The 111,875-nt window shown below is 48.8% G+C and carries 114 protein-coding genes and 1 riboswitch (2 of these 115 cut by a window edge); of the genes, 61 read left to right on the top strand and 53 right to left on the bottom strand.

Annotated features, from left to right (window positions below; all coding sequences use genetic code 11):
• Positions 1-1,049 carry the 3' portion of a bacteriohemerythrin gene (locus tag ACP7FG_RS05305; protein ID WP_439225758.1) on the top strand. The gene continues 1,378 nt to the left of window position 1, outside the view, so only the last 1,049 of its 2,427 coding nucleotides appear in the window; its start codon lies off the left edge, out of view; the stop codon is at positions 1,047-1,049.
• A gap of 3 nt (positions 1,050-1,052) precedes the next feature.
• On the opposite strand, the gene ACP7FG_RS05300 is transcribed toward ACP7FG_RS05305, so the two are convergent.
• The 6 genes from ACP7FG_RS05300 to trhP form a co-directional block, all read right to left on the bottom strand.
• Positions 1,053-2,054 (bottom strand): malonyl CoA-ACP transacylase, encoded by a 1,002-nt coding sequence (locus ACP7FG_RS05300; protein WP_224797670.1) that lies wholly within the window; start codon positions 2,052-2,054, stop codon positions 1,053-1,055.
• Complete coding sequence (locus ACP7FG_RS05295; protein ID WP_439225757.1) at positions 2,051-4,237, bottom strand: thiamine pyrophosphate-dependent enzyme; 2,187 nt, start codon at positions 4,235-4,237, stop codon at positions 2,051-2,053. The genes ACP7FG_RS05300 and ACP7FG_RS05295 overlap by 4 nt, the downstream gene beginning before the upstream one ends.
• Before the next feature lie 14 nt (positions 4,238-4,251).
• On the bottom strand, positions 4,252-5,424 hold the full coding sequence (locus ACP7FG_RS05290; protein WP_222236219.1) for an acyl-CoA dehydrogenase: 1,173 nt from the start codon (positions 5,422-5,424) through the stop codon (positions 4,252-4,254).
• Between the two features lie 19 nt (positions 5,425-5,443).
• Positions 5,444-6,100, bottom strand: coding sequence for a helix-turn-helix domain-containing protein (locus ACP7FG_RS05285; protein WP_224797672.1), 657 nt, complete (start codon positions 6,098-6,100; stop codon positions 5,444-5,446).
• 119 nt (positions 6,101-6,219) lie between these two features.
• Positions 6,220-6,417, bottom strand: coding sequence for a 4Fe-4S binding protein (locus tag ACP7FG_RS05280; protein ID WP_224797673.1), 198 nt, complete (start codon positions 6,415-6,417; stop codon positions 6,220-6,222).
• Positions 6,414-7,712 (bottom strand): prephenate-dependent tRNA uridine(34) hydroxylase TrhP, encoded by a 1,299-nt coding sequence (gene trhP / locus ACP7FG_RS05275; RefSeq protein WP_439225756.1) that lies wholly within the window; start codon positions 7,710-7,712, stop codon positions 6,414-6,416. The genes ACP7FG_RS05280 and trhP overlap by 4 nt, the downstream gene beginning before the upstream one ends.
• A 155-nt stretch (positions 7,713-7,867) precedes the next feature.
• Positions 7,868-8,007, top strand: a riboswitch (molybdenum cofactor riboswitch).
• Here trhP and moaA point away from each other — a divergent pair.
• The 9 genes from moaA to modC all read left to right on the top strand — a co-directional run bounded on the left by moaA (position 7,996) and on the right by modC (position 13,788).
• A complete protein-coding gene (gene moaA / locus ACP7FG_RS05270; protein WP_224797675.1) occupies positions 7,996-8,973 on the top strand; it encodes a GTP 3',8-cyclase MoaA in 978 nt (325 codons plus the stop codon). Its footprint overlaps the riboswitch before it by 12 nt.
• A gap of 1 nt (position 8,974) precedes the next feature.
• Positions 8,975-9,559 (top strand): molybdenum cofactor guanylyltransferase, encoded by a 585-nt coding sequence (gene mobA, locus ACP7FG_RS05265; RefSeq protein WP_439225755.1) that lies wholly within the window; start codon positions 8,975-8,977, stop codon positions 9,557-9,559.
• A complete protein-coding gene (locus tag ACP7FG_RS05260; RefSeq protein WP_224797676.1) occupies positions 9,549-10,055 on the top strand; it encodes a molybdenum cofactor synthesis domain-containing protein in 507 nt (168 codons plus the stop codon). The genes mobA and ACP7FG_RS05260 overlap by 11 nt, the downstream gene beginning before the upstream one ends.
• Before the next feature lie 9 nt (positions 10,056-10,064).
• Positions 10,065-10,553 carry a cyclic pyranopterin monophosphate synthase MoaC gene (gene moaC, locus ACP7FG_RS05255; RefSeq protein ID WP_199494010.1) on the top strand — a complete coding sequence of 163 codons (489 nt, stop codon included), beginning with the start codon at positions 10,065-10,067 and terminating at the stop codon, positions 10,551-10,553.
• Entirely contained in the window at positions 10,550-10,795 is a 246-nt protein-coding gene (gene moaD / locus ACP7FG_RS05250) for a molybdopterin converting factor subunit 1 (protein WP_224797677.1), read from the top strand. The genes moaC and moaD overlap by 4 nt, the downstream gene beginning before the upstream one ends.
• Positions 10,796-10,804: 9 nt before the next feature.
• A complete protein-coding gene (gene moaE, locus ACP7FG_RS05245; RefSeq protein ID WP_439225754.1) occupies positions 10,805-11,260 on the top strand; it encodes a molybdopterin synthase catalytic subunit MoaE in 456 nt (151 codons plus the stop codon).
• Entirely contained in the window at positions 11,260-12,018 is a 759-nt protein-coding gene (gene modA / locus ACP7FG_RS05240; protein ID WP_439225753.1) for a molybdate ABC transporter substrate-binding protein, read from the top strand. Before moaE ends, modA begins: the two co-directional genes overlap by 1 nt.
• Positions 12,011-12,694 (top strand): molybdate ABC transporter permease subunit, encoded by a 684-nt coding sequence (gene modB / locus ACP7FG_RS05235; protein ID WP_439225752.1) that lies wholly within the window; start codon positions 12,011-12,013, stop codon positions 12,692-12,694. Before modA ends, modB begins: the two co-directional genes overlap by 8 nt.
• A complete protein-coding gene (gene modC / locus ACP7FG_RS05230; RefSeq protein WP_439225751.1) occupies positions 12,688-13,788 on the top strand; it encodes a molybdenum ABC transporter ATP-binding protein in 1,101 nt (366 codons plus the stop codon). Before modB ends, modC begins: the two co-directional genes overlap by 7 nt.
• Here modC and ACP7FG_RS05225 read toward each other — a convergent pair.
• The 3 genes from ACP7FG_RS05225 to narL form a co-directional block, all read right to left on the bottom strand.
• Positions 13,778-15,376: a thiamine pyrophosphate-binding protein gene (locus tag ACP7FG_RS05225; RefSeq protein ID WP_439225750.1), complete on the bottom strand. Its 1,599-nt coding sequence runs from the start codon at positions 15,374-15,376 to the stop codon at positions 13,778-13,780. The genes modC and ACP7FG_RS05225 overlap by 11 nt on opposite strands.
• Positions 15,377-15,441: 65 nt before the next feature.
• Complete coding sequence (gene moeA / locus ACP7FG_RS05220; RefSeq protein ID WP_278358597.1) at positions 15,442-16,671, bottom strand: molybdopterin molybdotransferase MoeA; 1,230 nt, start codon at positions 16,669-16,671, stop codon at positions 15,442-15,444.
• Between the two features lie 2 nt (positions 16,672-16,673).
• Positions 16,674-17,321 carry a two-component system response regulator NarL gene (gene narL, locus ACP7FG_RS05215; protein WP_054488662.1) on the bottom strand — a complete coding sequence of 216 codons (648 nt, stop codon included), beginning with the start codon at positions 17,319-17,321 and terminating at the stop codon, positions 16,674-16,676.
• 222 nt (positions 17,322-17,543) lie between these two features.
• Between narL and ACP7FG_RS05210 the strand changes: the two genes are divergently transcribed.
• Complete coding sequence (locus ACP7FG_RS05210) at positions 17,544-18,875, top strand: MFS transporter (RefSeq protein ID WP_439225749.1); 1,332 nt, start codon at positions 17,544-17,546, stop codon at positions 18,873-18,875.
• 9 nt (positions 18,876-18,884) lie between these two features.
• Here the strand turns inward: ACP7FG_RS05210 and ACP7FG_RS05205 are convergent, their stop codons facing one another.
• Entirely contained in the window at positions 18,885-20,681 is a 1,797-nt protein-coding gene (locus tag ACP7FG_RS05205; RefSeq protein WP_439225748.1) for an ATP-binding protein, read from the bottom strand.
• 313 nt (positions 20,682-20,994) lie between these two features.
• On the opposite strand from ACP7FG_RS05205, the gene ACP7FG_RS05200 reads away from it, so the two are divergent.
• From ACP7FG_RS05200 to tmpT, 6 genes are all read left to right on the top strand, one after another.
• On the top strand, positions 20,995-24,714 hold the full coding sequence (locus ACP7FG_RS05200) for a nitrate reductase subunit alpha (RefSeq protein ID WP_054488656.1): 3,720 nt from the start codon (positions 20,995-20,997) through the stop codon (positions 24,712-24,714).
• Between the two features lie 20 nt (positions 24,715-24,734).
• The gene (gene narH / locus ACP7FG_RS05195; protein WP_439225747.1) at positions 24,735-26,270 is read left to right on the top strand and encodes a nitrate reductase subunit beta; all 1,536 of its coding nucleotides are present in this window, start codon (positions 24,735-24,737) and stop codon (positions 26,268-26,270) included.
• Between the two features lie 5 nt (positions 26,271-26,275).
• Positions 26,276-27,004, top strand: coding sequence for a nitrate reductase molybdenum cofactor assembly chaperone (narJ, locus tag ACP7FG_RS05190; RefSeq protein ID WP_199494018.1), 729 nt, complete (start codon positions 26,276-26,278; stop codon positions 27,002-27,004).
• A 10-nt stretch (positions 27,005-27,014) separates the two neighbouring features.
• Entirely contained in the window at positions 27,015-27,731 is a 717-nt protein-coding gene (gene narI, locus ACP7FG_RS05185; RefSeq protein WP_439225746.1) for a respiratory nitrate reductase subunit gamma, read from the top strand.
• Positions 27,732-27,775: 44 nt separating this feature from the next.
• Complete coding sequence (locus ACP7FG_RS05180) at positions 27,776-28,543, top strand: peptidylprolyl isomerase (protein WP_439225745.1); 768 nt, start codon at positions 27,776-27,778, stop codon at positions 28,541-28,543.
• A 63-nt stretch (positions 28,544-28,606) separates the two neighbouring features.
• On the top strand, positions 28,607-29,245 hold the full coding sequence (gene tmpT / locus ACP7FG_RS05175) for a thiopurine S-methyltransferase (protein WP_439225744.1): 639 nt from the start codon (positions 28,607-28,609) through the stop codon (positions 29,243-29,245).
• Here tmpT and ACP7FG_RS05170 read toward each other — a convergent pair.
• Both ACP7FG_RS05170 and ACP7FG_RS05165 read right to left on the bottom strand, forming a co-directional pair.
• On the bottom strand, positions 29,242-29,517 hold the full coding sequence (locus ACP7FG_RS05170) for a hypothetical protein (protein ID WP_439225743.1): 276 nt from the start codon (positions 29,515-29,517) through the stop codon (positions 29,242-29,244). The two genes, tmpT and ACP7FG_RS05170, sit on opposite strands and share 4 nt — an antisense overlap.
• A 74-nt stretch (positions 29,518-29,591) precedes the next feature.
• The gene (locus tag ACP7FG_RS05165; protein WP_439225742.1) at positions 29,592-31,832 is read right to left on the bottom strand and encodes a nitric-oxide reductase large subunit; all 2,241 of its coding nucleotides are present in this window, start codon (positions 31,830-31,832) and stop codon (positions 29,592-29,594) included.
• A gap of 374 nt (positions 31,833-32,206) precedes the next feature.
• Here ACP7FG_RS05165 and nrdG point away from each other — a divergent pair, with 374 nt between their 5' ends.
• From nrdG to nhaD, 4 genes are all read left to right on the top strand, one after another.
• A complete protein-coding gene (nrdG, locus tag ACP7FG_RS05160) occupies positions 32,207-32,680 on the top strand; it encodes an anaerobic ribonucleoside-triphosphate reductase activating protein (RefSeq protein ID WP_439225741.1) in 474 nt (157 codons plus the stop codon).
• Positions 32,681-32,682: 2 nt separating this feature from the next.
• Complete coding sequence (gene nrdD / locus ACP7FG_RS05155; protein WP_439225740.1) at positions 32,683-34,521, top strand: anaerobic ribonucleoside-triphosphate reductase; 1,839 nt, start codon at positions 32,683-32,685, stop codon at positions 34,519-34,521.
• A gap of 110 nt (positions 34,522-34,631) precedes the next feature.
• Positions 34,632-35,036, top strand: coding sequence for a hypothetical protein (locus ACP7FG_RS05150; protein WP_054488633.1), 405 nt, complete (start codon positions 34,632-34,634; stop codon positions 35,034-35,036).
• Positions 35,037-35,060: 24 nt separating this feature from the next.
• Positions 35,061-36,494, top strand: a complete 1,434-nt coding sequence (gene nhaD / locus ACP7FG_RS05145; protein ID WP_439225739.1) for a sodium:proton antiporter NhaD — start codon at positions 35,061-35,063, stop codon at positions 36,492-36,494.
• Positions 36,495-36,684: 190 nt separating this feature from the next.
• Here the strand turns inward: nhaD and hemN are convergent, their stop codons facing one another.
• Entirely contained in the window at positions 36,685-38,046 is a 1,362-nt protein-coding gene (hemN, locus tag ACP7FG_RS05140) for an oxygen-independent coproporphyrinogen III oxidase (RefSeq protein WP_054488629.1), read from the bottom strand.
• 34 nt (positions 38,047-38,080) lie between these two features.
• On the bottom strand, positions 38,081-38,578 hold the full coding sequence (ubiT, locus tag ACP7FG_RS05135; RefSeq protein ID WP_439225738.1) for a ubiquinone anaerobic biosynthesis accessory factor UbiT: 498 nt from the start codon (positions 38,576-38,578) through the stop codon (positions 38,081-38,083).
• Positions 38,579-38,672: 94 nt separating this feature from the next.
• Between ubiT and ubiU the strand changes: the two genes are divergently transcribed.
• Genes ubiU through mog form a run of 3 tightly spaced genes read left to right on the top strand, consistent with a single transcriptional unit; the run spans position 38,673 to position 41,116 of the window.
• Positions 38,673-39,665, top strand: a complete 993-nt coding sequence (ubiU, locus tag ACP7FG_RS05130; protein ID WP_278358602.1) for a ubiquinone anaerobic biosynthesis protein UbiU — start codon at positions 38,673-38,675, stop codon at positions 39,663-39,665.
• 5 nt (positions 39,666-39,670) lie between these two features.
• The gene (locus tag ACP7FG_RS05125) at positions 39,671-40,543 is read left to right on the top strand and encodes a U32 family peptidase (protein WP_439225737.1); all 873 of its coding nucleotides are present in this window, start codon (positions 39,671-39,673) and stop codon (positions 40,541-40,543) included.
• A 33-nt stretch (positions 40,544-40,576) separates the two neighbouring features.
• Positions 40,577-41,116, top strand: coding sequence for a molybdopterin adenylyltransferase (gene mog, locus ACP7FG_RS05120; protein ID WP_271332116.1), 540 nt, complete (start codon positions 40,577-40,579; stop codon positions 41,114-41,116).
• On the opposite strand, the gene ACP7FG_RS05115 is transcribed toward mog, so the two are convergent.
• Both ACP7FG_RS05115 and ACP7FG_RS05110 read right to left on the bottom strand, forming a co-directional pair.
• On the bottom strand, positions 41,117-41,308 hold the full coding sequence (locus ACP7FG_RS05115; RefSeq protein ID WP_439225736.1) for a hypothetical protein: 192 nt from the start codon (positions 41,306-41,308) through the stop codon (positions 41,117-41,119).
• Between the two features lie 26 nt (positions 41,309-41,334).
• Positions 41,335-44,004 carry a nitrate/nitrite transporter gene (locus ACP7FG_RS05110; RefSeq protein WP_416511707.1) on the bottom strand — a complete coding sequence of 890 codons (2,670 nt, stop codon included), beginning with the start codon at positions 44,002-44,004 and terminating at the stop codon, positions 41,335-41,337.
• A gap of 311 nt (positions 44,005-44,315) precedes the next feature.
• On the opposite strand from ACP7FG_RS05110, the gene ACP7FG_RS05105 reads away from it, so the two are divergent.
• Positions 44,316-45,518 carry an NnrS family protein gene (locus ACP7FG_RS05105; RefSeq protein WP_439225872.1) on the top strand — a complete coding sequence of 401 codons (1,203 nt, stop codon included), beginning with the start codon at positions 44,316-44,318 and terminating at the stop codon, positions 45,516-45,518.
• On the opposite strand, the gene ACP7FG_RS05100 is transcribed toward ACP7FG_RS05105, so the two are convergent.
• Genes ACP7FG_RS05100 through norR form a run of 3 tightly spaced genes read right to left on the bottom strand, consistent with a single transcriptional unit; the run spans position 45,515 to position 48,212 of the window.
• Positions 45,515-46,270: a HesA/MoeB/ThiF family protein gene (locus tag ACP7FG_RS05100; protein ID WP_439225735.1), complete on the bottom strand. Its 756-nt coding sequence runs from the start codon at positions 46,268-46,270 to the stop codon at positions 45,515-45,517. The two genes, ACP7FG_RS05105 and ACP7FG_RS05100, sit on opposite strands and share 4 nt — an antisense overlap.
• Entirely contained in the window at positions 46,267-46,671 is a 405-nt protein-coding gene (locus ACP7FG_RS05095; RefSeq protein ID WP_417437364.1) for a YbaN family protein, read from the bottom strand. The genes ACP7FG_RS05100 and ACP7FG_RS05095 overlap by 4 nt, the downstream gene beginning before the upstream one ends.
• Positions 46,668-48,212 (bottom strand): nitric oxide reductase transcriptional regulator NorR, encoded by a 1,545-nt coding sequence (norR, locus tag ACP7FG_RS05090; protein WP_054488614.1) that lies wholly within the window; start codon positions 48,210-48,212, stop codon positions 46,668-46,670. The genes ACP7FG_RS05095 and norR overlap by 4 nt, the downstream gene beginning before the upstream one ends.
• Positions 48,213-48,399: 187 nt before the next feature.
• On the opposite strand from norR, the gene ACP7FG_RS05085 reads away from it, so the two are divergent.
• The gene (locus tag ACP7FG_RS05085) at positions 48,400-48,939 is read left to right on the top strand and encodes a hemerythrin domain-containing protein (protein WP_439225734.1); all 540 of its coding nucleotides are present in this window, start codon (positions 48,400-48,402) and stop codon (positions 48,937-48,939) included.
• Here ACP7FG_RS05085 and ACP7FG_RS05080 read toward each other — a convergent pair.
• Positions 48,933-50,123 carry a murein transglycosylase domain-containing protein gene (locus tag ACP7FG_RS05080; RefSeq protein WP_439225733.1) on the bottom strand — a complete coding sequence of 397 codons (1,191 nt, stop codon included), beginning with the start codon at positions 50,121-50,123 and terminating at the stop codon, positions 48,933-48,935. The two genes, ACP7FG_RS05085 and ACP7FG_RS05080, sit on opposite strands and share 7 nt — an antisense overlap.
• Before the next feature lie 108 nt (positions 50,124-50,231).
• Here ACP7FG_RS05080 and ACP7FG_RS05075 point away from each other — a divergent pair, with 108 nt between their 5' ends.
• The 5 genes from ACP7FG_RS05075 (at position 50,232) to ACP7FG_RS05055 (ending at position 57,357) form a co-directional block, all read left to right on the top strand.
• Positions 50,232-52,895, top strand: coding sequence for a M14 family zinc carboxypeptidase (locus ACP7FG_RS05075; protein WP_439225732.1), 2,664 nt, complete (start codon positions 50,232-50,234; stop codon positions 52,893-52,895).
• 9 nt (positions 52,896-52,904) lie between these two features.
• Positions 52,905-53,567: a potassium channel family protein gene (locus tag ACP7FG_RS05070; RefSeq protein WP_439225731.1), complete on the top strand. Its 663-nt coding sequence runs from the start codon at positions 52,905-52,907 to the stop codon at positions 53,565-53,567.
• The gene (locus ACP7FG_RS05065) at positions 53,564-54,934 is read left to right on the top strand and encodes a TrkH family potassium uptake protein (RefSeq protein ID WP_439225730.1); all 1,371 of its coding nucleotides are present in this window, start codon (positions 53,564-53,566) and stop codon (positions 54,932-54,934) included. The genes ACP7FG_RS05070 and ACP7FG_RS05065 overlap by 4 nt, the downstream gene beginning before the upstream one ends.
• Before the next feature lie 67 nt (positions 54,935-55,001).
• Positions 55,002-56,894, top strand: coding sequence for a methyl-accepting chemotaxis protein (locus ACP7FG_RS05060; RefSeq protein ID WP_439225729.1), 1,893 nt, complete (start codon positions 55,002-55,004; stop codon positions 56,892-56,894).
• Positions 56,895-56,919: 25 nt separating this feature from the next.
• A complete protein-coding gene (locus ACP7FG_RS05055) occupies positions 56,920-57,357 on the top strand; it encodes a DUF4399 domain-containing protein (protein WP_439225728.1) in 438 nt (145 codons plus the stop codon).
• On the opposite strand, the gene dinB is transcribed toward ACP7FG_RS05055, so the two are convergent.
• Entirely contained in the window at positions 57,354-58,424 is a 1,071-nt protein-coding gene (gene dinB / locus ACP7FG_RS05050; RefSeq protein WP_439225727.1) for a DNA polymerase IV, read from the bottom strand. The two genes, ACP7FG_RS05055 and dinB, sit on opposite strands and share 4 nt — an antisense overlap.
• 84 nt (positions 58,425-58,508) lie before the next feature.
• On the opposite strand from dinB, the gene ACP7FG_RS05045 reads away from it, so the two are divergent.
• Positions 58,509-58,934: a c-type cytochrome gene (locus tag ACP7FG_RS05045; RefSeq protein ID WP_054488595.1), complete on the top strand. Its 426-nt coding sequence runs from the start codon at positions 58,509-58,511 to the stop codon at positions 58,932-58,934.
• A 224-nt stretch (positions 58,935-59,158) separates the two neighbouring features.
• Positions 59,159-61,759, top strand: a complete 2,601-nt coding sequence (locus tag ACP7FG_RS05040; RefSeq protein WP_439225726.1) for a sensor domain-containing phosphodiesterase — start codon at positions 59,159-59,161, stop codon at positions 61,757-61,759.
• A gap of 9 nt (positions 61,760-61,768) precedes the next feature.
• On the opposite strand, the gene rep is transcribed toward ACP7FG_RS05040, so the two are convergent.
• Positions 61,769-63,775: a DNA helicase Rep gene (rep, locus tag ACP7FG_RS05035; RefSeq protein ID WP_439225725.1), complete on the bottom strand. Its 2,007-nt coding sequence runs from the start codon at positions 63,773-63,775 to the stop codon at positions 61,769-61,771.
• Positions 63,776-63,885: 110 nt separating this feature from the next.
• Here rep and ACP7FG_RS05030 point away from each other — a divergent pair, with 110 nt between their 5' ends.
• Positions 63,886-64,131, top strand: coding sequence for an accessory factor UbiK family protein (locus tag ACP7FG_RS05030; protein ID WP_011233471.1), 246 nt, complete (start codon positions 63,886-63,888; stop codon positions 64,129-64,131).
• Positions 64,132-64,140: 9 nt separating this feature from the next.
• Entirely contained in the window at positions 64,141-64,881 is a 741-nt protein-coding gene (locus tag ACP7FG_RS05025) for a ferredoxin--NADP reductase (protein WP_439225724.1), read from the top strand.
• 5 nt (positions 64,882-64,886) lie between these two features.
• On the opposite strand, the gene ACP7FG_RS05020 is transcribed toward ACP7FG_RS05025, so the two are convergent.
• Together ACP7FG_RS05020 and ACP7FG_RS05015 are read right to left on the bottom strand one after the other, a co-directional pair.
• Complete coding sequence (locus ACP7FG_RS05020; protein WP_439225723.1) at positions 64,887-65,165, bottom strand: type II toxin-antitoxin system RelE/ParE family toxin; 279 nt, start codon at positions 65,163-65,165, stop codon at positions 64,887-64,889.
• 9 nt (positions 65,166-65,174) lie between these two features.
• Positions 65,175-65,447 (bottom strand): type II toxin-antitoxin system RelB/DinJ family antitoxin, encoded by a 273-nt coding sequence (locus ACP7FG_RS05015; protein WP_439225722.1) that lies wholly within the window; start codon positions 65,445-65,447, stop codon positions 65,175-65,177.
• Between the two features lie 168 nt (positions 65,448-65,615).
• Here ACP7FG_RS05015 and ACP7FG_RS05010 point away from each other — a divergent pair, with 168 nt between their 5' ends.
• A complete protein-coding gene (locus ACP7FG_RS05010; protein ID WP_439225721.1) occupies positions 65,616-67,154 on the top strand; it encodes a YifB family Mg chelatase-like AAA ATPase in 1,539 nt (512 codons plus the stop codon).
• 34 nt (positions 67,155-67,188) lie between these two features.
• Here ACP7FG_RS05010 and ltaE read toward each other — a convergent pair whose 3' ends face one another.
• Positions 67,189-68,202 carry a low-specificity L-threonine aldolase gene (gene ltaE, locus ACP7FG_RS05005; protein ID WP_439225720.1) on the bottom strand — a complete coding sequence of 338 codons (1,014 nt, stop codon included), beginning with the start codon at positions 68,200-68,202 and terminating at the stop codon, positions 67,189-67,191.
• 128 nt (positions 68,203-68,330) lie between these two features.
• Here ltaE and ACP7FG_RS05000 point away from each other — a divergent pair, with 128 nt between their 5' ends.
• The 4 genes from ACP7FG_RS05000 (at position 68,331) to ACP7FG_RS04985 (ending at position 71,393) form a co-directional block, all read left to right on the top strand.
• On the top strand, positions 68,331-69,296 hold the full coding sequence (locus ACP7FG_RS05000) for a PLP-dependent cysteine synthase family protein (RefSeq protein ID WP_439225719.1): 966 nt from the start codon (positions 68,331-68,333) through the stop codon (positions 69,294-69,296).
• 29 nt (positions 69,297-69,325) lie between these two features.
• Positions 69,326-70,498, top strand: coding sequence for a cystathionine gamma-synthase (locus ACP7FG_RS04995; protein ID WP_058576598.1), 1,173 nt, complete (start codon positions 69,326-69,328; stop codon positions 70,496-70,498).
• A 199-nt stretch (positions 70,499-70,697) separates the two neighbouring features.
• Positions 70,698-70,928, top strand: coding sequence for a hypothetical protein (locus tag ACP7FG_RS04990; RefSeq protein ID WP_271332138.1), 231 nt, complete (start codon positions 70,698-70,700; stop codon positions 70,926-70,928).
• A gap of 33 nt (positions 70,929-70,961) precedes the next feature.
• Entirely contained in the window at positions 70,962-71,393 is a 432-nt protein-coding gene (locus tag ACP7FG_RS04985) for a VOC family protein (protein WP_199494480.1), read from the top strand.
• 18 nt (positions 71,394-71,411) lie between these two features.
• On the opposite strand, the gene ACP7FG_RS04980 is transcribed toward ACP7FG_RS04985, so the two are convergent.
• Entirely contained in the window at positions 71,412-72,371 is a 960-nt protein-coding gene (locus ACP7FG_RS04980) for a threonine ammonia-lyase (RefSeq protein WP_439225718.1), read from the bottom strand.
• Between the two features lie 62 nt (positions 72,372-72,433).
• Here ACP7FG_RS04980 and ACP7FG_RS04975 point away from each other — a divergent pair, with 62 nt between their 5' ends.
• On the top strand, positions 72,434-73,042 hold the full coding sequence (locus tag ACP7FG_RS04975; protein ID WP_439225717.1) for a YjaG family protein: 609 nt from the start codon (positions 72,434-72,436) through the stop codon (positions 73,040-73,042).
• Here ACP7FG_RS04975 and ACP7FG_RS04970 read toward each other — a convergent pair.
• Both ACP7FG_RS04970 and rsmD read right to left on the bottom strand, forming a co-directional pair.
• Complete coding sequence (locus ACP7FG_RS04970) at positions 72,990-73,292, bottom strand: DUF1145 domain-containing protein (RefSeq protein WP_439225716.1); 303 nt, start codon at positions 73,290-73,292, stop codon at positions 72,990-72,992. The two genes, ACP7FG_RS04975 and ACP7FG_RS04970, sit on opposite strands and share 53 nt — an antisense overlap.
• Entirely contained in the window at positions 73,289-73,870 is a 582-nt protein-coding gene (gene rsmD, locus ACP7FG_RS04965) for a 16S rRNA (guanine(966)-N(2))-methyltransferase RsmD (RefSeq protein ID WP_439225715.1), read from the bottom strand. The genes ACP7FG_RS04970 and rsmD overlap by 4 nt, the downstream gene beginning before the upstream one ends.
• 103 nt (positions 73,871-73,973) lie before the next feature.
• On the opposite strand from rsmD, the gene ftsY reads away from it, so the two are divergent.
• From ftsY to ACP7FG_RS04940, 5 genes are all read left to right on the top strand, one after another.
• Entirely contained in the window at positions 73,974-75,287 is a 1,314-nt protein-coding gene (gene ftsY, locus ACP7FG_RS04960; RefSeq protein ID WP_439225714.1) for a signal recognition particle-docking protein FtsY, read from the top strand.
• Positions 75,288-75,289: 2 nt separating this feature from the next.
• Positions 75,290-75,967 (top strand): cell division ATP-binding protein FtsE, encoded by a 678-nt coding sequence (ftsE, locus tag ACP7FG_RS04955; protein ID WP_439225713.1) that lies wholly within the window; start codon positions 75,290-75,292, stop codon positions 75,965-75,967.
• The gene (gene ftsX / locus ACP7FG_RS04950) at positions 75,964-76,953 is read left to right on the top strand and encodes a permease-like cell division protein FtsX (RefSeq protein WP_199494474.1); all 990 of its coding nucleotides are present in this window, start codon (positions 75,964-75,966) and stop codon (positions 76,951-76,953) included. The genes ftsE and ftsX overlap by 4 nt, the downstream gene beginning before the upstream one ends.
• 145 nt (positions 76,954-77,098) lie before the next feature.
• A complete protein-coding gene (gene rpoH, locus ACP7FG_RS04945) occupies positions 77,099-77,959 on the top strand; it encodes an RNA polymerase sigma factor RpoH (RefSeq protein ID WP_439225712.1) in 861 nt (286 codons plus the stop codon).
• Positions 77,960-78,217 carry a YkgJ family cysteine cluster protein gene (locus tag ACP7FG_RS04940; protein ID WP_074930797.1) on the top strand — a complete coding sequence of 86 codons (258 nt, stop codon included), beginning with the start codon at positions 77,960-77,962 and terminating at the stop codon, positions 78,215-78,217.
• Here ACP7FG_RS04940 and ACP7FG_RS04935 read toward each other — a convergent pair.
• From ACP7FG_RS04935 to gpmI, 3 genes are read right to left on the bottom strand one after another with little or no spacing between them, the layout of a single operon-like run.
• Complete coding sequence (locus ACP7FG_RS04935; RefSeq protein ID WP_439225711.1) at positions 78,174-78,929, bottom strand: divergent polysaccharide deacetylase family protein; 756 nt, start codon at positions 78,927-78,929, stop codon at positions 78,174-78,176. The two genes, ACP7FG_RS04940 and ACP7FG_RS04935, sit on opposite strands and share 44 nt — an antisense overlap.
• Positions 78,929-80,071 carry a murein hydrolase activator EnvC family protein gene (locus tag ACP7FG_RS04930; RefSeq protein ID WP_439225710.1) on the bottom strand — a complete coding sequence of 381 codons (1,143 nt, stop codon included), beginning with the start codon at positions 80,069-80,071 and terminating at the stop codon, positions 78,929-78,931. The genes ACP7FG_RS04935 and ACP7FG_RS04930 overlap by 1 nt, the downstream gene beginning before the upstream one ends.
• A gap of 9 nt (positions 80,072-80,080) precedes the next feature.
• Positions 80,081-81,616 carry a 2,3-bisphosphoglycerate-independent phosphoglycerate mutase gene (gene gpmI / locus ACP7FG_RS04925; RefSeq protein WP_439225709.1) on the bottom strand — a complete coding sequence of 512 codons (1,536 nt, stop codon included), beginning with the start codon at positions 81,614-81,616 and terminating at the stop codon, positions 80,081-80,083.
• Positions 81,617-81,781: 165 nt separating this feature from the next.
• On the opposite strand from gpmI, the gene ACP7FG_RS04920 reads away from it, so the two are divergent.
• Genes ACP7FG_RS04920 through gpsA form a run of 3 tightly spaced genes read left to right on the top strand, consistent with a single transcriptional unit; the run spans position 81,782 to position 83,771 of the window.
• A complete protein-coding gene (locus tag ACP7FG_RS04920) occupies positions 81,782-82,213 on the top strand; it encodes a rhodanese-like domain-containing protein (protein WP_439225708.1) in 432 nt (143 codons plus the stop codon).
• A 41-nt stretch (positions 82,214-82,254) separates the two neighbouring features.
• Positions 82,255-82,758 carry a protein-export chaperone SecB gene (gene secB, locus ACP7FG_RS04915; RefSeq protein ID WP_054490876.1) on the top strand — a complete coding sequence of 168 codons (504 nt, stop codon included), beginning with the start codon at positions 82,255-82,257 and terminating at the stop codon, positions 82,756-82,758.
• Positions 82,759-82,769: 11 nt separating this feature from the next.
• Entirely contained in the window at positions 82,770-83,771 is a 1,002-nt protein-coding gene (gene gpsA / locus ACP7FG_RS04910; protein WP_439225707.1) for an NAD(P)H-dependent glycerol-3-phosphate dehydrogenase, read from the top strand.
• A 23-nt stretch (positions 83,772-83,794) separates the two neighbouring features.
• On the opposite strand, the gene slmA is transcribed toward gpsA, so the two are convergent.
• Genes slmA through coaBC form a run of 3 tightly spaced genes read right to left on the bottom strand, consistent with a single transcriptional unit; the run spans position 83,795 to position 86,142 of the window.
• The gene (slmA, locus tag ACP7FG_RS04905; protein WP_054490872.1) at positions 83,795-84,385 is read right to left on the bottom strand and encodes a nucleoid occlusion factor SlmA; all 591 of its coding nucleotides are present in this window, start codon (positions 84,383-84,385) and stop codon (positions 83,795-83,797) included.
• 48 nt (positions 84,386-84,433) lie between these two features.
• Positions 84,434-84,889 carry a dUTP diphosphatase gene (gene dut, locus ACP7FG_RS04900; protein WP_054490870.1) on the bottom strand — a complete coding sequence of 152 codons (456 nt, stop codon included), beginning with the start codon at positions 84,887-84,889 and terminating at the stop codon, positions 84,434-84,436.
• A gap of 17 nt (positions 84,890-84,906) precedes the next feature.
• Positions 84,907-86,142, bottom strand: coding sequence for a bifunctional phosphopantothenoylcysteine decarboxylase/phosphopantothenate--cysteine ligase CoaBC (gene coaBC / locus ACP7FG_RS04895; protein WP_439225706.1), 1,236 nt, complete (start codon positions 86,140-86,142; stop codon positions 84,907-84,909).
• 98 nt (positions 86,143-86,240) lie between these two features.
• On the opposite strand from coaBC, the gene radC reads away from it, so the two are divergent.
• From radC to rpmG, 3 genes are all read left to right on the top strand, one after another.
• Positions 86,241-86,915, top strand: coding sequence for a RadC family protein (gene radC, locus ACP7FG_RS04890; RefSeq protein WP_054490866.1), 675 nt, complete (start codon positions 86,241-86,243; stop codon positions 86,913-86,915).
• 182 nt (positions 86,916-87,097) lie between these two features.
• Positions 87,098-87,334: a 50S ribosomal protein L28 gene (gene rpmB / locus ACP7FG_RS04885; protein WP_054490864.1), complete on the top strand. Its 237-nt coding sequence runs from the start codon at positions 87,098-87,100 to the stop codon at positions 87,332-87,334.
• 11 nt (positions 87,335-87,345) lie between these two features.
• A complete protein-coding gene (gene rpmG / locus ACP7FG_RS04880) occupies positions 87,346-87,501 on the top strand; it encodes a 50S ribosomal protein L33 (protein ID WP_006953863.1) in 156 nt (51 codons plus the stop codon).
• A 63-nt stretch (positions 87,502-87,564) separates the two neighbouring features.
• On the opposite strand, the gene ACP7FG_RS04875 is transcribed toward rpmG, so the two are convergent.
• Complete coding sequence (locus ACP7FG_RS04875; RefSeq protein ID WP_439225705.1) at positions 87,565-88,182, bottom strand: 2OG-Fe(II) oxygenase; 618 nt, start codon at positions 88,180-88,182, stop codon at positions 87,565-87,567.
• Between the two features lie 119 nt (positions 88,183-88,301).
• On the opposite strand from ACP7FG_RS04875, the gene ACP7FG_RS04870 reads away from it, so the two are divergent.
• Both ACP7FG_RS04870 and mutM read left to right on the top strand, forming a co-directional pair.
• Positions 88,302-88,808 carry a hypothetical protein gene (locus tag ACP7FG_RS04870; RefSeq protein WP_439225704.1) on the top strand — a complete coding sequence of 169 codons (507 nt, stop codon included), beginning with the start codon at positions 88,302-88,304 and terminating at the stop codon, positions 88,806-88,808.
• Between the two features lie 15 nt (positions 88,809-88,823).
• Positions 88,824-89,636 (top strand): bifunctional DNA-formamidopyrimidine glycosylase/DNA-(apurinic or apyrimidinic site) lyase, encoded by an 813-nt coding sequence (gene mutM, locus ACP7FG_RS04865; protein WP_222236314.1) that lies wholly within the window; start codon positions 88,824-88,826, stop codon positions 89,634-89,636.
• A 1-nt stretch (position 89,637) separates the two neighbouring features.
• Here mutM and bioH read toward each other — a convergent pair whose 3' ends face one another.
• Positions 89,638-90,405, bottom strand: a complete 768-nt coding sequence (gene bioH, locus ACP7FG_RS04860) for a pimeloyl-ACP methyl ester esterase BioH (RefSeq protein WP_439225703.1) — start codon at positions 90,403-90,405, stop codon at positions 89,638-89,640.
• 36 nt (positions 90,406-90,441) lie between these two features.
• On the opposite strand from bioH, the gene ACP7FG_RS04855 reads away from it, so the two are divergent.
• From ACP7FG_RS04855 to ACP7FG_RS04845, 3 genes are all read left to right on the top strand, one after another.
• Entirely contained in the window at positions 90,442-91,131 is a 690-nt protein-coding gene (locus ACP7FG_RS04855; RefSeq protein WP_439225702.1) for a ComF family protein, read from the top strand.
• Positions 91,132-91,202: 71 nt separating this feature from the next.
• Positions 91,203-91,781: a Fe-S biogenesis protein NfuA gene (nfuA, locus tag ACP7FG_RS04850; protein ID WP_054490854.1), complete on the top strand. Its 579-nt coding sequence runs from the start codon at positions 91,203-91,205 to the stop codon at positions 91,779-91,781.
• A 115-nt stretch (positions 91,782-91,896) separates the two neighbouring features.
• A complete protein-coding gene (locus ACP7FG_RS04845; protein ID WP_439225701.1) occupies positions 91,897-93,282 on the top strand; it encodes a DUF4397 domain-containing protein in 1,386 nt (461 codons plus the stop codon).
• On the opposite strand, the gene ACP7FG_RS04840 is transcribed toward ACP7FG_RS04845, so the two are convergent.
• On the bottom strand, positions 93,254-94,576 hold the full coding sequence (locus ACP7FG_RS04840) for an MATE family efflux transporter (protein ID WP_439225700.1): 1,323 nt from the start codon (positions 94,574-94,576) through the stop codon (positions 93,254-93,256). The two genes, ACP7FG_RS04845 and ACP7FG_RS04840, sit on opposite strands and share 29 nt — an antisense overlap.
• Before the next feature lie 57 nt (positions 94,577-94,633).
• On the opposite strand from ACP7FG_RS04840, the gene ACP7FG_RS04835 reads away from it, so the two are divergent.
• Positions 94,634-95,719 (top strand): polysaccharide deacetylase family protein, encoded by a 1,086-nt coding sequence (locus tag ACP7FG_RS04835; RefSeq protein WP_439225699.1) that lies wholly within the window; start codon positions 94,634-94,636, stop codon positions 95,717-95,719.
• On the opposite strand, the gene ACP7FG_RS04830 is transcribed toward ACP7FG_RS04835, so the two are convergent.
• Genes ACP7FG_RS04830 through ACP7FG_RS04810 form a run of 5 tightly spaced genes read right to left on the bottom strand, consistent with a single transcriptional unit; the run spans position 95,716 to position 99,549 of the window.
• Complete coding sequence (locus ACP7FG_RS04830) at positions 95,716-96,330, bottom strand: SCO family protein (RefSeq protein ID WP_439225698.1); 615 nt, start codon at positions 96,328-96,330, stop codon at positions 95,716-95,718. The two genes, ACP7FG_RS04835 and ACP7FG_RS04830, sit on opposite strands and share 4 nt — an antisense overlap.
• 12 nt (positions 96,331-96,342) lie before the next feature.
• Entirely contained in the window at positions 96,343-97,239 is an 897-nt protein-coding gene (gene cyoE / locus ACP7FG_RS04825) for a heme o synthase (protein WP_439225697.1), read from the bottom strand.
• A 13-nt stretch (positions 97,240-97,252) separates the two neighbouring features.
• Entirely contained in the window at positions 97,253-98,242 is a 990-nt protein-coding gene (locus ACP7FG_RS04820) for a COX15/CtaA family protein (RefSeq protein WP_439225696.1), read from the bottom strand.
• 9 nt (positions 98,243-98,251) lie between these two features.
• The gene (locus tag ACP7FG_RS04815; RefSeq protein ID WP_439225695.1) at positions 98,252-98,797 is read right to left on the bottom strand and encodes a hypothetical protein; all 546 of its coding nucleotides are present in this window, start codon (positions 98,795-98,797) and stop codon (positions 98,252-98,254) included.
• Complete coding sequence (locus ACP7FG_RS04810; protein ID WP_439225694.1) at positions 98,794-99,549, bottom strand: SURF1 family protein; 756 nt, start codon at positions 99,547-99,549, stop codon at positions 98,794-98,796. Before ACP7FG_RS04810 ends, ACP7FG_RS04815 begins: the two co-directional genes overlap by 4 nt.
• Here ACP7FG_RS04810 and ACP7FG_RS04805 point away from each other — a divergent pair.
• On the top strand, positions 99,527-99,742 hold the full coding sequence (locus ACP7FG_RS04805; protein ID WP_054490835.1) for a DUF2909 domain-containing protein: 216 nt from the start codon (positions 99,527-99,529) through the stop codon (positions 99,740-99,742). The genes ACP7FG_RS04810 and ACP7FG_RS04805 overlap by 23 nt on opposite strands.
• Before the next feature lie 18 nt (positions 99,743-99,760).
• Here ACP7FG_RS04805 and ACP7FG_RS04800 read toward each other — a convergent pair whose 3' ends face one another.
• From ACP7FG_RS04800 to lexA, 6 genes are all read right to left on the bottom strand, one after another.
• Positions 99,761-100,636, bottom strand: coding sequence for a cytochrome c oxidase subunit 3 (locus tag ACP7FG_RS04800; protein WP_199494456.1), 876 nt, complete (start codon positions 100,634-100,636; stop codon positions 99,761-99,763).
• Positions 100,637-100,648: 12 nt separating this feature from the next.
• Positions 100,649-101,218, bottom strand: coding sequence for a cytochrome c oxidase assembly protein (locus ACP7FG_RS04795; protein WP_054490830.1), 570 nt, complete (start codon positions 101,216-101,218; stop codon positions 100,649-100,651).
• Between the two features lie 6 nt (positions 101,219-101,224).
• Positions 101,225-102,811 (bottom strand): cytochrome c oxidase subunit I, encoded by a 1,587-nt coding sequence (gene ctaD, locus ACP7FG_RS04790; protein WP_054490828.1) that lies wholly within the window; start codon positions 102,809-102,811, stop codon positions 101,225-101,227.
• A gap of 10 nt (positions 102,812-102,821) precedes the next feature.
• A complete protein-coding gene (coxB, locus tag ACP7FG_RS04785; protein WP_224797897.1) occupies positions 102,822-103,943 on the bottom strand; it encodes a cytochrome c oxidase subunit II in 1,122 nt (373 codons plus the stop codon).
• Between the two features lie 302 nt (positions 103,944-104,245).
• Positions 104,246-104,683: an SOS-response cell division inhibitor gene (locus tag ACP7FG_RS04780; protein WP_273023894.1), complete on the bottom strand. Its 438-nt coding sequence runs from the start codon at positions 104,681-104,683 to the stop codon at positions 104,246-104,248.
• Positions 104,680-105,297, bottom strand: a complete 618-nt coding sequence (lexA, locus tag ACP7FG_RS04775) for a transcriptional repressor LexA (protein WP_054490824.1) — start codon at positions 105,295-105,297, stop codon at positions 104,680-104,682. Before lexA ends, ACP7FG_RS04780 begins: the two co-directional genes overlap by 4 nt.
• A gap of 131 nt (positions 105,298-105,428) precedes the next feature.
• On the opposite strand from lexA, the gene plsB reads away from it, so the two are divergent.
• Positions 105,429-107,912 carry a glycerol-3-phosphate 1-O-acyltransferase PlsB gene (gene plsB / locus ACP7FG_RS04770; protein ID WP_439225693.1) on the top strand — a complete coding sequence of 828 codons (2,484 nt, stop codon included), beginning with the start codon at positions 105,429-105,431 and terminating at the stop codon, positions 107,910-107,912.
• Here the strand turns inward: plsB and ubiA are convergent.
• A complete protein-coding gene (ubiA, locus tag ACP7FG_RS04765; RefSeq protein ID WP_417442716.1) occupies positions 107,909-108,760 on the bottom strand; it encodes a 4-hydroxybenzoate octaprenyltransferase in 852 nt (283 codons plus the stop codon). The two genes, plsB and ubiA, sit on opposite strands and share 4 nt — an antisense overlap.
• A gap of 1 nt (position 108,761) precedes the next feature.
• The gene (locus tag ACP7FG_RS04760) at positions 108,762-109,358 is read right to left on the bottom strand and encodes a chorismate--pyruvate lyase family protein (protein ID WP_439225692.1); all 597 of its coding nucleotides are present in this window, start codon (positions 109,356-109,358) and stop codon (positions 108,762-108,764) included.
• Positions 109,359-109,436: 78 nt separating this feature from the next.
• On the opposite strand from ACP7FG_RS04760, the gene ACP7FG_RS04755 reads away from it, so the two are divergent.
• The gene (locus ACP7FG_RS04755) at positions 109,437-109,835 is read left to right on the top strand and encodes a flagellar basal body-associated protein FliL (protein WP_439225691.1); all 399 of its coding nucleotides are present in this window, start codon (positions 109,437-109,439) and stop codon (positions 109,833-109,835) included.
• Here ACP7FG_RS04755 and ACP7FG_RS04750 read toward each other — a convergent pair.
• The 3 genes in view from ACP7FG_RS04750 to tdh are tightly spaced (at most 7 nt apart) and all read right to left on the bottom strand, a layout consistent with a single transcriptional unit that may run on beyond the window.
• Positions 109,829-110,653 (bottom strand): rhomboid family intramembrane serine protease, encoded by an 825-nt coding sequence (locus ACP7FG_RS04750; protein WP_439225690.1) that lies wholly within the window; start codon positions 110,651-110,653, stop codon positions 109,829-109,831. The genes ACP7FG_RS04755 and ACP7FG_RS04750 overlap by 7 nt on opposite strands.
• A 3-nt stretch (positions 110,654-110,656) precedes the next feature.
• Positions 110,657-110,995 (bottom strand): thiosulfate sulfurtransferase GlpE, encoded by a 339-nt coding sequence (gene glpE / locus ACP7FG_RS04745; RefSeq protein ID WP_439225689.1) that lies wholly within the window; start codon positions 110,993-110,995, stop codon positions 110,657-110,659.
• A 7-nt stretch (positions 110,996-111,002) separates the two neighbouring features.
• On the bottom strand, positions 111,003-111,875 hold the 3' portion of the coding sequence (tdh, locus tag ACP7FG_RS04740; RefSeq protein ID WP_199494450.1) for an L-threonine 3-dehydrogenase. Its footprint extends 153 nt past the window's final position; only the last 873 of its 1,026 coding nucleotides appear in the window; its start codon lies beyond the right edge, outside the window; it ends in the stop codon at positions 111,003-111,005.

The following is a 111,875-nucleotide window of genomic DNA, read 5'->3' as shown; positions in this document are numbered from 1 at the left end:
TTGTTAATACCATGGTCGTGGCTATTCAAAAGCTTGAGCAGGAAGTATCTGAGTCTCAACAAGTGATAAAAACCCTGTCGGAAGACAGCCAGGCTATCTCTAAAATACTACTGACCATTAATGATATTGCCGATCAGACTAATTTGCTGGCGCTGAATGCGGCAATTGAAGCCGCCCGGGCGGGCGAGTCGGGTCGCGGCTTCGCTGTGGTGGCGGACGAAGTCAGGCAACTGGCGCAGCGCGTGCAGGCATCAACGGGTGAAATACAAAATGTGATTGGCCGGCTTGAAACCAACACCAGCAACGCGGTTCATTCTATGGAGCGCAACAAGACTCTGGCTGGCGAGAATGTTGAGCAGGCAAATAAAGCGTCAAACTCGCTGACTGACATTGTTGAAAACGTCGGTGTTATTAATGACCTGAATATTCAGATAGCGTCCGCAGCCGAAGAGCAGTCGGCGGTTACTATGAACATTCAGGAGAATATTAATTCGCTGTCAGAAAGTGCCCGAATTGTGGATGCGCGGTCGCAGGAGGCATTAGAGAGCTCGGCGCAATTAACCACCTTAGGCGGCGAGATAAAATCTCTTGGCGACCGCTATTACATTGAGAAAGACGTGATAGAGCAGCGTCTTGCGGAGCAGGACGTACTCATTGAATGGTCGTCGAAACTGGATGTAGGCATTGAAGAAATTAACCGTCAGCACCAGCGCTTAATTTACATTGCTAATGAGCTTTACCGCTTGAAGCTTCGCGATGGCGACCAGCATGCATTGCAGCGCTTGGTGGACTCGCTAATTAACTACACGGCAACGCACTTTAACTACGAAGAGTTGTTAATGGAGCGTAATGGCTACCCGGACTTAGAAAATCATAAGCTTAAACACCGCGACTTAGTGCAGGACGTAATGCGCTTCAAACACCGGGTTGATAACCACGAAGACGTGATTGATGAACTACTGGACTTCGTAAAAGCCTGGTTAATGAATCACATTATGAAGAGTGATATGGCTTACAAAGGACACCTTAACAGTAAAGGTATCCGCTAAATATTACAGCCCCAGGCTAATAACCGGGGCTTTTTCACTTTCTTGTCGCTGAGTAAAGTCATCTTTACCGGAAAGATTGCGCCAGTTGGCTGCGACCAGGCTTTGTCCGGTGGCACCACCCAGGCTATTGCCAGGCCCCAGCAGCAATAGCTTATCCGGCGCAAATTCTCTTAAGGCGACTGTAATGGCTTTGGTGTAGTCGTAATATTCGGTTACCTGATGCCCAAAAGTATAGCGTTGCAGGGCGTCCAAATGGCAGCCGGGCGGCTCCCAGATAACACCACGGCCGTCTATCAGTGGCAGTTCAGGCTGTCTGAAATGACTGCTGTCCCACACGGAAAGAGCCTGATCTGACGCCTCTTTCATTAACGGCGAATGAAATGCCGCATGGCCGGGTAAAATCATAGGGAAGCGGTTATCAACAGGCTCCAGGGTTTTGCTGGCAGCGTTAATCGCATTCTGTGTACCTGCCAGCAGAACATAGCCGCCGTAACGAATGGATAAAAACAGCTCTCCCGCGTGTTGTTCTAACAGTTGACTGACGGCCTTTTCACGAGCTTTGTCCGGTTGCCACTGCTCGTTCATAATGGGGTAAATAAGCTGCGCACCCTCGGCTGTGGCAGTTCGCTTTGCCATGTCGGTGACAATAGACATCGCTTTTTCCGGCTGCCATGCACCGGCACAGGCCAAGGCGGTATACCAACCCATAGAGTTTCCGGTTACGGCGACTATGTCATACTGCTCCGGGTCAACCGCTTTGAAGTCGGCGTAACCGGCGGCAAAAATTAAGGCTGCGGAATTTTCCGGTTTTAAATGTAGGCGGTGATCGAACTTATCTTTCTGGTCCAGCTCCGAAATGCCGGTAAAACCTTCGTTTTCGCGGACTTTATCTAACCGGCTAATGAGTTCGCTTTGCTTTGGCAAATGGCGCTCAGTGATAGAGCCTAATTCAGGTTTGTTGTAACCACCACGACCGGGGCAGACGATAACGGCAGTTTGTTTCATTGGCCTAAATGCTCCTGTAAATACTGGCGAATGTCTTCTTTTCCCGGCAGAACCTTATAGGCGGCTGAACCCAGAGGAATAAAGCTGTCTTTGGCGGTAATGCGGTCAACACGTCGCCAGTCACGGCGGTGTTCGTACAGAGCCGTTATCAGCTCTTCACTTAGCGAACCGCGGTTACGACACTCATCGACAACCAGAACATGGTTAGCAGAGCCAATAGCCTCTACGACCTTTTCAATATCCAGCGGTACTAAGTAGCGTAAATCAAGAATGCGGATGCGTTTCTCAAGACCGAGTTCGCTGCAGGCTTGCCGGCTTAAGTAGTAACCATTGCCATAGGTGATAATGACCAGCTCGTCGCCGTCGCCATAACGGGAGGGCTCACCTAAAGCTGGCAGTGGTGCGTCAGCTGATGGAAACTCATGCAGCCAGCCTTGATCGCCTTCTTCAAGCAAGTCGCGAGTCATATAAAGCGCAATAGGCTCAAGAAAAATGACTAAGCGCTTCTGGCAGTGAGCAAGCTGAACCGCTTGCCTCATCATGAGTACCGCGTCGTGCCCATTCGACGGACACATAACGATAACCCCCGGAATATCGCGGAATACGGCGAAGGAATTGTCGTTATGGAAATGGCCGCCGAAGCCTTTCTGGTAGGCCAGGCCAGCAATACGAATGACCATACCGTTGTGGTACTGGCCATTAGAGAAAAAGGGAAGAGTTGCGGCTTCGCCCCGAATTTGGTCTTCGGCATTATGTACGTAAGCCAGGAACTGAATTTCCGGTATGGGAAGAAAGCCCTGTTGCGCCATGCCCATGGCTAAGCCAAGAATGCTCTGCTCATCCAGTAAGGTATTTACGACACGGTTAGCACCAAAATGATCAAAAAGGTGGTGAGTCACATGGTACACCCCGCCTTTTTTGCCGACATCTTCACCAAAAACCACGGTGTTCTGGTATCTCGCCAGTATTTCGTGCAGCGCCCAGTTAATCATTTTTCCTAAGGGCTGGGGCTTCCTAAAGTTACGCTTATCAAACGCGAATACCGCCTGTTGCTGAGTGCTGGTTAGTGGCTGAGTATCGTCGGCCAGTGTTTTTGGCACAATGGAAGCCATGACCGACTCCGCGCACTCGAGTCTGGGCCGGGTGGAGGCTTCAGCCCCCACCCGCTGAATACGCTGCAACCAGCACTGCGCTTTTTCCGAAAGTTGAGAGCCGCTGCAAAGGCCCCGTTCGACCACTTGTGCTGCGGTTTGTAACAACACATCGGTTTCAAAGCCTTGTGCAATTGATTCACTGCTGCGGTAGGCAACTTCAGCATCGGCACCGGCATGCCCAAAGAAGCGCTGAGTTTTCAAATGCAGAATCGCGGGTTTTCGCGTGCGCCTTATATAGTCGGCTGCCTGACCGGCAACAGCGCAGGTTTCACTGACATTAGCGCCGTCTGCATAGTAGTAACGTATTGCCGGGTAATTCTGAAGCTGCTGAGCGGTCCATCCTCGGGGTGTTGAGGTAGAAATGCCAATACCGTTGTCTTCACACACGTAGAGAATGGGCATCGGCATGCCCTGATAAGCACTCCAGCCGGTGGCATTGAGAGCCCCTACTGCCGTAGAGTGGTTTGCTGAGGCGTCGCCAAAGTTACAAAGCACAATGGCATCATCCGGCCACTGGCCGGCTTGCTTTAAGCGTTTACTGAGTCCAATGGCGTAGGCGGTACCCATGGCTTTGGGTAAGTGCGAAGCAATGGTCGAAGTTTGCGGTGGTATATTAAGCGCCAGGCTGCCCAGAACTTTGTGGCGGCCGCCGGATATCGGATCGTCACTGGAGGCACAAAAAGACAACATGAGGTCGTACAAAGAGTGCGAACCTTCAAGTTGTTTGGCGCGCTGTAAGAAAAAAGCGCCGCTGCGATAGTGCAGAAAAGCCGGATCAGTGACCCGCAACGCCGCTGCAATAGCGGCGTTGCCTTCGTGTCCGGCGCTGCCAATGGTGTAAAAGCTTTTGCCCTGACGCTGCAGGCGTCGCGATTCGATATCGGTGAAGCGACTCAGAACCTGACTGTGAAAAAGCGCAAATAAGTCAGTATCGCTCAAGTTCGAGTGCTGCGATTGAGGCGCAGGCAAGTCTTCCTGCGCCAGTCGCTCAATAAAGTCCTGTTGCCAGCCCTCAATATCGCAACGCATGATAAGCCTCGTTATTAAAACGCAGGAATGTCGGTCTGTGAACGACCCAGAATTAACGCATGAATATCGTGTGTACCTTCGTAAGTATTCACCGCTTCTAAATTCATCACATGGCGAATAACGTGATACTCATCGGCAATACCGTTGCCGCCGTGCATGTCGCGCGCCTGACGGGCAATATCCAGTGCCTTACCACAGCTGTTACGTTTAATGAGCGAAATAGCTATGGGGTTAAGCGTGCCGTTATCGAGCTCGCGTCCGGCTTGCAGGCAGCCTAATAAACCCAGGCTGATTTCAGTCTGCATGTCAGCCAGTTTTTTCTGTATCAGCTGGTTTGCTGCTAACGGGCGGCCAAACTGACTGCGTTCCAGCGTATATTGTCGTGCTGCGTGCCAGCAGAATTCAGCCGCACCAAGTGAACCCCAGGCAATGCCATAGCGCGCTTTATTGAGACAGCTAAATGGACCTTTTAAGCCCTTAACTTCAGGGAAAATATGGTCTTCTGATACTTCAACGCCATCCATAACAATTTCGCCGGTAATAGACGCACGTAGCGAGAATTTACCGTCAATTTTTGGGGCACTCAGGCCTTTCATACCTTTTTCCAGTACAAAACCGCGAATTTCGCCGTCAAGTTTTGCCCAGACCACAAAAACATCAGCGATAGGCGAGTTCGTTATCCACATTTTAGAGCCGGACAGCACATAACCGTTGTCGGTGCGCTTAGCTGTGGTACGCATGCTGGCCGGGTCTGAACCGGAATCGGGCTCGGTCAGGCCAAAGCAACCCACCCATTCACCGCTGGCTAATTTAGGTAAGTATTTTTTGCGCTGCGCCTCGGTACCAAAGGTGTAAATAGGGTGCATCACCAACGATGACTGTACACTCATGGCACTGCGATAGCCGCTGTCGACACGCTCAATTTCACGGGCAATAAGGCCGTAGCTGACATGGTTAACACCGCTGCCGCCGTATTCTTCCGGTAAGGTGGCGCCTAGTAGTCCCATCTCACCCAGCTCGTTCATAATCTGGCGATCAAAGTTCTCATTGCGGTTGGCATCCAGCACGCGGGGCATCAGCTTTTCCTGAGCGTACTGATGAGCACTTTCCTGAATCATTTTCTCTTCATCGGACAAAGCGTTTTGCCAGTTGAGGGGATCGGACCAATTAAAACCAGCGGATGACATGTAACCTCCTAAAGTAGCGTTATGCGACGCGGCGCTCTAAGGCGTTTAAATTGTTTATGGTCAGAATAGACTGCTTCGTATCGATAAGGGACTCTTCCTTTAACGATGTAAAAATACGGCTGACGGTCTCAACGGCTAAGCCTAAATAGTTGGCTATGTCGGTGCGCGTCATTGGCAGTCGATATTCGTTGCGTGAAAGACCATGTTGATGCATGTGCGTGCTGATTGAAAGCAAAAAAGCGATGACTTTTTGTTCAGCACTGGTATTCACTATGTTTAAGTAGTGTTTGCTGCAATTGGCTAAACGGCGGCTCATTAGCTGCAAAAGGTTGTTTTCAACTTTGGGCAGCTCCTGCGCGAACAGTTTATTCAACTTAATCTCGCATAGCATGGAGGTCTCTAAGGTTTCGCAATAAGTTGCGGCTTTACCGTTGGCTAATGCCTCAAGGCCTACAATATCGCCCACCAGGTGGAAGCTGGTAATCTGCTGCTTACCATTACTGTCAATGGTATAGCATTTGACCGATCCGCTTTTAATTGCAAACACCGAATTTAACGGGCGGTCCTCGCTGAAAACCACGCTGCGTTTATTATAAAGATGCGGTTCGCGGCTGCTTTTATCGAGAATCTCGACGTCGCTTGGAACCAGGCCAGCGGGGACGCAAATCGATTGCATGCTGCATTGGCTACATTGAATTGGGGTACGCATAGTCATCTCATCTACCGAATTATTGATCTGGTTCACTATACAAAACCCTCCGAATGATTTATCTACCTCTAAAGAGAGGGGGGTATTTACCCCTTTGCTTGTAGAATATCGACCGCTTCAACCGGGCAGACGACATAACAGTTAGGCGTGTCGTAATAACCCTCGCATTCGACGCACTTGTCCTGATTTACTTCGTAAATGCTGTCGCCCATCGAAATCGCTTCGGTCGGACACTCGGGCTCACAAATATCGCAGTTAATACAACCCTCATTAATGACAATCATGCTACTTTCCTCACTGCTGCTTCTTTTATGAGAAAACAATAGGGAATGTCCTGTTCGTCTATGGCGACAGGTGTTTGAATTTTGACCTGATAACCAGATCCCGGCGCGCGAATCATGACTTCATCTTTAAGTGACTCCATACGTGCCAGCTGAAATGGGTAGTTGCCTTTCGGAGTCATCAGTAGCAAGTCATCGCCAATAGAGAAGCCATTTTTTACCGCGACCTCATAGACAGAGTTGCTGTTTGCCGCCCCAGTTAGCTGACCTACCAGAATATGTTCGCCTTCGCTGTGTGAACGTTCGTAGTTTTGTAAGTCCTGTGGGGTGTGACGCTGCAGAAAGCCCGGGGTAAACCCGCGGTTTGCCATACCGTTTAACTCATTAAGAAGCTCGGCATTAAAAGGCTTGCCGGCAACAGCGTCATCAATTGCGCGGCGATACACCTGAGCGGTTCTGGCTATGTAGTAGTCTGATTTGGTACGGCCTTCAATTTTTAGCGAGTGCACACCCATTTCGACTAAGTCATTGACATATTCCACGGCGCGCAGGTCTTTGGAGTTCATAATGTAGGAGCCGTGCTGATCTTCATCGAGCAACATTAAGTCTTTAGGACGCTTGGGGTCACCAAGCAATACCGGCTCGTACTGACCTACCGCGTTCTCTTTGGCTTCGTGAACTTCGTAGCCCCAGCGGCAGGCATTGGTGCAGGCGCCCTGATTTGGGTCGCGCTTGTTCATATAACCGGACAGCAGACAGCGTCCGGAGTAGGCCATACACAAAGCGCCATGCACAAAGACTTCAACTTCAATGTCCGGTACCTGTTGGCGCATTTCCGCAATTTCTTTTAAGCCCAGCTCGCGCGACAAAATAACGCGTTCAATACCTTGTTGCTGCCAGAACTTCAGCGCTGCCCAGTTAATGGTGTTGGCCTGCACCGATAAGTGCAGGGGCTGCTCAGGGAAGTTTTCCTGCAGCAGCATCACCACTCCGGGGTCGGAAACAATTAAGGCATCCGGTTTCATTTCGACAATAGCGCGAATGTGTTCAACAAACCTTGCCAATTTCGCATTATGTGGGGCAATGTTGACTACCACATAAAAGCGCTTTCCCTGTTGGTGCGCTTCGTCAATGCACTCACCCAAGTTATCCAGAGTGAAACTGTTATTGCGTACGCGCAGGCTGTAGCGGGGCTCTCCAGCGTAGACCGCATCCGCACCATAGGCAAAGGCCATACGCATGGCTTCCGGGCTACCGGCAGGGCAAAGCAATTCAGGGCGGAAATGAGCGGCTGACATAGAACACCTGTATGACCAAAGTGGCGGCAAAGATTAGCAGAAATTTCACCGGCAAAAATTGATGCACATCAAGGCTTATAGCGTACAAATACTCCCTAAGTGGTAGTCCACCCCTCCCTTCAAGGGAATTTCGCTCTATAGCTTGCTCTACTAAGCTGTGCACACTACGCCGAGCTACCGGCTCTAAGCTCTTTCATTAGGGTATGAACGGTATGCCGTGGCAATTCAGCCACCAGGGTGCTTTTGGAAACGAAAGTACCTCCCGAACTTGGAAAGGTGTGATATGCAACAATTACAAGATCGCTTCGCGCGCCGCTTTACCTATTTGCGCCTGTCATTGACTGAAAGCTGTAACTTTCGCTGTGACTATTGCCTTCCCGACGGCCCTGACTGCAGCTCCCGTAAGTATGAGATTACTTTGCCTGAAGTGCGCCGTCTGGTAACGGCTTTTGCCAAACTGGGCACCACCAAAATACGCTTAACCGGCGGTGAACCTTGCCTGCGTAAAGACCTGACGGAAATTATTGCTACCTGTAAGTCGGTTCCCGGCATTGAGAAAGTGGCTATGACCACCAATGGCTACCGCATGAAGCGCGACTTACCCGCCTGGCGTGACGCCGGTCTGGACGCAATTAATGTCAGTATCGACAGTCTGGATCCCAGTACTTTTCATCTGGTGACCGGGCAAAATAAACTTCCGGAAATTATCGAAGGTATCGACCAGGCGGTTGATATGGACTTTGCAACGGTCAAGGTCAATACCGTGCTGCTAAAGCAATACAATGGCGGTGAGCTGCCTGAGTTTCTCAAGTTTATTAAAGACCGCAATGTGGCGTTGCGATTCATTGAGCTAATGCGTACTACGGACAATACAGAATACTATCAACGCCATCATGTCAGTGGAGAAAGCATAAAACAGCAGCTTGAGTCCGAAGGCTGGTCGCTTACGTCAAGAGCGGACAACGCTGGCCCTGCGCAGGAGTTTACGCACCCTGACTACAAAGGGAAAATGGGGCTTATTATGCCTTACAGCAAAGACTTCTGTGACGACTGTAACCGGCTGCGGGTTTCCAGCCTGGGTCAGCTGTTCTTATGCCTGTTTACCGAACAGCATCAGGATATTCGCAAGTACTTACAAAGCGATGATCCGGAACCGCTGATGAACGCACTGCGTGACAATATTATGCTGAAAGAAGCGACTCACGGCTTGCACGAGGGTAACAGCGGAGCAACGCGCCATCTGGCGATGATTGGTGGCTAACATGGTCGGCTCTAACCTAAGTGCTTCTTTCAGCAGCATACTGCTGGCTGGCGGGCGTTCTTCCCGTATGGGTAAGGACAAGGCTTTACTGCGTTTTGGTTCTGAGAACCTACTGGATTATATGCAGGCAAAGTTATCTGAGCTTGGCTGCCACGATATTATTGTCAGCCGCAATCAGCCAGGGTTTGTATCGGACACTATCCCGGACCAGGGGCCTCTATCAGGCTTGCATGCCTGTCTGCCGCATTGCCAATTTACTAAAGTACTGGTGGTACCGGTAGACATGCCGGCATTGACGGCTGAAACTTTGTTACCGCTGCTCAATAACCAGGCTTCAGCGAGTTACTATCAGGATTGTGCTCTACCTTGCGTGTTGACCAACAGCAAGGAGCTTCAGACGGATATTGAACAGCAGTTGTCGGGCCCCAATGGTCGGCGATCAGTTTTTGCACTGCTGCAACGATTTAACGCGCAAGCCTTGTCCTGCCAGAACGAATCACAACTGGTGAATACCAATACCCCGGAACAATGGTCGCAACTCTGTCAAATTCACGGCCAGACTCAGGAGTGGATGCATGAAAGCTAATAAATCCTTTAAGCCATTAAACATTGCTGTGGTGACTTTTTCAGATAAACGCACCCGGGCGGACGACAGCACCGGCGACCTGCTGCAGAAGCTCATGGAAAACGACGGCCACAAGGTCTTGGAACGCGAAGTACTCAGTCACGACAAATACCAGATTAGAGCATTGGTCAGTCAGTGGATAGCGCGTGAAGATATTCAAGTTGTGGTGACCAATGGCGGCACCGGTTTCGCGCTGGATAACGTCACTCAGGAGGCACTAATGCCGCTACTGGACAGTCATATTGATGGCTTTGGTGAGTTATTCAGGCAACTGTCTTTTGCTGATATCGGTACCTCCAGCGTTCAGTCACGGGCGTTTGCCGGATTAGCAAACCGTACCTTAGTTGCTGCGGTACCGGGCTCCGGCGGCGCTGCACAGCTGGCCTGGGACAGCTTGCTGGGCCCACAGCTGGATTCACGTCAGGGCCCCTGTAATTTCGTCGGCCATCTGTCATAAGGAAAACACATGAGTGAATTAACCCATCTGAATCAGCACGGCGAAGCCCATATGGTGGATGTTGCTGATAAAGCCACCACTACGCGCATAGCGGTGGCTCAAAGCAGGCTGCGTAGCCGCACAGACGTGATTGAGCTGCTGGAAGCCGCCGCGGCTAAAAAAGGCGATGTTCTGGCCACAGCACGCATTGCCGGCATTATGGCTGCAAAAAAATGCAGCGAGCTGATTCCTCTTTGCCACCCGCTAGCCCTAACCAAAGTCACTATCGACTTCGAACTTGACCATGAAAAAGGCGAAGTTCGCATTCAGAGTCTCTGCAAGGTAACCGGTAGCACAGGTGTGGAAATGGAAGCTTTGACGGCGGCATCGGTCGCTGCCTTAACGGTGTACGACATGTGCAAAGCGGTTGATCCGGCCATGGTCATAACCGACACCTGTCTGCTTGAGAAAGAAGGTGGCAAACGAGGTCACTGGACACGAGGAGGTACGCCGTTGTGATCACCGTAAAATTTTTTGCTGTACTACGAGAACGGTTAGGGTTAGCAGAAACGCAGGTGGATACTGACGTCAGTACAGTTCAAGATCTGGTTCAGGTATTAAAACAACAGTCTGAGCGCTACGCTAAAGAGCTGGATCGCTATCAGTTGCTGTGTGCGGTTAATCAAAACTTATTGCCGTTAACAACGGAAGTTAAAGACGGTGATGAAGTGGCGCTGTTCCCGCCGGTTACCGGTGGTTAGGAGTTACTCATGAGTATCAGCGTTCGGGTTCAGCAAGAAGACTTTGATTTAACCACAGAATATCAACGCCTCGCACAGAATAAGCAGTGCGGTGCGGTTGTGACTTTTACGGGGTTGGTGCGGGACTCGGTTGAGGGTGGTTTACGCGGTCTTGAGCTTGAGCATTATCCGGGAATGACCGAAAAGGCGTTAACCGATATTGTTGAAGAGGCTCAGAAACGCTGGGACCTGCATGGAGTGACGGTTATCCATCGGGTAGGTTATCTGGCGCTGAATGAACAAATTGTTATGGTGGCCGTTGCCAGTGGCCATCGGCAGGCAGCTTTCTCGGCTGCCAGCTTTATTATGGATTACTTAAAAACACAGGCGCCTTTCTGGAAGAAAGAACATACAGAAGAAGGCGAGCACTGGGTAGAAGCAAAGCAAAGTGATCAGCAAGCGGCAGAGCAGTGGAGTCAGCAGTAGTGAAGCTTTGGAGTTTGTTGTTATTGCTTTTTTCATCGTCGGTATGGGCTACAGACTTAACCATAGCGGCAGCATCCAGCTACCGGTCTTTGTTGACCGAGCTGGCAGATGAGTTTGAGCAGCGCGAGAATGTTTCTGTACGCTTGGTTTTCGGCTCCTCCGGCAAGCTGGCTACTCAAATTCAGCACGGTGCGCCGTACGACCTCTATTTTTCGGCCGACGTTAGCTACCTTCAGCATCTGCAAACATCGGGCTATTTAAGCGGAAAAATTATCACCGATGGCTATGGGCAACTGGTGTTGTGGAGCGCGAAAGCGGGTTTACTGCCTGAGTCGATTGAACAGTTGAGCGAGATGAAATCCGTTACTCTGGCGATTGCTCAGCCGCGTCATGCTCCTTTTGGCAAGGCGGCTATGCGCGTTTTAGAGAACCACCAGCTTGCTGATGCGGTTGAGGGGCAGTTGGTTTACGCAGAAAATGTTGCTCAGGCAGCGCAAATGGCCTTGTCAGGTGCAGCCGATATGGCCTTTGTTGCGGTCTCCGTTCTGCCATTTGAGGCTCGCGACGACAATCAGTTGCTAGTATTGCCTCTGAGTGACGAGCGCTTATTAAAGCAGTCACATGCGGTGTTAAAGCGCGCTGATGATTTGAACTTAGCAATACAGTTCAGTCAGTTTACACAGAGAGAGGAGTTTAACCCTCTTAAACGTAAGCATGGGTTAATGCCGGGTAACAGAGCGGGGGCCAGCAATGAGTAGCACAGACTGGCAAGCGGTAGTACTGACATTGCAGTTAGGCGCTTACAGCACGCTTATTCTGTTACTGCTGGCGACGCCTATTGCCTGGTGGCTGGCGAATCAGCGCAGCTGGCTGGCGGCTCCGGTTCAGGCGGTGGTGGCCTTACCGTTAGTGCTACCGCCAACAGTACTCGGTTTTTACCTACTCATTTGGTTGGGTCCGAACGGTTTTATTGGCTCCACGTTGGAGTTCTGGGGGCTGAACCATTTGGCGTTTAGCTTCGAAGGCATTCTTATTGGTTCGGTTATTTATTCCTTACCCTTTGCGGTGCAGCCACTGGTGGAGTCTTTTCGGCAACTGGGTAAAGAGCAACTGGATGTTGCAGCAACTCTGGGTGCCGGCTGGTGGCGTCGCTTCTGGACCATTGTATTGCCCTCTTGTCAGGGCGGGTTCCTCATTGCGGCAACTCTGAGCTTTGCCCATACCTTAGGCGAGTTTGGTGTCATTTTAATGCTTGGTGGCAGTATACCGGGAGAAACCCAGGTTTTGTCGGTGCTTATTTACGACCATGCCGAAGCCATGAACTACGGCGCGGCTGAGCGGTTGTCGCTGGGTCTGTTGTTATTTGCCTTTACCGTACTGGTCTCAGTTTATGCCTGGCAGAGGCGCGCTCAGCGTGGAGGGCGGTTATGTTAACGGTCAATATAGAACAACAACAGGGCGACTTCTGTCTGCAGTTGGCGCACAGTTTTGCCGATGACCGTGTGACCGCCATTTTTGGCCCGTCGGGCTGCGGTAAAAGTACTTTATTACGAGCTATCGCCGGATTAACTCCGGGTCTGAAAGGCAGTGTCCGCTGGCGGGATGCACTCTGGCATTCGCGCAAACCGCGCATGAAAACGGAGCAACGTGGACTGGCACTGGTATTTCAACAGGCTCACTTGTTTACCACTATGTCGGTCGAAAATAACCTAAGATACGGCATGCCGAAAAACGTCAGTGACAGTGAATTGGCTATCGGCTTTGCTGAGGTCGTTGATATGTTGTCACTTAGAGAGCTGCTGCAGCGTAAGCCGGGCCAGCTTTCCGGAGGGCAGCAGCAGCGCGTAGCCATTGGCAGGGCATTGTTGTCACAGCCACAGTTATTATTACTCGATGAGCCCATGAATGGTCTGGATGCAACCGCGAAAAAACAAATTCTTACCGATTTACGACGAATACAGAATCGCTTCCGGTTACCTATGTTGCTGGTGTCGCATCATGTTGAGGAAGTGGTGCAGCTGGCCGACGACGTAGTAATCATGGCGGATGGGAAGCTCGTCTCCAGCGGTACTTTGCAGACCCAGATCGATTCTCTGGCCGGCCACAGCGAAGGGCCGCTGTCGGTGTTATCGGTAACGCCACCGAACCAAACGGCCGGGCGTGTTAATGCCACCGATGAACTGCTTGCATGGCAATTGGCGGAGCAGCAACTCTGGCTACCGGTCAATGCCGCTGTCGATGTGACAGGTGTGAGCGAGGCAAAAACACGCGCGGCGGGGCGGCTACTTGTCTGGGCGAGAGACGTCAGTATTGCGACAGGATATTTACCTAATACCTCACTGACGAACCAGGTCGTCGCGCGTATTATCGACTTTGAACCTGCGAAGCATGTTGCTGAGACCGTTGTTGTTTTAACCGTTGGTGACCAGATACTCCGGGCATTGGTAACCAATGCCTCGGTTAAACGTCTGAACTTACAGTTGCAACAACAGGTTTATGTATCATTTAAAGCAGCCGCTATGCATTAAGAAAGCGATAAGCAAAGCGGTTCAGTCTTTCAGTTCTGGTATTGGCTGCCAGCTCAACCTCAATAAAAGACACTTTCTTTGTCTGCATTAACGCCTGCTGAACGGCGTCTTCAAGTTGTGCACTTTGGCTGACGCGATAATAGTCACAGTTCATGCTCTGACTTAACTGCTGATAGTCCCAGCCATTGAGATTGGTGCATTCAAGTTGAGGTGCAAAAGCCTGGATCATGTCCCAGCAACGGTTATTAAAGAGCACAATAATTGGGGCATAATCATGTCGTTGAAAATGTCCAAGCTCCAGTCCGGTCATCAGGAAAGCGCCATCGCCTACCAACACCATGGGCCGCATGCCCGTAGCGGCCTGAATACCATAGGCTGCGGGTATGGAGTAGCCCATCGAGGCATAGTAGGCGGGGGCCAGACAAAGACTGGGTTCGGCCTGTAACGAGGCAAACAGGCAATCGCCGACATCGGTCACAAAAGGAACCACCTGCTCACTGCGTGCCAGTTGCTGATGAATGGTGCGCATCACGTTGTCGGCATTAAAGGTATCATCAGGTATAGAGCAACTGCCGGTCGCGGCTATAGAGTAGTGGTAGTCTGGGAGGTTACCTTGCTCTAACTTGCGGAATAGCTTATCCAGCTGCACATGGTGGTAAGCACTTTTTTCTATCTGACAGTGGTTCTGCTGAATATCCACCAGCTTCTCATTATTAAAGAGTGGATTATGGGCGGCAAAGTTACTGTCTGTGCGGATAACCCCCACCGCCAGAATTAAGTCGGTCTGCTCCAGTAACTGGTAGGCCCGGGTATCAGCATCATCAAGAAATACGCCGGCAAAGTTAGGGTGTGTATGATCAACCACCGCGCGTCCGAGAAAGGTGGTGATAATTGGAATGCCGGTTTTCTTACTGAAGTTCTCCAGTTCAGCAGAGGCGTTAAAGCGGCGCACATCGATACCTGCCAGAATTACGGGGTTTTTTGCTTTTTCCAGACGTTTTTTTAGCTGTGAGGTCAGGCTGGACAGCTCTGTATCTGGCATTTCCGGTACGGCTAAGGCCTGAGGTGGTTCAACGGGGTAATCGTAAGCATCCCGCGCAACTTCAATTAATACCGGGCGAGAATACTTACGGCAGGCAGCTAGCGCTTTTTGCAGTTGTTCGGTAGCCGTTAGCGGTGAATTTATTCGCACCTGACAGCAGGTGACTTGTTCATAAATAAGGCGCTGCGAGTCAACCTGCTTGGCCTGGTGATGAATGCTTAACCCACGATCAATTTCTTTTTGCGCCGGAAAGCCTGCAACGATAATGAGCGGAACGTGCTCTTCATAGGCTTGAGCAACGGAATTCACTGCATTGAGTGCACCAGCACCATAGGTGAGAAACACCGCCGATGGCCGGTTACAAATACGGGCCGCAGCATCTGCGCAGAAGGTAATAGCTGGCTCATGGCTCAGGTGATGAAAAGGCATGCGCTGGCGACTTTGAATGTCTGCCAGTAGCGGCAGAATAAAGTCGCCCGGAATGCCGAACAGTTCGTTTATGCCAAGTTCTTCAAATTGCTCTAATAGTACGTCTGTAAATTTCATGGACACCCTCCCGGAAGGAACAGTGTCCATGTTTTGCGTCAGGCCGAATTGATTTTGGTCAACATTTACCGCAACAGTGAGGAAAAAGGCAGAATGGTGACTTCTTCTCCCGCATTCACAGGGCCGCGGTCCTGCTCTAGTCGGATAAAGCAGTTGGCACGTTTCAGTGTACTTAACACGGCGGAGCTTTGCGAACCGGCACTGCTGACTTTAAGCTGACTATTGTTGTCCTGCTCAAACCAGCCACGCTGAAAGTCGGCCCGGCCCGGACGCTTTTTCAAATATTCCGCCGCCGTTGCCTGATAAGATTCACTACTGATGTGTTTTTCACCGGAGAGATGCTTCAACACCGGCTGTGTCAGTTGATCCATGGTCACGGCTGCTGCAACCGGGTTGCCGGGTAAACCAAAGAACCAGGTGTCTTTAAGTTTGCCAAAGGCAAAAGGTTTACCCGGCTTCATAGCGACCTTCCAGAATGAAACCGAGCCCAATTGTTCTAAAGCGGTTTTGGTAAAATCGGCGTCACCGACGGAGACACCGCCACTGGTTATCACTGCGTCGCAATTTTGTGTTGCGTCTTGTAATGCCTGGCTTATAGCTTCTAAGTCATCATTCAGCCGGCCAAGGTTAACAGCCTCGACGCCCATTTTCTCCAGCATAGCCAGTAACAAATAACGGTTGCTGTCAAAAATTTGCCCGCTTTTCAGCTTTCCGCCAGGGGCTACTAATTCATCACCGGTTGAGAACACGGCAATTTTCGGTTTACGGTAAACGGCCACTTCTTCAATACCCAGTGATGCCAGCAAGCCAATATCAACCGGACTTAAGCGTGTACCCGTTGCTATCACTTCTTCACCCAAAGCAATATCGCTGCCCCGGCGGCGAATATTATCGCTTTCAGCGACATCCTGTAGCACGGTAATTTCACTTTTATCCTGATTAGCTTCAGTATTTTCCTGAATGATAACGGCGTCTACTGAATCAGGTATGGGGGCGCCGGTCATAATACGAACGCACCCGTTTTCAGGGATAGAGTCGTTATAAGGGTGTCCCGCAGCAGCAACTCCGACAACTTTCAAGCGAGAACCTTTCTTCGCTTCACTGCTGCGGACAGCGTATCCGTCCATGGCCGAATTATCATAACCGGGAACATCCAACGTTGAATTTACCGGCCGGTTCAGGATACGCCCCAGCGCTTCCGATAATTCAACCGTCTCTTTGTCAGTTATGGTTGAAACGGTATTGAGCATGTTCTCTAGTGCCTGCTCAACAGGCATTAGTGACGGGTTACTCATACTTATTCACCTTGTTGATTAACCATCCAGACTGCGGCCTCAACACGAGAGCGCAAGCCCAGCTTTTTCAGTAAGTGTTTAACATGCACCTTAACGGTGCCATCGGATATATCCAGCTCGCGGGCAATGACTTTGTTACTCATGCCTTTAGCAATTAAGCTTAAAATTTCATGCTCGCGGTTGGTTAAAGTGCTCAATTGCGAGGTGGCTGACTGAGTTGGCTGGCGCAAAGCCGTAGCCAGTATTTCGGTGATGGCTTCGCTTAACACCATTTTTCCGGTCACTGCGCGGTGAATTTGTTCTAACAGAAGCTCGGGTTCCATATCTTTTAGCAAGTAACCGTCAGCGCCATTAGTAATAGCTGCCACCACGTCGTCGTCGGCGTCACTAACCGTGAGCATGATAATGCGCGATGTCACCCCGGAATCCCGAAGCTTTTTCAGGGTTTCTATGCCATCCATACCATGCATGTTGAGATCCAGAACAATCAGATCGGGATCGTGCTCAGCAGCTAACTCCAGTGCGTCCGGGCCGTTACTGGCTTCGGCGACAACAGTCATGTCGTCTTCCATGGCAATCAGCTGTTTTAGTCCTTTTCGCAGTAGTGGATGATCGTCCACTAACATAATGCTGGCTGCTTCGGTTGTCATAGTCTTCTCCCTTGTGTACTTAACTCAGTTAGTTTGACATAGCTGGTGTTTAAATTCACCGCACATAGCCAGAACTTACACTTTTGAATAACGTTTTTACCCATAATTAGGTAAAGCATTACCCCATAATAACCCTAAAAGTAACTCTTGATGTGAGTTGTATCTAACCGGCCTTAGTAGCAAAGTCTTTAGTCATAAAATAAAACGAATAACTGCGACGATATGGATAAAGCTTCGGCGACAAATACACTCAGCGACGTGCAGGGAAACCTTGGTTCTCATGCCGTTTTGCGCTGGCTGACGCTCAGTGTATTGTTACTTGGTGTCACCTTTTGGGCAAGCTGGAGTGTTATTGTCGTCCTGCTGGCAAAATCAAATGCCAATTTAACCTCCAGCCAGCTTATGTCATTAGTCGCTATAGCTGGCGCCAGTGGAGCTCTGTCACGACTATTAGGTACTTTGGTTGTTAACCAGCTAGGGCGCTGGATGCCAGCTGTTATTGCAATCATTATGTTGCTGGTCAGTATTGATAGTTTTGTGCAGTTTTCAGATACGAACATTACTTATCCGGTGCTTGCATTATTAGCCGCGCTATCGGGTATTGGTTGTACGATGTTTGCGCCGGCATTTGATTTAACCCGCCAGTCTAAAAGCTCTTTGAATTTAGCTTTGTCTATGAGCGTGGTTATTGGCATGACCATATTCTCTTTATTTCTGGCTCAGTTGGCAGTACCGCTATTGGCAACCTGGCAGCCTGACGGAATGGAATCTTCTTTAGTACTGCAACGCAGTAGCGGGAACTTTTTCGCGCGTGTTGATGCCGGTGAGCCTATTCTCTTAAACAGTTTCAGTTGTGTCTGGGCTGTTTTATTTACTTTTACCGCTATTGTGAGTGTTGGTGCTGCATTATTTGCCCCGAAAAAGCAGTCGTTGCCTAAGGTAACCATACGAAAGCTTCTTACCCAAAATGGTCACGTCTGGTACTGCAGTATTCTCTATAACATGACTTTTGGCAGTTTTATTGGTTTTGCCATGGCGTTGCCATTGTTGCTTGAGTTTGTATTTGGTTACAGCACGTTAATTCTGGTCTGGATGGGACCTTTTGTCGCTTTACTGGCCCGGCCTTTTGGCCGTTGGTTGGCCGGAATTTTTGGTGGTGCTCTGGTAACGCAAATCAGTTTATTGTTAATGATGGTTTTTGGTGCGGTAGCCGGGCGTTATATGTATTTCGCCCAGCACGGTCCAACAGAAATTTATTTTGAACCCTTTTTTATCAGTATGCTGGGTCTGATTTTTACCAGTGCCCTAGGGAATGGCTCGGTAGTGGTGACTATGAGAAAGGTGTTTCCAAGAACTTACACTCATAGGGTATTAATTTGGGCGGGTACCATCGCAATGCTGGGGGCGGTCTATTTGCCACTGCGCTTTGCCTGGGCGCTAAAATCGCAAAGCATCGATACCGTTTACATCGATTTTATTGTGTTCTACGTGATTGGTTTACTGCTGAACGGTTTTATCTACTTGCGCCGGCACGGCCAGTTCTATAACCCGTAGGCAGACGGGTTATTGCAACAGGTAGTCCGGGGTAAAGGAAAAGAGCACTTCTGTACCACCTGCAGCAAGCCGCGACATATTAATTTCACCACCTAAGTTACGGCTGCGCTCCTGCATAATGGCCAGTCCATAATGGTTAACTTTTTCAGCATTTTCCGGTAAACCGACACCGTCATCGGTAATTCTGAGTTCGACATCCTGCCCGCCTGGTTGTGAAAGGCTGATGTGAACCTGAGTTCCCTGACTGTGGTTAACTGCGTTTTGGCTGGCTTCACGAATAATCTGCAGCAAATGAATTTCTTCATGCGGAGCCAGCGGTATGTTATTCAGACGGTAATCCAGGTTAATGGACATATCGCTTTGCTCAGTTAATTGCTTAACCGTTGTTTGCAATGCGTTATAAAGACCAGAGCCGTCTACTTTCAGGCGGAAGGTAGTCAGCAGTTCACGCAGTTGACGATAGGCTGAGTTTAAACCTTCACGAAGTTCGCTACTGACATCATCAATAGTCGCGCGGTCGTTCTTTTCAATGCCTTTGTGCAAACGTGTCACCTGTATTTTGAGGTAGGACAGCGCTTGTGCCAGAGAGTCATGCAGTTCACGGGCAATAACGGTACGTTCGTGCATCAGAGCCAGTCTGCGTACTTGTTCTTCTTCAGACTTGAGGCTTTGTGATAAGGCCAGTTGATCAGCGGTTGAGCTCATCAGTTGTTGCTGCCAGGTAGCCAGCGGCTGGTTTTGCTCGCAACGTACAATGAGTACGCCGTAATTTTGATCTTCTCTTTTTAAAACAAAACGATAAACGAGTTTGTCCTGCATAACCGATGCGCCCGGTCCCGCCTTAATACAGGTAGCACAATCGCCGGCATCACAAGGGTCATGTGAATTCGGGCGAGGTTGTAACTGTAGGAATGGGCGGCTGCCTTCCTCGGTTAAAAGACAAAGTTCTATGTCTTCTACTTCGCCAACTTCATAGAGCTTTTCTACAACTTGCTGATAGTTGTTGTAGTCGTAGCTGTGAACAATGATAGAGCGAGCGGTATCGTACAGAAAGGATAAAACTTTGTTCTTACGCGACAGTTCCTGGGTTTGTTGCTCCACCCGGCGCTCAAGACCACCGTAAAAATAACTGACGGTTTCTGACATTTTATTCATGGTGCGTGAAAGCTGACCAATTTCATCTTCGTTATTGAGCTTAGATTTAGCGGTGAAGTCGCCTTGGCCTAAACGCTTAGAGACCGACAGTAAATGCATGAGCGGCTGATCAATTTTGCGTTTAAGTACAGTCAGCAGGAAGAAAAAGATAGCAACAATGACGAAGGACGCCAGGGCCAGAGCACTGCGGACCGTCTCCATGCGGTGCTCTGAATGTTCCTGCAGTTGACCTACCAGAGTATCCAATTGGTTAACGTAGTTATCGATGGCTTCATTTTGCTCTTGAGAGAAACTGACGAAGCCCTGTTCAGCAATACCCGTTTGAACACGCTCCCACTCCGTCCGGGCTTCCTCGGCCAATTGCTGAATGCTGCCACCAGCCTTAACGAAATGGCGATTAAGCAGAGGCTTTTCCCACAAGGTTCCAATGTCCTGAGCTGTTTGATTTGCCTGCTGGGTTTCACCGTTAGATAACTGAAACGCAAACTTATAGGCTTTCATGCGGTGCGAGCCGGCTACGTTGATAAGCTCAGCATCTTGTTCGGACTTCTCTAAAAGCCAAAATGCCGATAAAGAGGAGGCGCTGGCCACGATCACGATAAGCGCAAGCGAAATTCTAAAGACATTAATAATAGATGCGTTGCGTATCATTCCGGGCCACATTCAGAGTAAAAATTCAGCTACATGATATAGCATTTCCAAAGGGGGAGACAACAACCGATAACTTTGGGCTACCTCTTTTTTACCACCTTTAGGGCTAATTAATAATCACTCTCAATTAGAACGAGAAAACTTCTTAAAAATCAGTCTATGCAAGCTAAACTCATATACCACCTTAGTGGTAGTTTTTAATGTATATCAATGAGTTAGCTAATTTTTTGAACTGGCAAGTCGACTCAGGATCACGCACACTTCTCCCACATATCTATTTAGTTACTGTTAGACGTGGACTGGGAGTCTAATTATGAGTCGTCTGCTTGAAAAACTGCGTTTCTTTAAAACGCAAAAGCAACCATTTTCGGATGGACATGGTGTTACTACCGATGAAGACAGAACGTGGGAAAAAGGGTATCGCCAGCGCTGGCAGCACGATAAAGTCGTGCGTTCAACGCACGGTGTGAACTGTACCGGCTCCTGCAGCTGGAAAATTTACGTTAAAGATGGACTGGTTACCTGGGAAACCCAGCAAACCGATTACCCTCGGACACGTCCTGATTTACCAAACCATGAACCGCGTGGCTGCCCAAGGGGCGCCAGCTATTCCTGGTATATCTACAGCGCAAACCGCCTGAAGTACCCTAAAGTACGCCAGCAGTTAATGACGCTGTGGCGCGAAGCCAAGGAACAGCATAAAGACCCGGTGAAAGCCTGGGAATCAATTGTTACTGATCCTAAAAAAGCGAAAAGTTATAAAGAAGCGCGCGGTATGGGTGGTTTTATCCGTGCAGACTGGAAAGAAGTGAACGAAATTATCGCCGCTTCTAACGTCTACACGGCTAAAGAATATGGGCCGGATCGTATCAGTGGTTTCTCACCCATTCCTGCGATGTCGATGGTGTCATACGCCGCTGGCGCGCGTTACCTGTCCTTAATTGGCGCAAACTGTCTGAGCTTCTATGACTGGTACTGTGACTTGCCGCCATCATCACCGCAGGTTTGGGGTGAGCAAACAGACGTACCGGAGTCAGCCGACTGGTATAACTCCAACTACATCATTGCCTGGGGTTCTAACGTACCGCAAACGCGTACACCAGACGCTCACTTCTTTACCGAAGTGCGTTACAAAGGAACGAAAACCTGCGTTATTACTCCGGATTACTCCGAAGCCTCTAAGTTTGGTGATACCTGGCTAGCGCCACGTCAGGGTACTGACTCGGCTCTGGCTATGGCGTTTGGGCACGTCATTCTGAAAGAATTTTACGTAAACAAACAAAGCCAGTACTTCCACGACTATGTCACTCGTTACACCGATATGCCAATGCTGGTTATGCTGGAGCCGGGTGAAAAAGTTCTGAATCAGGGCCGTTTCTTACGCGCTGCCGATTTGGTGGATAATCTGGGTGAAGAGAATAATCCAGACTGGAAAACCATTGCAATTAATGAAAAAAATAACAGCCTGACCAGCCCGAACGGCTCTATTGGTTATCGCTGGGGACAATCCGGCAAGTGGAATCTGGAACAGAAAGATAAAGATGGCGATGTCGAGCTGCAACTGTCGCTTAAAGATAACAACGACGAAATTGTTGAGGTAGGCTTCCCTTACTTTGGTAGTGCTCCGCACGAATACGAGTACTTCCAGCATACTGAGCACGACGAAATTCAGATTCGCAAAGTTCCGGCTAAGAAAGTCGAATTAGCGAACGGCGAAACGGCTTATGTGGCCACCGTTTTTGACTTAATGCTGGCGCAGTATGGCGTCGATAACGGCGTTAACGATGAAAACCGTGCTAAAGACTACAACGACGATGTGCCTTACACGCCTGCATGGCAGGAACACATTACCGGTGTAAAACCTGCGGATGTGATTCGTGTTGCAACTGAGTTTGGTCGTAATGCCGACAAGACCAAAGGTCGTTCTATGATCATTGTTGGTGCAGGTGTTAACCACTGGTACCACATGGACATGAGTTATCGCGGCATGATCAACATGCTGATGATGTGTGGCTGTATTGGTCAGTCCGGTGGTGGCTGGGCCCACTACGTTGGGCAGGAAAAACTGCGTCCGCAGACTGGCTGGACTCCTTTAGCCTTTGGTCTGGACTGGCAGCGTCCGCCACGTCATATGAATGGTACTTCGTTCTTCTACAACCATTCCGACCAGTGGCGCTACGAAAAGCTGGATATGAGCGAAATTGTCTCGCCATTGGCAAACAAAGATAAATGGCAGAGTACGATTTTGGATTACAACACGCGTGCTGAGCGTATGGGCTGGTTACCGTCCGCACCGCAGTTGGGTCAGAACCCATTGCGCGTTGTTGAAGCTGCTAAAGCTGCCGGTAAGGATGTTAAAGAGTATTTGGTTGAGCAGCTAAAAAGCGGTGATATTCGCTTTGCCTGTGAGCAGCCGGATGACCCTAAAAACTTCCCACGCAATATGTTCATCTGGCGTTCGAACCTGCTGGGTTCCTCAGGTAAAGGTCACGAATACATGCTGAAGCACCTGTTGGGTACTAAGCATGGCCTGCTAGGTAAAGATCTGGGCGACTTTGGCGGTAAAAAACCAGAAGACGTGGAATGGGTTGATGAGGCGCCGGAAGGCAAGATTGACCTGCTGACCACACTGGATTTCCGTATGTCGACAACTTGTCTGTATTCAGACATCGTTTTGCCGACCGCTACCTGGTATGAAAAAGACGATATGAATACCTCGGATATGCATCCGTTTATTCACCCGTTAACCGCTGCCGTTGACCCGGTTTGGGAAGCGCGCAGTGACTGGGATATCTTCAAAGGTATAGCGAAAGAGTTCTCCCGTGCAAGTGAAGGGCACCTAGGTGTTGAACAAGACGTGGTTACCGTACCACTGCAGCACGACTCCCCCGGAGAGCTGGCACAGCCATACGGTGGTAAAGCCTGGTGGAAAGGCGAGTGTGAAGCCATTCCGGGCAAGACTATGCCGAACATTACCGTGGTTGAGCGTGACTACCCGAATACCTACAACCGTTTCACTTCGCTTGGTCCACTAATGGATGAGCTGGGCAACGGCGGTAAGGGTATTAACTGGGATACCAAGGAAGAAGTTGAATTCCTCGGTAAGTTAAACCGCAAGCACGTTGAAGAAGGCATTAACAAAGGGCGTCCTAAGATTGAGTCGGCTATTGACGCCTGTGAGGTTATTTTGTCACTGGCACCAGAAACTAACGGTCATGTTGCCGTTAAAGCCTGGGCTGCGCTGGGTAAGCTCACCGGTCGCGAGCATACCCATTTGGCGAAGCCTAAAGAGGAAGAAAAGATCCGCTTCCGCGATATCGTTGCGCAACCGCGTAAGATCATTTCTTCGCCAACCTGGTCAGGTCTGGAAGATGAGCACGTTTCTTACAACGCAGGTTATACCAACGTACATGAGCTGATTCCATGGCGCACCATTACCGGTCGTCAGCAGTTCTATCAGGACCACGAGTGGATGCGTGACTTTGGTGAAACCTTATGTGCCTATAAGCCGCCAATTAACCTGAAGACGGTTGCGCCGGTACTGAACAAACGTCAGAACGGCAACAAAGAGATTGTACTGAACTGGATCACACCGCACCAGAAGTGGGGTATCCATAGTACCTACTCCGACAACCTGTTAATGCAGACCCTGTCGCGTGGCGGACCTATTGTCTGGCTTAGCGAAGTTGACGCAAAAGCGGCCGGCATTGAAGACAACGACTGGCTGGACATTTTCAACGTCAACGGTGCGATTTGTGCGCGTGCGGTAGTGTCACAGCGAGTACCGGAAGGTATGAGCATGATGTATCACGCTCAAGAACGTATTTTGAACATGCCGGGCTCTGAGTTAACCGGTACCCGTGGTGGTATCCATAACTCAGTAACGCGTGTGGTTATGAAGCCGACTCATATGATCGGCGGCTACGCACAACAAGCCTATGGCTTTAACTATTACGGGACAGTTGGCTGTAACCGCGATGAATTCGTGGTGGTCCGCAAGATGGACAAAGTCGACTTCCTGGACACTGAATAATTCGGAGTGGGGACAACACGATGAAAGTAAGAGCTCAAATTGGCATGGTGCTGAATTTGGACAAGTGTATCGGCTGTCATACTTGCTCCATCACCTGCAAAAACGTATGGACCTCGCGTGAAGGGGTTGAATATGCCTGGTTTAACAACGTAGAAACCAAGCCAGGCATTGGTTTCCCGAAAGAATGGGAAAACCAGGACAAATGGAACGGCGGTTGGTCGCGCAATAAAAAGGGCAACCTGGAACTAAAAATTGGTAGTAAGCGCCGCGTGCTTGCCAATATTTTTGGTAACCCGGATTTGCCTGAAATTGACGACTACTACGAGCCGTTCGACTTTGATTACCAGCACTTGCATACGGCGAAGCCGAGCAAGCACCAACCAACTGCGCGTCCACGCTCACTGATTACCGGTAAGCGGATGCAGAAAGTTGAGTGGGGTCCGAACTGGGAAGAAATTTTGGGTACGGAATTCGAAAAACGTAAGAAAGACAAGAACTTCGACGACGTGGTGCAAAAAGACATGTACGGTCAGTTTGAAAAGACCTTCATGATGTATTTGCCACGTTTGTGTGAACACTGTCTGAACCCGGCCTGTGTGGCGGCTTGCCCTTCCGGCGCTATTTATAAGCGTGAAGAAGACGGTATTGTTCTGATTGACCAGGATAAATGTCGCGGCTGGCGTATGTGTGTATCGGGTTGCCCGTACAAGAAAATTTACTACAACTGGAAGACTGGTAAATCTGAAAAATGTACGTTCTGCTATCCGCGCATTGAAGCCGGTCAGCCAACCACATGTTCAGAAACTTGTGTCGGTCGTATCCGTTACTTAGGTGTGTTGCTTTATGATGCGGACCGCATTGAAGAAGCGGCAAACACACCAAATGAGCAAGACCTGTACGAAGAGCAGTTGGGTATTTTCTTAGACCCGCATGACCCTGAAGTTCAGGAAGCGGCTCGTAAAGAGGGTATTGCTGAAAACTGGATCACGGCTGCACAGCGCTCACCGGTTTACATGATGGCAATGCAGTGGAAAGTAGCACTGCCACTGCACCCTGAGTACCGTACGCTGCCAATGGTTTGGTATGTGCCGCCGCTGTCGCCAATTCAAAGCGCGGTAGAAGCAGGCCATGTCGGCATGGACGGTGAAATTCCAGACTTGAAGTCGCTGCGTATTCCGCTGCGTTATCTGGCTAACCTGCTTACTGCCGGTGACGAGAAACCCATCGTTCGCGCACTGGAACGAATGATAGCCATGCGCTCTTACAAACGTTCAGAGCACGTAGACGGCGTTGAAGACTTAGCGGTTCTGGAGCAGGTTGGCCTGACCAAGAACCAGGTAGAAGAAATGTACCGTTATATGGCGTTGGCGGATTATGAAGACCGCTTCGTTATTCCGACCAGCCATCGCGCTTATGCCGAAAATGCTTATGACATTAAAGGCGGCTGTGGCTTTACCTTTGGTAATGGCTGTAGCGACGGGAACAACGGTGTGAATCTGTTCGGCGCTAAGAAAGAGTCGGTTCGTCAAGTCATTCCTGTAACCATGAAGGAGTAATCAGCATGCAGGTATTACAAGTTATTTCGTTATTGCTGGATTACCCCAAACCCGAGCTTGTAGAAGCTCGGGCGGAGTTAGAGCAAATGATTCAGCAGTCGCCTTTAAGTGCTGACGATAAAGCAGCGCTGGAGGCCTTTATTGAGCACCGCACCAGTATGTCGTTGATGGACTGGCAGTCGGAGTACGATGGGCTGTTTGAGCGTGGCCGCGCTCTGTCGCTACTGTTGTTCGAGCACGTACATGGAGAGTCGCGTGACCGCGGGCAGGCGATGGTTGATTTGATGAACCAGTACAAAACGGCCGGCCTGGATTTAGGTGTGAAAGAATTGCCGGATTACATTCCGTTGTATCTGGAATTCTTGTCCACCCAGGGCGATGAAAATGCTCGCCTTGGCTTGGAAGAAGTTGCGCATATTCTGGCACTGCTTACGGCAAGGCTTGAACAGCGCGGTAGTAACTACTCGCTTTTATTCCAGACACTATTAAGCATCTCTGGTGTGCAAATCGACCTTGACGATGTTCGTCAGCAAATTGCCAACGAGAAGCGGGATGACACCAGCAAAGAGCTGGATAAAGTTTGGGAAGAAGAAGCAGTTACCTTTGCCGGGAATGACCAGATGCAGGGCTGCCCAACAGCGCAAAACCGGCCATCGGAAGGGCAACGCCGGGATCAGTACGTGCCATTGAACACCGACGATTTATCACAGCCGCGTAAAGTGTCGGGTATTTAAGGAGATTACCATGAGCTATCTAAATATGTTGGCCTTCGGCGTATACCCTTTTATTGCCTTGGCTGTTTTTTTCATCGGGGCCTGGATCCGTTATGACCGTGAGCCATACACCTGGAAAACGGCGTCCAGCCAAATGCTGGAAAGCAAGCAACTGCGCAAAGGCAGCTTACCGTTCCATGTTGGTATTCTGGGGATTTTCTTCGGCCATTTGGTGGGGCTACTAACCCCAAAGCCAGTTTGGCACATCCTGGGTGTTAGCAATGAAGCGAAACAGTGGCTGGCGATTATTGCCGGCGGTATTTTCGGCTTAATTTGTTTATATGGGCTGGCTATTCTCATTAACCGCCGCATGAACAACGTTCGTGTGCGGGCTACCAGCACCAGAATGGACATACTATTGCTGTGGCTATTGTTAGCACAATTAGTTTTAGGGTTAATTTCAATTTATTACTCTGTGAACCATGTGGTGCATGGCGCAGAAGGGGAGAAAGCGGGCGTTATGCTGATGCTTATGACCTGGGCGCAGAACATTGTGACACTTGACCCGGTAGAAGCAGTAGCGGCTATCAGCAACCCTCAAATTGAGTGGGTATTTAAACTGCATGTATTCCTCGGAATGACCATTTTCTTAGTCTTTCCGTTTACTCGGCTCGTGCATATGTTCAGTGCGCCTGTTCAGTATCTTACTCGTCAGCATCAGGTTGTCCGTAAAAAATTCGCTCGCTAGTTGTAGAGTTATCGAGAGGGGTAACCCTCTCAGGGAAGGTTGTTATGATACAAGTGAATCAAGTGGAAATTGCGGAAAAGGAGATACTGGCTGAAATGCAGTATCACCCCGCTGACACGCAGGAAGAAGCCATGAGTATGGCAGCGGAAGCACTGGTAATCGGTGAGCTGTTCAAACAAAGGGCAAAAGATTTAGACATTGAGGTACTGGATGACACCGCGCAGGGCGGCGAAGATGACTTCATTGAAATTCTGATCGAACGTGAAGTAGCTCGCCCAAAAGCGGACGAGCAGGCTTGCAAACAGTACTTTGAGCAAAACCCGGAGCGCTTTAAAACGTCGCCGATTGTTGAGGCTCGCCATATTCTGTTAGCGGCAGCGCCGGATGATGATCTTGAGCGGGTGAATGCAAAGCGTATGTCGGAGCAGCTTATTCAGCAGTTGCAGGAAGGCGACGACTTTAGTCAGCTTGCACGCCAGTATTCCTCGTGCCCGTCAAAGGAGACCGACGGAAACCTGGGGCAGTTGAGCAAGGGGCAAACCGTTCCTGAGTTTGAACGCCAGTTGTTCACCGCTGAAGAAGGGTTAATGAAATACCCGGTAGAAACTCGTTACGGGTTTCATGTGGTGTCTGTTGACCATAAAATTGATGGTAAGCCGTTACCGTACGAGGCGGTTAAAGACAAAATTGCGGAATATCTGGAAGAGAAAGTGCACCGTAAAGCGGTTTCTCAATACATACAGGCATTGGCGAATGAAGCTGATATCAAAGGTTTCGATTTTGTTGATACCGGTTCACCGTTACTGCAGTAAGCGGCTCTATTTCTGCTAGGATAGGCACCCAAAGGGGTGCCTTTTTTATTTTGGAGTTAAATTATGGAATCTGCCTTCTGGCATGAGCGTTGGGAAAATCAGCAAATTGGTTTTCATCAGCCACACACACATGAACTATTGCTGAAGTATTTTTCTGGTGTGGTAAAGCCCGGTGCAAAGGTATTTGTGCCTTTGTGCGGCAAATCAAAAGATATGCTGTGGCTGCTGGAAAAAGGCTACCGTGTTTTTGGGGTAGAGCTGAGTGAGCTGGCGGCCAGACAGTTTTTCGAAGAGAACCAATTAAAACCCCAAATAACCCAGCGTGGCGACTTTAAAGAGTATGCTCTGGATGAGCTGGTTATATGGGTTGGCGATTTCTTTAAGCTGGTTAAAAGTGACCTGGCCGATATTGATGCCTGGTACGATCGCGCCGCCATGATTGCGCTACCACCTGAAATGCGTCAACGCTACGTTCAACAGCTATGCGAGCAATTACCCGAGCAGGCAAAAGGTTTACTGATTACGTTGCAGTATCCGAATGGCTACCGTGAAGGGCCGCCGTTTTCGGTATTGGAAGGGGAAGTCGAAGTGGGTTATGGTCAGCGTTTTAGCATTGATCAACTGGAGTCAGCTGAAACCACGGTTAACGGGAAAGAAGCGGACGACAACCCGGTTACCGAGCAAGTGTATAAGCTGGATTAGCCCATTAATTTATTGCGCCGTAAAATCTTTTCGGTACGGCGTGCCAGCTTTTCCATAAAAACTAAGTCGGCCAGGGTCGGGTCAGCGAGTTCATTATCCAGGTCGGCCTGCCACTGACTGACTTCCGCATCCAGCATTTCCATCATTTTCTTAGAACAGCCACGACAAATACCCTGGCACATATCCGCTTCTTTTAAGCCAAAAGGAATGTGTTCGCGAATAGCGTCCAGTAACTGATACATCGCGGTTTTGGTATCGGGTTTGCGGCTCATACATCCTCCGATTAACTCGTCCAAAAAGAAAAACCAGGCTTCCACAAAGTTGTAGAAGCCTGGTTTATTAAGGGTTAAGCAGATTTATGCTTTAAGCCTTTTATGACTTGCCAGCTGATGCCTAGCGCACCGACGATGAAGACCATATCGCCGACGGTACGGAACCAACGTAGGTTCTGTAGTAGTGGTTGTTGCATGAAGGCTTCGCTTCGTGCGTACCATAAACCTTCAGTCGCAGCGGCGTAGAACTGGATGAAACCGACTGGCAGCAAGCTGGTGAAGAGCATTAGCACTAAGCCGATGTTCATTGTCCAGAAGGCCATTTTCATCAGTTTCTCGTCGAACTGCAGGTTCGGACGAATGTAGCGCAGTATCAGCAATACAAAGCCCAGTGCCAGGAATCCGTACACACCGAATAGTGCTGCGTGTGCGTGAGTCGGCGTGGTGTTCAGACCTTGTACATAGTACAGCGAGATAGGCGGATTGATCATGAAGCCTAATACGCCGGCGCCTAACATGTTCCAGAATGCAACGGCTACGAAGCAAAGCAGTGGCCATTTAAGGCGTTGCATCCAGTCTGCACGTTTCTGCAGGCTGTAGTTTTCCCAGGCTTCATAGCCCAGCACAATCAGCGGAACCACTTCTAGTGCAGAGAAGGTTGCACCTACCGCCATAACCGGTGTGGTTGTACCTGAGAAGTACAAGTGGTGGAAAGTACCTGGTACACCACCGAGCATGAACAATGACGCTGAAGCCAGTGCAGCAACGGTTGCCATGCGACGAGACACAAGGCCCATGCTATGGAAGATGAAGGCCAGAGAGGCAGTGGCAAATACTTCGAAGAAGCCTTCTACCCACAGGTGAACAATCCACCAGCGCCAGTATTCCATGATAGAAATGTGAGTACGCTCGCCGTAGAAGAAGCCGGCACCGTAGAACAGGCCAATGGCAACGACTGAGGCGGTGAAGAGTGCCAGTAAGTTCTTGTCGCCTTTGACTTTGAATGCACCCCACACACAGCGCATCATCAGTACTAACCAGAAGACGATACCCAGGAACTTACCAATTTGCCATAAGCGACCTAAATCGACGTACTCATAGCCCTGGTGGCCTAACCAGAAGTTCAGGTGTTCAGGCATGATTTGCGCAATGGCTAACCAGTTACCGATAAAGGTACCCGCGACAACCAGGACCAGTGCCCAGAACAGGATGTCGACACCCAGTTTCTGATACTTCGGATCTTTACCACCGTTAATAATCGGGGCAAGGAAGAGTCCTGCAGACAAGAACCCGGTCGCTATCCAGAACATGGCGGCCTGAATATGCCAGGTACGAGTTAGTGAGTAGGGGAACCACTCTGAAATATTAATACCGTAGAACTCTTGTCCTTCTACTGTGTAGTGCGCGGTAAGACCACCCATTAACACCTGGAAAGTGAACAGAGCAACAACGATAAACAAATATTTGCCCAAAGCTTTTTGCGATGGCGTTAGCTTGACCTTAGCAATAGGGTCATGCTCTGGCGCAACCAGCTCCTCTTCTTCTTTGTCGCGTAAGAATGCCCACGCCCAAATTAAGAAACCAATACCGGCGATCAATAGGATAACGCTGACAATAGACCAGATAATGTTTTCTGCGCTCGGCACGTTATCTATCAATGTTTCATGTGGCCAGTTGTTGGTATAGGTGATGTCTGCATCTGGACGTTCAGTAGCAGCTGCCCATGCGGTCCAGAAGAAAAAGTCGTTCATTACTGCACGACGCTCAGCTGAAGGCAGAGTGTTTTCCTTCATTGCATAGCTTACGCGAGTAGGGCGAAGCTCCGGGTCATCGCTGAACAGTTTTGAGTAGTACTCACCAGTTTGCTCAATAGCCTGAATGCGTCGCTCACTAAGAGTAACGGTGTCTGAGGCTTTATCGTAGGTGTTGGTGCGATACTCTTCCTTAAGTTCGTACTCAAGTTGGTTCTGTTGTACACCAGTAAGCTGTTCATAAGGCTTATCGAAGACTTCGTGGGCACGAATGTCTAACCAGGCCAGCAACTCACGGTGTAGCCAGTCAGCTGTCCAGTCCGGAGCCTGGTAAGCACCATGTCCCCAAATTGAGCCAAGCTGCATGCCGCCAACCGACTGCCAGGCTGTCTGCCCGTCTAAAACCGATTCCTCGGTTGCAACGACGTTACCATTGGTACTCATGAACTTATCCGGAATAGGCGGAGCCTCCCGGTAAACTTCCGTTCCAAAATACCCTAAAACGCCAAAGGTAATTGCAAGAACTGCAATTAATGTCCACCAAAGCTTACGATACCCGGCCATTATTGACCTCCTTGATGCTGAACAGCTTCATGTTGTTACTCCATAGGTTTATGAACAGAGAATTCTTATTAATTCACTATGCGTTTACCTAATTGCAATATTGAGGCCACTTTTTAAAGTCTTGATTATTATAGTTTTTATTTTAAATAGGGTTTTTATGACTGAGTTTTATTAGGTTGTTTTAACTGACGTGGTTAAAAGTACCCTAAAGGTCATTTCTACCCTAAAAGAGGTATCTCTTCAGGCGGGTTGGCAGCTTTATTCCTTTCTGCTTAAACCTTGAGCAGGATCAATGCATTCGCATCAGACTCTCCTATGCTAGAAACACAATATGTAGTGTTAAATTTAAAATAACTAACGATATATGGTGTTTTATGCCGGTTTACCCCACAAGACTGCATTACAGCGCGGAACAGATTGTCTGGCAGGAAGTTCCGGGAGAAGTGGCGTTAGCTTACACCATTACCGGCTGCCCGGTTGGGTGCAAAGGTTGCCATAGTGTGGATAGCTGGCCGGTCGGAAGTGGGGAGCCGCTGACGGAGGAGCACCTTCAGCAGCAGTGGCAAAAATATCGCGGATTAATTAGCTGCGTTTTATTTTTGGGGGGCGAGTGGCAGCCAACGGCACTACTGAAACTATTAAAGCAAATAAAAAATGAAGGGCTGGAGACTTGTCTGTATACCGGCTATGAAAACGTCTCACTAGCGCTTCGTGAACAACTGACTTATCTAAAAACCGGACCGTGGATAGCTGCCCGGGGCGGCTTGGAAAGTCCAACGACCAACCAACGATTCTATGACTTACGGACACAGCAGTTATTGAACTGCGAGTTTCAAACAGGAGAATAATTATGTTGCGCTTAAACGAAGAACAAGTCACTGGCAAAGTCGATTTCATCCACGAGTATTTACATGCTCAAAATGCAGCCGATGGTTCAAAAATGGATGCAAACGCCAACGTCACACAAAAGAACATAGCAACACTTGAAGCCGAGTTAATGAAAGACTTTTTTGTGCAGGTTAACCGCAAACAGGTCAGCAATAAAATCAGTGAACTTTTTGGTAATGACCTGGCAAAAGAGTACGTTCGCCAAATTGAGGACCATGAAATTTACGTGCATGACGAAACCAGCCTGAAGCCTTACTGTGTTTCAGTCACTATGTACCCGTTTTTACGTGACGGCTTAACTAAGCTGGGCGGCGAATCTCAGGCGCCTAAACATCTAGAGTCGTTCTGCGGCACGTTCGTTAACTTTGTTTTTGCCGTAAGTTCCCAGTTTGCCGGAGCGGTCGCTACGGTCGAGTTCTTAACCTACTTCGACTACTTTGCCCGTAAAGACTACGGCGACAATTACTTAAACACTCATCGGCACCAAATTGAAAACCACTTGCAGCACGTGGTTTATGCACTGAATCAGCCAGCGGCGGCCCGCGGCTACCAAAGTGTGTTCTGGAATATCTCTATTTACGACCAGCATTACTTTGACAGTATGTTTGGTGAGTTTGTTTTCCCTGCAGACTTCACTAAGCCGGAATGGAGCTCGGTGAGTGCGCTGCAGGACTTCTTCCTGGACTGGTTTAATAAGGAGCGGGAAAAGACGATTCTGACCTTCCCTGTGGTGACGGTTGCTATGTTAACCGACGACGGTCAGTGCAAAGATCAGTCATTTGCAGAGAAAATCGCCGGCGAAATGGCTAATGGTAACTCTTTCTTTGTTTACTTATCTGACAATGCCGATTCGTTAGCGTCATGTTGCCGACTACGAAGCGAAATTAGCGACAATACCTTTTCTTATACCTTAGGTGCCGGAGGTGTTGCGACAGGCTCGATTAATGTCATAACCATGAACATGAACCGCTTGGTTCAGGATGGCAGAGATTTAGACGAAGAAGTCAGCAAAATTCACAAATATCAGGTGGCTTACAGAAAGCTGATGGAAGAATATAAAGAAGCGGGTCTGTTAACCGTTTATGACGCCGGCTTTATTACTCTGGACAAGCAGTTCCTGACTATAGGCATTAACGGCATGGTTGAAGCGGCTGAGTCGCAGGGGATTACCGCAGGTAACAACCAGGCTTATAAAGACTTTGTACAGAACCATTTAAAAGTGATTTACGACGCTAATAAAGCGGCGAAAAAAGAATACGGCTATATGTTCAATACCGAGTTCGTGCCAGCAGAAAACCTGGGTGTGAAAAACGCTAAGTGGGACAGAGCTGACGGCTACAAAGTGAGCCGTGACTGCTACAACTCCTATTTTTATGCCGTAGAAGACGACGACGCCAATGCATTGGATAAGCTTGTTCTTCATGGAAAAGAGTTGATTGAATACCTGGATGGTGGGTCGGCCTTACATTTAAACCTTGACGAAAAATTGAATACATCCGGTTATTTGTCGTTACTGAATATTGCCGCAAAAACGGGCTGTAACTACTTCTGCATTAACGTCAAAATTACCATTTGTAATGCCTGCGAACAGATTGATAAACGCACCTTAAGCGAATGTTCCAGCTGTGGCTCTGCAGACATAGACTACGGTACACGGGTTATTGGCTACCTGAAACGTGTATCGGCATTTAGCGCTGGTCGACGCAAAGAGCATCATTTGCGTCATTATCACCGTAAACAGCCGTCAGAGGTTGCTGTTGGCGCAGCGCAAGCCAATATTGGGCTGCGAAAAGCCAGCTAAAATCTGAAAACTACCCATAAAGAGGGAGCCCGCCTCCCTCTTTTTTCATGCCTTAAAATTGCGCTTTTATGGTATTCTCCGCGCGCACTTCCGGAAATTCAGGTGAAGCCATGGAAATCAATAGTTATCAAGACTTTATAAAAGCAGCAAAACAACAACACGAACCTCAGCGTTTGCTGTTTGTGTTAGCAAAAGCGCAACTCCCCGAGCAACCGACAGACAGTCAGAAGCAGCAATTCGAAACACAGGAAGGCGGCACATTAGAGCCGGTACTTTGTGTCGATAAACTGCCCGAAGAAGTCGAAGACTTTTCTGCGTTGGTTGAAGAGTCTAAACGCACCGACATTGACTGGGATATTGCGTTTATCAGCGCAATGGACGGCCGCGGCGGTCATCCCATTTCAAGCGACGAAGCCAGCCAGCCACTGGAAATGATGGTGCAGCAAATTCAGGCCGGCATGATCAAACATTTTTTAACCATTAACCGACAAGGAGAGTTGGTGCAGTTACTGTAGAGGTACGCTGCGCCCTATGTGGCCATGACAAAATTTCTGATTACCGTTATTACCCTGTTTTTTTCGGTATCGGCACTGGCGGCAGAGCTCGCCATCTCTCCTTTTGATTTAACCCAGTCTACTGTTGGCTACACCGCCATTATCATCTTTGTTCTCGCCTACATTTTGGTGATGGGCGAAGAAAAGCTCCATATGCGTAAGTCAAAACCGGTATTGGTTGCCGCCGGCCTCATCTGGATCTTAATTGGCTGGGTGTATACCGGTGATCAGGCCGCTATGGCTGAGTCTGCTTTTCGCCATAACCTGCTTGAGTTTGCGGAATTGATGCTTTTCCTGTTGGTGGCCATGACCTATATAAACGCCATGGAAGAGCGCCGTTTGTTCGATGCACTGCGAGCCTGGTTACTGAAAAAAGGCTTTAGTTATAAGCAGCTGTTCTGGATAACCGGCTTACTGGCCTTCTTTATTTCTCCGGTGGCGGATAACTTAACGACAGCCTTACTGATGTGTGCCGTGGTCATGAAAGTTGCCCAGGACGATAAGAAATTTGTCGCCTTATGTTGTGTCAGTATTGTGGTTGCGGCCAACGCGGGTGGCGCCTTCAGCCCCTTTGGGGACATCACTACGCTAATGGTCTGGCAGGCCGGGCAGGTCACTTTTACCGAGTTTCTTCGTTTGTTCTTGCCATCGGTTGCTAACTATTTAGTACCGGCAATTGTGATGAGCTTTTTCATTGAAAATAAAAAGCCGACAACACTGCACACCGAGGTGGAACTAAAACGTGGTGCGCTGCGAATTACCGCCTTATTCTTACTGACTGTAGCTACAGCGGTAACTTGTCATATTGTACTGCATCTGCCGCCTGTGCTGGGCATGATGATGGGTTTAGGTTATCTACAATTCTTCGGTTACTTCTTACGTATGACACTACCAGGCTCTCTAGCTCGTAAACGAGCGATGGCAGAGCGCGTAGGCGACCAAAAACGGCTGGAGCAATTAGGTGGTGTGGTGCCTTTTGATGTATTCAGCCGGGTTTCGCGAGCGGAGTGGGACACTCTGTTGTTCTTCTACGGAATCGTTTTATGCGTTGGCGGTCTTGGCTTTATGGGGTATCTGAGCCTGCTTTCTGAAACGCTTTACGGCGGTATGAGTGCGACAATGGCGAATACCATTCTGGGTGTCGTTTCGGCGGTCATTGACAACATTCCGGTCATGTTTGCTGTACTGTCGATGGAACCCGATATGTCACATGGTCAGTGGTTGCTCATTACCCTAACCGCAGGTACTGGTGGTAGCTTACTCTCCATTGGGTCAGCAGCCGGTGTCGCTTTAATGGGGCAGGCCAGAGGGTACTACACCTTTGCCTCCCACCTGAAGTGGACCCCGGTCATAGCACTAGGCTACATAGCGAGCATATTGCTTCACTTATGGCTTAATGAAGCAACGTTCCATATTTAGTTAGTGGGAAGGGAAAAGCTCTCTCAGGGCAGGGTATCTGTTCTCAGAGAGACGCCGTAAACCCATCCCTGGGGGCTTGAGTGTCGCCATCCTTGGCGCCACACACTCTCTGAGAACAGATACCCTACCCGTCGACGCTTTTCCCCGCTCTTTTGATTTAAACGTATACAGGCCAGCCCACCTATGGCCGCTAAACCACTTTGGAGTAGCGGTTCTGGCCGTGGTCCAGGTATTCGTCGAAACAAGCGCAAATGCTGCGAACCCAGAGGCGACCTAATTCTGTGACGCGGAGTTTTTTGTCGGACACGTCGACTAAACCGTCTTCAATAAACGGTTTTAACAGCGGTATGGCTTCGGCGAAATGTGCCCAGAAGTCATCGATATTCCACTCGGCTTTAAAGGCCTCAATATCCAGCTCAAAGTGGCAGATAACCTGAGAAATTAGAGCGGCGCGAATTTTATCCTCGTCCGTTAATGCCATGCCTTTGATAATGGGTTTTTGTCCGTTATCTATCATTTTGTAGTAAGCCGGTAGCTCTTTTTCGTGTTGCCAGAGCACACCGTTTACCTGGCTAATGGATGATACGCCCAGGCCCAGTAATGCATCCTGCCCGTCGGTCGTATAGCCCTGGAAGTTACGTTGCAAACGACCTTCGCGCTGAGCAATTGCCAGACCGTCGTCTTTCTTCGCAAAGTGGTCCATGCCAATAAACTGATAACCGGCCTCGCTAAGCTGAGTAATGGCTTGTTCCAGCAGGCTTAACTTAACCGAAGGTTGTGGAATGGACTCTTCTGGTATCTTCTTCTGCCCGGCAAAGCGTTCAGGCAAATGCGCATAGCTGAATACCGAAATACGGTCAGGGTCCATTTCAATCACTTGCTCAATCGACTTCCTAAAGGTTTCCGGACGTTGGTAGGGTAGTCCGTAAATTAAGTCCAGGTTAATAGAGTCAAAGCCCAGCTCTTTACTCAGCTTCAGCTGATGAGCGATTAAATCGACATCCTGTACACGGTTAATGGCAATCTGAACTTTTTTGTCAAAGTCTTGTACGCCGTAGCTGACACGGTTGAAGCCTAATTCACGCAAATGGCGAAGTTTCTCATCACTGCAACTGCGTGGGTCAATTTCAATACTGACTTCCGGGTTACTGGCAAAAGTAAAGTTCTCGTGAACCAAGTCCATTAACCGGGTCAATTGCTGTTCGGTCAAAAAGGTTGGGGTACCGCCGCCTAAATGAATTTGACGGATCTTCTTGTCCTTTACCATGGGCTGGTACATCGCCATTTCTTTGGCCAGGTAATCCAGATATTTATCGGCTTTGTGCTGATGGCGGGTGATCACCTTATTGCAACCACAGTAGTAGCAAAGCTTATGGCAAAACGGTAAGTGCAAATACAAACAGAGTCCGTCACCTGCATTTTTTAGTGCGGCTTCAATGCGGTTTTCTGAAAATTGTTCGGAAAGCATCAACGCCGTGGGATAAGACGTATAACGAGGTCCATTAATGTTGTATTTTTCGATTAATTCTTTATCCCAGGTAACTGTACTCATAACCACCTCTTGACCTCGGTCAAAACTTATTTAATTAACTTATCTGTATTGTTTCACCTTTTTCTTTATAAATAAAATCGCTAAAGCGGTCGCCTATTAAAAATAAGGCCTTGGGAAGCTTTTGATTTACCTCAATAGTGTCTAAGAAGTTTTTTAAATGTAACCCTAATTCGGTATTGCCTTTTACCATTAACTTTCGGTTGAAAAATAAAGTGTCAGGATCAACCTTGCCATAAATCAATAAAAGCAGCGCGTCACCATCTGCTGAAAGCTGAACGTCGGCCTTGACGGTGCTCTTAAGGGCCTTTAGCTGGTTCCCTTTTAAGGTTAAAAAGAGTGATAAATCAATATCTTTTACTTTTATCTCAACAACTCTCTCAGAAATAAAGTCAAGATCGCCCGATATTATTTCTTCTTTAAATAAACGACTTAATAATTGTTCAGATCCAAAGTTAATAATGCTCTCTGGTATTAATTTATTTATTGGTTGAATTATTTTAGGTATAGAAGATACCCAGTTAGTGGTATTCATTTTTTGCTCCATAGATAACAACAAAATAAAAGACTTGGGCACTATAATAAATAAACAAATAAGGCGCTACAAAATAGTGAAATAGAGGTTTCAGATGGAATTGTTATGTCCGGCCGGAAGTATCCCTGCGTTAAAAGCGGCTATAGAAAATGGTGCCGATGCGGTTTATGTGGGGCTAAAAGACGAAACCAATGCGCGTCATTTTGCAGGTTTGAATTTAAACCAGATGAAGTTATCAGAAGCAGCTGACTACGTGCATAAGCACGGCCGCAAACTACATGTTGCTATTAATACCTTTGCTCATGCCTGCAGTTGGGAAAAATGGCGGCAAGCGGTTGATGATGCCGTACTGGCCGGTGCGGATGTGCTGATTATTGCCGACTTAGCGGTTTTGGCTTATGCGGCGGAGAGGTACCCGAGAGTTGAGAGGCACTTATCGGTGCAGGCTTCTGCAACCAACGCAGGCGCCATTCGATTTTACCAGCAGTTTGGTGTTTCCAGGGTCGTTTTACCCCGGGTTCTGTCTATGCAGCAGGTACGGGCGCTGGCGCGCACAACCGACGTTGAGCTGGAGGTGTTTGCCTTCGGTAGTCTCTGCATTATGGCGGAAGGGCGCTGCTACTTAAGTTCTTACCTGACCGGTGAATCACCTAATACCGCAGGAGCCTGCTCGCCCGCCGCTTTTGTGGAATGGGATGAACAGGACAACAAACTGGAATCTCGACTTAACGGTGTGCTCATTGATCGTTTTGATGAAAACGAAAAGGCCGGTTACCCCACTTTATGTAAGGGACGCTTTTCGGTCGATGACGAAATTTACAACGTGCTGGAAGAGCCTACCAGCCTGAACACCTTGAGCCTGTTGCCGCAACTTTATAAAGAAGGCATTGCCTCTTTAAAAATTGAAGGGCGACAGCGCAGTCCGGCTTATGTATCACAAATTACCAGAGTGTGGCGCCAGGCTATCGACACGGTTATGGCCGACCCCGACAACTTTGAAGTGGCAGATAACTGGAACTCAGTTCTGTCCTCACTTTCTGAGGGCAGTCAAACGACGCTCGGCGCGTATCACCGGAAATGGAAGTAACCCACATGAAGTTTTCTTTAGGGCCCAACCTGTATTTTTGGCCTAAACAGCAGGTTTTTGATTTTTATCAGCAAGCCGCCGAGTCGGATGTCGAACATGTATATCTTGGTGAAACGGTCTGTAGTAAGCGACGTGAGTTGAAGCTGGATGACTACCTGGCGATAGCGCACATGTTAAGAGAAGCAGGTAAGAAAGTAACGCTGTCGACAATGACCTTACTAGAGGCACCGGCTGAATTAAGAGAGCTGGGTAAGTATTGTGACAATGGTGAATTTGATGTTGAAGCTAATGATGTCAGCGCCATTGGTATATTGCAGGAACAGGGGCTTAACTTTACCGCCGGGCCGGCTATTAATATTTATAATCATCAGAGCCTGCGCCGCTTAATTGATATGGGCATGACCCGTTGGGTTGCGCCTTTTGAACTCTCGCGTGACTGGCTGCAGGATATTTTGCAGCAAAACCTGATTAACACCGTGAGAGACTGTTTTGAGGTGGAGGTGTTTTCTTTCGGTCATATGCCACTGGCCTGGTCTGGACGCTGCTTTACGGCGCGGTCAGAAAACCGCCCGAAGGATCAGTGCGAACTGTGTTGCATAAAGTATCCGGAAGGCCGCGAAGTTAAAAGCCAGGAAGGCCAGCAGGTATTTGTACTTAATGGCATTCAGACGCAGTCAGGCACCCGTTATAACCTGATAAATCAGCTACCCAGTATGAAAGGTCTGGTTGATATTGTACGCATAAGCCCGCAGCCGGAAGGGACTTTTGACTGGCTACAGCGTTTCCGTAACAATGTCGATGGTGAGCAACCCGTAAAATTAAATAGTAAAGAAAGTAACGGCTATTGGTTACAGCTTGCGGGTTTGGCAACGGCGTAACGGAACAAAGCATTTATAGCGAAAAGGATAACTATGTCAGAGAAAATAGCTCGAATTGGTGTACTAACCGTTAGTGACAGGGCTAGTGCCGGAGTGTATGAAGACATTTCCGGGCAGGCGATAAAAGATACACTAAAAGACTACCTAACCTCTGAATGGCAGGCGGAGTACCGGGTTATTGCCGATGAACAGCCTCTTATCGAGTCCACCATTAAAGAGTTAGTGGATAAAGAAGGCTGTTGTCTGGTAGTAACTACCGGAGGAACAGGGCCGGCCAAACGCGATGTCACACCTGAAGCGACAGAGGCCGTTTGCGACCGGATGATGCCGGGTTTCGGTGAATTAATGCGACAGGAGTCTTTAAAGTACGTTCCTACCGCCATTTTGTCGCGGCAAACAGCAGGGCTCAGAGGCTCGTCATTGATTATTAACTTACCGGGTAAACCTAAGGCCATTCGGCAATGTCTGGACGCTGTATTTCCGGCCGTGCCGTATTGCATTGATCTTATGGATGGGCCTTACCTTGAGTGCGATGAATCGGTCATTAAGCCCTTTCGTCCCAAAAGTAAGTAGTTACTTCTGCTGCCGGAGCCGCAACAGGCTTCGGCACAACCCCGTAAAAGTTATTCCCCAAACTATCAGTGCAATGTAAAAGAAGGCTGAAGGCCATTGCTGCTGGTGGGCAGCAATGGCGATGATTCCTGTTGCCATCACCAGCCCAAAGTAGGCTGGTGACAGCTCTTTTGCTTTACTCATTAGACTCATAGTTTTCATACCTGAGCCCAGACAGTTTAGCAGGGGTCTGGTGCGTTTTTACGAGAGTAGAACCACCAGGTTATCACGCTGCATATAGCGTAGAAGACAATAAAGCTCACTAAGGCAGCGGATACGCTTCCTGTCAGACTAATGGATGAACCATAAGCTTTCGGGATAAAGAAGCCGCCGTAGGCTGCGAATGCCGAGATAAAGCCAATAACCGCAGCCGACTCTTTATTGCCTTGCTTAATGGCTTCGTCGGTATCGCCCAGCTCGCGCTTGCGCTGATTCAGGAAAATGACCGGAACCATGCGGAAGGTGGAGCCGTTACCAATACCCGTTGCAATAAACAGCACCATAAAGGCAGCGAAGAAGCCCCAGAAGTTGCCTTCAGTACCCGCTATTGGCAGGAAGTACATGACACCCGCTACGCCGGCAATCATCAGCAGGAAGTTCCAGAAGGTTACCCTTGCACCGCCTAGCTTGTCAGCGACGATACCACCGACGGGACGAGCCAAAGCACCGACTAACGGACCAAGGAAAGCGTAAGCGGTTGGGTCAACTTCAGGGAACAGCATACCGGATAACAGAGGAAAACCAGCAGCGAAGCCGATAAAGCTTCCGAACGTTCCCAAATAAAGGATACACATGATCCAATTATGACTGCGTTTGAAGATAACGGCTTGATCACTGAACGAAGCTTTCGCTGAGGAAATGTCGTTCATACCAAACCAGGCTGCGACAGAGCCAATAACAATTAACGGAACCCACAAGAACGCAGCGTTTTGCAGCCAGACTTCCTGACCCGCATTCGCACCTTCCTGGATCACCAGTGGGTCACCTCCCATACCGCCAAACACACTGGCAGCAATAACCAGAGGCGCCAGTAACTGCATACCCGATACGCCCAGGTTACCCAGACCAGCATTCATGCCCAAGGCACCGCCTTTTTCCTTCTGTGGATAGAAAAAGCTGATGTTGGACATACTGGACGAGAAGTTACCGCCACCAAAGCCGCATAGTAATGCCAGTATCAGCATGATCATGTACGGCGTATCGGTATTTTGAACGGCAAAGCCAATCCAAATACACGGCAGTAGTAAGGACGCTGTGGATATTGCTGTCCAGCGACGGCCACCAAATATGGGGACCATGAAGCTATAGAAGATCCGTAAGGTCGCACCCGATAAGGCAGGTAAGGCCGCTAACCAGAACAGTTCGTTTTGGCTGTAAGGGAAGCCGAGAGCCGGCATTTTGACCACCAGAATACTCCAGATAGTCCAGACTGCGAACGCCAAGAACAGGTTGGGTATGGAAATCCACAGGTTACGGGTGGCAATACGTTTGCCTTTTTCTTCCCAGAAGGTTTTATCTTCCGGACGCCAGTCATCCAGCACCATAGAGTTCGGAGTGGACAGTTCAGGTAAGTCACGCTCTTCACGATCTTCGCGGTATTCAACACGCTCTGCGCGAAGAATAGCAAAGTGCATCCACGCCAGTGCGGCTGCAGCAATAACAAACAGCAGCATGAAACTGCTTTGCCACACGCCGATAACGTCGTTCAGCATACCGAAGGTTAATGGCAGCAGGAAGCCACCTAAACCACCAATCATGCCGACGACCCCACCAACAGCGCCTACGCTTTTAGGGTAGTAAACGGGTATGTGTTTAAATACTGCCGCTTTACCCAGCGACATAAAGAAGCCGAGTGCAAAAGTAAGGAAAACAAAGCCAAGTAATGTAATTTCGAAATGGAAGTTATAAGTCTGGTTTACCCCTTTAACCGCGTATTCGGTGCTGGGATAACTCAGTAAGAAAGTACAAATTACCGATGCAATGAATGTCCAGTACATGACTCGACGAGCCCCGTATTTGTCAGACATCCAACCGCCCAGAATACGAAACAACGAAGCAGGGATAGTGTAAAGTGCCGCTATCATACCGGCCGTTTTTATATCCAGCTCGTAAACACCGATAAGGTAGTGCGGCAACCATAAGGCTAACGCGACAAAAGCACCAAAAACAAAGAAGTAGTAAAGTGAGAAGCGCCAGACACGAAGATCACCAAGGGGCGACAGCTGCTCCCAAAAACCTTTTTGCTGAAGTTCCTGACGAGTTTCTTTTAGCGGATCGTCTTTTGCGAGGAAAAGGAAAACAACACCGGCAATCGCTAGTACCGTTGCATAAATTTGCGCAGTACCCTGCCAACCAAGGGCTATTAGCAGAAACGGAGCACCAAAGTTAGTTACCGCCGAGCCAACATTACCGGCTCCGAAAATGCCTAGTGCGGTGCCTTGTTTTTCTTTTACGTCGTTAAACCAGGCCGCCGTATAGGTGACACCAACAATGAATGAACCACCGGCCAGGCCAACACCTAGCGCTGCAACTAACAGCATAATATAGCTGTTAGCAAAAGTGAGTAAGTAAACACAGGCTGCGGTCAGTAGCATTAGGATACTGAAGACCTTTCGGCCGCCGTAGCGGTCGGTCCAAATACCCAGGAACATACGGCTGATAGATCCCGTTAGTACCGGGGTCGCCATTAGTAAGCCCAACTGAGTGTCAGTTAAGTTGAAGTCGGCTTTTATCTGAATGCCGATGATTGAAAAGATGGTCCAGACCGCAAAACAAAGCGTGAACGCCAGCGTTGAAATCGCGAGCGCCCTATTGCGTTGACCACCTGTGACTGACAGGGATTGGTTCATGAAAGACCTCCAGTTAGATCCATAAAGTCAGATGGCTAAACTTTACTGTTAACTGCAATAAAATGCTTTAGTATCAAAAGACTAGGACGAAGCGGTAGGTTCTGGTAATGCTACTTTAAGGGTAGTTTCAAGTGTCTTGGGAAAGCCTGTTAAAAGTGAGGAGGCTACCCCTTAATGGGTAATTTTTACTTGCCATAAAGAAATGAAATCAACTAAGGGGTACTAACTTATTTTCGCGAGTAAGCAGTCGATTTTCCGATAAATAAAAGATATATTACAAATGTACCTTTAAAAATTAAGCGGTGACAATGATGCAGATCACAGACAAACAAAAAGAAGAGCAGTTAATTCCAATTCTGCGCCAGGCATTTCGACCGCTGTTCCTGCTGGGAGCAGGGTTTAGCGCCATCGCTATGCTGTTGTGGGGGTTGGCACTTGGTGGAAAGGTCGATTTGCCCGTGTATGGCAACATCATGTTCTGGCACTCACATGAAATGATGTTCGGCTTTGTTATTGCTATTGTGCTTGGTTTCTTATTAACCGCGGTGCAGAACTGGACGGGGCTTAGAGCACCTCACGGCAATACCTTGCTTATTCTGACGGTATTATGGTCGGCAGCGCGGCTGGGTCTTTTGTTTGGCAGTGAGTTGCCCTGGTGGCTGGTTGCGGCTGTCGATGTCAGCCTTTTACCTGTTGCTGCATTTTTGTTCGGGCGCATGGTGCTCAAGGTGAATCAGACCCGGAATCTGTTTTTTGTCCCCATTCTGTTGTTGCTGACGGTTTGTAATTTGCTCATGCATTATGGCTTGCACTTTGGTCAGTACCATATTCAAATTCTTGGTGCCTACAATGCGGTGTTCCTGGTGACCTTGCTTATGGCAATTATTGGCGGCCGGGTACTGCCCATGTTTACCGCCAACGGCACCATGACACCGAAAGTACAGCCTATTGTCTGGCTTGATCGCATTGCGCTGGGCAGCTTGTGGCTTATTTTTGCGGTTCACTTTTTGAATCTGCACACCATTTTACCCAGTCAGGTGATGGTCTTCTTATTTACCGTTTCAGCTGTTGCTACAGCGATACGGGTAGCGCGCTGGAAAATCTGGATGACCTGGCGGGTGCCGTTATTGTGGTCGCTGCATTTGGCCTACTGGTTTATTCCGGTTGGGCTGGCGCTATTTGCACTGCGCTATGCCGGTTTTGAGCTGACTCAGAGCCTGGCATTGCACGCTCTGACCGCTGGTGCTATGGGTAATATGATTTTGAGCATGATAGCGCGGGTATCCCTGGGGCACAGTGGCCGTCCATTGCAACCCAAACTGATTATGACCGGCGCATTCTTATTGGTGCTAATTGCGGCTCTGACCCGGGTCTTTTTAATGTGGCTGGCGCCCGAGTTAACCAGCCAGTGGCTCATGTTCAGCACTTTAGGCTGGGCCTTGGCTTACGGTATTTACGTTGTGGTTTACTTTAAAGTACTGACCACGCCGCGTGCTGATGGCAACCCGGGTTAAAGGTCTGAGCAGTTAGGGCACTGCGGGTGTTTCTGAATATTGAGCCGATGCCAGTCACTGTGCAGCGCATCAAACAACAATACCGATGAATACAGCGGCTGGCCAATACCAGCCGCTATTTTTATTGCTTCGACAGCCTGCATGGTACCCACCACCCCCACCAAAGGGGACAAAACACCGGCCTCTGTACAACTGAGTTGCTGCTCACCAAAAAACTGGCTGTAACAGGCGTAGCAGGGCGAACTGTTTTGCATAGAAAAGCTGGCTATCTGGCCTTCAAAACGAATGGCAGAGCCGGAAACCAAAGGCGTTTTATTTTTCAGGCACGCTTTATTAACGTTGTTACGTGTCGCCAGGTTGTCGCAGCAATCGACAATGAGTGTGGCTTCTTCCGCTAACTTCATTAGCAAAGCGCCGTCTGCCCGCACCGGCAGTGCCGTAATATCAGCCTCGCTATTCAGTTGCATCAGGTGCTGACGAGCTTGTTCTGCTTTGTTTTTTCCCACGCTGTTTTCGGTAAACAGAATTTGGCGTTGCAGGTTATGACTGTCAATTACATCGTCGTCGACTAAAGTGATCTTCCCGATACCGGCGGCGGTTAAATAAGGTGCCACGGCGCATCCTAATCCGCCCAGACCAATGATGACTACATGGGCGTTTAGTAACCTTTCCTGGCCTTCTAAATCCATAGCCGGTAGGGCAATGTGTCGGTTGTACTTCAGCATCTGCTGATGAGAAAGGGTTTTACTCATAACGAGTTTCCATTGTTTTCAGGTACAAATTCAGGGCGAGTGGCCAGCCAGTAACCCACAGTGAGTAAGACCACACCCACCAGCCCTTTTAACCACACGGGAACCTGTGGAACCAATAACCATAACACCAAATAACCTGTTGCCATCATAATCAGGGCTATGACTTTGGAACGGCGTTTTATGACGCGATTATCGCGCCAGGCTCTAATATCCGGACCGTATTTGGGGTGGTTAATCAGCCAGGCTTCCAAACGTGGCCAGCCCTTGCTGGCAGCCCAAAGCGCGGCAATAAGAAAAGGAACGGTCGGCATCACCGGCAGAGCGATACCAACCAGCCCCAGTAGCACAAAAAATAGGGCCAGAGCGCGCCAGAGCAACCGAATCAACAACTCCCGGGTCATGACTTCATTCCCAGCCGGCCTGCCATTTTGTGCAGGTTACTGGCGTCCAGTTGCAGGTCTTTAGCAGCTTGACTCCAGCTGTTGTTATGCCGGCTTAAAGCCGCTTCAATCATTTTTCTTTGGGTGTAGCTAACCGCCTCCTTCATGGAAACGTTATGCACCGGCAACTCGGCTCCTCCGCTGTTTTTATCGGAATCCAGAGAGGCTGACATGGGTAACTGAACATCGAGATCCAACATGTCCGGCTCAATGGTCGCAATATCGGTTTTTTCAACGCCATGGCTCAGCAGCTTAATGGCCGCGCGGCTTATTACGTGCTCCAGTTCGCGCACATTCCCCGGCCACTGATACTGCTGTATGGCCAGTTCGGCTTCCGGCGACAGCCGCAAAGCACGAAGCCCCAGGCGCGCGCGGTTTAACTCAAGAAAGTGACCGGCCAGAATCGACACATCGTCATCGCGCTCACGCAAAGGAGGTATGGGTAACGGGTAAACCGACAGGCGGTGGTACAAGTCCGCACGGAAGGTTTCATTACTGACTTGCTGGCGCAGGTTACGGTTGGTGGCTGCTATCAGGCGTACGTCCACTTTACGGTATTTGTCCGAACCCAGTCGCTGTATTTCACCGTTTTGCAGAACCCGTAGCAGCTTGGCCTGTATCGACAGTGGCAGTTCGCCCACTTCATCCAGAAATAAGGTGCCGCCATGAGCCGCCTCAAAGCGCCCGGAACGGTCGCTGGTAGCACCGGAGAAAGCGCCTTTAACATGACCAAAGAGCTCACTTTCAGCTAAGGATTCTGGCAGCGCAGCACAGTTAACATAAATAAGCGGCATATCGCTGCGCTGCGACAATAAGTGAAGTTCGCGTGCGAAGAGTTCTTTACCGACGCCGGTTTCCCCTAAAAGCAGTACCGGTAAGTCAGCACCGGCGACAACTCTAAGTTCTTTCAGAACACCTTCTATGGCTTTGCTCTGACCAATAATTTCAGAGTCATTGGTTTCAGTCGCTCCGGCTTGCGGCATGGCGCGTTGTTGCCCCTGACGCAAGGCTCTGACGTTTTGCTCAAGCTGGCCAATACGGACCGCTGTTTCAACGAACAGACTGAACTTTTGCAACTCGAGTATGGAATCATCGGTAAAGGTGCCCGGCTGCAAGGCATCTAATGTCAGCACCCCCCAGCATTTGTTTTCCAGGTACAAGCTGATTCCCATGCAGTCGTGTACGGGCAGTGCATTACCCGGCTGCTCCGCTAATAAACCGTCGTAAGGGTCTGGTAACGAAGAGTCATGCTCAAACCTTACCGGGCTGCGGGAAGCCAGCAGTGCCGCCAGCCGTGGGTGTTGAGCAACCACAAAGCGACGACCCAGAGCTTCGCGTACCAGGCCCTGAATAGCAACGGGCTGAAGTACCTCGTTATCCAGTTTCAGTAACACCACTGCACCGCAGTTGAAATGGCGGCGTAAAGTGTTGACTAAATTTTGTAAACGTACGGCGGCAGGCTGCTCGGTTAGCAGGTCTGCTAATAGACTTTCTTGTAACATGGTTAAATTGACTGCCCAGGTTAAAAAGACCCTTATTGGTTGGGTTGATAGTACCTTGGCACCCCGGAGAGTCAATAATCACAATGGGGTAGAAGCTGGCCTGTTTGTTGCAATCAACAGCCATAGCGAAAGTTTAGACCGTTAAGTAACGGCTGAAAATTTTAATTTAGCAAACAGGAGTTACCCCATGAATACTTTAAATGAACGTTTACAAGCTGCTGAGCAGAAATGGCAGGACGCGAGCCCACAGGAATTAATTGAGCACATCTATTTGCGCTTTCACCAGTGTCATCGTGACCAGCTGCCAGAACTAAAGCAGTTAGCTATGCGCGTGGAAGAGGTTCACGGTGATCATGCCGAAGCGCCTAATGGCCTGGCTGAGCACTTAGACAATATGCTGCAGGAGCTGGAAAGCCACATGATGAAAGAAGAACAAATTCTGTTCCCAATGTTGTCGCGCGGAGTTTATCCAAGCGGGCCAATTTCAGTCATGGAAGAAGAGCACGTGCAGCACGAAGACGAAATCAATAAAATTGATGAATTGACCAACAACCTGACTTTGCCTGAAGGCGCCTGTGGCACCTGGACTGCGCTTTATAACGGCCTGAAAGAGTTACAGGAGGACTTGCGCGAGCATATTTACCTGGAAAACAACGTGCTTTTTGTCGAGAAGAAAGCGGCAGCACCGGTACACGGTAAAGATTTTTGCTGTGGGTCTTGTCAGTAATTTTGCTTAAAGTACATCACCTTTTCCAGGTACCGGCGGCTTTCAGCCAAAGGGTGTTTTGAAGTTAAGTCCCGGTAAATAACGCCGGGCTGACTTCGGTTCATTATCTGTATGGCTCTGTTGCGGTTGGATGAAAAGGTTTTTAGTACATTGCCGGCGCCGCCGTTATATGCGGAGACTATAGCGTATTCGCGGCTGTTTGGGTTCTGTATACCTTTTAGATACTGGGTGTTGAGAATGTATAAGTAGGCACTGCCAATATCTATATTCTGGGCAGGGTCAAACAACTGCTCGGAAGTAGGTTGTCCCGGTACTTCGCGCACCCGCTCAAAGACATCTCGCCCGGCGGTAGCTGCTACCACCTGCATTAACCCGTAGGCGTTAGCGTGGCTGACCGCATAAGGGTTGAAGCTGCTTTCAGTTTCAATAATGGCGTAAATAAGCTCGGGCTCAATATCATAGCGCTTCGCGGCCGCAATTACATAATCGGAATATTGGTGTTTACGCAGTGCTTTATGGTCGTCCACCAGTGCAATTTTCACTTCGTAAACGTCGTTGTCTTTGGCACGGCGCGTGCGCAGCTCGTTGTTAACTAAATACTCTGCAAAACGGTTGGCTCGCCACTGGTATTCGACCACCACATTGTCCTGGTCAACAACCTGGCCTCGCAAAAAGGGCTTTCCTGAACCTTTGGGCTCTTTATCAGTAAATATATCCACGGCGGTGAGATCTGCGGGTGTCAGCAGTGTGCGTACAATCGCCGCCTGCAATTTTTGCCGGGTTTCGGCGGGATCGTTGCTGTCATGCAAAGTGGCTACGGTCAGCAGGCCTTGCTCAAAATCAACCACGGCTTTGGCATGAAAGTTATCGCTGTATTTAACGTACTTTTTTTCGCTGGGAACCGTGTCTTTTTCTTCACCCCAAATGGCTTCGGCAACGGTACGAAGGTCGCGTAGCGCTTTGCGCAGATCTTCAATATCGCTAATAAGCTGACGGGGATTGCTGCGGTAGCTATTGAGACGCTCACGGGCTAACGATTCAACAACCGCTGTGGGGTCATTTCCGCTGAGGATGCCGGAAGTAACTACTCGCCTGACGTTATTCGGTGTCACTTCACAGCCGCCCAGAATTATTGTGGTAGTTAAAGCCACCATTAGTGTGATTATTTGAGTCTTTTTATTCATAGCGCCTAAATTGAGCTTCACTTCCCTTGTTCAAGCTTTTACATTAGGGAGACATAAAAATAAACCCTAAGCATTGTTTCGGCAGTGTGTAAAACAACAGGAATGAAGATGCGCAGTCTCAAATTAGCGGCGCTGATAGCCGCCTCGTGGTTCGTGATACCCACCCATGCACAGCAGCTGTCCGGCGAAAGTTCCTTACTTCCCGAAGCCAGTTACAGCGACTCCGAAGTGACCGTCGAGCAGGTTCTGGGTTACCCAATGGGTACCAAAATTACCAGTCCGGCGGATATGAGCCATTACTTTGAAGCACTGAAGCAGGCCTATCCTAAACAGGTAAAACTGCTTGAGTACGGCAAAAGTTGGGAAGGACGCACGCTTTATTATGCGGTTATTTCCAGTGAAAGGAACATGGCCGACTTTGACGGCTTCATGCAGGGAATGCAGTCCTTGGCTGACCCGCGTAAAACCGACAGCGATGACGCTGAGCAGTTAATTGACCAATTGCCCGGCAGCATCTGGCTGTCCTACGGCGTTCACGGCAATGAAATTTCCTCGCCCGAAGCGGCTATGATGACGGCTTATCATTTACTGCATGACCAGCGTGAGCAGACTCAGCAGTGGCTGGACAACACCATGGTGTTTATTGATCCATTGCAAAACCCCGATGGGCGGGCTCGTTTTGTGGATCGTTACTACATGAGTGTTGGGCTTGAGCACTCAGGCGATCGTCGCAGTGCAGAGCATAACGAACCCTGGCCGAACGGGCGCACTAACCATTACCTGTTTGATATGAACCGCGACTGGATTGCGTTGACGCAGCCTGAAATAAGCGGACAAATTGATGCCTTACTAAAATATTATCCGCTGGTGTTTGTTGATTTGCACGAAATGAGCGGTGATTCTACCTACTATTTCACACCCGAGGCGCGGCCTTATAACCCACTGATAACTGAAGCGCAGCGCGAAACGCTGAACTGGATTGGTAAAAATAATGGTCAGTGGTTTGATGAAAAAGGCTTTGATTACTTTACCCGTGAAATTTTCGATGCGTTTTACCCGGGGTATGGCGCCAGTTGGCCGCTTTATCAGGGCTCAGTTGCTATGACTTATGAAATGGCTTCGGCGCGTGGACATTTGTTTGAGCGCGAAGACGGCGACGTGCTGACCTACGCCGATGGTGTTCAACAGCACTTTATTGCGTCTATTTCGACAATCCAGACGGTTTCCGAGCGTCGAGAAGCCTTGTTGCAGAAGTTCTGGGAATACCGTAAGTCAGCGGTTGAAGCCGGTGAAGACGGCGATGTCCGCTCTATTATTCTGCCTGCCAAAGATGATCCGGCTGCTGCGCGCAAGCTGGCGTCCCTGCTGGTTGAGCAGGGTGCTGACGTGAGCCAGGCGGAGGAAGCCTTTGATGTGTGCGGAACCGACTATGAAGCCGGCGCTTACATCATTGATATGGCACAACCTGCACACCGCATGATACGCACTTTAATGGATGAGCAAGTGGACATGGCGGATGACTTTTTGGCCGAGCAGGAACAACGCCGAAACAATAACCTGCCGGACCAAATTTATGATGTAACCGGCTGGTCACTGCCATTGATGTTTAACGTTGACAGTCATCAGTGTGATGACCTGCCGAGTGTTGCCACGGCATCGGTTGAAGAAGGGCGCATTGAGCCAGGTAAGGTCATTAACCCGGATGCCAAGGTGGCCTTTTTGGTTCGCTGGGGTGACATGAATGCGGGTCGCTTCCTTACGGCCGCCTTGCGGGAAGGCCTGGAAGTTCGCCAAAGCGAATTAGCCTTTACTCATGAAAGCGCCGGCGACTTTCCAAGTGGTTCGCTCATTTTAACCCGCGCAGACAACCAGGGTGGCTTACAGGCCAAACTGCAGGAGCTGGCTAAAGCGTCCGGGGCAACCGTTGAAGGCGTCGATTCAAGCTGGATGACCGCCGGTCCGAACTTCGGTTCACATAATGTGAGTAAGCTGGAAGCGCCAAACATTGCTATTGCCTGGGACGAACCCGTTAGTGCCTATAATGCGGGCCATACACGCTTTGTTATTGAGCGTCAGATGGGCTATCCGGTAACAGCTATCCGCACTATGCAGTTACTTCGCTCTGATTTGGACGGTCTTGATGTTCTGATCCTGCCGGAGGGGCGCTACGCAGACGTCTTAAATGACAAAGCGGTTGAAAAGATTAAGCAGTGGGTGTCAGACGGCGGTGTTTTATTAACCTTAGGCAGCGCCTCTGCCTGGGCCGTTGAAGCCGGCGTGTTAAACACTAAACTTGAGCGCAAAGTCCCCGAAGAGGGCGTTACTAAGCCGGAAGACGAAATTAAAGTGGACGGCAAAGTCATTGAAAGCCGTGAGCAGTTCTTAACGGAAATAAAGCCGCACGGCGCTGACCCGGACTGGGTGCCCGGTGCGTTGCTAAATGCTGAGGTGGATACCGACCACTGGTTAAGTGCCGGTGTAAAGCCACAGGTTATCAGTATTTATAACGGCAACGATGTGTTTACACCTATTGATATCAACCAGGGTAGAAATATTGCCTGGTTCGCTGGTGCGGACGATATGCTGGCGAGCGGCTTTTTGTGGGATGACATTGCACAGCAACTGCCTTACAAACCGCTATTAATGTGGCAGCCAACGGGTAATGGTATGGTTATCAGCTTTACTCAGGAACCCACGTACCGTGCCTATATGGACGGCTTAAATACCTTGCTGATGAACGCCTTGTTCCTGGCACCGGCAAAAGCACAATAGGAGTGTGACATGGCACAGTTTGGAGTTATTGGTCTGGGCCGCTTCGGCGCCCGGACATCACTGGAATTATTAGAGCTAGGCCATGAAGTTATTGGCGTTGATGCTGACGAGAAACTGGTTGAAGAGCTTGCCGATCAGCTCACGCACTCGGCAATTTGCGATGTTACCGACGAGAAGGCACTAAACGAGCTCGACTTGTCCAATTGCGATGTGGTTCTAGTGGCGATTGGTGAAGACTTGCAGGCGAGCTTGTTATGCGTCTTACATTTGAAAACCATTGGAGTGAAAGAGATATGGGCGAAAGCGACGTCCAAGTCGCATCACCAGATCCTATCGAAGCTTGGGGTAAGCCGCATTATTCACCCGGAAGAAGAGATGGGTATAAGAGTTGCTCAGGCTCTGAATTATCCCATGGTTAATGAGTACATGTCGCTTGGGCATAACTGGTTTTGTGTCGAAATTGCGTTAGGAGAGAACCTTGAAGGTAAAACATTAAAAGATATTTTGCCCGATAACACAGACAACTTTCATTTGCTGCTGTTAAAGAAGCGCGATGAGGTGACTGTAATGCCCGGACCGGAAATTACTATAGAAGCTAACGAAACTTTGGTCATGGCCGGTAGCCTGAAAGCTTTAAAGTCAATTGCACCGAAGTTGGTCGAAGAGTCATGAAGCAATGGTTACCTTCTTTTTTTATGGTGTACACCCGAGCCAGGCGGAGCCAGCATAAAAGATTTAAAGCTGGTCCCCCTGTTGTCCTGGCCGGTGGTTTTTTCGTTCTAATTTTGTTTGGCGGCTTATTACTCAAACTTCCTTTCGCTACTGTAGAACCCATTAGCTGGTTGGACAGTTTCTTTACCGCAGCCTCAGCAGTAACCGTGACCGGACTGGTCGTGGTTGATACAGGACAAACGTTTACCTTTTTCGGCTTGTCTGTTATTGCCATCTTGATTCAGATGGGTGGTATTGGCTTTATGACTTTTGCCATTCTGGCAGTAATGTCGATGGGCGGAAATATTGGTATTAGTTATCAGCTTGTTGCCAAGGAAGCAATGCAACAAACAAGCTTAAAAAACATTGCTAAAACCGCTAAAACCGTGTTCTTTCTTGCCGTTATTGTTGAGTTACTTGGTACCGTTGTTTTAACCGTAACCTGGTGGAGTGAATTCGGTTTTTGGCGAGCGCTGGGGGAAGCTGCATTTTATTCGATTTCAGCATTCAATAACGCAGGTTTCGGTCTTTCGGCAAACAGCTTAAGTGATTATGTTGGCAGTATCCCAGTGAACCTCGTGGTTACTTTCATGTTCATTATCGGTGGTTTGGGCTTTTCAGTCTTAATGAACATATTCGAGCAGCGACGTTGGCATCAGTTCTCGGTTTACACACGCAGTATTCTTATTGCCACTCTCGTAATTAATCTCCTATCTGCTTTTATATTCTGGTTATTGGAGCATAGTAATCCAAACACTTTAGGATCTTTATCAACACTACAGCAGACATTAGCTTCTTGGTTTCAGGCAACGACACCACGAACTGCAGGCTTTAATACAATTGATATTGGTGAGCTGCGCGAGCCGACGTCAATGTACATTATGTTGCTCATGTTCATAGGCGGTGGCTCGATGAGTACCGGTGGTGGGATTAAGCTCGGAACTTTTATTGTCTTAATGATGGCAACTTATGCGTTTTTAAGAAGAAGGGAGCACGTTACTCTAATGCAGCGCAGTATAGAGCAGCAGATGGTGATGAAAGCCCTGGCCGTTTCGATGATAACTCTGTTAATCGCATTTTTAGGAATCTTTTTCCTAATGATTTTGAATCCGCTGCCGTTTATAGATATAAGCTTTGAAGTTTTGTCCGCTTTAGCAACCGTAGGGCTTTCAAGAGGAATCACCGCAGAGGTGACTGAGTTGAGTCAGATGCTACTCATTGTCCTAATGTTTGTCGGACGTGTAGGGCCGTTGACTCTAGTTTACTTCTTAACGACTCCAAACAGACGAAGAGTTCGCTTTCCAAAAACGGAAGTGCAGGTGGGGTAGTTTAATAAAGCCGAAATGCTTGTAAAAGAATGCTTATCATAGAACGATAATAAGAGATGCTTTTAAGATGCTGAAAAAATTAAAGTTTACACAAAAAGTGACGGCTGTTGCATCGCTAATACTGGTGTTAGTGCTGGGTGTTTTTACGCTAACCAACTTTTTGCAGATGTCGACTCAGACCCGTAGTAACTTGCAGCATCAAATGCAGGCGTTATCGGACTCTGTATCAAGCAATATCTCGCAGTGGTTCAATGACCGCATGAGCATTGTTCAGGCAACGGCTGACGCCTATGACGTTGATGATTCCACCGCCCGTTCATTAGAACGCGTGCAACAGTCAAAAGCGGCCGGTAAGTTTAAAAATGTTTACTATGGTTTAATTGACGGAACCTTCCTGCTGGATGATCCGAGCATTGATTTGCCCGATGATTACGATGCCCGCAGCCGCCCCTGGTATCAATTAGCGGTTGATGAAGGGCAACCAACCTATACCGCGCCGTATATCGACGTTACAACCAACGAATTGACCATTACCGCAGTCGTTCCTATGCGTCGGAATAACCAGCTGGTCGGTGTTGCCGGCGGCGACATGATGCTGGATGAAATCTCAAACATTGTAAACGACATCGACTTTATGGGTCTTGGTTTTGCCTTCCTGGTAAGTGGTGATCGTAATATTTTGGTTCACCCGGATGAAGACTGGATTGAAAAATCTGTGAATGACTACGCAGGACAGTCGGTGTCATTGAGCCCGGACTTTTCTGAATACCGCATTAATGACAAGGAGCGCTTGGTTTCTTTTCATAAAATAAAGGGCATTCAGGGCGTCGAGTGGTATCTGGGTGTGGTTATTGATCGTGATAAGGCGTACAGCAATGTGTCGAGCTTTGCCTGGACTGCTGTCATCTATCTGATTATTGGTATTGTCGCGGTTGTTGTATCACTCACCTGGCTACTGCGTTTACTGCTGAAGCCTTTGCGCAGACTCAATGAAGCCGTTACTGATATGGCCCGTGGTGAGGGTGACCTAACTCAACGGCTGCCGGTTGAATCAGATGACGAGTTTGGTTTGGTTTCACGACGCATGAATGAGTTTATTGAAAAAATTCAGCAAGCCTTACTTGAGGTAAATGCAGCTGCCGAACAGGTGGAAAGTAACATTCGCAGTATGGTCAAAGCGAATGATGACTCCATGGATATTGGTAGTGAACAAGCGGGTAAAGCCAGCTCTGTCGCAACCGCAATTAATGAGCTTGGCGCCAGTGCGCATGAAATTGCGGGAAATGCTGCAAAAGCCTCTGAGCAGGCCAGTTCAGGTACTGCAAAAGCATCATCGGCAAGAGATTCGCTGCAACACAACCGACAGCAAATTCAGCACTTGTCCGAGCGCATGGATGCCTCCAGCCAGGCCATTCATACCCTGGATGAAGATACGCAGAATATTGGAAATATTATTGAAGTGATTAAAGGCATTACCGAGCAAACCAACTTGCTGGCACTTAACGCGGCGATTGAAGCGGCAAGGGCTGGTGAAGCTGGTCGTGGTTTTGCGGTCGTTGCCGACGAAGTGCGTAACCTGGCGCAGCGGACATCGTCATCGGCTACCGAAGTAGAGTCAATGATTGAACGGGTCAGGGCTGGTACGCGCAGTGTCGTTGAAGTTATCAAAGAAAGTCAGGAAATAAGCAGTGCCTGTGTGCTAAGCGCAGAGGAATCTGCTGAACACATGTCAGAGATTAACGGCATTATCGTCAATATCGATGATGTGAATCATTCGGTGGCCTCAGCAACGGAACAACAGACTTCAGTGATCCAAACACTGGATCGTGACATTATGGATATCAGTAGTATGAACGATCAGAGTGTCAGCAATCTAAATAATACCAAGCAGGCGTGTCGTGAACTGAATACGGCATTTGAACGCTTGGAACAATTGGTGACACAGTTTAAACTGAATTGATTGATATCAATAACTGGAGAAACTTATGAATAAAGCATGGATGATTGGCGCTTTAGCCATGTTAGGCGGCCCGGTACTTGCAACTGCACAGGCAGCAGAAGCAGAACGTACGGAAGCATCACAAGAAGCTCAGGCTTACATTATCTCTCCGCAAAACGGTGAGACCGTGGGTAAAACCTTTAAAGTGAAGTTTGGTTTAAGCGGTATGGGCGTGGCACCAGCGGGTGTTGATGTAAAGCATACCGGGCATCACCACCTGTTAATTGATAAAGATGAATTGCCAGCTATGGATAAACCAATGGGCGGCGATGTTATTCACTTTGGTGGCGGTCAGACGGAAACCACGGTGACTTTAGAGCCGGGTGAGCATACATTGCAGCTTATTTTAGGTGATAAAAGCCACGTGCCGCATAACCCTGCGGTCGTTTCAGAAAAAATCACCGTTATTGTCAAAGACGACTAATCCAGCTCAAGTTCGAGTTGTAACTGCTCGTTGGGGTCAGGCAATGTTGCGCTGATCCCCAACAGCCTCACACCTTTCCCTTTACCGCGCTGCCAGGCTTCATCTAAGAGCTGATAAAACAAGCTAGGCGAAATAAACTGAGAACTGCGCGAGACCGTTGTTTGAGTAAAGTCCGAGAACTTCAGTTTAAGGGTTTGACTGCGAATAGGTTGTTCCCGCCAATGTGATATCTTCATCCGTTGCCGCAGCTTGGGTAATAAATTGTCCTGAACGTAAGCCTGTGCCGTCGACTCTAGCCTCATGTCTGTCGTTAAGGTTTGCTCAACGCCCACGCTTTTTCGAATGCGCTCAGTCACCACTTCCCGGCGGTCACGACCATGACAACGCTCAAATAAAACATACCCGGCCTTTTCTCCGAGAATAGTCTGCAGTTGTTGTAGCTCAATTTGTTGTATGTCTTTACCCGTGGTCAGGCCATGATTTGTCAGTACCTGCTGGCTTTTCGGGCCTACGCCGGGGATCTGCTTGAGGTTTAAGGCAGCAATGTAATTCAGTACCTCGGAAGGGTGAACAACAAATTGGCCGTCGGGCTTACGCTCTTCGCTGGCAATTTTCGCAACCATTTTCTGATTGGAAATGCCAGCGGAGCCTGTTATTCCAAGCGTTTTTATCCGCTCGCGAACATGGTTCATTGCCAGGGTTGCGCTGCCTTTAAAGCCCTCAAGGTGGGTTAAGTCTAAATAAAACTCATCGATAGAAGCGGGTTCAATGCGTGGCGTCAGTTCCTGCAGAACATCCAGAACCTTGTTGGAGAGTTCCCGGTAATAATTGCCATCGGGCCGTATAAAAGTTAATTGTGGGCATAGGCGCCGAGCATGACTGCCCGGCATGGCGCTTTTTACGCCGTACTGACGAGCGAGGTAATTCGCAGTTGCCACCACGCCTCGCTCACCGCCGCCGCCAACAGCAAACGGACGTGTTTTCAGGCTGGGATCACGCAATTCTTCGGCCGAAGCAAAGAAAGCATCCAGATCCAGCAAAGCTATTTTGCGAGCAATTTCAGCCAAGTGTTTATCCTTTGCGCATTTGTGGTTATAATCGCATCCACTAACTGGGCGTGCAAGAACACCAGCCATTTGTAGGAGAAACCAGTGAAAGTTATGAATTCATTTTTCGTTAAGAGCGTTTTGGGCACTATTTCCATGCTGTTTGCGCTAAGCATCAGTGCGTCTTCGGTGCAGGATGACATGTCACGCGAAGCGATAGCAGAGCGTATTAAGCCGGCAGGTAAGCACTATGTGGCTGGTGAAAGCAGCGCAGCTGAAGAAAGCAGCGGTCCACGTTCAGGCCAGCAAGTTTACGATAAATTTTGTACAGCCTGTCACACCAGTGGTGTTATGGGTGCGCCTAAAATGAACAATGCATCTGACTGGGAAGCACGTTTAGACCAAGGTATGGAAACTGTATTAAAACACGCGGTTGAAGGCTACAACGCTATGCCGCCCATGGGAACGTGTAGCGACTGTTCTGAAGACGAAATTCAGGCCGCTATCGACTATATGATTGAAGATATCTAAAACACATGAGTTTTAAGATGTTCTGAAAGGGCTGCCAACTTGGCAGCTTTTTTCGTGTCAATTGACGTTAACTGCTCTCTGGAACTCCCTCGCTCCAATTATTTCTTTACAAATCTTTTCTATTTTTTGACAGAGGTCTATACTGTACGACTGTTATTAAATACAACAAGTGTTAAAAAAGTGTGTTTACGGCAAGGAGTGTCAGTGTTTAAAGGTGAACCTGAATGACAGACCGTAAGGTAAGCAAGGAGCAGCTTCAGGGGTTACAAACTGAAAATGAACGCTTGCAAAAGGTCATTACCCGTTTAAAGGGGTTGACCCAAAAATACCGATCGGCTGAGGTCGTACAAAAGGCGCTGTTTCGAATTTCGGAACTGGCGGCTTCCGCACGCCAAATGGACAATTTTTACCAGTCGCTGCATGAAATCATCGGCGAACTGATGTACGCCCGCAACTTTTACATCTGCCTTTATGAACCTCAGGAAGAGCTTGTCGACTTTGTCTACTTTGTTGATGAAATTGATCAGGACACCTTGTTCGAACGCATTCCAATTGATCAGCTCAGCAAAGGTTTAACAGGGTACGTTTTAAGAAAAGGCCAGTCGCTTTTATGCCCACCTGAAGTCTATCAACGGCTCATTGATAATAATGAAATTGAAGGCCTGGGAGCCGAACACCAGGACTGGCTGGGTGTCCCTCTGAAACGTGGTGATATTACTATTGGCGTTATGGTTGTGCAGAGCTACAGTGCGGATGTCCGCTACGATACCTCTGACGAAGACTTGTTGACCTTTGTCTCGCAACACGTAGTGAATGCACTTGAACGCTTAAAACAACGCGATTTAATGCAAAGCGAAATAGAGCACCAGACTGCCGAACTTCGCCATGCCAATGAAAGCCTGATGAGCGAAATCACCATTCGGGAAAGGGCTGAGCAGCAGACTTCGGTGCTGTTCGCAATTTCAGAGTTGACCAATACCTCTGATGACATGAATGCGTTTTACCGACAATTGCACAGGCAAATTGGCAAACTCATTCATGCCGATAACTTTTATGTGGCGTTGCTGTCCGATGATAAAAAGTTTCTGCATTTTCCCTATCACGTAGACGAGACGGGCGCAAAAGCAGAACGCCGTCGGGTAGGTAAGGGTTTGACTGAGTACGTCATTAAAAAGCAGGAACCGGCTTTTGTGAATGCGGCTGTCAGGCAGAAGTTACTGAAAAAGAATGAAATTGAATTAGGTTATGGCGGCATGAAGCTGGCTAAGCAATGGCTGGGCAGTCCGCTAATGATGAATGGTCAGGTGTTTGGTGTTATTGCGGTGCAGACTTATGACGGTGACTTCCTTTATCAAAATGATGACCTGGAGCTGCTGAACTTTGTTTCGCAGCATGTTGCCGTTGCTATCGACAGAAAGCGTTCCGCTGAAGAAATTCAACGAGTGAACCAGTTTCTTGAGAAGAAAGTGGCAGAGCGCACCGAAGAACTTGTGTCAGAAATTGAGCGTCGAAAGAAAACAGAGTCCAACTTATTCCACGCTGCACATCACGATAACCTGACCGGGTTACCCAACCGGATTTTGTTTAATGAGCGCCTGCAGCAGGCTGTCGCGCACAAGCGCCGCCATCCTGAACATCATTTTGCGGTATTGTTTGTCGACCTTGACCGTTTTAAAAACATTAACGATACCCTTGGTCACTCTGCTGGTGACGAATTTTTGCTGGAAGTGAGTAAGCGTATTGGCGACTGTGTGCGTGACAACGACATGGTTGCGCGTTTGGGCGGTGATGAATTCGTTATCTTACTGGATACCATTACCAGCATTGATGACGCGAAAGACGTTGCCAAGCGAATGATCCAACAAATGAGTGAGCCGTTTCAGCTGAATGGGCAGGAACATTACTCCGGCGCCAGTATTGGTATTGCTGAGTGTCTTGAAGAGACGGACTCAGCTGAACGTCTCCTGCGTGACGCGGACGCTGCTATGTATCAGGCTAAAGGCATGGGGCGGGGCCGTTACGTATTATTTGATGACAGTATGCATGAAACGCTTGTCGACAGTGTACGCAAAGAAACGGCGTTGAGACACGCGAAAGTCGACAAGGACTTTGCTGTTAACTATCAACCAATAGTTGATCTAAAAACAGGCGATGTGAAAGCGGTAGAAGCAAAGTTAGTGTGGGATGATCCCCGTTACAGTTTCGACAGCGAGGAGCTTCTGCCTCTTGCTGAGCGGACGGGGCTTATTGTTAAGCTCGACAGGTTTGTTTTACGTACTGCCAGTCGCTGGCTGGTTGAAAATAAGGTCAGCAGAGAAACGTCATTGCATCTTAATTTATCGGTTAGGCACCTGTTAAAAACCAGCCACCTGAATGAGCTGGTTAATATCGTGATGGACAGCGGCGCCAAGCCGGAAAATATTGCGCTAGAGTTTGATGAAACTGATCTGGTTAAAGATGGCCGACGGGTGCTAGCAAGTCTCAGGCGGCTGTCGGAATTCGGCTTTACGCTGGTTATCGACAACTTTGGTAGTGGTTCCGGACCGTTGCAGTTCTTGTATAACTTCCCGTTCACGGTATTAAAGCTGGACCATCACTATATTGCCAGGCTAAGCAGCAATAACCGTGCACAGGCCATGCTTAAGCACATTGTTACGCTGTGCCATGAGCTGAATATTGAGGTTTATGCAGACGGTTTAGAGACTGAAACACAAAAGGACGACGTTGAAAAACAGGGCGTCACTATTGGTCAGGGGAGTTTTATTGACCAAAACTATGAAAGCCGTATCGTTAAAGACGACGACTCCAGCTTCGTGTGCGCGTAGCTGCTGGCGCTATTTAAGCGCATTCTTTAACATTTCCAGGCCCTGACTTCTTTGTTCTTCCCGCTCTTCATCCGATTTCTGTTTGCGGTGTTCCCACTCTAAATCGTCCTGCGGTAATTCCAGCAGGAAACGACTGGGCTGCGGCTCAAGCTTTTCCCCAAACTGGCGGCGCTCTTTCGCCATAGTGAAGACTAACTTATGCTGTGCCCGGGTTATGCCCACGTAAGCCAGCCGACGCTCTTCTTCAATATTGTTTTCATCAATGCTGCTTTGGTGCGGCAGTAAGCCTTCTTCCATTCCCACTAAGAATACGTAAGGAAATTCCAGACCTTTGGACGCATGCAGAGTCATTAACTGCACCTGCTCAAACTGCTCGTCATCTTCGTTGCGGGACATCATATCGCGCAGAGATAAACGGCTGACGACCTGATTCAGTTCCATAGGCTCATGCTCGGCATCGCCTTTTAACATATCGGATACCCAGCGGTGTAGCTCATACACGTTCTTAATACGCATTTCGGCAGCTTTGGCACTGGGGCTTTGCTCAAACAACCAGTCCTCGTAACCAATTTCGCTGAGCAACTGTCGCACCGCATCACTGGCGTCCGCTTGGTGGTCCGCCTGCCGGGCCAGGGTGTCTATCATGTTCCGAAAAACATCCACATGCTGAAAAACACCCGTGCTCAGCTGCGTTTTTAAGTGGGGTGACTGGCAGGCTTCAAATAAGCTGCAACCTAACTCCTGCGACAAACGACCAATGCGTTCCACGGTTTGCGGACCAATGCCACGGCGCGGCGTGTTAATAATACGCAGGAACGCGGTGTCGTCTGTTGGGTTCACCAGCAACCGCAGGTAGGCCATAATGTCTTTGACTTCCGCACGGGCAAAGAATGACTGACCACCGGTAATTTTGTACGGAATACGGTTGTTCATTAGCGCCTTCTCAAACAAGCGCGACTGATGGTTACCCCGGTATAAAATGGCAAAATGGTGATACGGCGTTTTACGCAGAAACCGCTGCTTCACAATTTCAGCTATGACCCTTTCGGCTTCATGTTCTTCATTTCGGCCAAAGATAACACTCAGCGGTTCACCGTATTCCATCTCAGAAAACAACTTTTTCTCAAAGACGTGCGGATTATTTTCAATGAGAATGTTCGCCGCTTTCAGAATACGGCCGTGCGAACGGTAATTCTGCTCCAGTTTTACTACTTCCAGACTAGGAAAGTCCTGCTTTAACAGTGCGAGGTTCTTCGGTTGCGCACCGCGCCAGGAGTAAATGGACTGGTCATCGTCGCCCACCACGGTAAAACGGGCACGCTCGCCCACCAGTAATTTAACCAACTGGTACTGACTGGTGTTGGTGTCCTGATACTCGTCCACCAATAGGTATTGAAACTTCTTTTGCCAGCGCGCGCGGGCGTTTTCGTTGGTCGCCAGCAATAAGGTTGGCAGACGGATCAGGTCATCAAAGTCGACTGCATTACAGGCGCTTAGGTTATTCTGGTATTGCTGATAAACCTGCGCGAAGGCATTTTCCTGATCGTTTCCGGCTTTTTCTAAGGTCTGCTCGGGCGAGAGCATGGCGTTCTTCCAATGACCTATCTGGTGCTGGCAGGCTTGAATCAGCGCTTTGTCGCCCTCAAATACGTCCTCAGTAAGGGCGTTAAGCAGGGCATAGGTGTCCTGGTCGTCAAACAATGAAAAACCGGGCTTAAACCCCAGAGTGCTGAGTTCGCGCCGGATAATATTCAGCCCCAGAGTATGAAAGGTACACACGGTTAAACCGCGCAGCTGCGCTTTCGGTAAGGTTTGCGCAATACGCTCTTTCATCTCTTTGGCGGCTTTGTTGGTGAAAGTCACCGCGCCAATTTGGCGTGCCGTGTAAATTTGCTGACGAATAAGGTAGGCAATTTTCTCGGTAATAACCCGCGTTTTACCGCTACCGGCACCGGCCAGCACCAATAAAGGACCCTGAATATAATGTACAGCCTGGTTCTGGCGATCGTTCAGCATGGGCGCCGCGGAGTTCCTGATTCGTGAAAAAGCCGATAAGAAGCTCGGATTTTACCTGAATCTCCTGCTAAGCTAAATGAATAAGCAACGATTTACACAAAGAGAGACTTATGGACAACAAAACAATAGAGAATATTGCTCGCCAAATTAACGACAGCATGCCAGCCGGCGTTAAAGAACTGGCAGGAAATATGGAACAGCGGGTCAAACAAACCCTGCAGTCACAGCTGTCAAAGCTGGATTTAGTCACCCGAGAAGAGCTGGACGTACAGCAGCAAATGTTGCTGCGACTGCGCGAGCGCGTTGAGCTATTAGAAAAAGAACTGGAAGCGACTAAAAATCAAAATAAGGACTAAGTCAGACGTATGATCCAATGGATTAGTGGGAAAGTTGTCGAGAATTACCGTTGGAGTTCTGGCGTTTTCAGTTTAAGAGTTGTGGCTGAGCCTTTTGACTTTAAGGCCGGGCAGTTTGTCCGTTTAGGCCTGAACGTGGGTGGCGAGCAGCTATTGCGCGCCTACTCGCTGGCCAGTGCGCCGGGTGAAGCCATACTGGACTTTGTGATTGCCGAAGTGGAAGACGGCGAGGTCAGCACCAAGTTAGCTCAGTTGCAGCCGGGTGACAGCGTGGACATTACCCAGCCCGCCGGCGGCTTTTTCACACTGGACGAAGTACCGGACGGCGACAGCTTGTGGATGCTCTCAACCGGTACCGGTATTGGTCCGTTTATTTCTATGCTGAGAACCGAAAAGCTGTGGGAACGATTCAAGCGCATTAACCTGGTACACGGTGTTCGTGTGGCGGAAGAGCTGGTCTATCAGAGCCAAATAGAGCAGTGGCAACAAGAATATCCCGGGCAACTGGGTTATCAGCCGGTGATTACCCGTGAAAACATTCCGGGTGCCTTCTCTGCGCGCATTCCTGAACTGATCAGCTCCGGGCAGTTAAGTGACGCGCTCGGCACGCCGTTAGATAGCAGCGCTCAAGTCATGCTTTGTGGTAACCCCGACATGATAAAAGAGTCACGCGCCGCATTGGCTGAGTTAGGGCTTGCTAAAAACACCCGCCGTAAGCCCGGTAATGTGACTTCGGAAAATTATTGGTAAGACGCCTAGGTAAATGGAAATTGCTGCTTCTCATGCAGCACGCGCAAAACTTGTATCTTGGTCCCGTCGATATAGTAAGGGACAAGCATTGAAATATCGGGGAGGATTAAAAGTCTTCCCTTTATATTCTCGCGTTTAACGCCAATATAGGGCTGCTCAAGCAATGTTTCGACTTTGCTTTGTATCAGTGAATCAGTTTGCTCGGCCACTATGGGGTTAAAATTGTAAAGAAACTCGAAAATCCTTTCTCTGTCTTTCAGGGCATCCTCTTCCCAATAAATCATTTGCGCGCCTTATTTACGAATTTGAGCCTTAAATTTTTCCATGCGGCTTTTTGCCTGTTCGTTATCCATGAACTCAGACTGGCCAGACTCTAACTTCCGGAACGCTTGATTCACTTGTTCTGTTAGCCAATTGTCCTGAGATAACTTTTTCCGTTGTTCTGCCGCGAGTTGCTCAGTGAGCTCTCTACAAGCATCGCTCAATGTGCGTCCTTCGCTTTCTGCCTGCTGTTGCGCCAAGTGTTTTGTTTGTTCATCGATACGAAATTGAATTCTTGTTTCCATAAGAACTCCCAATTATGGTGTGCTCACAAATGTTAGTACGAATTGAGGCCGTTATCAAATTTTAGCGATTGAAAGAATGATATCTGTCATTGCTTGAGGTGCTTAGCTTACAGACAGGGGGTTGTGCTCGGCTTATAGTTACGCCGTTGTTTAGTCACGGAGAGACAGATGGCGTTAGCGCGAGTCTATACCCGGGCATTGATAGGTATTCATGCGCCGGAAATTCGGGTTGAAGTGGATCTGGCAAGGGGAATGCCAGGATTCACTATGGTCGGCATGCCTGCAACCACGGTAAAAGAAGCGCGCGATCGGGTTAAAACTGCCTTAATGAATGCCGGGTTTGAATATCCGCCGGCGACGCGTATTACCGTTAACTTAGCACCGGCGGACATTCCTAAAACCGGTGCACGTTATGATTTAGCTATAGCGGTTGGTATTTTGGCGGCTTCCGGGCAAATACCGGATGCTATTCTTGAGCAGGCCGAGTTTTATGGTGAGCTGGCGTTAACCGGCGAGTTACGTGCTGTGAATGGCTTGATTCCGGCGTTGCTGGCGTGCCGTAGTAAAAAGCGTCAGGCGTTTGTACCGATTGCTAACCAGCAGGAAGCCGGGTTAGTACGGGAACAAAAAAGCTGGCTAGCCGCTGACTTAGTCAGTGTTTACGAGCATTTGCACGACCACCAGCCATTGCGCCGGTCAAAGCCCATTAACTGGGCGCGGCAGGAATCTAGTGACGATGGCGACTTAGCCGACGTAGTGGGGCAAGAACAAGCAAAGCGTGCTTTGTTGTTGTCCGCGGCCGGTAAACATCATTTGTTATTTGTCGGGCCACCGGGCACGGGCAAAACGATGCTGGCGCAACGGCTAAATGGCATATTGCCAGCATTAACCGAGCAGGAAGCCATGGAAATTGCGGCAGTTAAGTCGGTGTCTTTTGATTACCATCACTCTGACGTTTTAACACGCAGAGAATTACGTTCGCCGCACCATACCTGCTCGTCTGCTGCTTTGGTTGGAGGGGGCTCTCCACCTAAACCCGGTGAGGTTAGTTTAGCAACCCGAAGCCTTTTATTTCTTGACGAGGTTAGTGAGTTCTCCCGCCATACCTTAGATTGTTTAAGAGAGCCGTTGGAGAGCGGTGAAATAACCATCAGCCGGGCTGCTTACCAAGTGAAATTTCCGGCCAACTTCCAGCTGGTTTGTGCGCTGAATCCATCACCCTGTGGTCAGTTTGATGGCTCACTGGCGAACTGTCGTTCCACCCCGGACCAAATTCTAAAATATTTAAGCAAGCTGTCGGGCCCCTTGTTAGACCGTATTGACATCCAGGTCATGGTACCGCGAGAAACAGAATCAATGAGTTTAAGCGGCGGAACTAAGCATGGTAACCAAATGACTTCAGAACAAGCAAAAAGCTTAGTTGCAAAAGCCCGGCATCGGCAAATTGAGCGGCAGGGCTGCCTGAACAGTGAAATAAAACCCAAAGCGCTAAAGCAAATATGCGAGCTGTCAGATAAAACGGAAGCGTTTTTAGCAAAAGCCTCAGAGAAAATGAAGCTTTCGCATCGTGCGTATCACCGTACGTTACGTTTAGCCCGAACCATCGCCGACTTAGCGAACAGCAACACGATAGAACAGCAGCACTTGGCCGAAGCACTTAATTACCGAGCGCTCGACCGGCTCATTGATCAGGTGCAGAGCTTGTGATGCGAATGTTATAGCCTGATGCTATTGCGTCAGGCTACGGGAGCCATTTTTTGAACAATTCAACAAAACGCCCCAGCTGTTCGCGGCTGACATTCAGGTGGCACACCAGCCTCAGTTTCTGGCCGCCGGGTAATTTAATATCATGCTCTGCCATAAGCTCCCGTAAGCTGTCTGCCGGTAAACTGTCGGGTAGCTCAATAAAGGTCATATTGGTGCCGGAATAGCGAACTTTAGCCTCGGAGCCTGCCAGCAACTCAGAAAGCTGCTCGAAAAGCCACTCTGCATTGTCATGGTCGTCCTGAATACGCTCAAACTGATGCGTTAATGCGTAATCAATAGCTACAGCAACAAACCCTGCCTGACGCATTCCACCACCGACCATTTTGCGCCAACGGCGGGCGCGGGCAATCAGCTCTTTTGAACCGGCCAGCAACGAACCGATAGGTGCGCCTAACCCTTTTGAACAGCACAAAGACACACTGTCAAAAGGCGCAGCCAGTTCCGCCATACTGCGTCCGTTGGCAATGGCGGCATTAGGTAAACGTGCGCCGTCTAAATGCATCGACAAACCATTCTGGTCCGCCAGAATTCGGGCTTTATCAAAATAAGCCTGATCAATCAGTTGCCCGCCGTGAGTATTTTCAAAAGCCAGCAACCGGGTAATAGGAAAGTGCGGATCGTTAGGTTTTATCCGTTGTTTAATGGTGTCGAGCGACAAGGTTCCGTCGGCTTCTACCTCAATGGTTTGTGGCACTATGCTGCCTAAAACTGCGGCGCCACCGGCTTCGTACCGGTAAGTGTGATACTCCTGCCCCACAATGTATTCTTCGCCATTACGGCAGTGGCTCATTAACCCGAGTAGGTTACTTTGGGTACCCGAGCTGCACAGCAAAGCGTCTTCTTTACCCAGCAACTCTGCTACTCGTTTTTCCAGTGCGTTAATTGACGGGTCTTCACCATAAACATCATCACCGACCTTGGCATCGGCAATTGCGGCGCGCATTGCGGTGCTTGGAAGGGTTACGGTATCACTGCGTAAATCCAGCATAACAGCCTCATTTTGGGGTTAGTTATAACAACTATCATCCGGTTCTAAGCGCAAGGTTGTTTAGCGAGCTCAGTCAAGGGATAATGACCCGATATTGAACCAGACACTCGACAACAAAGCGAGCCCATATGAAAGTTTTTAATAATGTAATAGAAATGGTCGGTAACACGCCAATGGTGAAAGTCACCGATATGGATACCGGCCCGTGTGAGCTGTATTTGAAACTCGAGCTGCAGAATCCTGGCGGCTCCATTAAAGACCGTATTGCGGTAGAGATGGTTGAGCAAGCAGAAAAGCAAGGCAAGCTGAAACCGGGCGACACCATTATTGAAGCAACGGCTGGTAATACGGGGTTGGGTCTGGCGTTAGTGGCGGCTGGCAAAGGCTATCCGTTGAAAATTGTTATGCCGGACAAAATGAGCCAGGAAAAAGTGAACAACCTGCGCGCTATGGGTGCTGAAGTGGTGCAAACACGTTCCGACGTGCAAAAAGGCCACCCTGAGTATTATCAGGACATGGCAGCACGTATGGCTGAAGAAAACGGTTACTACTATGTAAACCAATTTGAAAATCCGGCAAATGTCGATGCACATTACAAAACGACCGGTCCGGAAATCTGGAAACAAATGGACGGTAAACTGGATGCGTTTGTCTGTGGTGTTGGTTCAGGTGGTACCTTGACCGGTGTTGGGCGTTATTTACGCGAGCAAAACAGCGGAGTGGACCTGGTGCTTGCAGACCCGGCAGGCTCTATTTTAGAGCCTTTGGTTAATCGTAACGAAGAAGTGGAAGCGGGTAGCTGGCTTGCCGAAGGTATTGGGGAAGACTTTATCCCAACTATTTGTGATCTGAAATTGGCTAATACGGCGTTTGCTATCTCTGATAAAGAAGGTATGCAAACTGCGCGTAAGGTACTGGAAAAAGAAGGTGTGATGGTCGGTTCATCCAGTGGCTATTTAATTGCCGCGGCGCTGCGCTATTGCCAACAACAAACCGAACCAAAGCGCGTTGTGACTTTAGCTTGTGATACAGGTAATCGTTATCTGTCCAAGCTGTTCAACGACGACTGGATGCGTTCTCAAAACTTGCTGTAACCCTTGTTGTAAATTAAGGAACCTGAATCATGGCAAATGAAAAAACAATGAAATTCGCGACGCGCGCCATTCATGGCGGGCAGTCTCCTGAGCCGGTAACAGGCGCGGTTATGCCGCCAATTTTCACCAGCTCAACCTACGCACAGGAAAGCCCGGGTCAGCACAAAGGTTTTGAATATTCGCGTTCACATAACCCAACGCGTTTTGCCTGGGAGCGTTCTGTTGCTTCTTTAGAGGGCGGCAAGCAAGGTTTGGCTTTTGCCTCAGGTATGGCAGCAACCTCGACTATTCTTGAGCTGCTGGACAGTGGCGACCACGTGGTTGCAATGGACGACTTGTACGGCGGCAGCTTCCGCTTATTCGATAAGGTACGCGGACGCTCTGCTGGCCTGAAGTTCTCTTATGTCGACTTAGCAGACTTAAGCGCCGTGGAAGCAAGCATTCAGGACAACACCCGCATGATTTGGGTGGAAACGCCAAGCAACCCCATGCTGAAGTTGGTTGATATTGAAGCCATCGTTAAACTGGCTAAGAAAAAGAACCCGGACATTATTGTGGTGGTGGACAACACCTTCGCTACGCCATTTAACCAGCGTCCGCTGGAAATGGGCGCAGATATGGTGATGCACTCGGCCACCAAATACTTAAACGGTCATTCAGACATGGTTGGCGGTATCGCAGTTGTTGGCGACAATGACGACCTGGTTGAGCGCATGCTGTTCTTACAGAACTCTGCAGGTGCTATTGCCGGTCCGTTTGACTCATACCTGGCGCTGCGCGGCGTGAAAACGCTGGCATTGCGTATGCGTCACCACAACGAAGCGGCAATGGAACTGGCCAAGTGGCTTGAACAACATCCGAAAGTGGAAAAAGTGATTTATCCGGGGCTTGAAAGCCACCCGCAGCACGAGTTGGCTAAAAAGCAGATGCAGGGCTTTGGCGGCATGATTTCTATTTTGCTGAAAGGCGATTTAGAAGCGGCGCGTAAATTCCTGGAGTCGGTAGAAGTGTTCGCTTTGGCGGAAAGCTTAGGTGGCGTTGAGTCTCTCATTGAGCACCCGGCTATTATGACGCACGCTTCGGTACCGAAAGAAAACCGCGAGAAGTTAGGCATTCTGGATAACTTTGTTCGCGTATCGGTTGGTATTGAAGATCTTGATGATCTGAAAGCCGATTTAGACAAGGCGCTAAACGCATTTTAATCGCCACCAACGATTAAAAGTATAACGCTTAATATAAAAAACCGGCCTTTTGGTCGGTTTTTTGTTTTTAAATTCAAAGATTTATACAAAGTTTTACACTTTCGTCATAATTCAGTAGTCTTTACCTATCAGTAAAAACTGATCGAAAACAAAAATAAAAACGCAAAAGCGTTGCATAAATAACGAGAAGGAAAGACTTATGCTATTGAGCCTCATGGTACTCCAAGGACTCGTAGCCGCTCTATTGTTTTACACTTTAGTGGGCCAGTATCAGAAAAAGCCACTGTGGAATTTGTTGGCGGTTTTAACCGCGGGTTTCATTCCTCCGGTAAACTGGGCACTTTTAGTGTTCGCTATTGGTGTCAGAATGTGGCGCCGTTCGCCGCAAACCAGCTCACCACAAAACATTGCGGCAAAACTCAGTCATTAATTTAGTTATTAAGAGTGAAGGCAAATTAGCAGTATGTCAGATACAACCAATGTACGGCCCTTTCATTTAGCCATTCCTGTCAGCTCTCTCGATAATGCACGGTCGTTTTACGGTGATGTGCTAGGGCTGTCACAGGGACGCAGCAGTGACGAATGGATAGACTGGAACTTCTTTGGTCACCAGTTTGTGACTCATGTAGCGCCCGATGTTGCTGGTGTAAAGAATCACAGTGGCGTTGATGGACACTCAGTTCCCGTTCCGCACTTTGGCGTCGTTTTATTGCGTGATGACTGGGAAGCACTGGCTGAACGCGTGAAAGCCGCGAATATTGAGTTTGTTATAGAGCCCTATATTCGGTTTAAAGGCAAACCGGGTGAGCAGGGCACCATGTTCTTCTACGATTATTGCGGTAACGCGCTGGAATTCAAAACCTTCAACGACGACAGTCAAATTTTCGCAACCTAAGTTGTGAAATAGCCTCGACTATTGGCGCAGCTTTGTATCTTCCGGCTGTGCCGCAACGTTACCGCCACTCAGCACCAAGCCAACTCGTTTGCCTTCAAACAGCGTTTTATTTTGTATAACCGCAGCTAAAGCAATAGCCGACGACGGTTCCACAATAATTTTCAGATGATGCCAAATCAGCTGCATGGCGCTTAGAGTGTCTTCATCCTTCAAGATTAATATATCGCTGATACGTTGCTGAATAATGGCAAAAGGCAATTCGCCAACTTGAGTCAGTAGGCCATCGCACAGGCTTTTTGCAGGTAATGCTGACTGCCGCTCTCCGGCTTTCAATGACAAGAAAGCGTCATTTGCTAATTCCGGCTCCGCTCCGAACACTTGTATTTCGGTACCGTCACAGGCAAGACAGGCGCCTGAAAGCAGACCTCCGCCGCCCAGTGGCGTTATTACCGCATCCAGTGCGTCCGTTTGCTCCAGTAACTCAAGTGTTGCTGTGCCCTGACCGGCAATAATGTCGGCATGATCATAAGGTGGTATAAAGTGACTTTCGCCTTCTTTTTGCCACTTGGCAACAATGGCTTCGCGAGCCTCCATACCCGGTTCAATATCAGTAATTTCAGCACCTCCGGCTTCAATATTTTGTCGTTTTATTGCGGGAGCATTAGTGGGTACGCCGACTTTTACTTTTACACCCAAAGCTTTACCTGCATGAGCTAATGCCGCACCATGATTGCCCGAAGACACAGTAATAACCCCTTGCTGGCGCTGCTCCGGACTAAGTTGAAGTAGCGCGTTAGTGGCACCACGGAACTTAAAAGCCCCGGTACGTTGCAAATTTTCACATTTGAAAAATAATTCGCAGCCTAATTGCTGATTTAAAGCAGGGTTAGTCAGCACAGGCGTCTTGACGGTGTAGCTATTGATTCTCTGCCGGGCTTGCACAACATCGGCATGGCAGGGGAGCGATAACTTCGGCATAATACGGACCCTTAACGAATAAAACGACACAGTGATAAGCATACACTGTCTGGAGCCGGAACGTGAGTCAACTCGATACCTTTCAGCGCGTACGCGAACTGCCGCGTGAACAGCAAATTGTTATGGCGTTATATTTGTGCGAACGCATGGTTCCTAATTACGACTTCTTTCATCAGTTAACCGGCTTTGGTGACAGCAAACCCTTGCATGGCACCTTAAATGCCTGCTGGGATTGGGTGGCCAACCCGAAGAAAACCAAAGTGAATTTTGCACGCTGGCAGGAAAAAGTCGACGAGCAAACCCCCAGTGAATATGGACACGATATGTTGGGTGTCTATCCGGCAATGGATGCCTGCACAGCGTTGAGTACTTTGCTGCAGGGACTGCTGGACGATAACGCATCTAATTTTCTGGATGTGGCAAAAATATCGCAAGCCAGTGTGGCGAAGTTTATTGAACTCAATGACGCCGAAGAAGTGGGCACTGACCAGCTAAAAGAGCATGTTCATAATCATGAATTGATGGAATACGAAGTTGCTATTCAGCAGGCCATGATCAACTTTCTTGAACAACAGCCTGCGGTAAACAAGGCTTTGGTAAGCCAGCTAAAAATGATGCTCAAGGACGAGGGGGTGTCGAATCTTGGTCTGGCTTTGGACGCTGAAGAATAGACAGCCAGGCGAAAATGCCAAATGCCAGAATTTGCCAGCTGTCGCCTTTGCGCCAGGGAAAGACCTCTTTCATGGTGGCAACAAAAATACCAAGCAGCAGCAGGTGAGTAATAACCATAACGGCTAATAACAAGCTCAGCAAACCAATGGATTGGGTGCTGAGCTCGCCGTTTGCCCCTGCAAGCAGAGCGAAAAGACCCAACCAAATAACGGCAAAAACAACTTTGCCGGCAACAATAATAACTTTCATGTTATGTCCTTAGTCAGTAAGCGAAAGCAAACCTGCCCGTGAGTTTTCTCTTTGGTCACACGCCAGTTTGCCGGTAATTTCAATGGCCATTCTTTTTCTGTTTCCAGATACACCTGATTGTCGGCGGCCAGCCATTTACCTTCATCCAGCAGTTTCAGCGCTTTATCGGCCAGTCCTTCACGAAACGGCGGATCGATAAAAACAATGTCGTATGCTTCAGCGGATTGAGTTTGCAGCCAGTCGAGCGCGTTATGAGTAATAACATCAATGTTCTGGCTTTTTAACAGGCCAATGTTTTTCTGTAACTGCTGGCTGACGGACTTTACCGCTTCTATCAGAGTAACCTGAGCCGCTCCACGCGATGCGGCTTCAAAGCCTAAGCTGCCACTGCCGGCAAATAAGTCCAGCACCCGGGCGTCGGTAATGTCCCACTGTAGCCAGTTAAACAGAGTTTCGCGCACTCGGTCCGTGGTAGGTCGTAAGCCCGGGCTGTCGGCAACAGGTAAACGCCTGCCGCGCCATTGTCCGCCAATAATCCGATAGTCGCCGCTGGCGCTTGTCTGGCGTTTTTGTCTCACTCTGTGGCTTCCTTCATTCAGACCGTCGTCAGTTTGTTAACAGCATGGTAAACTAAAGCCTATAGTTTAACGATTCCTGCGTGTCAGTTCCAAGGAAACCAATATGTCGATGTTTTCGCTGTTTAAGAAAAAGCGTAATGAAAAGGCACCTGAGGCCGAAGAGAAAAAAGAAGATGCGGTAGTAGAAGAGCAGGAGCAGCCAGAGCCTGAATCAGAAGCTGAGCCTGAACCTAAATCTGAATATAAATCTCAGAACGAGCCGGAACCAGAAAGAACCGAGACACGCGAAGAGTTGCCCAGCGCGGCGGAAGACTGCGCGCAAGTTACCGCTGAGTCGCATGCGTCAAAATACGCACCAGAAGCAAAGGAAGCCGCTCAGCCTGAGTCGGTTACCGAACCTGAGCCCGCAGTTGAACCAGAACATAAACCAGAACCAACCGAAGCCGCACCGAAAGAGAAGGGTGAGAAGAAAGGTTTCTGGGCACGCCTGACCCAAGGTTTACGCAGAACTTCCGGGTCTATCGGTTCAGGTCTTATTGGCGTATTCCGCGGTAAGAAAATTGACGATGACCTGTTTGAAGAACTCGAAACTCAGTTACTCATGGCAGACCTCGGCGTCGCGACCACCACCAAAATTATCGATAACCTGACTAAACAGGCCGACCGCAAACAACTAAAAGATGCGGAAGCTTTGTACGAGTTATTACAAGAGCAATTAGCTGAAATTTTAAAGCCCGTCGATAAACGTCTGGAAATACCTGAGTCCGACTCACCTTTTGTTATTTTAATGACCGGCGTAAACGGTGTGGGCAAAACTACCACTATTGGCAAGCTGGCTAAGCAATTTAAAGCTGAAGGTAAGTCGGTAATGCTGGCCGCCGGTGATACCTTCCGTGCGGCGGCGGTAGAACAGCTGCAGGTGTGGGGCGAGCGTAACGACATTCCGGTTATTGCTCAGCATACCGGTGCTGATAGTGCATCGGTTCTTTATGATGCGCTGCAGGCCGCCAAGGCACGCGATGTTGATGTGCTTATTGCGGATACAGCCGGGCGCCTGCAGAATAAAGCCAACTTAATGGAAGAGCTGAAAAAGCTGGTTCGGGTCATGAAAAAACTTGACCCGCAAGCGCCTCACGAAGTGATGCTGACGCTAGATGCCGGTACCGGTCAGAATGCTATTAGTCAGGCGAAGCTTTTTACCGAGGCCGTAGGTGTTTCGGGTATTGTGATGACCAAGCTCGACGGTACCGCAAAAGGCGGCGTTATTTTTGCGGTCGCAGACCAATTCGCTATTCCTATTCGCTATATTGGTGTGGGTGAAAGTTTAGAAGATTTACGGCCTTTTGTGGCAAAAGACTTTATCGCGGCGCTATTTGACCGTAACGTAGACGAATCAGAAGAAACAACAGCGAGTTAAAGATGATCCGCTTTGAGCAAGTCAGTAAAACCTACCGTGGAGGCCATCAGGCACTGAGCCATGTCGACTTTCACGTAGAGCCGGGTGAGATGGCCTTTTTAACCGGTCATTCCGGAGCGGGTAAAAGTACGCTGCTCAAACTGATCAGTTTAATGGAAAGGCCAACCGCAGGCCGGGTACTGATTAACGGGCACGATTTGCGGAAAATTAAGCCTTCGCAAGTGCCTTTTGTGCGCCGTGACATTGGTATGATTTTCCAGGATCACCGTTTGTTAATGGATAAAACGGTGTTCGATAACGTTGCGCTGCCACTTATTATCGAAGGCTACAGTGTTCAGGAAGCGCGCAAACGTGTTGTTGCCGCGCTGGAAAAAGTCGGTATAGCCGACAAGGTGAAGCATTATCCACAGATGTTGTCCGGCGGTGAGCAGCAACGAGTAGGTATTGCCCGCGCTATTGTCACCAAGCCACCCTTGCTATTGGCTGATGAGCCCACCGGTAACCTTGATCCTAAGCTGTCGATGGAGATTATCCGGCTGTTTGAAGAGTTCAATAAAGTGGGTGTTGCTGTGCTCATAGCGACCCACGACCTGGGCCTCATCGCACGTTTACGCTACCGTACTTTAACCCTAAAAGACGGGCGTATGATTAATGATGGCCTGGAGGACAGTGAACTATGAGTTTATTGTTCCGTAACCGCAGTATAGAAAAGGGCGCAAGTAGCCGCGGACGTTTGCCCTGGTGGCGACGTTTAATCATGGTGCCGGTACATCATGCTCAGCAAGCCATAGCCAGTTTAGGCGAGTTGTGGCGCAATCCGTTTGCTTCGTTTATGACCATGGCGGTGTTGGGGCTGAGCCTGACTTTGCCGTCATCACTGTATGTTTTAGTGAAAAACACCACCAGTATTGCTGACAACTGGCAGGAAGCCTCGGAAGTCACCCTGTTTTTAAAAAAGGATCTGCAGCAATCTGAGGTCGACACATTAAAAACGCAAACCGAACTCTCAGAAGGCGTTGAATCGGTTCGCTTAATTCCTAAAGAACAGGGCTTGCAAGACTTTAAAGAGCAATCAGGCTTTGGTGAAACCCTGGACTACCTTTCGTCGAATCCGCTGCCGGATGTGCTGGTGGTTATTCCGGCTGAGTCACATCGCTCGCCGCAGCGGGCAAAGGAGCTGCTGAACCGGCTGGAGAAACAGCGAGAAGTGGCTTACGCTAAAATGGATCTGGAGTGGCTTAACAGGCTGGAGGGTATTCTCAATTTAATTGAAGATATTCTCGGAGCCCTGGCAGTGGTGCTTTGTCTGTCGGTTGTTCTTATTGTTGGTAACACCATTCGACTGAACATTTTGTCTAAGCGTGACGAAATTATGGTGATGAAGCTGGTGGGAGCTACTAACGCCTTTATTCAACGCCCTTTTTTATACACTGGCGTTTGGTACGGAATCATCGGTGGGTTGGTGGCCTGGTTGGCAACCGCCTTATTGATCTGGTGGGTTGAAAGTGCCGTAGTAGATTTAACCGAACTTTACGAAACGCCGTTTCAATTAAACGGTCTGACGTTAGGCGAATTATTGATTATATGGTTGATTGCTGTTGGCCTGGGTTTAGCCGGTTCTTACTTGGCTGTAAGACGTCATATACAGAGTATTGAGCCTGAATAAAATAGGGTTGCGAAAGCCATAGGCTTAGTTATACTAAATCACCTGATCGACAACGATCATAATGGAACTTTTAGACTCTAAAAGGGTCTTAGAAGCTGACTGAAGAGCAGTAATTTAAGTCGGTATTTTAAGTAGAGGTTGTTAAATGAGCACTGAATTAAACACCATGGCATTATCGGTTCCCCAAGGGGGAGGACTGGACGGGTATATTCAGTCAGTCAACCGTATTCCTATGCTCACCGCCGAAAAAGAAAAGGCGTTGGCAACAAGACTTTATGAGAACAGTGACCTCAATGCTGCGAAAGAGCTCATCATGTCGCATCTCCGCTTTGTGGTGCACGTAGCCCGTAGTTATTCAGGTTATGGTCTGCCGCAAGCCGATTTAATTCAAGAAGGCAATATTGGCCTGATGAAAGCCGTTAAACGCTTTGACCCATCTGTGGGCGTGCGTTTGGTGTCATTTGCTGTTCACTGGATTAAAGCAGAAATTCATGAATACGTGCTGCGTAACTGGCGCGTTGTAAAAGTGGCAACCACAAAAGCACAGCGTAAGTTGTTCTTTAACCTGCGTAAAATGAAAAAACGTTTAGGTTGGTTTAGCCAGAAAGAAGTTGAAACTGTTGCCGATGAGCTGGGTGTCAGCACGAAAGAAGTGCTGGAAATGGAATCCCGCATGAGTGCTCACGACCAGGCCTTTGAGCTAAGCTCCGACGACGATGACTCGAAAGAAGGCAGTGCCTACTCTCCAGCGATGTATCTGGAAGACAAGCGTTCCGATTTAGCGGCAGAAATTGAAGCCGAAGACTACGAAAGCCATACACAGCAGAAACTACTGGGTGCTATGAATCACCTGGATGAGCGTAGTCAGGATATCGTTCAGTCGCGTTGGCTGTCTGAAGATAAAACCACGCTGCATGACTTAGCAGCAAAATACGAAGTATCGGCAGAACGCGTTCGTCAGCTTGAACAGAACGCGATGAAGAAACTTCGTCTCGCAATGAGCTAAATGAAGTGCCGCATTGGTTGCGGTGCTTGCTGCATAGCTCCTTCTATTAGTTCTCCCATCCCCGGCATGCCAAATGGCAAGCCGGCGGGTGTGCGCTGTGTCCAACTCGACGATGATAATTTATGCCGGCTGTTTGGTAAGCCCGAACGTCCCGCCGTGTGTGGTGAGTTTTCAGCGGATAGAGAGATTTGCGGTGAAAGCCGCGAGCAGGCAATTATTTTGCTGACGTCACTGGAAGAAGATACCCGTTCTGGTTAGTCGCCTGAGTTAGCTCAGAAACGAACACCAACTCAATTCCCTGCTTTTGCAATTCAGGTAAATGCTGCTTAAGAAAACTCAACGTCTCGGGGTAGGGGTGACCAATGCCAATGGCCTGACCGTCTCGCTTGGCTAAACGAAGCAATTGGTCAAACTGCTGTTGCAGATAATTTTGGTCAACTTCGTTATCAAGAAAGACATGGCGGCGAGAGGTCCTGACTCCAAACTGTCCGGCAATTTGTTCAGCCACACTGAATTCCGACGTCCGACTATCAATAAAAAAGAGTTTGCGGGCTGCTAATGTTTCCATAACCGCTTGCATGGGCATGGGTAGCTGAGTCAGCTTACTGCCCATATGGTTATTCACTCCGGTCACGTAAGGAATCGAGTCGAGAGCGTTAACCAGCTGCAGCTTTATTTGCGCGTTGCTCATGTCGGCGGTGACCACACCCGGACCGGGTCGGTCGTTCTCTATTGCTTCCATTGGCATGTGTAAAAGCACTTGCTTTTGCTGGTGGTGTGCACGTAAGGCAAAAGCCCGGGCGTAGGGGGTGTATGGCAGCACGGCGAAACTGACATTGCCCGGTAAAAGCGCCGCCTTTAAGTCATTCTTGTGATTACCTATGTCGTCAATAACAATAGCTACCTTGCCGGCAGAAACCGGAGCTGCCAGGCAAGTAAGTAAAGCCAGAGTCGCAATAAGGCGTAGCATCAGCGTATCCAGTTACTTGGGTTTTGCGGACGCCCCTGGTGGCGTATTTCGAAGTATAACGTAGGGCTGTTACGCGAGCCGGACTGCCCCATAAGTGCAATTTCCTCGTCTTTGCGAACTTTGTCACCAACGGCTTTCGTTAATGTCTGGTTGTGACCATAAAGGCTCATGTAACTTTGCCCATGATCAATCACAATGACTAAACCAAATCCGCGTAGCCAGTCTGCGTATACGACCCGACCATTAGCAATTGAGCGAACGGGTTGTCCGTTACTGCCCTCTATTAACACGCCTTTCCAGTCAACCGGTCCTTCTCGGCGTTGACCGAACACCCGCTTTACATCGCCGTCACTTGGCCAGCGTAATTGGTTTTTGACTGACTTTAAGCCAACCAGTTGCACGTCTTTTTGTTGAGCCAGAGCGCTTTCTATGGCGCTCAATACCTGCTCTAACTGATCCCGGCTTTGTTCCAGCTGTCCTACACGTGAGCGATCTTTACGTTGTTGCTGTTGCAGCTCCGCTAACTTTTCTTCCTGACGATGTTGTTGTTGCTCAAGCTGAGAACGCTGTTCTTCCTGTTGCTGCCGTAAAGCGGCCAATTGGTTTTGCTGCTGTTTTAACTCTTCGGTAAGTGCGACAATTTCCTGCTGGGTACTCTTAATTATCTTAATTTCTTCAACTCTTGCGGTGTTGAAGTACTGGTAATAACTCAGCATTCTTTCGAATTGACCGGGATCCTGCTGGTTTAACAGCATTTTTAGGAAGTCATGGTCGCCGTTCATATAGGCGGAAACGAGCTGATCTTCTAATAACGCCATTTGTTGCTTCTGCTTTTGCTGAAGTTCTTTGCGCTTACGCTCTGACTCAGCAATTTCAGCATTGACGCTATCGAGCTTGTTTTGGGTTTTACGCAGTGAGCCGGCGACTTCTGCTGTTCTTATTTCCAGGTCGCGGAGCTGTTGCTCGGTTGAGCTTAGTTCCGCGTTACGCTCTTCTATGGCCTGCAGGCGTTCTGCCAGTTCTTCTTTGACAGCAGCTATTTCGGCCTCCGTAGAGGCTTTGTCGTCTTCACTGTAGTCCTGAGCTACTGCCGGGTTGGCCAACAACCCCAGAACAATCAGCAAGAACACCGGTAGCGGCATGAGTTTGTCCTATTCCTGCTCTAACAACATGAGCGGGGTGCCGGTCATTTCGTCAGGCTGCTCCATGCCCATTAAATGCAAAATTGTGGGTGCGACATCGGATAAACGCCCATTTTTTGCCTTAGCGGGACGACCAACATAGATGAAAGGAACCAGCTCGTTAGTGTGAGCTGTGTGCGCCTGACCGGTTGTTGCATCACTCATTTGCTCAGCGTTGCCATGGTCCGCGGTTATCAGGCATTCACCTCCAACGGCTTCTAATGCCGATACCACACGGCCAACGCTGTGGTCTACGGCTTCACAAGCTTTAACGGCAGCATCAAAATTGCCCGTATGGCCAACCATGTCACCGTTAGGGTAGTTGCAAATAACCACATCAAAGGCTTGAGATTCAATGGCTTCAACCAGCTCATCAGTGAGCTGTTCCGAGCTCATTTCTGGCTGTAAGTCGTAAGTTTTCACCTTAGGAGATGGGATTAGAACGCGTTTTTCTCCTTCAAACTCCTGTTCGCGGCCGCCGCTGAAAAAGAAGGTGACGTGTGCGTACTTTTCCGTTTCTGAGATGCGTAATTGCGTTTTGTCATGTTTAGATAACCACTCACCCAGCACGTTATTCAATGGTTCCGGCGGGAAGGCACAAGGTGTTTTTAATGTGTCGGCGTACTGAGTCAGCATGACAAAGTCGCTGAGCTCGATCCGTGGTCCGCGGTCAAAACCGTCAAAATCATCATCAATAAAAGCCTGAGTCATTTCGCGGGCGCGGTCGGCACGGAAGTTCATAAAGAACACCGAGTCACCGTTTTTCAATGGTGCAGGTTGGCCAATGACGACTGGAGTAACGAATTCATCGGTTTCTCCGTGCTCGTATGCGTCTTCTAATGCGTCTGTGGCATTCGGTGAAGTAACCCCGGAGAGACCGTGATAAATTGCTTTGTAAGACTGTTCAATGCGTTCCCAGCGTTTATCTCTGTCCATGGCAAAGAAACGACCGTTTAAGGTGGCTAAACGTCCTTTACCCAAACGGGCAAATAAACCTTCAAAGCGCTCAATAGAAGCCAGGGCGGACTTTGGCGGCGTGTCCCGGCCATCTAAAAACGCGTGCAAGTAGACATCCTCTGCACCTTGTTCGACAGCCATTTCTACCATAGCGACCAGGTGGTCTTCGTGGCTGTGTACGCCGCCCGGAGACAACAGACCCATAATATGAACGGCACCATTAGCTGTTCCGGTCTTATTTAATGCTTCACACAGTACAGTGTTGCTGAAAAAGCTGCGGTCAGAAATAGCTTTACTGATGCGGGTAAAATCCTGGTAAACGATGCGACCAGCGCCCAAATTAACATGACCAACCTCCGAGTTGCCCATTTGGCCGTCCGGCAAACCAACTGCGCCACCTGAACCATCGACTAAACAATGAGGGTATTGCTTCCATAAACGATCCATAACCGGTGTATTGGCTTTTGCAATGGCGTTATCCGGTGCATCTTCACGGTAACCCCAGCCGTCAAGAATCAACAATACCAAAGGTTTTATCGTAGGAGTCATAATGGGCCTCATTGCTCGGTGTTTTCGATGATGAAATTAGTCAACATTCTACTCGATTTCCGGAGCTTACGCATCCACCCAAGATTTTTCTGGCAACTGAGATTTGTACAGGTATACTCTTTGACCGCTATTTTTTTCTGTTACCCACGATTACTGGTAGGTCTTATGCAAGAACTTTTTGAATTTGTCAGCCGCAACCCAATGATGAGTGGCGTGTGGGTTGTTCTGTTAATCGCACTAATAGTGACGACGATTCGCTCTGCTATGTCTCCTGTGAAAAGCCTGCAGCCGCAAGAAGCAACGGTTTGGGTCAACCGGGGTGATGGCGTATTCGTCGATATCCGTAATAAAGACGAATTTAAGAAAGGCCACATTCACGGTTCGGTGTCATTACCGGCTGAAAAAATCAAACAAAAAGAACTTTCAACTATTGAAAAGTTCAAAGAAGCCCCCATTGTGATAGTCTGTGCAACAGGAATGACGGCAAAATCGGCTGCCAGCCAATTAATCGCTGAAGGCTTTAGTCAGGTGGCTGTGCTGCAAGGTGGTATTAACACATGGCGCAGTGCTAAATTGCCGGTTTCGCAGAAAAAATAATAAAATTCGTCTAAAACTTAAAATGAATAGGAAGTAAAATCATGGCTGAAGAACAGCAAGCAAACGGCGCGGCCGCTGAAAACCAACAACAGCAACCACAATTCGCAATTCAGCGCATTTACGCGAAAGACATTTCTTTTGAAACTCCAAGCTCACCGGCTATTTTCCGCAAAGAGTGGAAGCCAGAACTGAAGCTGGACTTAAATGTAAAACACGAAAAAATTGAAGACGGTGTTTACGAAGTGGTGCTCACTCTGACTGCAACCAACAAGGTTGAAGACGATGTAGCATTCCTGTGTGAAGTACATCAGGCAGGTATTTTCACTATCGGTGATGAAATCCAGGAAGGTCAGTTGGCACACATGCTGGGTTCTTTCTGCCCGAACATTTTGTTCCCTTACGCTCGTGAGTGTGTTTCAAACCTTGTTAACCGTGCGACTTTCCCACAGTTGAACCTGGCTCCTGTTAACTTTGATGCTATTTTCCAGCGTCACATGCAGCAGCAAGCTGAACAGGCTCAAGGCCAGCAAACTGCTGACGCGTAAGCGATACGATAATGCAGACACCTCAGGTGACAGTGTTAGGGGCGGGCTCTTACGGGACCGCCCTTGCTATTTGTTTCGCTCGTAAAGGCATAGCTACTACGCTGTGGGGCCGGGACGCCGATAAAGTCGCGATAATGCAGGCTGCGCATGAAAACGAAGAATATCTTCCTGCCTGCCCTTTTCCTGAGTCCTTAAGTGTAACGGCAGATTTAAGCGAAGCATTGCATGACGTAAAAAACGTCGTCGTTGTGGTTCCCAGCCATTCCTTCTCGTCTATGTTAGAGCAGGCGAAACCTTTGTTAGCGAAGCACGCTCGCGTAGCCTGGGCAACTAAGGGGCTGGAGCCCGATACAGGGCGTTTATTGTATGAAGTAGCAGAAGACATTCTCGGCGAAGAACATCCGCTGGCGGTATTGTCAGGCCCTACCTTCGCGATTGAAATGGCAAAAGGGTTACCAACGGCCATTTCAATGTCGTCAACCGACCAGGCTTTTGTCGATGAGCTTTCGGAGCTTCTGCATTGTGACCGTTCCTTCCGTGTTTACACCAATAATGACTTTATTGGGGTACAGCTGGGCGGGGTAGTGAAGAATGTGATTGCCATTGGTGCCGGCATGGCAGATGGCATTGGCTTTGGTGCAAACGCACGAACGGCATTGATTACCCGTGGTTTAGCGGAATTGACCCGACTGGGTCTGACATTAGGTGCTAAAAGCGATACTTTTACCGGTATGGCCGGGCTGGGGGATTTAATCCTTACTTGTACCGACAATCAGTCGAGAAACCGTCGTTTTGGTCTGGCTTTAGGGCAGGGGAAAGGCGTTGAGCAGGCCCTGAAAAGTATTGGTCAGTCGGTTGAAGGTTATCGGAATACCCGTGAAGTGGTTGCTCTGGCCAAACGCTATGACGTTGAAATGCCAATTTGTGAGCAGATATATGCGGTCCTTTATGAAGGTAAAGAACCGCAGCAGGCAGCTATTGATTTATTGAGTCGTGAGCGTAAAACGGAGTGACCTGTTTCACACAGTAACCCGTTTTACGCACTTATTAGCTGCTGTTCCATGACTTGCCATTGAGCCGATAAATGTTCTGTTGGCAAACGTTTGAAATTAGAGCGTACGAACTGACTTATTTTTCCATCGGCGTAGCTTAGCAATAAATTCGCCAATACGGCTTCATCAACAATAAAGCGTTGCTGTTCCCGCATCGCTTTTTCCCGCAATACCTGCTTTATTGAGCTTTCTATACGATTAAAAAGGTCTTCCATACGACCTCTTAAACGGTCGTGTTCGCCCATAAGTGCATCACCCGTCATTACTCGTGTGATACCAGGGTTACGCTCAGCAAAGGTCAATAAGAGCTGCAAAATAGCGTAGCAACGGGAGAGCGTATTCTTCTCCTCGTTCATGATCATGTTAATGCGGGTGAGCAGGGTGTCTTCAACAAACTCAATAAGCCCTTCAAACATGCGCGCCTTTGATGGAAAGTGACGGTATAAAGCCGCCTCCGAAACACCTAAGTTAGCCGCCAGTTTTGCTGTTGTAATACGCTGACCCGGGCTGGTTTCCAACATTGCCGCCAAAGCCTGTAAAATTTCCTCACGACGGTTACGTTTTTGTTCTGCCATGCTTGTAACTTTCCTTATTTGAGAGGCCGGAATTTATTGTAATTCGGTTTATGAGCGGCCAGAGTGACCGAAACCACCTTCACCGCGGTCGGTTTCGTGAAACTCGTCGACAACGGTCATTTGCGCCTGTACAACGGGTAAAATCACCAATTGTGCAATGCGGTCGCCAGGTTCTATGGTGTAGGCCTTGTCGCTGCGATTCCAGCACGAAACTTTAAGCTCGCCCTGGTAGTCTGAGTCGATAAGCCCCACTAAATTACCCAGAACCAAGCCGTGTTTATGGCCCAGGCCTGAGCGAGGCAGAATAGTTGCTGCGTAGTTCGGGTCACCAATATACATAGCAATACCGGTGCCAATTAACTGGGTTTGTCCCGGCTCTATGGTTAATGGCTGATCCAAACAGGCGCGCAGATCCATTCCGGCAGAACCCTGGGTGGCATATTCAGGAAGCGGAATAGACTGGCCAATACGTTCATCTAAAATTTTTACTTCGACTTGCGTCATGGAGTTCTCACTTTCTTTTAATTAGCCCTGATTTCAGGATTTGTATTATCAAAATAGCGTTTGGCTATCGCATCAATAACTGCAACGGCCATGTCATGCTTGCTCATCGTCGGAAGTGACTGCTCACTATCCTGACTGAAAATAATGGCGTTATTGCTGTCGCTGTTAAAACCCAGACCGGTCTGGCTAACATCGTTAGCGACAATCATTTTTAATTGTTTTCGTTCCAGTTTACGCAACGCGTTGGCTTTTAAATTTTCGGTTTCGGCTGCAAAACCAACGGTAAACGGCGGTTTTCTAGAGCTGGCTACTTGCTGCAGAATATCCGGGTTTTGCACCAGCTTAAGTTGCGGAGGCTGGTCATTTTGCTCTTTTTTGATTTTTTGTGAGGCAATTTCGGCAATCCGATAGTCCGACACGGCAGCACAGCCAATAAAGACATCGCACTGTTGAAGTTGCTGCTGTACTGCGTTAAGCATTTGCTCGGCAGTCTCTACGTCAATTCGCTGAACGCCGGCAGGAGTCGCCAACTGCGTCGGTCCGGAAACCAGAATAACGTTAGCGCCGGCATGGGCGGCAGTCTCTGCCAACGCATAACCCATTTTGCCGGAGCTGTGGTTACTGATGTAACGTACAGGGTCAATAGCCTCGCGAGTTGGGCCAGCAGTAATAACAAAGGTCTTTCCTTGCCAGGTTTGTGGCGTTTCAGGCTGGTTTTCAACTAACGCTTTTACAATCTGGGTTGGGTCGCTCATGCGGCCATAACCGACATCGCCGCAGGCCTGTTCACCGCTTTCAGGGCCTATCATTTGTACGCCCCGGCTTAGCAGAGTTTCAATATTCTTCTGCACGGACGTTGCCGCCCACATTTGTTGGTTCATTGCCGGAGCAATGACAACAGGTGCCTTGCTGGCAAGCACCAATGTACTGAGTAAGTCGTCAGCAAATCCGTGCGTTATCCGCGCAATGGTATTCGCTGTGGCTGGCGCAACGAGAATGATATCGGCCCAGCGAGCTAGCTCAATATGGCCCATAGCGGCTTCTGCTGTCGGATCTAACAAATCATCGCTGACCGTAAAACCTGACACGGCTTGTAAGCTAAGTGGGGTTACAAAAGCTTTGGCACTGTCAGTCATTACCACACGAACTTCTGCGCCCTGCTCACGCAAACGGCGCACCAGGTCAGGTGCTTTATAGGCGGCAATACCACCGGTAATACCTAAAAGTATGTGTTTGTTCTGCAACTGTGCCATGCGAACCCCTCTGTGTTAATTCGTGTAAAGATAACATGAGACCCCGTTACAGGGTAGATGGTCGTTATACTTCTCTCTTTAGAATTAAGGAGAGAGTAATGAGCGTCAAGGAATGGCCTGTTTCGGAACGACCCAGAGAAAAACTGCAAAATCAGGGAGCAGAATACCTGAGTGATGCGGAATTATTAGCCATTTTACTCGGTAGTGGCAGTCAGGGACAGGACGTTGTCGCTTTTGCTCGGCATTTATTGAATCAGTTTAACGGAATAGGGGCGCTGCTTACGGCAAAGCCGGAGCAACTTTTAGCCTGTAGTGGCATTGGACCTGCACGAGTGAATCAGTTGCAGGTTGTTATGGAGCTATCAAGAAGGTACCTGAAGTGGCAGCTGGAACGTTCGGATGGCTTCACCGACCCGTCTATGGTGAAAGATTATTTAACCGCGCAGCTGCGTCATCAGGGCCGCGAAGTCTTTGCTATTTTACTGCTGGACAGTCAGCATAGGCTATTACGTTATGAAGAATTGTTTCAGGGCACAATTAACGCTGCTCCGGTTTATCCGCGTGAAGTCATTAAGTTGGTCATGCAGTACAATGCCGCCGCAGTAATTCTGGCTCATAACCACCCATCGGGTGTGGCAGAGCCCAGCCAGGCAGACCAGCGGGTGACTGAACGGGTAAAAAAAGCCCTGACTTTAATCGATGTGGCGCTGCTGGATCATTTCGTTGTTGGCGCTGGCGATCCAATTTCTTTTGCGGAGCGCGGATTGTTGTAGTTTTGTACTGGCAGTTTGATTAAAAATCACGTAAAATCCGCCCCGAACGATCGATAAGGATCATATTTCCGTCGTATTAGCTTGATTAGAAGGGCAGTTTGCTGTATAAAATGCGCCCTCGGATTTATAGGCAAGGTCACGTTGGGCGACAGGCGAGCTTGCAGCAATTTTGGAGTAGAGACATGTCACAAGTATGCCAAATTACAGGTAAGCGTCCGGTAGTCGGTAACAACCGCTCGCACGCACGCAATGCGACTAAGCGTCGCTTCCTGCCGAACCTACAATCGCACCGCTTTTGGGTAGAAAGCGAGAAGCGTTGGGTTAAGTTACGCATTTCTACTAAAGGTATGCGTATTATTGATAAAAACGGTATTGATGCGGTATTAGCGGATCTCCGCGGCCGTGGTGTTAAGGTTTAAGGAACTCAATTATGCGCGATAAGATTCGTTTAGTGTCATCTGCTGGTACGGGTTACTTCTATACCACAGACAAGAACAAACGCACCATGCCAGAAAAAATGGAGATCAAAAAATTCGATCCAGTGGTTCGTAAGCACGTGATCTTCAAAGAAGCTAAAATCAAGTAATTGGTTCTAAAGCTTACAAAAAACCCAGCTTCGGCTGGGTTTTTTATTGCCTGACTTTTACGGTTAGCGCGGAGGGTCCACAATGCCGGAAATACTGGCATTGATGCGGAACCAACCGGTAATGCTGAAGCGGTCTCTTTCTGAACGTAGTACTTCATGCACAAAACGGTCACTTAAAAATACCACCAGGCGTCCTTGTTTGGGCAGTACGGTTTCCAGCACTTGACCTTTATTGCCATAAATAACCAGTTGCCCGCCATCGGTTTCTTCCCATTCGGGGTTCAGGTAAAACACCGTGGTCAACACGCGGTTACTCCGGCCTTTAAATGCATCCAGATGTTTTTTATAGAAAGCCCCTTTCGGGTAATGAGCCAGGTGGCACTCGTAATCGAACAAGCCAAGAAACAACTCGCGGTTAAATTCATTGCGCAATTGTTCCATAATGGCCAGGTAATCTTTGTGGCGGGGCTCTTCCTGGGTTAACCAGTAAATGCGGTCGTTGCGTACCATGGTATTAATGGTTTGGTTCTGTTGACGGCCAATGCCTGCCAGATTCCAGTGCTGGGCCGGTAGTTGCTGAGCGTAGTGGTACAGTGCCCCAGAGCGCTCCGGCTGGAGAAAATCATCGATAATGCAGTAGCCGTGGTCGGCGACTTTGTCGATAATATCAGATAGCACCATAATGCAATAAAGCCCCGTATTTTGTTGTCGCGCGAGAATATAGGGTATTCTGTTTCTAGTAACAAGAAGTACAGCAACAAGAAAATTATTCGACAGGTTATCACATAGAGCGGAAGCCAATGAAAGTGAATGAGAAGCGAAAAATATTTGGGCTGACTATGACCCGCAGAGCGTGGAACAACGTTCTGGTTTACGCCTTATTAATTATTATGGTGGTGTTCTGGTATGTCGCGCCGCCAGTTAAAGAAGAAGCAGAGAAAGGTATTAAGGATGAAGCCTCACCGGGTGAGGTTATTGGTTTGATACCCGATGATGGCAATTTAAGAGAGATACAAATTGATGAACTTCGGCTGGTTCTTGAGGAACAGAAATGGCAGTGCCAGACTCCATGCCGCCTGTCCGAAAAAGCCGCTGAAAGTGTGGTAGAGAGCTGGCTGGCGTTGACTATGGAGCCAACCAACCAAACAGCAGAAAATTTAATCACTGACGTTTATTTTCGTTTTGCCGGGGGAGAGGAAGCGCGTGTCGAGCTGTACGCCGACCCTGAGTTGATAATTCGTCTGCCGAACCAACAGCAGAATTTTCGCGTAAAAGAATTCACTGCCAGTCAATTACTGGGTCATTAAGGAAGTCTGAAGTTTATGCCGGAATTACCCGAAGTTGAAGTCAGCCGATTAGGCATATCTCCGCACATCGAAGGTCATAAAATCACGACCGTTCAGGTTCACGATAAGCGTCTTCGCTGGCCGGTACCGGAAACAGTGCATCAGGTAGAAGGCCATGTTTTGCGCTCGGTAAGTCGCCGTTCAAAGTATTTATTGCTGCAGACGGATAACGGGTGTCTGATACTCCATTTGGGCATGTCGGGAAAGCTAAGAGTGGTGCCGGCTGAAACCCCGCATTACAAACACGACCACATTGATATCGAGTTTGCTAACGGACAGACGCTCCGGTTAAACGACCCGCGCCGCTTTGGCGCTTTGCTTTACAGTGAAACCGATGTGACCGGACATGAATTGCTCAAACAGCTAGGTCCGGAGCCGCTAACAGAAGCCTTCCACGTTGACTATTTATTTGAGCGCTCGCGGGGGCGAACGCAGTCGGTAAAAACTTTTATTATGGACAATAAAGTTGTGGTTGGTGTTGGCAATATTTACGCCAATGAAGCCTTATTTAAAGCCGGTATCAACCCCAAACGCGCGGCTGGTAAAATCAGTAAAGCACGCTACCAAAAATTAGTGCCACTCATAAAAGAAACTCTGGCAGGCGCTATAGAAATGGGCGGAACGACGCTAAAAGATTTTACTCAAGTAGACGGTAACCCCGGTTATTTCGCGCAAAAACTTCAGGTTTACGGACGTGGTGGCAAGCTTTGTATGGTATGCAGTAAACGGCTGAAGGAAATTCGTCTGGGTCAGCGCAGCACAGTGTACTGCACCCATTGCCAGCGCTAGTTTAGCGCTTCACTGCCTTTAATAACTCACTGACAAAGCGTTCCGGTTCGGAGATAAACGGAGCGTGTGAGCTTTTATTGAATATTACCGCGTCTGAGTTAGGTGCCAATGCCGAGATATCCGCAATAGCGCGCTCAGGAACCAGGCTGTCCAGGCGTCCGTAAAAACGGGTAAAGGGCACTTCAATATTCTTCAGTTGCTGGCGCAGATCGGCGGTTTGCAAAATGGATAACGCCTGTTTAAGCACACCCGGGTTAGGCATGGGTTTGGCAAATATCAGTTGCTTTACCAGCTTCACTTGCTCGCGTGCATCGTCACTTCCCATAGCCTGAATGGCCAAAAAGCGTTCAATGGTCTTTTTAAAGTTTGTCTCCAGCAGCTGCTGAAACTGCTCCAGAATATCTGGTTTGATGCCCGACCAGCTATCACTTTCCACAAAGTGAGGCGATGAGGCCACGGTATTTAATGAAATGACCCGTTCGGGGTAACTAAGAGCCGTCTGCTTAGCAATAAGCCCACCTAAAGACCACCCCAGAAGATGAAAACGCTCGGGCAGGGCGGGCATAATTTGTTTCACAAAGCCTTCGAGCGAAACTTCGCTCATCGGCGACCATTCGGAAAGTCCAAAGCCGGGTAAGTCAACACAGTGAAGTTGGAAGTTTTCGCTTAAAGCAGGCACCACCGGCTGCCAGATATTCCCGTTCATGCCCCAGCCATGGAGTACAACAAAAGGCGTTCCTGTGCCGCTGCATGTTACCGATAGGCTCACTATACTCACTTTCCCAAATTTGTTATTTAGGTGACTATGCTAGCGTTTTTCCGAAGCCTCGCCAATGCTTTTGAATTAGGCACTTGCTGGAGTTGTGGTTGCGCGAGTGTTACAGCTACGGCTTTGTGCTCATACTGCGACGAGGCGTTACCACGTTGGTATCCACGCTGTTGTCAGCACCTGTCCGATATTGAACAGCATCTCACCGAAGATCAAAAGCGGTGCCGCTATTGGTATGGTGCGTTGCGATGGGAGCCGCAAGTGCAACAATTGATGACTCTGTTTAAATTCCGCAATAAGGCAGAACTAGCCCCGTTATTAGCTACCCAACTGGCTGCTCATTTAAGGCTTTGCTACCAGGGGCAACCCATGCCGGACTGTATTGTTGCGGTGCCAATGACGCAGCACGCCTGGCGCAAACGCGGGTTTCACCAAACAGCGTTATTGGCGCGCTATTTGTCTGCTGTACTACAGGTGCCTTACATTGCGGGAGGTTTACGTAAAATACGTTCCGTGCCTATGCAGCATATGGCTTCGCAGTCCGCTCGCTGGGAAAACAGTAAGCGAAGTCAGTTAGCCCTTCACGATTTTAGTGGTAGTACGGTGGCTGTTGTTGATGATGTACTCAGTACCGGAGCCACCATGATGGCCGCCGCCGATGCCCTCTACAAAAAAGGAGCTACAGCCGTGGATGCCTGGGCGGTTGTCTATAACCAACACGACTAGAAACTGAAGGGTATCTCGGTTACACTATACCTTAGTAATTTACTCAGGTATAAGCCGTGAGGTCAGTATTTATGATTCGTATTTCAGAAGCAGCGCAGTCCCACTTTCAGAAGCTATTAGCGGACCAGCCAGACGGCACGTGTATTCGTGTTTTTGTGGTTAATCCGGGAATGGCGAATGCAGAGTGTGGTGTTTCTTATTGTCCGCCAGATTCCGTTGAACCCGACGACGAACGTTTACCGTTTAATGGCTTTGATGCCGTCGTAGATTCCGGTAGCGCTCCGTTTTTAGAAGATGCGGCCATTGACTTTGAAGAGCAGGAAATGGGTTCTCAGTTAACCCTGAAAGCGCCAAACGCCAAAGCCCGTAAGGTTGCCGATGACGCGCCGTTAATTGAGCGTGTAGAGTATGTGATTCAGGCTGAGATAAACCCGCAGTTAGCGAGTCACGGTGGTCAGGTTATGATTGCCGAAATTACCGATGACGGCGTGGCTATTTTGCAATTTGGCGGTGGCTGTAACGGCTGCAGCATGATCGATGTCACGTTGAAAAACGGCATTGAAAAAGAATTGCTTGAACGCTTCCCGGAAGAAGTGACCGGAGTTCGTGATATAACTGATCATGAGCACGGAGAGCACTCGTACTACTAGACCTTTCGGCTATACAACTTTATATTTTTCGATTTTTTAGTGTTAAAAATATGTGATCCCTTGCACGATCTTCACTCGTAACGATATTTGCCTAATCAATACGAGGAAATTAATCATGCAAGGGATCAAAAAGTTTGGTGTCCTGGCGACATCTCTATTATTAATAACGGGTTGTGACTGGTTCGACAGCGACAATGACGATACTACCACAACTCCACCTGAAGCTGAATCAAGCTTTGTCCGTGTCCATCATACCTCAGCCGACTCACCTAACGTTAATGTATTAGCAGGTGACGCAGCGCTATTAGAAAATGTGCCTTATCACACCTCTTCTGCGGTTTTAGAAGTTGATGCCGGTGACTATGACATTACGGTTCAGGGTCTTCTGCCTGACGAGACTACCGTCGATGCCATTGGGCCTGCCTCTTTGACTTTTGCCGCCGATACGCGTTATGAAGTGTTCGCCGTTGGTCAATTGGCGGATGAATCTCTGGAGCCGTTAATTATCTCTAACCCGGTATCTGATGTAGCGGGCGGGGAGAGTCGTATTCAGGTTGTGCATGCCGCCTATGGTGCGCCGACAGTCGATGTTTATTTAACGGCTCCGGATGCAGACTTAAGTGCGGCATCACCTGCCCTGACACTTGCCTATGGTGAAGACAGCGGCCAGGTCGATGTTGAAACCGGTGACTACCGCATTCGCTTAACCGGTGCGGGTGACGATGCGGTTGTCTATGACTCAGGCACCGTTAGCCTTGCAGATGGCGGTGATTACATCATTGCGGCAACCAACAATGTGGCGGCCAACTCGTCTAACTCACCGGTTACTCTGCAGATCAGCGACGGTGAGTCGACCACTTTAGTACATGACGCCGACGCTGGTGCCGATGTTCGTGTTGTGCATGCCGTGGCGGATGCACCGAACGTTGATGTCACATTAAATGATGCAGCAGAAGCCCAAATTCAAGATCTGCCTTTCCAAAGTGCAACTGGATACTTAAACCTGGAAACCGCTGAGTACAGTGTTGATGTTGCTGCTGCGGGCGGTGATCCGGTTGTTATTGAAGATGCCGCTCTTGCTGTAGAAAACGCAATGAGCTATTCGGTTTATGCGGTTGGTGAGCTGAGCACTATTGGCTTACAAGTACTGACTGAAGAGCGTCGTCGGGTCACGACTGAAGCGAAGGTACAACTGGTTCATGCCGCACCCAGTGCCGGTAATGTTGATATCTACGTAACCGCAACAGACGACATTAGTGGCGCAGACGCTGCCTTTACCGATGTTCCGTTTGACGCAGAAGGTCTGGTGAGCACAGGTAATGTTGCTTTAACACCAGGTGACTACGTGGTTACTGTAACGGCAACAGGTACGCAGGACATTGCTATTCAGACGCCTGTACTGACATTAGAAGGCGGTGGCATCTATACGGCAGTTGCGGTTGATGCAACTGACGGCGGTTTGCCACCACAGCTTATCCTGATGGATGATCTGGCGAACTAAGGTATTTGAACCAGATTGCCTGGGTAATACCACGCATGAATAAAAAGCCGCTGAGAGCTAACCACAAACCGTGGTTCTCCAGCGGCAATCCTGCCCACCACAACGGTAAAAAGCCAATGACAGCACTGAGTATCATGGTGTTGCGCATACCACGGCTTAACGACAAACCGATAAATACACCGTCAAACCAGTAACTCCAGTGAGCCAGTAGCGGCAGCACTATTATCCAGGGTAAATAATCTTCAGCAACCCGGATAATTTCAGGAATATCGGTAATCAGACGAATAATTGCACTGCCTGCCAGGGCGAAAACGAGCGTATAAACCACAGCAAAGAGCGACGACCAGAGCAAAGTAATTTTGCACCAGTAACGCACTTTATCGTAACGTTTCTGACCCTTTGCGGCGCCGGCAAGTGCTTCCACGGCATAGGCAATGCCATCTAACCCCAAAGAAATTAGCATTAAGAACTGCATGAGTACGGCGTTAACCGCCACCATGGTACTGCCGTAGCGAGTCGCATAGCCGGTCATTGTGGCCATGCACAGCTGCAACACCAAGCTGCGAATAAAAATATTGCCGTTAACACCTAAAAACTGACGCAGTTGTTGAAACTTTAGTTGCCAGTGGCGTAAGTGCCAACCCAGTGCACGGGCGGTCCAGTAGAAACCGACAATGGCGGTCACCCACTCGGCACTTAACGATGCCCAGGCGGCGCCTTTTACATTCAGTCCAAAGCCAAGAATGAGTATCACATCCATAACCACATTCACGGCGTTGGTAATGATTACCAGGAGCATAGCTTTGCGGCTGTTTTGCCGGCCTAACAATACGCCCAGAGCAACCAGCGTTATCAGCGAAGCCGGTGCTGACCATAAGCGAATTTCGATGTAATCGCGGGCGTAGCCTTCGAGCTCGACAGAAGGGGCGATAACCCACATGGCTAAGTCATTAATTAACGGGCTGGCAACCGCTATTAAAACACCTAAACCCAGCGCAATAATAATGCCGTTATTAAAGTGCTGGCGCTGAGCATGTATGTCATCGGCTCCGTAGGACTGGGCTATATAACCGGTTGTCGCCATGCGCAAAAATACCGCCAGCAGATAAATGAAACTGACCACCATGGCGCCAACGGCAACGGCGGATAAGTAGATAGCGTCCGGCAAATGACCTATGATGGCAGTATCGACCAGACCGAGAAGCGGCGCAGCAATATTGGAAATGATCATTGGCAGGGCAATCGCAAAAACGCGGCTGTGATCAGACAATGAAAATCCAAACAGCTTGTGCATAACTATCCTTAAGTAAACTCGGTTAAAAACGGCTTTTATACTTTATCAGGAGTATGTATGAAGATGTTGAACAAAATGACGTTGAGTGCCGCATCGGGCTTATTGCTGGGGTGCTCACCATTGGTTCAGGCCGGCAGCGCCGATAGCGTGGTGGTGCTGCAGTACCACCACGTCAGTGACTCAACTCCAGCGGTAACGTCAATTGACCCGGAGACGTTTCGCGAGCATCTGCAATACCTGCAGGATAACAACTTTAATGTTATTGATATTACCGTCGCGCGCGATGCCATTGAAAAAGGCGAAGAACTTCCTGAAAAAGCCGTTGTTATTACCTTCGACGACGGCTACCAAAACGTCTATGAGAACGCTGTAGAGGTTCTGGAAGAGTTTGAGATGCCTTATACGGTGTTCGTTAACCCTGAACTCATGCGTAAGCACAGCGGCCATTACATGGGCTGGGAAGAGCTTAAAGAAATTCAGCAGAACGGCGCTACCATTGCTAATCATGGACAGACTCACGCACACCTTATTCGTAAGCAAGAAGGTGAAAGCGATGAAGAGTGGCAGGAGCGTATGCGTTACGACGTTATTACGGCACAAGAAGCCATTGATGAGAACTTAGGCGCACAGCAGAAGTACTTTGCTTACCCTTACGGTGAGTATAACAACGAATTGCGGGCTTTACTGGATGAATGGGGCTTTCTGGCCTTTGCTCAGCATTCAGGCCCATGGTCCAAATGGAGCGAAGATACGGTTATTACTCGCTTTCCGGCCTCGGGTATCTATGCGAACTTAAATACGCTGAAAGCCAAGTTGAATTCTAAAGCCATGCCGGTAAGTGCTTATCAACCGGAAGAGCCTTTAGTTGAGCATGAAAATAAGCGTCCTAGCATAAGCGTAACGCTGGAAGCCGGCGATACACTAGACGATATGCGCACCGGTGCGTTGCAATGTTTTGCTGGTGGTTCAGTACTAAAGCCTGAATGGGAAAGTGATATAAAGTTTCGTGTAAGCTTAGAGCAGGACCTCAATATTGGACGCTCACGCGTTAACTGTACCGCGCCCAGTGCTTCAGAATCGCGCTACTACTGGTATTCCGTAGCGCTTATCCGTCCGAACGAGTCAGGTAGTTGGCCTGATTAATCGGCGATAATGGCAAAATCTTTTTTGAGTTTATCCATGCTGACCACCGGTATTTCTCCGCGTTGGTGGTCGGCATTGAAAATCGCTTTCCGATTACCGTCCGGGTTCACCAAAATAATAGCGGCGCTGTGGTTCACCAGATAATTCTCCTCGCCTTCATCGGGAATGGAATACATTAAGCCTAAATCGCGCACGAAAGGGAACAGCTCTTTGTGCTCGGCGCGCACACCGACAAAGTCGTCACCAAAGTAGTTAACGTATTGAGTTAAACGCTCAATATCATCGCGTTTAGGGTCAACTGAAATCAACCAAACTTTGACCGGTTCGGAAACCTCTTTCTGCAACTCAGGGATCACGCCCTTCAAGTCTGACATAGTGGTTGGGCAAATATCGGGACAAAAGGTATAACCGGTAAAGAGTAAAGTCCACTGGCCTTTAAGCGCATCGTTTTCCACTGTGCCGGCTGCTGTGCTTTCTAAAGTAAAGGGCTTTAATGCGCGAGGCGGTTCATAAACTAAGGCTTCCGGTTTTTCTTCCGGCCAAAAGTTGTAAACCGCAAAACCGGCTGCAAGGGCAATAAGGGCGGCCAGCAGCGTAACGACACGACTCATCTATTACTCCATTTATACGTAGTGATCGACCAGTAAAATGACAAACAGCAGCATGAGGTGCCAGATAGAAAAAGCAAACATGTTAAAGGCTGTCTTTTTGCTGGGCGCGTACTTCAGCTTCCAGGCGTAAGCCAGGAAAATGGCGTTAAGTACACTGACCCCCACCAAATAGATCATGCCGGTCATGCCAATTAAGAAAGGCATAAGGCAGACCACGGTCAGTAAAACGGTGTACAAAAAAATACAGGTTTTGGTGAAGTCGATACCGTGAGTAACCGGCAACATCGGAATTTCAGCTCGTGCGTAGTCTTTTGCGCGGTGTACGGCAAGCGCCCAGAAGTGGGGCGGTGTCCAGGTAAAAATGATCATAACCAGCAGTACCGCCGGGGCGTTAATTTCATTGGTGACTGCTGTCCAGCCCAGTAGCGGCGGCGCTGCACCTGCCAGGCCACCAATAACAATGTTCTGCGGCGTTGCGCGTTTCAAGAACATGGTATAAACCACAGCATAACCCACCATGCTGGCAAAGGTTAACCAGGCAGTTAACGGGTTAACCCAGGCATACAGGGTCACAAAACCAATAGCGCCAATAGATGCCGCAAACACCGTGACTTTTGTCGGTGATAAATTTCCCTGAGGCAGTGGCCTACGCAGCGTACGGGCCATTTTCGCGTCGATATGACGGTCAACCAGATGATTAATAGCAGCCGCAGCAGCAGACATCAGGCCAATACCGACTAAGGCCGGGACCAGGACATTCATCGAAACAAGCTCTTCAGTGGCCAGACACATGCCAACCACTGCAGTGAGCAACAACAAGGCGACGACACGAGGCTTGGTCAGCTCCAGATAGTCCCGCCAGTGAGCGTTGCGCGTTTTTGTTATATTTTTTGTGGCAACGGATTCCATAATTACAACTCCTCTACGCTTTTCTGGACAGGTTGTAATTCAACCCAACCATCGACAGTAACAACAAAGCCCCAACAGCATTGTGTGCTACTGCATTCCAAAGCGGTAATTGAAAGACTACGTTACTAATACCGAGCAGAATTTGCAAAGACAATAACAAACCAATAACAATTAATGAGCGGCGGAAAAACTGCGACTTTGCTTTTCTCCAACATTTAAAGAGTAAAGCACAGACCACTAAAAAGGTAATAATGGCGCCGACTCGATGCATGACATGCATGGTCATGCGGTCGTTGTAGTCATGGGCACCGTACTGATAGGTATCGGCCTCTGGTATGCTAAAAGCGCCGGCAAAGTCCAGTTGTGCGGTCCAGTTACCTTCGCAAAAAGGCAGGTCAGTACAGGCGACGGCGGCGTAATTGGCTGCAACCCAGCCCCCCAAAGCTATTTGCCCAATAACAACTAATAAGGTGAAGAAAGCCAGCCCTCTGTAGCGCCTTAGCTCTGAATCTCCCCCTGCAAGCCGGAACGACGACAGACGCAAGGACAACAGGTACAGCAGAGATATGACCGAAAAGCCCCCTAACAAATGCCCCATCACGATGATAGGTTGTAAATTCATGGTCACTGTCCACATGCCCAGAGCCGCCTGGAATATGACCAACCCAAGTAGCAGAGTGGGCAGTTTTACCGGTGTACGATAATGGCTTTGATGGCGGCTTTTGACCCATGCAATGATGGCAATGGTGAGTATGAATAAGCCTAAGGTGCCCGCAAAGTAGCGATGTACCATTTCGTTCCAGGCTTTATCCTGTTCAACTGGCGCATCAGGAAACCGCAGTTCAGCTTCCTGAATGTGCTCTGCTTGAGACGGAACACCCAAAAAACCGTAGCAACCCGGCCAGTCCGGACAACCCAGGCCCGCTTCAGTTAGCCGTGTAAAAGCGCCAAGAACTATAACAACGAAAGCAAAAAAAACACTAATTTTTACCAGTAAACGCATGTGATTTTCCTACCCAATTCTGGACAATTTAAGCAGTTTACGAAGATCCGCCAACACGTTTTTACCTTCCGTTATCATCTGCTCTTTATCCGAGTGAGTTGGGTAATAAAGCATAACGTTGTGCATAGGATCGATTATAAAGACGGTGTTTTCCGGCAGTTCGCTTAACTGTTCAATGAGCTGCGGTGTTACCAGTTGCGTAATGTGAGGTGCGCTGTGATTAAACTCTGACTGTGCATTCTTGCTTTGGTGAAGCACCACTGGAGTCAGGCGTTCGGTGTCTTTACCAATAGCCACGTCGACCTGATTCATAACGTACAAGGTATTTTCACAGGTTGTGCCACAGTTTTTGGGCGCCACATAACCCAATTGCCAGCCTTCCGGTAGTTGGTCGGTTTGTTTATCCAGGGTAATAGGCGGCTGCAGCAGGGTGCCTTTATTGGTGCCCGCTTCATACCAGTTCTGTGACAAAACCAGCCAAGCCGCTAATAACGGGACAATAAAGGCAACGAAAACAATAATAATGGCGCGTCGAGAGCGATTCAGGGAGCTCATCGGGTCTCCTCTTTTTTTGGTTGTTTATTCAGTTTTATAACAGCAAATAGGAAAATCACCAAGCAGGCAATTGCCAGTGAGAACCACTGAATGGCGTAACCCTGGTGTTTTTCCGGTGACATTACCTGAGGTTTCCAGTCGCGGCTCCAGCCCATAGTTTCTGGCGATTCAAGTAAAAAAGTATAATCAGTTAATGACATATCGAGTTGTTTAGCTATGGCGTTCGGCTGAAATTCCTGCACCCGAATTTTGCTATCAGCTAAGTCGGTCTCGTAAGTGTTATTCACAAATTGATTGTTGGAAGGAAAGTATAGAAAACCGGTTAGCCTATGCTGACCTGACGGAATATTCACTTCCGGTAATGACTGTCTGGAAGCCGGTGCTGGTAGCCACCCCATATTAACCGGAACATAATTTTCAGACATTGCCTGTGGCTGGAACAGCGAAATTACCTGATAACCAACGGTGCCGTCTTGAATTTGATTATCGAGAAGGAAAATGGGTTGTGGAACAAATTCACCATTCATTTCCACATAGCGAAAGCGACCGTTTTCAGGAGACACCTCTGCCAGACGATCGAGTTTGGTCGCTTCACCGCTTGAGAGTTGTTGCTCATAGTCGCTAAACAGCTGGCGTTTTTGTTCAGCGCGTTCAAGCTGCCAAAAACCTAACTTGACCAATAACGCAATTGCCAGCAGAGTAACTAACGTAGCGACAAGAGGAAAACGTATGTTGGTCTTTTTTAAAATCATTATTGTACTGCTGTTAGCATATATGGTGGTGAATCTGTTCAGGGCGTTATTTAGTATGCTGCGGAACGACCCGGACAAACCACCTATGTCCCATTATTTGGGAAAGCGAGTGGGAGTAGCCGCCGTTATCTTCGTCATACTGATAGCGGCGACCGCCAGTGGTTTCTTACCGTTAAATCCACGCCCCTATTAACCGGGGCGTTTTCTTTTTTTACAGAACGTACACCACGACAAAAAGGCATAGCCAGACTACATCGACAAAGTGCCAGTACCAACTGGTTGCCTGAAATGCAAAGTGGTTATCCGGTGTAAAGTGACCTTTCAGAACCCGCAGGAACATGACAATAAGCATGACAGTACCCAGAGTTACGTGCATACCGTGGAATCCGGTCAGCATGTAAAAGGTATTACCGTATATACCTGAGTCAAGTGCCAAGCCAAGCTCTTCGTAGGCGTGAACGTACTCTGCACCTTGTAAGTACAGGAAGATACAACCCAGGATAATGGTAATACCCAGCATGGCTGTCAGCTGTTTGCGTTTATTTTGCTCCAAACCCGTATGGGCAAAGTGACAGGTTACCGAGCTAATTAGCAGGATAATGGTATTAATAGCAGGCAGGCCGTACCAACCCATTGCCTGAGTCTCAGTGCCACCCGGGGTGTTAACCAAAGGCCAGTGAGCGACAAACTCCGGCCATAGGACCTCATTGGTCATGGCGTTATTGCTGTCACCGCCCAGCCATTGAACGGCTATAACACGAGCGTAAAACAGAGCACCGAAGAAGGCCGCAAAGAACATTACCTCGGAGAAAATAAACCAACTCATGCCTTGTTTATAAGAAACACCTAACTGGTCGCTGTACTTGCCACTCATGGACTCGTTAATTTGGTCGCGAAACCAACCAAAGAGCATGACGGCTATAACGATTAAACCAATGGTTAATACGGTACTGCCGTAACCATCCTGCTCTTTACTCATATCGATAACGGTGTGTCCCGCGCCCCAGGCAATTAAGCCTAACCCAACTGCGCCAACAATTGGCCAGGGGCTGGAAGCAGGAACATAATAACTCTGTTGTTCTGCCATAACGTCGTTTCCTTATTCTGTTTTTAACAGCTGAGCCATTTGCTCAGCCGACGTATTGGCTGTCATATCGTACAGCGTGTATGACAGGGTTAATGTGTTGATGTGGTCCGGAATATCCGGATCCAGATAAAATTGCATTGGCATTTCTGTATCAGCACCCGCAGCTAAAGGCTGTTGGTTAAAGCAAAAGCACTCCACCTTATTGAGATAAAGCGAGGCTTCAGCCGGTGCAACCGATGGGATAGCCTGTGCGACCATATTGGAAGAGGTCGGGTTAGACGCTAGAAAGTTAACGACTTTAACCTCACCCGGATGAATTTTGACTTGTTTGGTTGAGGGCTCAAATTTCCACGGAATGCCCTTAGCATTCCGCGTAATAAATTGAACGTTAACCGTACGCGATTCATCGACTTCTACCTCTTGATAAACCGCGGCTTCATTGCTGGTACGGCCGTTAAAGCCAGTCACTTCACAAAATACATCGTAAAGCGGTACCAGCGCGAAGCCAAAGGCAAACATCCCGGCGACTGTCAGTAACAGTCGCTTAACCAGAATGCTGTTGTCGGGGCGCTGATCAGACATGAGTCATCACTCCACTTTCGGTGGTTTTTCGAAGGTGTGGTAAGGCGCTGGTGATGGAACGGTCCACTCCAGTCCTTCTGCACCATCCCATGGCTTAGCTTCTGCTTTCTCGCCGCCTTTGACACATTTGATAACCACCCAAAGGAAGATCAACTGTGACAAACCGAAGGCAAAACCACCAATACTCGCTATCTGGTTAATATCCGCAAACTGCGTAGCGTAATCCGGGATACGCCGCGGCATACCGGCCAGCCCCGCAAAGTGCATTGGGAAAAACAGCACGTTAACGGAAATAAGCGATGTCCAGAAGTGGGTCTTCGCCAGTGTGGTGTCGTACATATGACCTGTCCATTTCGGTAGCCAGTAATAAGAGGCCGCCATGATGGAGAAAATCGCACCTGTCACCAGAACATAATGAAAATGAGCCACTACGAAATACGTATCGTGGTACTGGAAATCGACTGGCGTAATCGCCAGCATCAAGCCGGAGAAACCTCCAATGGTAAACAGAATAACGAACGCCAGGGCGAACAGCATGGGGGTTTCAAAGGTCATTGAGCCACGCCACATGGTGGCAACCCAGTTAAAGATTTTGACCCCGGTCGGCACCGCAATGAGCATCGTACAGTACATGAAGAAGAGCTCAGCAAATACTGGCATACCGGTAGTGAACATATGGTGAGCCCACACCAGGAAAGACAGTAAGGCAATGGCTGCCGTGGCGTAAACCATGGATGCGTAGCCAAAGAGTCGTTTTCGGGTAAAGGCCGGAATAATGGCGGAGATAATACCGAAGGACGGCAAAATCATAATGTAGACTTCCGGGTGCCCGAAGAACCAGAAAATATGCTGGAACATAACCGGGTCACCACCGCCTGCAGCGTCAAAGAAACTGGTGCCAAAGTACTTATCGGTCAGTACCATGGTAACCGCACCGGCCAATACCGGCATAACTGCAATAAGCAGGAAGGCGGTAATCAGCCAGGTCCACACAAACAATGGCATTTTCATGTAATTCATACCCGGTGCGCGCATGTTCATGATAGTGACTATCACGTTAATGGCACCCATGATGGATGAAATACCCATAATGTGTATTGAGAACACGAACAACGCGGTTGAATCAGAGCTGTAGGTGGTTGAAAGCGGTGCATAGAATGTCCAGCCGAAGGCAGGGCCACCACCCTCCATAAATAACGAGCCCAATAAGATAATGAAAGCGAATGGCAGAATCCAGAAGCTCCAGTTATTCATACGTGGCAACGCCATATCGGGCGCACCAATCATCATCGGGATCATCCAGTTAGCAAGCCCGGTAAAAGCAGGCATGACCGCACCAAAAACCATTATAAGGCCATGGACCGTGGTCATCTGATTAAAGAAATGCGGTTCGACCAACTGTAAGCCTGGTTGAAATAGTTCAGCACGAATGACCATGGCCATGGCGCCACCGGTCAAAAACATAATGAAGCTAAACCACAAGTACATTGAGCCAATGTCTTTGTGGTTCGTTGTAAATAGCCAGCGACCAATACCCGACGGCTTATGATCGTGGTGTGTGTCGTGATGTGTCTCTTCCACTGTAGTGCTCATCACCGTCTCCTTATTGATTCATGACTTCGTTAATATCGGCGGCCTGAATCAGCTGTCCGGTATCATTACCCCAAGCGTTACGCTCGTAGGTGATTACCGCAGCTAATTCGCGCATGGACAGCTGGCTTCCAAAGGCCTGCATAGCTGTGCCGGTTACGCCATTAACAACGATGTCTATGTGCTGATCTTTGGCTTCGGGATCCACAGAAACGCCGGAGCCCGCTAGTGCAGGGAATACTCCGTTGACGCCCTGGCCGTTGGCCTGGTGACAAGCAGCACAGGTGCTGTTGTAAACTTTTTCACCGAGATCCATCAGTTCATCTTCCGACATCTCCATAGCAAGCAATTCTTGTTCACGTTCCCGTGCCGCCTTTTGCTCAGCTTCTTTCTCGGTAATCCATTTTTCATATTCAGCAGGTTCTTTTGCTATAACAACGACAGGCATGAAGCCGTGATCTTTACCGCAAAGCTCTGCACACTGACCGCGGTAAATACCGGGTTCGTCGACTTTAGTCCAGGTTTCATTAATAAAGCCCGGGTTAGCGTCTTTCTTAACGGCAAAGTCAGGAACCCACCAACTGTGAATAACGTCGTCTGAAGTGACCAGGAAGCGAACTTTTCTATCGGTTGGAATAACCAATGGACGGTCCACTTCTAACAAGTAGTTTTCGCCTTTCTCAAATTTATTATCAATTTGTTCTTGTTGAGTGGCTAAACGACTGAAGAATTCCACGTCGTTCTCAAAGTACTTGTAGTGCCATTTCCACTGCGAACCTGTTACCTGGACAGTAACGTCAGCATCGGAAGTGTCTTCCATGGCAATTAAGGTCGTTGTTGCAGGAATGGCCATGCCTACCAGTATAAGTAAGGGCACAATAGTCCAGGCAATTTCGACTTTAACGTTCTCGTGGAAATTTGCAGGGTTAGGGTTTTTAGACTTCCGGTGTCGGATCATCGAAATAAACATGAGACCGAATACGACCACACCAATTACACAGCAAATGTAAAAGATGGTCATGTGGAGATCGTAAACCCGGTTACTCACTTCAGTGACACCTTGGGTCAAATTGAGACGCGACTGAGCAGCAGCCGGTAGACTCGTTAGCGCCAATAGTGCCCACAAAGGCTTCATTTTCACGTGGCTTCTCCTCTTATTCTTCAATGAGACAGCAAATAATTTCGCTAGCCTGAAATAGAAGAACAAAGAGGTAAGCAGAAAAAGGTACAGCTTCTCCCCAGAAATCGCTTTCTCTACTGACTCTTTGTTGTAGTTATCGTTGTTATATTATTTTTATAGTCGGGTAGTGCATTTATTAACGAATTTACAACCAAAGATCCAGATCAAATCAAACAAATGCACAAAAAATAGACGGATCTGTTAAAAAAAGGCTGCAAAAGCAGCCTTGGGGGATAAAACACACAAACAAAGTGGGATTAGTGCAGGTGGGATGTCAGTGTGTTTTTATCAAACAGGAAATATTGTGTTTCACTCAATTTACTGGCCATACGGGCACGCTGCCAGGTACGGTTAGAAACTGAGTCCAAATAACCGATAACCATACTGCTGGTACCGGCCAGTAGAGCCTGTTCCAGCGCCCACTCGCAGCGTTCAGCTGAGTGGCTGCGCAACCAGCGAATTTGCGATTCAGCAACACCACAAGCAATAAGCTGTTGAATCACGTCTTTGTCGCCGCCAATAACCGTTACCCATTGGCTTGGCTTTTGTTGCAAAGCCTGCTGAACAACAGGGGACAGGTTGTCGACGTCAATTGCGTCCTGTGTGTTTTTAGCATCTAACTGGAACGATGGCGCTGTATTTTCGGCAGTCCAAAGACCTGGGTGATGTAATTTGTGCTGATGTTGAGTTTTCATAAGGTCGCTCCGTTTCTGATAACACCGACGGCAAGTCCTTCAATGGCAAAAACCTGCTCTGCCAGATTGACAGTAATGGTCGAGAAATCTTCATTTTCAGGATGAAGCAAAATAGTTTTTCCACGCTGTTCAAAACGCTTTACAGTGACATCGTCTTCTACGCGGGCAACGACTATCTGGCCGTTACGAGCTTGCTCGGTTTTATGCACAGCCAGTAAGTCGCCGTCTAAAATGCCAATGTCTTTCATGCTCATGCCGTTTACTTTCAGTAAGAAGCTGGCAGCAGGATGAAATAGAGACTCGTCAATTTTGTAATGACCTTCAACGTGCTGTTCGGCCAGCAAGGGCTCCCCGGCTGCAACCTGGCCAATCAACGGTAGGCCATCAGCGATGTCGTAGTCATCGGCTACAAGACGAATACCGCGCGACATACCGGGTAAAATTTCAATAACCCCTTTGCGTGCCAGAGCTTTTAAATGCTCTTCTGCGGAGTTGGCAGAACGAAAGCCCAGCTTATGAGCTATTTCTGCACGCGTTGGCGGCATACCGGTGGCGTGTAGGTTATCCTTAATAAGTTCAAGGATTTCAGATTGTCTTGGTGTTAACGGGCGCATAATGTACCTGTTTATTTGTACAGTGATACTGTGAGTATATACAGGTAAATTCATTTCGCAAGTAATTTCTTGAACGACAAATTTAAACGAAGTTGGTATCCTATCTTTCTGTTTAAAACAGAGGTCTAAGTATGAAAGGAATAAGTCGCTTTTACCCAGTCTTTAAGTACCCGTTGCGTTGGTTAACACGCTTTCAGGAAATTTGGGACGGTACTGAAGAAGAGCATGAAACCACAATTGCTAAGCCTATTGTGTATGTCATGCGCTCAACGTCGAAAGCAGACTTATCCATTTTACAAAGAGCTGCAGAAAAACGAGGCCTGCCTGACCCGACCGAGCCTTTAGTGGTTGACGGTAAAAGCTATGACCGAATTATGTTCCTCGAAGAGTTTGCTGAAGAAACCTCCGAGCAGACCGTTTCAGAATTTCATCAACTGCTGACCTTACACAAAGACAATGCAGAGCTTGACGTGCAGCTTGTTCCTGCAGGTGTGTTCTGGGGACGTCAGGCCGGGCAGGAAGCCAATGCCGGTAACACTATGACAGGTGACCTTGATAACCCGGGCCACTGGCGCAAGTTTTGGTTGGTGTTGTTTTCTGGTCGCCAGGTTTTACTTCGTTTCTCGCGAGCTGTCAGTCTGGGCACAATGGCACATGACCATGGTACCGATATGCGCATCGCCCATAAATTGGCGCGAGTTGCACGGGTGCACTTTGTGCGAATGCGTCATGCTGTTGCCGGCCCTAAGTTAAGTCACAGAAAAGAATTAATGGCAGCACTGATTGATACCCCTGCCTTAAAAAAGGCTGTAGCAGATGAAGCCCGGGGCAAGAAAATCAGCGAAGAAGCAGCTCGTAAGCGTGCCTTATCTTACATTGATGAAATTGCAGCGAATTACAGTTCGACCTTAGTTCGTGTACTTGACCGCTTTATGACCTGGATGTGGAACCGTATTTATAATGGTATCCATGTCAAAGGTGGCGATACTATCCGGAGACTGGCGCAACAAGGGCATGAGATTATTTACGTCCCTTGCCACCGCAGCCACATGGATTACTTACTGCTGAGCTATGTGATTTATAAAGAGGGACTGGTACCGCCGCATATTGCCGCAGGGGTCAATCTTAACTTCTTTCCCGTGGGTGGTATTTTCCGTCGTGGAGGCGCGTTTTTTATTCGCCGCAGCTTCCGGGGTAACAAACTGTATTCAGCCGTTTTTCGTGAATATTTGTGTTGGCTGTTTCAAAAAGGCTACCCGGTGGAATACTTCAGCGAAGGTGGCCGCTCCAGAACCGGCCGCCTATTACCGCCTAAAACCGGCATGCTGGCAATGACCGTTCAGGGCATGCTGCGTGACCAGCAGCGTCCTGTGTCGCTGGTACCCGTGTACCTTGGCTATGAGCACATTATGGAAGTGTCGACTTACCTGAAAGAACTGAAAGGTAAGGACAAAGAAAAAGAGTCGGTATTTCAAATTCTGAAAACCGTGACAAAACTAAAGAACTTTGGACAGGGTTTTGTAACTTTTGGCCAGCCTATCAACCTGAAACACCATTTAGACAAAAAGGCACCCACCTGGCATCAGTCTGTTACCCGTGGCGCGCAGGAGCCTGAACGACCCAACTGGCTTAACCCGGTGGTGAACGGTTTAGCGGAGCAAGTAATGCAGGGCATTAATGACTCAGCGGCCGCCAACAGCGTTAACCTGACCGCTTTGGCGTTATTAAGCTCTGAGCACCATGCGTTATTAAAAGAAGAGCTTTTAGCGCAGTTAGAAGTGTATCTGGGGGTTCTGCGTGAAGTGCCCTACAGCAATTTAGTGAGTGTTCCTGAAGAAACGCCGGAAGAATTATGGCAACAGGCTCTCAGGACAGACAAGTTCACCGTCAGTAGTGACACCATGGGTGAGGTAATTTCACTGGAGCGGATGTCGGCCATTGCGATGACTTACTATCGCAATAATATACTGCATATGATGGTTGTGCCGGGCATTGTGGCTTCCATTATTATGGCGAAAAAGAAAGTCAGCGTAGCGGAGATAGCGGCACGCACTCAGGCAATTTATCCTTCGCTCAAGGCGGAGTTATACCTAAGCCACAATGCGGATGACCTTCCTTTGTGGACAGAAGCCTTAGCAGAGGAACTGGCGCGGCAAAATCTGATCACACTGGAAGACGGCATCTGTACTATTGCGCAGCGCGAGAGTGCCGAGTGGTATCGCCTGCGCTTATTAGCTAACAGTGCCAGTGAAACCCTCCAACGTTACTGTATCGTGCTGGAGCTGTTGCAACAGGCGCAGCCAATTATGCGTGCCGACCTGGAGAAGCAATCAATTACGCTGGCTGAGCGTTTAAGCTCAATTCACGGTATTGATGCGCCGGAATTTTACGACAAGAAAGTCATGTCGACGTTGATCGCCAGTTTAAAACAGCAAGGCCTGGTGGAAATTGACGACGACGGTCAGCAAATTGCTGCGCAACCGGTGGGTGAGTTAAGCGATCAGGTAGATGAGCTTATCGATGGTCCGGTACTGCAAACCATTCGCCAGTCGGTTGAGCACTTTGTTCAACAGTTAAAAGCACCAACCGATGACGAACAAAAACAGAGTGACTAGAACCAGTAGTGCAGCGCTAAACCAATAGCGAACACCATGCCGACATAGTGGTTATGCAGAAAAGCCTGGAAGCATTTTCCGGGCTCTCTGTGCCGTATCAGCCAATGTTGGTATCCGAAAAGAAGCAATACCACGGCTAAACCCAGCCAGGCCCATATTTCGGCGGATAATAAATAAAGCACCCAGGCCAGCAGCGCCAGAGAGACTAACTGCATAATGCCAATAGCCAGGCGATCAAACCGGCCGAATAAAATAGCGGTGCTCTGCAGCCCAATCTTTAGGTCGTCCTCTCGGTCAGCCATGGCGTACTCGGTATCATAGGCTACGGTCCAGATAACATTGGTCAGGAATAATAGCCCGGCGATTAACCACTGCTCAGATTCCAGTGCAGTAAAGGCCATTAAAATACCAAAACTGAAGGCAATACCGAGAACCACTTGTGGCAGATGAGTCCAGCGTTTACAAAATGGATAAAGCGCAGCGACACCAGCGGCAAAAAAGCTGAGCATAACGGTCTGGGTATTAAGCTGCATGACAAGACCAAAGGCAATTGCTAACAGAGCAATAAAGCCTATCATGGCCTCCGTTGCCGATATTTTACCGGCCGGAATAGGTCGTTGACGAGTGCGGCGAACATGCCCGTCGAAGTTACGATCAGCAAAGTCATTAATAACGCAGCCGGCTGACCGCATAACAAAAGTTCCCAGCAGGAAGATAACCACAATACGCATGGGAGGGTTACCGGCACCGGCTATCATCAGTGCCCAAATAGTGGGCCAGGCAAGTAGATAGGTACCAATAGGTCGGTCTGCTCTCATTAACTGCCAAAATGCGGCTAACTTTTGCATGCTAACTCCTTTTATTGCGACGAAAAGTTTCAGACGCTGAATACAGTGACGACGGTTCAAGGAATATCTCACTGACCAGCAGCTGTTCGCCCGCGGTTGAAAACATTCTTCGTCTCCCAAGCAACGTGTGGCTCTTTTGAAACCATCGCTGGTTTAATTGTGCAACTGGGTGATCACCACCAACTACTGCAACTTCTATATCGCCGCAGTGTAAATCGCTGCGGGCAAACAAGGACTCACCCAGTGACTGATTGCCAAGCTGCTGTAAGTTCAGCGTACTGGCTTGCTCCGCGCTTGGCGAAAACAGACTTCGGGCAAAAACCCACGGCTGATTATCACAGTATAGTAGAACTTCACGAACTACCACGTTGCAGTTAAGGTTAAGTCGTTGCTTTTCTTCAGCGGTTGGCTCCAGTACCTGTTGACCAAGTAATTTTACCGAAAAATTTCCACCGACTTCTTTCAGACGTTGCGTTAACGAGCCTTCGTAAAGCAGCCAGCCGGCCTGCTCAGCTGTTAACTCGAATTGTTGTGGGGGCGACCACTGCAGCGCTTCGCTAACCGGAAAAGCGGGTGTTGGATAAAACTCTGTTGTCATTTGTGTTGGCGTTATTAAGCTCTGTCGCTATGATAGCAGAGAGAATTTAATTGAACAGCAATCGGGCCGGGTAGGGCTATGAAACTTCTGATAACAGCAGTAGTAAGTATTTTTCTTTGGTGCAGCAGTGTTTCTTCTGTCTCAGCACAGGATGTCTCCTATTATGGTTTTGAACCGGACATCACCACGAATTACCTGAAAGAGGGTAACGATTACCGGCTTGGGTTTATTCGAGTAGCCATTGAAGTGATGGTGCCAGACCCCAGCTACATTAGTGTGGTTGAGCATCACGCGCCGTTATTGCGCAATGCCTTTGTCTCAATTTTAAGTACCGCAACCGAACGTCAGGTCAGGACGATGACCGGCCGTGATCAGTTGCGCTTAAAGTGTGTGGAGCGAGCGCAGGAACTCATGCAGCAGGAAACGGGTAACCCGGTTATTCGCGATGTTATTTTCACTAAATACATTTATCAGTAGAGTTGCCGCATTTTAGGGTTTAACCAACGCACCACAAAACCTGCAAAGCAGCCGGAAATGAGTCCGGCTAAGTGCGCCTCGTTGGCCACATTGACCCACAACATGTCGGTGTAGCCAATGACCAGCCAAAGTAGCATAAAGATAATAAGCCCCGGCGGCAGATAAAGGGGAGTTGGACGGTTAAAGCTGTACACCCAGCAAAAGCCAAGCAAGCCATAAACCACCCCTGACAGGCCGCCAAAGTTAGGTCCATTAAATAAATACTGAATAACGTTGGCTGTAATGCCACAAAATAGCAGCAGAGCCAGTAACCAGGAGAACCCGAGAGAGCGCTCAACTCGTCCACCCAGATACCACCACCAGAACAAGTTAAACACCAGGTGCAGCGCCGTAAAGTGCATGAGTACCGGGGTAATAAAGCGCCATGGCTGATCATAAGGCAGAGCTGAAAAGTAGATGCTGATTTTTAGCGTATCCAGAACGGTTTCGGGGTACATCTGAATAGCTGCAAATACCAGCAACGTCAATACTGCAACAATACGCGTTAACCAGCCACTTTGTTTCAGTAAACTAAAAGACAAAGAGGTTGAATGCGATGCCGTCGCAGCCTTCTCCTGTACCGGTTCAGCGGCTAGCTCCGGGTTATCTTTAAACTGTTGAATCAATGTCTTAGCAGCGGCTTCATAGCTGCTTTGGTGTAACCACAGTTCCAATTGCTCACCGCGTTCAGTAACGCTGACTGGCATGCCTTGCTGACGTAAATACTGATACAGCTTATGCATCCAGTCTGAGTCGCGGCTGCTGAGCAATCGTCGCATGGTTTAATCCCTTTCGGTTTCTTTATGAGAAGTGTGTTCAGGAAAAGACATGGACCAGGCCGTATAGCCACCGTCCATGCTGTGCACATCGGTGAAACCGTTGCCTGCTATGTAGTCAGCGGCGCCCTGACTGCTAATGCCGTGATAGCAAACCACAATCACTTTTTGGTTTTTATCAACTGAGTTCAGGAATTGCGGCAGGTTGCTGTTATCCAGGTGTTGAGAACCCGGAATATGCCCCGCAGCAAAAGACTGCGGGTCACGGATATCAACAAAAAGCGCTTCGTCATTTTGCCAATGCTCAACGGCGATGGGTAATTCCATTAGCTGATAATTGCTCATTTACCTATTAGTCCCAGTTCAGTATGACTTTGCCCGACTGGCCTGAAATCATGGTTTCAAAGCCTTTCTCAAAGTCATCTATGGGCATTTCGTGCGTTAATATCGGTGAAATATCCAGTCCTGACTGCAGTAAGCTGGCCATTTTGTACCAGGTTTCGAACATTTCACGACCGTAAATACCTTTAATGACCAGGCCTTTGAAAATGACCTGATTCCAGTCAATGGCGACGTTCTCTGGCGGAATGCCCAGCATGGCAACCTTGCCGCCGTGGTTCATAGCTTCCAGCATTTGTGAAAACGCTGACGGTACGCCTGACATTTCCAGACCCACGTCAAAGCCTTCCTTCATGCCCAGCTCAGTCATGACGTCAGACAGTTTCTCTTTGCTAACGTCCACTGCGCGGGTAACGCCCATTTTACGAGCTAAGTCCAGACGGTATTCATTTACGTCAGTAATAACCACGTGACGCGCGCCCACGTGACGGGCAACGGCTGCTGCCATAATACCAATTGGGCCGGCGCCAGTAATCAGTACGTCTTCGCCCACCAGGTCAAAAGCCAGAGCGGTGTGAACGGCATTGCCGAATGGGTCGAATACCGCAGCCATTTCATCAGTGACGTCATCTGGCAGTTTGAAGGCGTTTTCAGCCGGTAGTGCCAAGTATTCTGCGAAAGCACCAGGGCGGTTTACGCCAACGCCATAGGTGTTACGGCACAAATGACGACGGCCGGCACGACAATTACGACAGTGACCACAGGTAATGTGGCCTTCGCCGGAAACGCGGTCACCAATTTCAAAGCCACGTACGCCATCACCCATTGCGGCAACTTCACCCACGTATTCGTGACCCACTACCATAGGCACCGGAATGGTTTTCTG

This window comes from Idiomarina sp. ST10R2A5 (assembly GCF_051842325.1).
Taxonomy (GTDB): domain Bacteria; phylum Pseudomonadota; class Gammaproteobacteria; order Enterobacterales; family Alteromonadaceae; genus Idiomarina; species Idiomarina abyssalis.
Note: the sequence above shows the minus strand (reverse complement) of the source record. Positions and strands in the feature narration are given on the sequence as shown.

Excerpts from the sequence above, each read along its gene's own strand:
- ACP7FG_RS05300 (WP_224797670.1), bottom strand. The coding sequence starts at position 2,054 with ATGAAACAAACTGCCGTTATCGTCTGCCCCGGTCGTGGTGGTTACAAC.
- ACP7FG_RS05295 (WP_439225757.1), bottom strand. The coding sequence starts at position 4,237 with ATGCGTTGCGATATTGAGGGCTGGCAACAGGACTTTATTGAGCGACTG.
- ACP7FG_RS05290 (WP_222236219.1), bottom strand. The coding sequence starts at position 5,424 with ATGTCATCCGCTGGTTTTAATTGGTCCGATCCCCTCAACTGGCAAAAC.
- ACP7FG_RS05285 (WP_224797672.1), bottom strand. The coding sequence starts at position 6,100 with ATGCAATCGATTTGCGTCCCCGCTGGCCTGGTTCCAAGCGACGTCGAG.
- ACP7FG_RS05280 (WP_224797673.1), bottom strand. The coding sequence starts at position 6,417 with ATGATTGTCATTAATGAGGGTTGTATTAACTGCGATATTTGTGAGCCC.
- trhP (WP_439225756.1), bottom strand. The coding sequence starts at position 7,712 with ATGTCAGCCGCTCATTTCCGCCCTGAATTGCTTTGCCCTGCCGGTAGC.
- moaA (WP_224797675.1), top strand. The coding sequence starts at position 7,996 with ATGCAACAATTACAAGATCGCTTCGCGCGCCGCTTTACCTATTTGCGC.
- mobA (WP_439225755.1), top strand. The coding sequence starts at position 8,975 with ATGGTCGGCTCTAACCTAAGTGCTTCTTTCAGCAGCATACTGCTGGCT.
- ACP7FG_RS05260 (WP_224797676.1), top strand. The coding sequence starts at position 9,549 with ATGAAAGCTAATAAATCCTTTAAGCCATTAAACATTGCTGTGGTGACT.
- moaC (WP_199494010.1), top strand. The coding sequence starts at position 10,065 with ATGAGTGAATTAACCCATCTGAATCAGCACGGCGAAGCCCATATGGTG.
- moaE (WP_439225754.1), top strand. The coding sequence starts at position 10,805 with ATGAGTATCAGCGTTCGGGTTCAGCAAGAAGACTTTGATTTAACCACA.
- modB (WP_439225752.1), top strand. The coding sequence starts at position 12,011 with ATGAGTAGCACAGACTGGCAAGCGGTAGTACTGACATTGCAGTTAGGC.
- modC (WP_439225751.1), top strand. The coding sequence starts at position 12,688 with ATGTTAACGGTCAATATAGAACAACAACAGGGCGACTTCTGTCTGCAG.
- ACP7FG_RS05225 (WP_439225750.1), bottom strand. The coding sequence starts at position 15,376 with ATGAAATTTACAGACGTACTATTAGAGCAATTTGAAGAACTTGGCATA.
- moeA (WP_278358597.1), bottom strand. The coding sequence starts at position 16,671 with ATGAGTAACCCGTCACTAATGCCTGTTGAGCAGGCACTAGAGAACATG.
- narL (WP_054488662.1), bottom strand. The coding sequence starts at position 17,321 with ATGACAACCGAAGCAGCCAGCATTATGTTAGTGGACGATCATCCACTA.
- ACP7FG_RS05210 (WP_439225749.1), top strand. The coding sequence starts at position 17,544 with ATGGATAAAGCTTCGGCGACAAATACACTCAGCGACGTGCAGGGAAAC.
- ACP7FG_RS05205 (WP_439225748.1), bottom strand. The coding sequence starts at position 20,681 with ATGATACGCAACGCATCTATTATTAATGTCTTTAGAATTTCGCTTGCG.
- ACP7FG_RS05200 (WP_054488656.1), top strand. The coding sequence starts at position 20,995 with ATGAGTCGTCTGCTTGAAAAACTGCGTTTCTTTAAAACGCAAAAGCAA.
- narH (WP_439225747.1), top strand. The coding sequence starts at position 24,735 with ATGAAAGTAAGAGCTCAAATTGGCATGGTGCTGAATTTGGACAAGTGT.
- narJ (WP_199494018.1), top strand. The coding sequence starts at position 26,276 with ATGCAGGTATTACAAGTTATTTCGTTATTGCTGGATTACCCCAAACCC.
- narI (WP_439225746.1), top strand. The coding sequence starts at position 27,015 with ATGAGCTATCTAAATATGTTGGCCTTCGGCGTATACCCTTTTATTGCC.
- ACP7FG_RS05180 (WP_439225745.1), top strand. The coding sequence starts at position 27,776 with ATGATACAAGTGAATCAAGTGGAAATTGCGGAAAAGGAGATACTGGCT.
- tmpT (WP_439225744.1), top strand. The coding sequence starts at position 28,607 with ATGGAATCTGCCTTCTGGCATGAGCGTTGGGAAAATCAGCAAATTGGT.
- ACP7FG_RS05170 (WP_439225743.1), bottom strand. The coding sequence starts at position 29,517 with ATGAGCCGCAAACCCGATACCAAAACCGCGATGTATCAGTTACTGGAC.
- ACP7FG_RS05165 (WP_439225742.1), bottom strand. The coding sequence starts at position 31,832 with ATGGCCGGGTATCGTAAGCTTTGGTGGACATTAATTGCAGTTCTTGCA.
- nrdG (WP_439225741.1), top strand. The coding sequence starts at position 32,207 with ATGCCGGTTTACCCCACAAGACTGCATTACAGCGCGGAACAGATTGTC.
- nrdD (WP_439225740.1), top strand. The coding sequence starts at position 32,683 with ATGTTGCGCTTAAACGAAGAACAAGTCACTGGCAAAGTCGATTTCATC.
- ACP7FG_RS05150 (WP_054488633.1), top strand. The coding sequence starts at position 34,632 with ATGGAAATCAATAGTTATCAAGACTTTATAAAAGCAGCAAAACAACAA.
- nhaD (WP_439225739.1), top strand. The coding sequence starts at position 35,061 with ATGACAAAATTTCTGATTACCGTTATTACCCTGTTTTTTTCGGTATCG.
- hemN (WP_054488629.1), bottom strand. The coding sequence starts at position 38,046 with ATGAGTACAGTTACCTGGGATAAAGAATTAATCGAAAAATACAACATT.
- ubiT (WP_439225738.1), bottom strand. The coding sequence starts at position 38,578 with ATGAATACCACTAACTGGGTATCTTCTATACCTAAAATAATTCAACCA.
- ubiU (WP_278358602.1), top strand. The coding sequence starts at position 38,673 with ATGGAATTGTTATGTCCGGCCGGAAGTATCCCTGCGTTAAAAGCGGCT.
- ACP7FG_RS05125 (WP_439225737.1), top strand. The coding sequence starts at position 39,671 with ATGAAGTTTTCTTTAGGGCCCAACCTGTATTTTTGGCCTAAACAGCAG.
- mog (WP_271332116.1), top strand. The coding sequence starts at position 40,577 with ATGTCAGAGAAAATAGCTCGAATTGGTGTACTAACCGTTAGTGACAGG.
- ACP7FG_RS05115 (WP_439225736.1), bottom strand. The coding sequence starts at position 41,308 with ATGAGTCTAATGAGTAAAGCAAAAGAGCTGTCACCAGCCTACTTTGGG.
- ACP7FG_RS05110 (WP_416511707.1), bottom strand. The coding sequence starts at position 44,004 with ATGAACCAATCCCTGTCAGTCACAGGTGGTCAACGCAATAGGGCGCTC.
- ACP7FG_RS05105 (WP_439225872.1), top strand. The coding sequence starts at position 44,316 with ATGCAGATCACAGACAAACAAAAAGAAGAGCAGTTAATTCCAATTCTG.
- ACP7FG_RS05100 (WP_439225735.1), bottom strand. The coding sequence starts at position 46,270 with ATGAGTAAAACCCTTTCTCATCAGCAGATGCTGAAGTACAACCGACAC.
- ACP7FG_RS05095 (WP_417437364.1), bottom strand. The coding sequence starts at position 46,671 with ATGACCCGGGAGTTGTTGATTCGGTTGCTCTGGCGCGCTCTGGCCCTA.
- norR (WP_054488614.1), bottom strand. The coding sequence starts at position 48,212 with ATGTTACAAGAAAGTCTATTAGCAGACCTGCTAACCGAGCAGCCTGCC.
- ACP7FG_RS05085 (WP_439225734.1), top strand. The coding sequence starts at position 48,400 with ATGAATACTTTAAATGAACGTTTACAAGCTGCTGAGCAGAAATGGCAG.
- ACP7FG_RS05080 (WP_439225733.1), bottom strand. The coding sequence starts at position 50,123 with ATGAATAAAAAGACTCAAATAATCACACTAATGGTGGCTTTAACTACC.
- ACP7FG_RS05075 (WP_439225732.1), top strand. The coding sequence starts at position 50,232 with ATGCGCAGTCTCAAATTAGCGGCGCTGATAGCCGCCTCGTGGTTCGTG.
- ACP7FG_RS05070 (WP_439225731.1), top strand. The coding sequence starts at position 52,905 with ATGGCACAGTTTGGAGTTATTGGTCTGGGCCGCTTCGGCGCCCGGACA.
- ACP7FG_RS05065 (WP_439225730.1), top strand. The coding sequence starts at position 53,564 with ATGAAGCAATGGTTACCTTCTTTTTTTATGGTGTACACCCGAGCCAGG.
- ACP7FG_RS05060 (WP_439225729.1), top strand. The coding sequence starts at position 55,002 with ATGCTGAAAAAATTAAAGTTTACACAAAAAGTGACGGCTGTTGCATCG.
- ACP7FG_RS05055 (WP_439225728.1), top strand. The coding sequence starts at position 56,920 with ATGAATAAAGCATGGATGATTGGCGCTTTAGCCATGTTAGGCGGCCCG.
- ACP7FG_RS05040 (WP_439225726.1), top strand. The coding sequence starts at position 59,159 with ATGACAGACCGTAAGGTAAGCAAGGAGCAGCTTCAGGGGTTACAAACT.
- rep (WP_439225725.1), bottom strand. The coding sequence starts at position 63,775 with ATGCTGAACGATCGCCAGAACCAGGCTGTACATTATATTCAGGGTCCT.
- ACP7FG_RS05030 (WP_011233471.1), top strand. The coding sequence starts at position 63,886 with ATGGACAACAAAACAATAGAGAATATTGCTCGCCAAATTAACGACAGC.
- ACP7FG_RS05025 (WP_439225724.1), top strand. The coding sequence starts at position 64,141 with ATGATCCAATGGATTAGTGGGAAAGTTGTCGAGAATTACCGTTGGAGT.
- ACP7FG_RS05020 (WP_439225723.1), bottom strand. The coding sequence starts at position 65,165 with ATGATTTATTGGGAAGAGGATGCCCTGAAAGACAGAGAAAGGATTTTC.
- ACP7FG_RS05015 (WP_439225722.1), bottom strand. The coding sequence starts at position 65,447 with ATGGAAACAAGAATTCAATTTCGTATCGATGAACAAACAAAACACTTG.
- ACP7FG_RS05010 (WP_439225721.1), top strand. The coding sequence starts at position 65,616 with ATGGCGTTAGCGCGAGTCTATACCCGGGCATTGATAGGTATTCATGCG.
- ltaE (WP_439225720.1), bottom strand. The coding sequence starts at position 68,202 with ATGCTGGATTTACGCAGTGATACCGTAACCCTTCCAAGCACCGCAATG.
- ACP7FG_RS05000 (WP_439225719.1), top strand. The coding sequence starts at position 68,331 with ATGAAAGTTTTTAATAATGTAATAGAAATGGTCGGTAACACGCCAATG.
- ACP7FG_RS04995 (WP_058576598.1), top strand. The coding sequence starts at position 69,326 with ATGGCAAATGAAAAAACAATGAAATTCGCGACGCGCGCCATTCATGGC.
- ACP7FG_RS04990 (WP_271332138.1), top strand. The coding sequence starts at position 70,698 with ATGCTATTGAGCCTCATGGTACTCCAAGGACTCGTAGCCGCTCTATTG.
- ACP7FG_RS04985 (WP_199494480.1), top strand. The coding sequence starts at position 70,962 with ATGTCAGATACAACCAATGTACGGCCCTTTCATTTAGCCATTCCTGTC.
- ACP7FG_RS04980 (WP_439225718.1), bottom strand. The coding sequence starts at position 72,371 with ATGCCGAAGTTATCGCTCCCCTGCCATGCCGATGTTGTGCAAGCCCGG.
- ACP7FG_RS04970 (WP_439225716.1), bottom strand. The coding sequence starts at position 73,292 with ATGAAAGTTATTATTGTTGCCGGCAAAGTTGTTTTTGCCGTTATTTGG.
- ftsY (WP_439225714.1), top strand. The coding sequence starts at position 73,974 with ATGTCGATGTTTTCGCTGTTTAAGAAAAAGCGTAATGAAAAGGCACCT.
- ftsE (WP_439225713.1), top strand. The coding sequence starts at position 75,290 with ATGATCCGCTTTGAGCAAGTCAGTAAAACCTACCGTGGAGGCCATCAG.
- ftsX (WP_199494474.1), top strand. The coding sequence starts at position 75,964 with ATGAGTTTATTGTTCCGTAACCGCAGTATAGAAAAGGGCGCAAGTAGC.
- rpoH (WP_439225712.1), top strand. The coding sequence starts at position 77,099 with ATGAGCACTGAATTAAACACCATGGCATTATCGGTTCCCCAAGGGGGA.
- ACP7FG_RS04940 (WP_074930797.1), top strand. The coding sequence starts at position 77,960 with ATGAAGTGCCGCATTGGTTGCGGTGCTTGCTGCATAGCTCCTTCTATT.
- ACP7FG_RS04935 (WP_439225711.1), bottom strand. The coding sequence starts at position 78,929 with ATGCTACGCCTTATTGCGACTCTGGCTTTACTTACTTGCCTGGCAGCT.
- ACP7FG_RS04930 (WP_439225710.1), bottom strand. The coding sequence starts at position 80,071 with ATGCCGCTACCGGTGTTCTTGCTGATTGTTCTGGGGTTGTTGGCCAAC.
- gpmI (WP_439225709.1), bottom strand. The coding sequence starts at position 81,616 with ATGACTCCTACGATAAAACCTTTGGTATTGTTGATTCTTGACGGCTGG.
- ACP7FG_RS04920 (WP_439225708.1), top strand. The coding sequence starts at position 81,782 with ATGCAAGAACTTTTTGAATTTGTCAGCCGCAACCCAATGATGAGTGGC.
- secB (WP_054490876.1), top strand. The coding sequence starts at position 82,255 with ATGGCTGAAGAACAGCAAGCAAACGGCGCGGCCGCTGAAAACCAACAA.
- gpsA (WP_439225707.1), top strand. The coding sequence starts at position 82,770 with ATGCAGACACCTCAGGTGACAGTGTTAGGGGCGGGCTCTTACGGGACC.
- slmA (WP_054490872.1), bottom strand. The coding sequence starts at position 84,385 with ATGGCAGAACAAAAACGTAACCGTCGTGAGGAAATTTTACAGGCTTTG.
- dut (WP_054490870.1), bottom strand. The coding sequence starts at position 84,889 with ATGACGCAAGTCGAAGTAAAAATTTTAGATGAACGTATTGGCCAGTCT.
- coaBC (WP_439225706.1), bottom strand. The coding sequence starts at position 86,142 with ATGGCACAGTTGCAGAACAAACACATACTTTTAGGTATTACCGGTGGT.
- radC (WP_054490866.1), top strand. The coding sequence starts at position 86,241 with ATGAGCGTCAAGGAATGGCCTGTTTCGGAACGACCCAGAGAAAAACTG.
- rpmB (WP_054490864.1), top strand. The coding sequence starts at position 87,098 with ATGTCACAAGTATGCCAAATTACAGGTAAGCGTCCGGTAGTCGGTAAC.
- rpmG (WP_006953863.1), top strand. The coding sequence starts at position 87,346 with ATGCGCGATAAGATTCGTTTAGTGTCATCTGCTGGTACGGGTTACTTC.
- ACP7FG_RS04875 (WP_439225705.1), bottom strand. The coding sequence starts at position 88,182 with ATGGTGCTATCTGATATTATCGACAAAGTCGCCGACCACGGCTACTGC.
- ACP7FG_RS04870 (WP_439225704.1), top strand. The coding sequence starts at position 88,302 with ATGAAAGTGAATGAGAAGCGAAAAATATTTGGGCTGACTATGACCCGC.
- mutM (WP_222236314.1), top strand. The coding sequence starts at position 88,824 with ATGCCGGAATTACCCGAAGTTGAAGTCAGCCGATTAGGCATATCTCCG.
- ACP7FG_RS04855 (WP_439225702.1), top strand. The coding sequence starts at position 90,442 with ATGCTAGCGTTTTTCCGAAGCCTCGCCAATGCTTTTGAATTAGGCACT.
- nfuA (WP_054490854.1), top strand. The coding sequence starts at position 91,203 with ATGATTCGTATTTCAGAAGCAGCGCAGTCCCACTTTCAGAAGCTATTA.
- ACP7FG_RS04845 (WP_439225701.1), top strand. The coding sequence starts at position 91,897 with ATGCAAGGGATCAAAAAGTTTGGTGTCCTGGCGACATCTCTATTATTA.
- ACP7FG_RS04840 (WP_439225700.1), bottom strand. The coding sequence starts at position 94,576 with ATGCACAAGCTGTTTGGATTTTCATTGTCTGATCACAGCCGCGTTTTT.
- ACP7FG_RS04835 (WP_439225699.1), top strand. The coding sequence starts at position 94,634 with ATGAAGATGTTGAACAAAATGACGTTGAGTGCCGCATCGGGCTTATTG.
- ACP7FG_RS04830 (WP_439225698.1), bottom strand. The coding sequence starts at position 96,330 with ATGAGTCGTGTCGTTACGCTGCTGGCCGCCCTTATTGCCCTTGCAGCC.
- cyoE (WP_439225697.1), bottom strand. The coding sequence starts at position 97,239 with ATGGAATCCGTTGCCACAAAAAATATAACAAAAACGCGCAACGCTCAC.
- ACP7FG_RS04820 (WP_439225696.1), bottom strand. The coding sequence starts at position 98,242 with ATGCGTTTACTGGTAAAAATTAGTGTTTTTTTTGCTTTCGTTGTTATA.
- ACP7FG_RS04815 (WP_439225695.1), bottom strand. The coding sequence starts at position 98,797 with ATGAGCTCCCTGAATCGCTCTCGACGCGCCATTATTATTGTTTTCGTT.
- ACP7FG_RS04805 (WP_054490835.1), top strand. The coding sequence starts at position 99,527 with ATGTTGGTCTTTTTTAAAATCATTATTGTACTGCTGTTAGCATATATG.
- ACP7FG_RS04810 (WP_439225694.1), bottom strand. The coding sequence starts at position 99,549 with ATGATTTTAAAAAAGACCAACATACGTTTTCCTCTTGTCGCTACGTTA.
- ACP7FG_RS04800 (WP_199494456.1), bottom strand. The coding sequence starts at position 100,636 with ATGGCAGAACAACAGAGTTATTATGTTCCTGCTTCCAGCCCCTGGCCA.
- ACP7FG_RS04795 (WP_054490830.1), bottom strand. The coding sequence starts at position 101,218 with ATGTCTGATCAGCGCCCCGACAACAGCATTCTGGTTAAGCGACTGTTA.
- ctaD (WP_054490828.1), bottom strand. The coding sequence starts at position 102,811 with ATGAGCACTACAGTGGAAGAGACACATCACGACACACACCACGATCAT.
- coxB (WP_224797897.1), bottom strand. The coding sequence starts at position 103,943 with ATGAAGCCTTTGTGGGCACTATTGGCGCTAACGAGTCTACCGGCTGCT.
- ACP7FG_RS04780 (WP_273023894.1), bottom strand. The coding sequence starts at position 104,683 with ATGAAAACTCAACATCAGCACAAATTACATCACCCAGGTCTTTGGACT.
- lexA (WP_054490824.1), bottom strand. The coding sequence starts at position 105,297 with ATGCGCCCGTTAACACCAAGACAATCTGAAATCCTTGAACTTATTAAG.
- plsB (WP_439225693.1), top strand. The coding sequence starts at position 105,429 with ATGAAAGGAATAAGTCGCTTTTACCCAGTCTTTAAGTACCCGTTGCGT.
- ubiA (WP_417442716.1), bottom strand. The coding sequence starts at position 108,760 with ATGCAAAAGTTAGCCGCATTTTGGCAGTTAATGAGAGCAGACCGACCT.
- ACP7FG_RS04760 (WP_439225692.1), bottom strand. The coding sequence starts at position 109,358 with ATGACAACAGAGTTTTATCCAACACCCGCTTTTCCGGTTAGCGAAGCG.
- ACP7FG_RS04755 (WP_439225691.1), top strand. The coding sequence starts at position 109,437 with ATGAAACTTCTGATAACAGCAGTAGTAAGTATTTTTCTTTGGTGCAGC.
- ACP7FG_RS04750 (WP_439225690.1), bottom strand. The coding sequence starts at position 110,653 with ATGCGACGATTGCTCAGCAGCCGCGACTCAGACTGGATGCATAAGCTG.
- glpE (WP_439225689.1), bottom strand. The coding sequence starts at position 110,995 with ATGAGCAATTATCAGCTAATGGAATTACCCATCGCCGTTGAGCATTGG.